Genomic DNA, 113220 nt, shown 5'->3' on the forward strand with positions numbered 1-113220 from the left:
TTGGCGTCGAGGCCGACGACCACGCGCAGGACGACGGCCTCGGCCTGGTCCTGGGGGAGCTGGGCGATCAGCGCCATGGTCAGCCCGGTGGAGAGGGACTCCATGGCGGCGCCCGCGGTGTCGCACTCGGCGGCCCACCCGGTGAGTTCGGTGTCGTCGCCGCCGATGGCGGGGCGGCGGCCGCGCATCCGGATGTGGTCGAGGGCCCGGTTGCGGGCGATGCGGGCGGCCCAGCCGCGGAAGCGGTCGGCGTCACCGGTGAAGGAGTCGACGTCGCGGGCGATCTGGAGCCAGGCCTCGGAGGCCACGTCCTCCGCGTCGCCCTCGCCGACGAGGGTGCGCACGTATCCGAGCAGGCGCGGGTGCACGGCGCGGTACACAGCACGGAACGCGTCCTCGTCGCCGTCCTGTGCCGCGAGCACCGCGGCGGTCAGCTCCGCGTCGTCCCCCAGCAAAGTCCCCAACCCGTTCACTGTCCTGTACGTCTGGCGCAAATCAGCACGTTACGGCTTTCGCGCACCGCCGTCCACGAGTTGTACAACGAGCAACCAACCCTGCGCGGAGCGAGGTGTGACACAAAACGCACTCGGGGCGCTGACAGGGGTACGGGCTTGTCGCACGAGCCCGTGACGGACGGCGACCGGGGCCTCTCCTGTGGGGGGTGGCGGCCTCGGTCGTCGTCCCCTTTCCGGGCCCGTCGCGCCCGCCGGCCCGGGGCCGGCCCGTCATCCTTTCGGTTCGCTTCCGGGCACCGCGCCCGCCCGGACCCGCCGCTCGCCGGCCCCGCGCGCCCGGCCCGGCCCGGCCCGATGCGGGCGCCGGGCTCCGCCGATGGGCCGACTGCGGAGGAATTCGGGCTATTTGCCCCTGTGGGATAGTCCGTCCGTGCCTGTTTGATCACACCGATGACCCCCGCGCAAGGGAACCGACAAAGCGTCGCTACGATGTCCGGGGCCGGTGGACCGTACCCGGCCGGGCCCGACCGACAAAGAAGCCGGCTGGCCCCCGCCCCGCTTCCGGAGGGTTTTCCGTGCCGGCTGGAACGTTGTACCGCGGCCGGGAAGGAATGTGGTCCTGGGTGGCTCATCGAGTCACCGGCGTCCTCATTTTCTTCTTCCTGTTCGTACACGTCCTCGACACCGCACTCGTCCGCGTCTCTCCCGAGGCGTACGACGATGTAGTGGCTACCTACAAGACCCCGATCGTCGCGCTGCTGGAGTACGGCCTCGTCGCCGCCATCCTCTTCCACGCGCTCAACGGTCTCCGTGTCATCGCCGTGGACTTCTGGTCCAAGGGCCCGCGCTACCAGAAGCAGATGCTCTGGACCGTCGTGGGCATCTGGATCGTGCTGATGGTCGGGGCTCTCTACCCCGTCCTGGGCCACGCCTACCTCGAACTGTTCGGGAAGTGACACGCATGTCCTCTGACACTTCTTCCGCCAAGGTCATCGGCGACGTCGAGGGCGCGAGCCTGTACGACGTCGATCACCCAGCGCCGTACATCGAGGCCCCGCGCAAGCGCACCGCCAAGACCCCGCGCTCGACCCGCGGCAACTTCGAGATGGCCGCGTGGCTCTTCATGCGCCTGTCGGGCGTCGTGCTGGTCGTGCTCGTCATCGGCCACCTCGTCATCCAGCTGGTGCTGGACGGCGGCGTCTCCAAGATCGGCTTCGCCTTCGTGGCCGGCCGCTGGGCGTCCCCGTTCTGGCAGGTCTGGGACCTGCTGATGCTGTGGCTGGCCATGCTGCACGGCTCCAACGGCCTGCGCACCGTCATCAACGACTACGCGGAGCGCGCCAACACGCGGCTGTGGCTGAAGGGCCTGCTCTACACCGCCACGGTGTTCACCATCCTTCTGGGCACGCTGGTGATCTTCACCTTCGACCCGAACATCCGCTAGGCAACGGGGCTGAGGCGAAACCAATGAAGATCCACAAGTACGACACCGTCATCGTCGGCGCGGGCGGCGCGGGCATGCGCGCCGCCATCGAGTCGACGAAGCGCAGCCGCACCGCGGTGCTGACGAAGCTCTACCCCACCCGCTCCCACACGGGCGCCGCGCAGGGCGGCATGGCCGCCGCGCTGGCCAACGTGGAGGAGGACAACTGGGAGTGGCACACCTTCGACACGGTCAAGGGCGGCGACTACCTGGTCGACCAGGACGCCGCCGAGATCCTCGCGAAGGAGGCCATCGACGCGGTCCTCGACCTGGAGAAGATGGGCCTGCCGTTCAACCGCACCCCGGACGGCACCATCGACCAGCGCCGTTTCGGCGGCCACTCCCGCAACCACGGCGAGGCCCCGGTCCGCCGGTCCTGCTACGCCGCGGACCGCACCGGCCACATGATCCTCCAGACGCTCTACCAGAACTGCGTCAAGGAGGGCGTGGAGTTCTTCAACGAGTTCTACGTCCTGGACCAGCTCCTGGTCGAGGAGGACGGCGTCAAGAAGTCGGCCGGCGTGGTCGCGTACGAGCTCGCCACCGGCGAGATCCACGTGTTCCACGCGAAGTCCGTCATCTACGCCTCCGGCGGCACCGGCAAGTTCTTCAAGGTGACCTCCAACGCGCACACCCTCACCGGTGACGGCCAGGCGGCCTGCTACCGGCGCGGTCTGCCGCTGGAGGACATGGAGTTCTTCCAGTTCCACCCGACGGGCATCTGGCGCATGGGCATCCTGCTGACGGAGGGCGCCCGCGGTGAGGGCGGCATCCTCCGCAACAAGGACGGCGAGCGCTTCATGGAGAAGTACGCGCCGGTCATGAAGGACCTCGCGTCCCGTGACGTCGTCTCGCGCTCCATCTACACCGAGATCCGCGAGGGCCGCGGCTGCGGCCCGGCCGGCGACCACGTGTACTTGGACCTGACGCACCTCCCGCCGGAGCAGCTCGACGCGAAGCTCCCGGACATCACCGAGTTCGCGCGCACGTACCTGGGCATCGAGCCGTACACGGACCCGATCCCGATCCAGCCCACCGCGCACTACGCCATGGGCGGCATCCCGACGAACGTCGAGGGCGAGGTCCTGGCGGACAACACCACCGTCGTCCCGGGCCTGTACGCGGCCGGCGAGGTCGCGTGCGTGTCGGTGCACGGCGCGAACCGCCTGGGCACCAACTCGCTGCTGGACATCAACGTCTTCGGCAAGCGCTCGGGCATCGCGGCCGCGGCCTACGCCCACGCCCACGACTACGTCGAGCTCCCGGAGAACCCGGCGCAGCAGGTCGTCGACCTCGTCGAGCAGCTGCGCAACTCCACGGGCCACGAGCGGGTCGCCGACCTGCGTCTGGAGCTCCAGGAGACGATGGACGCGTGCGTGATGGTCTTCCGTACGGAGCAGACCATCAAGACCGCGGTCGACAAGATCGCGGAGCTGCGCGAGCGCTACCGGAACGTGTCCGTCCAGGACAAGGGCAAGCGCTTCAACACGGACCTGCTGGAGGCCATCGAGCTGGGCAACCTGCTCGACCTGGCCGAGGTCATGGCCGTGTCCGCGCTGGCGCGCAAGGAGTCCCGCGGCGGCCACTACCGCGAGGACTACCCGAACCGCGACGACGTCAACTTCATGCGCCACACCATGGCGTACCGCGAGGTCGGCGACGACGGCAGGGACTCCGTCCGGCTGGACTACAAGCCCGTCGTCGTCACCCGCTACCAGCCGATGGAGCGTAAGTACTGATGGCCACCCCGACCCTGTCCAAGACGGACGCGATGGAGGCGGCGGCCGCCGCCTCGCCGTTCATCACGGTCACCTTCCGGATCCGCCGCTTCAACCCCGAGATCTCCGACGAGTCTCAGTGGCAGGACTTCCAGATCGAGATCGACCCGAAGGAGCGCGTGCTCGACGGTCTCCACAAGATCAAGTGGGACCTCGACGGCACGCTCACCTTCCGCCGCTCGTGCGCGCACGGCATCTGCGGCTCCGACGCGATGCGGATCAACGGCAAGAACAGGCTCGCCTGCAAGACGCTGATCAAGGACATCAACCCGGAGAAGCCGATCACCGTCGAGGCCATCAAGGGCCTCACGGTGATGAAGGACCTCGTGGTCGACATGGAGCCCTTCTTCCAGGCCTACCGCGACGTCATGCCGTTCCTGGTCACCAAGGGCAACGAGCCGACGCGCGAGCGCCTGCAGTCCGCCGAGGACCGCGAGCGCTTCGACGACACCACCAAGTGCATCCTGTGCGCCGCGTGCACCTCCTCGTGCCCGGTGTTCTGGAACGACGGCCAGTACTTCGGCCCGGCGGCGATCGTCAACGCGCACCGCTTCATCTTCGACTCGCGCGACGAGGCCGGAGAGCAGCGGCTGGAGATCCTCAACGACAAGGACGGCGTGTGGCGTTGCCGCACGACCTTCAACTGCACCGACGCGTGCCCCCGCGGCATCGAGGTCACCAAGGCGATCCAGGAAGTCAAGCGCGCCCTGATCACACGCCGCTTCTGATCCGCCGGCGGGCCCCCGCGGCGGCTGCCGCCCGGACCGCCACCGCCGTACGAGGCCCCGTGCCCCGGACCACCGTCCGGGGCACGGGGCCCCGGCGCGTTCCGGGCCGCGCGCGCCGCCCCGCGCCGCGGTCCGCTCACGGGGGGGTACGCGGGGGCGGGGGCTGTGGAAGGATCGGCCGCATGAGCGACCAGCAGCCGAACCCCTACGCGAGCGACCCGGGCCGGGGAGGCCCGCAGCCCGGTCCCGCGGGCCCGGAGGACTACCGCTGGGGCCCGGGCGAGTCGGGCTACGGCTACCCGCACGCTCCCGGCGGGGCGGGTTACGGCTACCCGCACCCCCATCCGGCGGCCCCCGCCCATCAGCCGACCCTCGCCGGCCCCGGCTTCTCCGCGCCCCCCTACGGCCCGTTCCCGGGCGGTGGCGGGATGCTCTCGCTGGGCGACATCAGCGTCGTCGGCGACCAGATCGTCACCCCGTCGGGGACGATGCCGCTGCGGGGCTCGATCTGGAACGCCACGGACTTCTCGCGCACCGAGGAGAGGATCCCGACCCACGCCATCGTGCTGGCGGTCGTCTTCGCGGTGTTCTGCCTGCTCGGCCTGCTCTTCCTGCTGATGAAGGAGAAGGTCACCACCGGCTACGTCCAGGTGACCGTCTCCGGCGGCGGCCGCCACCACGCCACGATGATCCCGGCGGTGGACGCGCACACGTACGCCTGGGTGATGTCACAGGTCAACCAGGCCCGCGCGCTCGGTTTCTGAGGGTCCGCCGGGGGCCTGCCCCGGTCCCGGTCCCCGCCCCGGTCCCCGCAAACCCGCTGGCGGCGCACGGCCGGGCGCACGGCCTCGCGGACGTCCGCGCGGTCGCGGCCGGCCTGCCCGCGCTCGTCCCGGGCGCGGTCCACCTCGAACTGCCGTGGGCGGGGCACCTGCCGTCGCTGGAGCGGCCGGCGGAGACGAGGGGGCTGCTGCTGGAGTTTCTGGCTCCGCTGCGCTGAAGCACGGGGGGCGGACTTCGCTTGAACCTGTTCAAAAAAGGCCCTACAGTGATCACCGTCGGGTTTATTGAACACGTTCAAGGGGGCTGAGGACTATGGACCTCACCGTGGTCGCGTACGTCGTCTACCTGCTCATCAGCATCGGCCTCACCGTCTGGGTGGCCCGCACCCTCAGCCGCAACGGCCGGGTCTTCATCGGGGACGTGCTCGCCGGGAACGAGAAGCTCGCCGACGCCGTCAACCAACTGCTGGTCGTCGGCTTCTACCTGGTGAACATCGGCTTCGTGACCCTCTACCTGCGCCAGACCGACGAGGTCCGCAGCGCCCGCGAGCTCTTCGAGGCGCTCTCGGTCAAGCTCGGCGTCGTCCTGCTGGTCCTCGGGGTCATGCACCTGGGCAACGTGTGGGTGCTCAACAGGATGCGCCGCCGGGGGATCGCGGAGCGCCGGCACACCCCGCCGGTCGCCCCCCAGGGGTGGACCGCACCGGCCGGGGCCTGAGCCGTGGCCGCCCCGGAAGCGGTCCGCGCTCTGACCGTCCTGTACGACGCCGGCTGTCCGCTCTGCGTGCACATCCGGCACTGGCTGCTCGCGCAGCCGCAGCTGGTCCCCCTCGCCCTGGTCCCCGCCGCGTCGTACGAGGCGCGGCGCCGGTTCCCCGGTCTCGACCACGCGTCGACGCTGAAGGAGATCACCGTGGTCGGGGACGCGGGGCAGGTGTGGAGGGGGACGGACGCCTTCGTCGTCTGCCTCTGGGCGCTGGCCGAGCACCGTCCGAAGGCCGACTGGCTGGCCACCGCCGCGGGCCGGCCCTTCGCCCGGGCCGCCATGTACACGGCGTCGAAGTGGCGGGCGGCGCTGCGGACCGAGGGGCCGCCCGGCGGGACGGACCCGCCGGGCGGCGCGGCGGACCCGGCGGATCCGGCGGCCTGTGACGACCGGTGTTCCGTCCCCCGATAGGCTCGTGCACCGTGACTGATCAGAAGGCTCCCAAGAGCGAGCAGACCCGCACGCTCATCCTCGAAACCGCGCTCCGGCTCTTCCAGGAGCGCGGCTTCGACAAGACGACGATGCGGGGTATCGCGAAGGAGGCCGGTGTCTCGGTCGGCAACGCCTACTACTACTTCGAGTCGAAGGAACACCTGGTCCAGGGGTTCTACGACCGGATCGGCGCCGCCCACCAGGCCGCGGTGCGGCCCGTCCTGGACCACGAGACCGACCTGCAGAAGCGGCTCGCCGGTGTGCTGACCAGCTGGATGGACATCGCCGCCCCGTACCACGAGTTCGCCTCGCAGTTCTTCAAGAACGCGGCGGACCCGGAGAGTCCGCTCAGTCCCTTCTCCCCCGAGTCGGAGCCGGCCCGCAAGGCCGCGATCGACATCCACCGCGAGGTGCTGGCCGGGGCGAAGACCAAGGTGCCGGCCGAACTGGCCGACGTACTGCCCGAGCTGATGTGGCTCTCGCAGATGGGCCTGGTCCTGTACTGGGTCTTCGACCGCTCGCCGAACAGCGAGAAGACGCGCCGGCTGGCCGAGCGCGGCGCGCAGCTGACCACGCGGGGCATCGTCCTGGCCCGGTTCCGGGTGCTGCGGCCGCTGGTGCGGGAGGTCCACGAGCTGTTCGCGGACTTCCTGCCCGGCATGGCGCAGACGGTGGCGTCGAAGAAGCGCGCCTCGGACCCGGACCCGGACCCGGACCTCGCGACCGTGACCGCGGCAGCGCCGGGCGCCGGTGCGGCCGGGGCCTCCTGACCGTTGCGGCCGGGTCGGCGCCCCCGCGGCCGGACCGTACGGAGGGCCGTCAGGCCGTGACGGCCGCGGCCGCGGGCTCGACCGTGCGGCGCTTGACGAGCAGCACGACGATCAGAACGGCCTGGAGCAGGACGATCAGCACCATGCCGACGGAGCCCTGGGGCTCGTCGCCCACGAGGTTCGAGAACAGGCTGGTGTCCCAGAGGCCGTGGACGAGCATCGGCAGCAGGAGGGTGGCGCCGGCGCGCAGGCACAGGTAGAAGAAGTAGCCCGAGGTCGAGACGACGAGGGCCTGGTAGACGGCCTGCACCCCCGAGCCGAGGGCGTTGCTGAGGTGCACCAGGCCGAAGACGACCGAGGAGCAGAGGGCGACCTTGCCCTCGGTGAACCCGGCCCGGCGGAAGACCTGGACGCCGATGCCCCGGAACATCAGCTCCTCGCCGACCCCGACGAACAGCCCGAGCAGCAGCAGGGAGGCCACCAGGGACACGCTCTGGTCGGCGAGGTGGCCGTAGTTCAGGCCGAACAGCGCGACGGCGAGCATCGAGATCGGCACCCAGCGCACCCAGCGCCGCACCGGTGCGCGGGAGCGCAGCACCTCGCCCCACCACCCGAGCCAGGTGACGACCGCGGCGCCGAACACGATCGACGCCCCGATCGGGATCAGCGCGTTGCGCACCAGGGCCTCGGTGGTGGGGAACTGGCTTTCGGAGCCGGCGGTGTCCACGCCGATCAGCCTGCCCAGACCCTGGATGATGCCCGCGTACACGACCACGACGACCAGGAACCACGGCCAGGACAGCCTGCGCCCCGGCCGTTCGTCGCGTATCGCGTCCGTCTCGTTGTGCACTGGTTCTCCCTCTCTTCGGCCGGCCGGGGGCGCCCGCCCCGGTCGGACGCGGTCGGTCTGCCGCCGCGTCCTCGCGCAAAGAATCTCACAGGGAATAGAACAAACGTCGCGTACCGTCCTCAAACCGGCAGGACCGGGGCGGCTCGGGTCGGGGTGGGCGCCTCGGGGCGGCTCGGGGCCGGGCGGCCCCGCGGCCGGACCGGTCCCCGGGTCCCTACAGCCAGTCGAGTTCCCACAGGCGCCACACGCCCGTGCCGTCGGACAGGTACTGGGCGCCGGTCACCGCGTCGCGGGACAGCACGTAGTCCTTCTTCTGCCAGAGCGGCAGCATCGGGACCTGCTGGGAGACCACCTTCTGGAGCTCGCGGAAGTCGGCGGCGGCCTCGGCCCGTTCCGAGTGGGACTGGGTACGGGTGATGAGGGCGTCGACCGTCTTGTCGGCGAAGCCGTTGTTCATCGAGGAGTCGGCGCCGACGAGCGGGGCGAGGAAGTTGTCGGCGTCCGGGAAGTCCGCGATCCAGCCGATGGTGTACGCGTCGAACTCGCCGGCCGCGTAACCCTTCTGGAAGTCCTCCCACTTGTCGACCGGCTTGAGCGTCAGCCGGAAGAGGCCGGTGGACTCCAGCTGTCGCTTGAGCTCCTCGGCCTCGGCCATGTTCGTGCCGCGGGCGTTGAGGCCGACGGTGAGGGCGACGGGCGTGGTGATCGAGGCGTCCTTGAGCAGCTTCTTGGCGGTGGCGCCGTTCGGCGCCGGGTAGGTGTCGAAGAAGGGGGTGCTGTGGGCGGCGATGCCCGCCGGGACCAGCGAGTAGAGCGGGGTCACGGTGCCGGACAGGACCGTGGTCGCCAGCTTGGAGCGGTCCACGACGGCGGCGACGGCCTGGCGGACGGCGAGCGGGGCGGCCGGCGAGCCGGGCCGGACGTTGAAGACCATGGAGCGGGTCTCGCTGCCGCCGGAGGTCTGGTAACGGGTGTCCTTCAGGCCCGGGTTGAGGGCCGCGAGCACGGTGGGCGGCATCTCCCGGTGCGCGACCTCGACCTCGCGGTCCTTCCAGGCCTGGTCGAGCTGGGCGGAGTCCTCGTAGTAGCGGACCGTCACGGGCGTGTGGGCCGGCTTGGCCTGGCCCTTGTACGTGGCGTTGGGCGTGAGCACGGCGCGCTCGCCCGGCTTGTACTCGCCCAGGCTGTACGGGCCCGAGCCGTCCACCTTGTTCTCGGTGCGCAGCGCCTTCTCCGGGTACTTCTCCTTGTCGACGATCGAGGCGGCGCCCGTCGCGATCTTGAAGGGGAAGGTGGCGTCCGAGGCGGAGAGGTTGAAGGTGATCGTGCGCCCCTCGGCCTTCACCGAGTCCAGGGTGTTGAAGAGCGGCGCGGGCCCCTGGTCGGAGTTGATGGCCTTGACCCGGTCGAAGGAGTACTTGACGTCCTCGGCGCCGATGGCGCGACCGCTCGGGAACTTCAGGTCGGGGCGCAGCTCGCACTGGTAGGTGGTGAGCTTCTGACCGATGAACTTGCAGGAGGTGGCGGCGTCCGGGACCGGGGTGTCGGAGCCCGACTTGATGGTCAGCAGCGACTGGTAGACGTTGCTGAACAGGGCCCAGGAGCCGGCGTCGTACGCCCCGGCCGGGTCGAGGGCGGAGACGACGTCGCTCGTCCCCACCCGGATGGCCCCCCGGCCGTTCCCGTCGTCGGGGAGCAGCTGCCAGGCCCCGACTCCGGCCACGCCGAGGACCAGCCCGGCCGCGATGATCTTCGAGCGGACAGACCGCATCCCGTGTACCCCACCCTTGTACCGCCGACAGCGGTGCGCTGTTCGATTACCGGTCATCCCATCACGGAATCTCGGCCGCGGGAAGGCCGAAATGCGTCGGGTCATGGCCGGTTGGGGCGGTTCAGGCCTGATATGAGGCGAGTTCCACCACTGTGATGTCGGACGGCGCCCCCACCCGGACCGGCGGCCCCCAGGCCCCGGCGCCCCGGGAGACGTACAGCTGGGTGTCGCCGTAGCGCTCCAGGCCCGCGACGGTGGGGTTGGCGAGCTCGGCCAGGTAGTTGCCGGGCCAGAGCTGGCCGCCGTGCGTGTGGCCGGACAGCTGGAGGTCCACGCCGTGCCGGACGGCGTCGTGGATGACGACGGGCTGGTGCGCGAGGAGCACGGCGGCCCGGGCGCGGTCCCGGTCGCCGAGGGCGGCCTGGAAGTCGGGGCCCTCCCCCTCGGCCTCGCCCGCCACGTCGTTCACCCCGGCGAGGTCGAAGTGCGGCAGGGCCCGGCGGGCGTTCTCCAGCGGGGTCAGGCCCAGCTCCCGTACGTGGTCCACCCACTGGCGGGCGCCGGAGAAGTACTCGTGGTTGCCGGTGACGAAGTACGCGCCGTGCCGCGCGCTCAGCTCGCGCAGCGGCTCGGCGGCCGGGCCGAGGTCGTGCACGCTGCCGTCGACGAGGTCGCCGACGACGGCGATCAGGTCGGGCTGGGTCCGGTTGACGGCGTCGACGATGCGCCGGGTGTGGCCGCGGCCGAGGATCGGGCCGAGGTGCACGTCGCTGACCACGGCGATCCGGAACCCGTGCGCCGCGCGCGGCAGCTTGGCCAGCGGCACCCGCACCCGCTTGACGGACGGGCCGCGCAGGACGCCGTACGCGCCGTTCGCGACGGTGCCGACGGCCACGGCGGCGGCCGCCCCGCCGACCGTACGGGCGACGAACCGGCGGCGGCTCAGCTCCGGTGCCGGGGCGGGGGCCGGGGTCTGCGCGGCGTCCGGCCCGGGTTCCTCCCGCACCTCCTCAGGGGCGCCTTGCGCTCCGGCGCCGGCCGCGGCCGGTACCTGCTCGGCGGGCGCCGCCGCCACCCCGGAGGGCGTCCGGTGGGCCAGACGGCGGAGCAACAGCGCGCGGATCGGCTCGGCGACCAGCATCGTCAGGGTGAGGTACAGGAGCACCGCGAGCCAGAGGAACCCCGGCCAGGCCACCACCTGCTGGACCCGGAAGGGGGCGCCGGCGCGGCCCGCGGTCAGGGCGGCCACAGAGAGGAGGGGCAGGGCGATGGCCAAGGACGTGCCGACGCGGCGGGCGAGACCGCCGGGCGCGGTGGTGTCGCGGACCAGCCGCACCCAGAGCCAGCGGTGCACCAGCACCAGGAGGGCGAGGACCGCCAGCGCGACGAGGACGAAGACCAGGATCATCACGCCGCGGACCCCGCACCCGTGTCCGGTTCCGTGCGTGACGCGCGCCGCACTGCGCGCACCCCGCGCAACCCGATCACTCCGACGGCCGTCCCCAGGAGAAAGGACGTCACCGCGAGCGTCAGGTGCACCCAGAAGTACGAGGTGGGATCGCCGGCCGCGTCAAACGCCAGGCCGCTGCCGTTCTTCCACAGGTTCCGGACGAAAGACACCCAGATGAACCAGCTCCACACGCCGAAGGCGAGCAGGAACCAGGAGGCGGCAGGGCTGAGTTTCATGCCCTCAGTATCGGTTTCTTCCCCGGGACGGACGCGCCGGGGTGGGCTGTCCCGGGGGTGGTTGCCTCGAAAGGGCCGGTCCGCATCGGCAGAGCGCCGATCGGGATGTACTTTCACCTGCGTGTATGCCAAGAAGACCGCATGGACGGTCCTGTCCGCCGCACTGCTGGTCCCCTCGATGCTCGTGGCCCCGGTGTACGCCGCGCCGACTCCGCCCGCCGACGGCAAGGGCGGTCCGGCGAAGGCGCCCCTGGCGCCCCCCGCGTCGATGTCGACGGTCGGCGGGGCCGCGCTCGGGCAGCCGGGGACCCAGGTCAACCTGCTGCCCGGCGCGCCCGCCCTGCCGGCCAACCTCTCGGGCCGGTCCTGGATCGTGGCCGACGCCGAGTCCGGCAAGGTGCTGGCCGCGCACAACGCGCACTGGCGGCTGCCCCCCGCCTCCACCATGAAGATGCTCTTCGCGGACACGGTGCTGCCGAGCCTGCCCAAGGAGCAGGTCCACCGGGTCACCGACGAGGAGCTGTCCGGGGTGGGTGCGGGCAGCAGCCTGGTCGGGGTCAAGGAGGACCACGAGTACACGGTCCACGACCTGTGGCTGGGCGTCTTCCTGATGTCCGGCAACGACGCCGTGCACGTGCTTTCGGCCATGAACGGCGGCATCGACAAGACCGTCAAGGACATGCAGGCGCACGCCGAGGAGCTCCAGGCCCTGGACACCCACGTGGTGTCGCCGGACGGCTACGACGCCCCGGAGCAGGTGTCCAGCGCCTACGACCTGACGCTCATCGCCCGCTCCGGGATGCAGAAGCAGGACTTCCGGGAGTACTGCGGCACGGCGGACGCGCAGTTCCCCGGCCGGCAGGAGCCCGGCAAGCCGCGCGAGTCCTTCGGCATCAGCAACACCAACCGGCTGATGACGGGTGCGCACGGCATGTCCCCGTACAAGGGCATCGCGGGCGTCAAGAACGGCAACACCACCCAGGCCGGAGCCACCTTCACCGGCGTGGCCCAGCAGGGCGACCGCAAGCTGCTGGTCACGGTGATGAACCCGAGCTCCGGCGGCGGCAACGCGGTGTACGAGGAGACCGCGGCGCTCTTCGACTGGGGTTTCGCGGCGGCCGGGAAGGTCCGGCCGGTGGGTGAGCTGGTGCCGCCGAAGAGCGCGGACACCACCTCGCTCGGCTCCCCCGCCCAGTCCCACGAGAACGAGCGGGCCTCGGCCGCCGGGGGCGACGGTGCGGGCGGCGGTCTGGGCACGGCCCTGGGCGTCGCGGGCGGGGCACTGGCCGCGCTCGTGGGCGGTGGCATCGCCGTCAACCGGCGCTGGCCCCGGGGCCGCCGCGGCACCGGCCGGGGCTGACGGAAGGCCGCGCGGGGCCGGGCCGGGGGCCCGGCGGCCGGGGCCCGGGCGACACGGCCTACGGCCGCGCGGGCGCCGGGCCCGAAGCCGGGCCCGGCCGCGGGCCCGGCCGCGGGCCCGGCTCCGCGGCCGGCGCACGGTCCGGCGCCGGGCCCGCGGCGGCCGGTCGCAGGCCCTGCGCACCGTCGCCGCCCGCGTCGCCCGTCTCGCCCCCGTCGTCGCGGGTCGCCGTCCAGGCGGCCACGTACAGCAGCAGCTTGGCCGTGAAGTTGATCCACAGCAGCAGGGCGATCGGCACGCCGAAGGCCCCGTACATGCTCTTCGCCGCCACCTCCCGCATGTAGCCGCTGAGCAGCAGCTTCAACAGTTCGAAACCGGCCGCGCCGATCAGCGCCGCCTGGAGCAGCCGCCCGCGCGGCGGTTCGACGCCGGGCAGCAGCGTCAGCACGTAGAGCAGCAGCAGGAACGCGGCCAGGACGCCCACGAGGAAGGCGCCGGTCCGCAGCAGCGCGCCGCCCGCGCCGTCGCGCGGGATGCCCAGCCACTCGGCGGACTTGCCGACCGCGCTGGCGCCGAAGGTCGAGGCGGCGGCCGAGGCCAGGCCGACCCCGCCGAGGCCGAGCAGGACGAGGGCGTCCTTGCCCTTGCGGGTGAACGGGTTGCCCTGGTCCTCGTCGTCCCGCTCCCAGACCGCGCGCAGGCAGTCCCGCATCGAGCCGACCCAGCCGATGCCGGTGAACAGCAGCAGGGCGCCGGCGACCAGGCCGACCGTGCCGGCGTTCGCCACCAGGCCTTCGAGGTCGAGCTGGTCGGAGATGCCGGGGACCTGCTCGGCGAGGTTCTTCTGCAGCCGGTCCAGCTGGTCCTGGCTGAGCAGGGCCGCGCCCACGGCGGCGGCCACGGTGATCAGCGGGAAGAGCGCGAGGAAGCTGATGAAGGTGATCGCCGCGGCGAGCCGGGTCCAGTGCACCCGGTCGAGGCGTTCGTACGAGCGCCACGCGTGCGTCCGCATCAGACGGGCCACCAGCGGCCCGATCACCGGGAGTTTCGTCAGCCAGTCCATGGGGTCACCGTAATTCAGCCGCCGGAAATAGCCGGGATTGCCGCTTTCGGGGACTACGGTCGTCGATTGTGACTTTTCGCCCGACGGCCCGCCCGTTCCACGCCCTGGTCCTGCGCAGGCTCAGGTTCCGCACGCGCCAGGCCCTGCGACCGCTGCGTCAGGAGGGCCGTGCGGTCGTGTCGGCCGCGGCGCCGGGAACCGAGTCCGGCTGCCCCGGGACGCCGGTCGGGCCGTCCCCGAAGGGGTACTCGCGCAGCTTGCGCCAGACGCCGTCCGAGCCCTGCTCGTAGAGGGCGAAGCCCGCGCAGGTCCACTCGGCCGCGTAGTCGGCCAGGGCGCCGTACGCCACGTCCATCGCCTCCTCGGAGATCCCGTGGGCGACCGTGACGTGCGGGTGGTAGGGGAAGGCCAGTTCGCGGCTGAGCGGGCCGGCCGGATCGCGGACCGCGCCCTGCAGGCGGGTGCAGCCCGCGACGCCCTCGACGATCCGGACGAAGACGACCGGGGAGACGGGCCGGAAGGTGCCCGTCCCGGACAGCCGCATCGCGAAGGCCCGGAACGCGCCCGCGACCTCGGCGAGGTGCGCCTTGATCTCCGGGAGCCGGTCCGCGTCGACCTCGGTGGGCGGGACGAGGGTGACGTGCGTGGGGATGCCGTGCGCGGCTGCGTCCCCGAAGCCGGCGCGCAGCTGCTGGAGCTGGCTGCCGTACGGCTCCGGGACCGCGATCGAAACGCCGAGCGTTGCGGTCCCCACGTGTCTGTCCTCCGTCTGTGTCGATGGGCTGCTGCTGCCGCCCCAGTGTGGCGGCAGCACCCCCGGTATCGCCAGGGCCCTCGGCCGCTCAGTGCTTGGCGGGCAGGAAGCCGAGGCGGTCGTACGTCTGCGCGAGGGTCTCGGAGGCGACGGCGCGGGCCTTCTCCGCGCCCTTGGCGAGGATCGAGTCCAGCGTCTCCGGGTCGTCCAGGTACGCCTGGGTGCGCAGGCGGAACGGGGTGACGAAGTCGACCATCACGGCGGCGAGGTCGGTCTTCAGCGCGCCGTAGCCCTTGCCCTCGTACGCGGCCTCCAGGGCCGGGACGCTCTCGCCGGTGAGGGTGGAGTAGATGGTGAGCAGGTTGCTGACGCCGGGCTTCTTCTCGGCGTCGAAGCGGATCTCGGCCTCGGTGTCCGTCACCGCGCTCTTGATCTTCTTCTCGGTGGCCTTGGGCTCGTCGAGGAGGTTGATCAGGCCCTTGGGCGAGGACGAGGACTTCGACATCTTGATCGCCGGGTCCTGGAGGTCGTAGATCTTCGCGACCTCCTTGACGATGTGCGCGGCGGGCAGCGTGAAGGTCTTCCCGAAGCGCTGGTTGAAGCGCTCGGCGAGGTCGCGGGTCAGCTCGATGTGCTGGCGCTGGTCCTCGCCGACCGGGACCGCGTTCGCCTGGTACAGCAGGATGTCGGCGACCTGGAGGATCGGGTACGTGAACAGGCCGACGGTGGCGTTGCCCGCGCCCTGCTTGGCGGACTTGTCCTTGAACTGGGTCATCCGGCTGGCCTCGCCGAAGCCGGTGATGCAGTTCATGACCCAGCCGAGCTGCGCGTGCTCGGGCACGTGGCTCTGGATGAAGAGGGTGCAGCGCTCGGGGTCCAGTCCGGCGGCGAGCAGCTGCGCGGCGGAGAGCCGGGTGTTCGCGCGGAGGTCCGCCGGGTCCTGCGGCATGGTGATCGCGTGCAGGTCGACGACCATGTAGAAGGCGTCGTGCGTCTCCTGCAGGGCGACGTACTGGCGGATGGCTCCGAGGTAGTTCCCGAGGTGGAACGAACCGGAGGTGGGCTGGATGCCGGAGAGCGCGCGAGGACGATCAGAAGCCATGCCGCCATTCTCTCAGGTGCCGGGGCGGGCTCCGGCCCGGCACCTGGCCGAAACCCCCCGGACCGTCCCGGCCGGCCCCTTTCCCCGCACCGGTGCCCCCGGGGGGCGGCGCGACCGGAACGGGCCCCGGCCGGGCGGCCGGTCGGGGACCGGCCGCGCGGCGGCGGGGTGGTCAGGACAGCGGCAGGCCGGGTGCGGGGTGGGCCGCCATCAGGTCGGCGACCTCGGCGCGCACGGCGGCCAGCACCGCCTCGTCGCCCTTCGCGGCGGCGTCCACCGCGCGGGAGATCCACTCCGCCACCACCGGCATGTGCGCGGTGCCGAGGCCGCGGGAGGTGAGCGACGGGGTGCCGATCCGGACGCCCGAGGGGTCGAAGGGCGTGCGCGGGTCGAAGGGCACGGTGTTGTGGTTGACCACGATCCCGGCCCGGTCCAGGGCCTTGGCCGCGACCTTGCCGGGCACCCCGCGGCCGGTCAGGTCCATCAGGATCAGGTGGTTGTCGGTGCCGCCCGAGACCAGGTCGAAGCCCTGCTCCAGCAGGGCCCCGGCCAGGGCCTTGGCGTTGGCGACGACCTGGTGGGCGTACGCGGTGAAGGACGGCTGGGCCGCCTCGTGCAGCGCCACCGCGATGCCGGCCGTGGTCTGGTTGTGCGGGCCGCCCTGGAGGCCGGGGAAGACCGCCTTGTCGATGGCCTTCGCGTGCTCGGCGCGGCACATCAGCATCGCGCCGCGCGGGCCGCGCAGGGTCTTGTGCGTGGTCGTCGAGATCACGTCCACGTGCCCAACCGGGGAGGGGTGCGCGCCGCCGGCGATCAGGCCCGCGATGTGGGCCACGTCCGCGACCAGCACCGAGCCCGCCTCCTCGGCGATCGAGGCGAAGGCGGCGAAGTCGATCGTGCGGGGCAGCGCGGTCCCGCCACAGAAGATGATCTTCGGTCGTTCGGCGAGGGCCAGGTCGCGCACCGCGTCGTAGTCGATGCGGCCGGTGGAGGCTGCTACCCCGTACCGCACGCCCCGGAACCAGGTGCCCGTCGCCGAGACGCCCCAGCCGTGCGTGAGGTGGCCGCCCATCGGCAGGGCCATGCCCATGACGGTGTCGCCGGGCTCCGCGAAGGCCAGGTAGACGGCGAGGTTGGCGGGCGAGCCGGAGTACGGCTGCACGTTGGCGTGGTCGACCCCGAACAGGCCCTTCGCCCGCTCGACCGCCAGCGCCTCGACGCGGTCGATGTTCTGCTGGCCCTCGTAGTAGCGGCGGCCCGGGTAGCCCTCGCTGTACTTGTTCTGCAGCACGGTCCCGGAGGCTTCCAGGACGGCGGCGGACACGTAGTTCTCGCTGGGGATCAGGCGCAGGGTCCGCGCCTGGAGGACTTCCTCGTCGGCGACGAAGGACGCCAGTTCGGGGTCGGTCGCGGCAAGGGCGGGGTGGCGGCTCGCGGGCATGGCGGGCTCCTCCGGGGTCGATGGTGATCGGTACCCCGCGAGGCCCAGGCGAGCGGCCCTGTGTGCGGTCGTGCGCGCCCGACTCCCCCGGGGTTGGATCCCCGTACGCCAGTCGCCGTGCGTACCGGACACCTTAGCGGGCGCGCCGCGCGGGAGGTTTCCGCGTCCGTGATCCGAGCGACGATAAGACTGTGACGCCACCCTCGTCACCGGCTCACCCGGCAAGACGGACGATCGGAGACCCCGTGTCGACAACTGCTGATGCCATCCGCTCCGCCGACGCGCACAGCGCGCACAACTACCACCCGCTGCCCGTCGTCGTCGCGAGCGCCGAGGGCGCGTGGATGACCGACGTGGAGGGGCGGCGCTACCTGGACATGCTCGCGGGCTACTCGGCGCTCAACTTCGGCCACGGCAACCGCCGTCTGATCGACGCGGCCCGGGCCCAGCTGGAGCGGGTCACGCTCACCTCGCGCGCCTTCCACCACGACCGCTTCGCCGACTTCTGTACCGAACTGGCCGCGCTGTGCGGCAAGGACATGGTGCTGCCGATGAACACGGGCGCGGAGGCGGTGGAGACGGCCGTGAAGACGGCCCGCAAGTGGGGGTACGAGGTCAAGGGCGTCCCGGACGGGCAGGCCGAGATCGTCGTCGCGGCCGGCAACTTCCACGGGCGGACCACGACGATCGTCTCCTTCTCCACGGACCACGAGGCCCGCGACCACTACGGCCCGTACACGCCGGGCTTCGTGATCGTGCCGTACGGGGACCTCACCGCGCTCGCCGCGGCCGTCACCGAGAACACCGTGGCCGTGCTGCTGGAGCCGATCCAGGGCGAGGCGGGGGTGCTGGTGCCGCCGCCCGGCTACCTGTCCGGCGTACGGGAGCTGACGCGCGAGCGGAACGTGCTGTTCATGGCGGACGAGATCCAGTCGGGCCTCGGCCGGACCGGCCGCACCTTCGCGTGCGAGCACGAGGGCGTCGTCCCGGACGTGTACCTCCTCGGCAAGGCGCTCGGCGGCGGTGTGGTGCCGGTCTCGGCCGTGGTCGCCGACCGGGACGTGCTCGGGGTGTTCCGGCCCGGGGAGCACGGATCCACCTTCGGCGGCAACCCGCTGGCCTGCGCCGTCGCCCTGGAGGTGGTGGCGATGCTGCGCACCGGCGAGCACCAGCGGCACGCCGCCGAGCTGGGCGACCACCTGCACCGGGAGCTGAACGTGCTGGTCGGGACGGGTGCGGTGACCGCGGTGCGCGGGCGGGGACTGTGGGCGGGCGTGGACATCGACCCGGCGCTCGGGACGGGCCGGGAGATCTCCGAACGGCTGATGGAGCGCGGGGTGCTGGTGAAGGACACCCACGGGTCGACGATCCGCATCGCCCCGCCGCTGGTGATCGGCAAGGAGGACCTGGACTGGGGGCTGGAACAGCTCCGGGCGGTCCTCTCCGCCTAGCGGCCCGTGCGGCCGGGCACGCGGTCGGGCAGGTGTCGCGCCGGTTGCGGACCGCTCCGGACACGGTCCGCAACCGGCGGCGGTGCGTGGGCCGCGGCCCGGGTCAGCGGCCGGGGATGGTCGTGGTCAGGTACCACTGCTGGTAGGGGTTGTCCGGGCCGTACTGCTTCAGGTAGGCGTTGCCCTTGGCGTCCGAGTCCACGGCGTTGCCCCCTCCGCTGATGAGCCGGACCTTCGAGGCGATGAACTCCTCGCCCCAGAGGTCGTTGTCGTCGATGCCGCAGGGCGCGCTCGTCAGCTCCTGCGAGAAGGCGTTGGTCGGCTTCAGGCAGCGGCCGGTACCCGTGTTTTCGAGCCGGACCTTGTTGCCCACGCGCGAGTACGCCCAGTGCTGCCTCGCGTTGCTGCTCGAACAGGCCGAGGTGAAGATGCGGGTGGCGCCGCTGCCGGTGCCGGTGAGGCAGAGGCCGGTCTGGGCGTTCTGGAGCCGCCAGACGCCGCCGCTGGGGCCGCCGGCGGCGTGGGCGGTCGTGCTCGTGCCGGTGATCAGGAGTGCGGTCGCCCCCACGGCGGCCGCGAGGCCGCCGAGGCCCGTGCGCATGTTCATGGTGTTTCTCCTTGGAGGGCTGGTCCGGCGCCGACCGCCGGAATGCGAGGGGGGTGTTGCTCCGTGCCGCGCGCTGTCGTACGGCTGCGGCCGACCGGGCCCGTCAGTTCGCGAGGGTGGGGTACCACTGCTGGTAGGGGTTGTCCGCTCCGTAGTTCTTCGCATAGGCGTTGCCCTTGGCGTCGGAATCCAGGGCCGCGGTGCCGCTGTCGAAGGGACCGAGGTAGCGGAACGTCCCGCCGGCCACGATTTCCCTCCACGTGTGGGAGCACGCGGGGTTGGTTTCGAGGGCGGAGGGGTTGAAGATGTCCTTTATCTGCAGGCATCGGCGCGTGGCGACGTTCCGGAGTGCGACCACTCCGCCGCTTTCCGCGCGCTCCCACTGCTGATAGGGATTTCCCGCGACGCAGGCCTTGGTATACACCTTGCCCTTTGCGTCGGAGTCGAGGCAGAGCCCGGTCTTGGCGTTCTGGTATTGCAGGGTGACGATGCTGCCGGCGGCGTGGGCGGACGGGACCGTGCCGAGGGTGAGCAGAATGCCCGCCCCTGCGGCGGTCAGGACACTGGTGAATTTCGCGCGCATGCGCACGGGACCTCTTTTCCGAGCGGTGATGGAAGATCGAATACAGCGAACCATAAATGAATTACCGCCGGCAATACCCCTCCGGCAGATATGAGAAATGAGCGTGGCCGATATGCGCCGCTTTCCGGAGGGCATGCCCGTCTCCCCTCGGAACGCGCATGCCCGGGCCGGGCCGGCGAAAGGTGGGATGCGTGCGCGGCCTCATATCCAGCCGCGTTCGCGGGCCCGGAGCGCGGCCTGGAAGCGGTTGTCGGCGTCGAGCCGGGACATGAGCCGGGCCACGTGCTTGCGGTAGGTCCGCAGGGCCATCCCGAGCTGACGGGCCCCCGTCTCGTCCTTGTCGACGAGATGGAGGGTCTGGAGCACCCGGCGCTCGACCTCGGTGAGGGAGGGGAGGGCCTCCTCGGGAAGTTCCTCCGAGGCCGCCCACATCCGCTCGAAGAGCGAGACCACGGTGCTCACCAGGCCGGGCTCCCGCGTCAGCAGCGCTCCGCGGGCCGTGTTGTCGGGGTCGATCGGGGTGAGGGCCACGGCCCGGTCGCAGATGATCATGCGATCGAGGGGGTGCGGGGAGACGCGGATCTCCGCGCCGTGGACCACGAGTTCCCGCAGGTAGGCCATGGTCGCCTCGTCCTGGAGGCACGCCGACGCCATCAGCGTGCGCATCCGCACGCCGCGGCGCAGGATGCGCAGGTCGATCGGACGCGAGACCTCGATCGATTCCGTGGTGAGCACGCCGACCGGGTTGGTCGTCAGGTTCTCCGTGCGCGCGAAGAACGTCACCTCGTCGATGACGGCCCGTACGGCCTCCAGGCCCTCGATCTGGCGGATCGCCAGGTTGTCGTGCACGGCCGCCCGCACACGGTCGCCTGCCGCGCTCAGGCTCCCGACCACCCCGGTGAGCCGGACCGTCTCCTGGAGGCGGTCCTGGAGCTGACCCACCTGGTGCTCGATCAACCGCTCGACGGCCCGCTTCGGGGAGAGCGGCCGCAGACCGCCGGCCGGAGTCCGCACCACGATGCCCAGCTCCAGCGTCCGGGTGAGCACGTCCGGGCCGTAGTCGCCGATGTCGTCACGATCCCTCAGGACCGCCTGGTAGAGCTGCTCCTCCGCCTCCGACACACCCAGGAACCCGAGGGTGTTGGAAGCGCCGCGGGCCATCACCTCCCCCACCCCGTTCCCGCGCGCCGGCCACCGCGCGAGGGCGGTGTCCCGCTCCGTCCGCGGGCCCGGGGCGTACAGGAAAGTGCACGGGGACCGGGCCGGTTGCTGCACGCCCGCACCCCGCCACGGCCTGCTTCCGGCGGGCAGAGTTCTTCTTGTGAGGGCGGCCCGCCGAAACGAAAGCGGCGGAACGGCCCGAGCGACACTCCCTCGTCCAGCGTCACCGTCAGCCCAGGAGGCAACCAGTGAACCGCTTCGCGGCCCGCATCGCGTCCGGCGCCATCACCACGCTCTTGGTCGTCGGCGGCGCCGGCGCCGCCCACGCCGACGGCGCGGGCACCCCGGACGCCCGGCCGCCGGCGGTCGCCTCCGGCCAGAGCGCGACGCCCGGGGGCGAGACCGCCCCCGTCAGCCCGCTCACCAACGACTGGGGATGAGCGAACCGGGGTGACCGCGGCCGCACGCACGGCGGCGGCCCTCACCTCCGGGACTCCGGCCGGCCCTCTGCGGGAGCACGCCCCGGCCGATCCCCACGCCACCTCACGCTCCACCCCTCCAGCCACACCCACCGGGCATCGTCGTGCCCGAAACACGATCAGGAGACCACCATGTCGAAGAACCTCAAGCGCGCGGCCCTCACCGTCATCGGCGCCGTCACCGCCGCCGGGCTGCTGCTGCCCGCCACCGCCCAGGCCGCCACCGGCCCGGCGCCCGCACCGGCTCCGGCCGCGTCCCAGCAGGCCGGAGCCACGGCCTCGGGTTACTACCGGACGGAGATCTTCGTCGACGCGATGGGCCGGATCGGGGAGCTCATCGGGAGCGTGCTGAGCGACCTCATCATGGAGAAGCAGCGGCCCGAGTTCGTGCACCGTCAGCTCGACGAGACCATGAAGGCCTACCCGGCCCACAACGTCATGATCATCAACGACAAGCTCGACTACTCCCTGGACCTCCGGGGCGTGGTCGCCAACGCCCGCGTCACCCAGGGCAGCGCCACCTACCGCGTCCTCGCCTTCACGTCGGGCACGATCGTCAACCGGGGCGACGGCGGCTGGAGCAACTGGGGATTCGGCGGCTGGTTCACCCGCAACGGCAACTCGGTGACCTTCACCGGCTGAGCCTGACCGCCCCATCCGACCCCTCCGTGTCTTCCTCGGGCCTTGCCGTTCACGCAGTCGGGCCGGTCTCCTCGCGGAAACCGGCCCGCGCCGTGTCCACCTCGGGCCCCGGGCCCCTGATCCGAAGGAGAGACCGTGGAACACCGGGTCCGACTCTCCGGAGCACCCGAAGCCGCCCCCGAACTGGCCTGCCTGCGCGTCCTGTCCCAGCTCCCGCCGAACTGGTCCGGCGAGATCCGCGAATGCGGAACCGGGTACGCGATCCTCGCCCTGCGCACGGACGCGTCGGCCGAAGACGTCGCCGCACGGGTCGACGAGGTGATCGCCGAGCTGCCGCTGCGCGGGTGGAAACGAAGCTGACATGGAAGGAACTCAGGTGATTTTGGTGAACTCGACGGTCACGGCCTGGTCGTTCCAACTGCCGAGCTGGGATTCCCAGCCCACGGCCAGGTACCTGCCGTCCCGGTTCCGCAGCCCCATCTGGCAGTCGCCCAGCTGCTGGACGGAAGAGATCCTGAACTGCCAATTCGCCGGCATCGAGAAGTTGTAGTCCCTGCCGTTGCAGGACTCTCCGCGAAATTCGATGCGCGACCCGGTGTAGCCGTTGTGCTCGTAGGCGATTCCGATGGTCCTGCTTCCCTGGCCCATCGTGATCAGGTCGTATCCCGACTCCGCCGCGCCGGCCGGCGAGGCCGCACCGAACGACAACAGGGCTGCGGCGAGAACGCCCAGAACCTTCTTGTTCATCTGTGGAACCACCCTCGTGTGATCAAGCTCGACTGGTGGCGGAAGCTATCGGATCCGTTTGATCGTCGGGCAGGCCGCATCCGGGGAATGGCTTATTCCTCCTGCGCCCGGATTGAATCTGGCCGGATCCCGCCAAAAGAGCACCGGCCCCTGTCGGCCGCCCATTGCGCAAGGGAAATCCGACGTGTTCCGAAGGGCAACCGAAATTGCCCGCCCGGCCTTCCGGGAACCTGCCCGAACCGCCTTTTCCAGATGCCCGGCAGGCCCTTCGCGAAGGCATGCGAGGGCACCCGGGGCGCGGCGGGACGGCGTCGAAAGGCGCGGTCGGACGGGGCGACGGCGCGGACCGGGGCGCGGGCAGGGGCACGGGCGGCGCCGCGGCCGGCGGACCGGCGGCGGCAGGCCTCCGGCCCGGGCCGGGAGACGGCCTAGAGGATCACGTGGGGCAGGAAGCGGGCGTACTCGTCCGTGACGGGCCCCGCCGATTCGCGGATGCCGAGCCCGGCCGCCTCGTCCTCGACGACCCAGGCGCCCAGCACCACCCGGTTGCCGTCGAAGTCGGGCAGCGGGGCCAGCTCCTGGTAGCAGTACCGCTCCCCCGGCTCTGGTACGAAGGGCTCGCCCCCGGCGCCCGGCGCGTGCAGGGTGACCCCGGCGCCCTCGCGGCCCAGCAGCGGCTTGGCCACGTATCCGGCGGCGTCGGGCCCGGCGAGCTCGCGCGGCCCGTCGAGGTAGGCGGGCAGCAGGTTCGGGTGCTCGGGGAAGAGCTCCCACAGGATCGCGAGCAGGGCCTTGTTGGACAGCAGCATCTTCCACAGGGGCTCGATCCAGCAGGTGCTGCCGGAGCCGCCGCCGTGGTCGTAGGTGCCCAGGACCTGCGGTCCGAACGTGTCGGTGGCCAGCCACTCCCACGGGTAGAGCTTGAAGCAACTGCGGATGAAGCGGAGGTTCATGTCGACGAACCGGCCGGACAGCGCGTCCCAGCCGATCTGCTCGACGGACAGCGCCTGGGTGTCGATGCCGGCCTGCTCCGCGGTCTCCTGGAGGTAGGCGACCGTCATCAGGTCCTCGCCCAGCTCGTCGGTCTCGGAGTGCGCGAAGTGCAGCGGCCCGGGCGGCAGCAGCTCGGCCTGCCGGCGCCAGGCCTCGACGAGCCGCTCGTGCAGGGAGTTCCACTGGTCGGCGCCCGGGAAGCGCTCCTCCATCCAGAACCACTGCGGGCTGGCCGCCTCCACCAGCGAGGTGGGGGTGTCGGCGTTGTACTCCAGCATCTTGGCGGGACCGCCGCCGTCGTAGCGCAGGTCGAACCGGCCGTACAGGGAGGGCTGTTCGGCGCGCCGAAGCCAGGACTCGGTGATCATGGCGACCAGTCCGGGGTCGGTGATGCCGAGGTCGGCGAACCGGTCCCGCTCGACGATGTGCGCGGCCGCGGCCAGGCACATGGCGTGCAGCTCCTCGACGACGTTCTCCAGAGCCTCGACCTCGGGCAGGGAGAAGGAGTAGTAGGCGCTCTCGTCCCAGTAGGGCCGCAGGGAGTCGTCCGGGTAGCGGGTGAGGGGGTAGATCAGCCCCTGCTCCTCGACGGTCTTCTGCCAGTCGGGGCGGGGCTCGATGGTGTGCCGCTGCATCGGTGTCGGGTTCCTCGGGTCACTGGGGTACGGCCGGCGGTGCGCGGGTCCCGGGTCCGGCTGTCCGGTTCCGGTCCTCCCGGCGGGGTCAGCCGCCGCTGGACCCGGAGCTGGAGTGGCCGCCTATGCCCTTGCGGGTGACGGCGGACTTGTCGAAGCTGCCGCCGGAGACCTTGCCGGCCACCACGCTGCCGCCGTAGTAGTAGGCGCCGCGGCCCCCGCTCTTGCACTCCTTGTTGTTCAGCTTCTCCAGCGTGGTGCGGGACGCGCAGCGCTTGTCCGGCTCGTCGCTGCTGCCGCAGGCGACGAGCGTGGCCGCGAGCAGGCCCATCCCGCCGAGCGCGACGGCGCCCGAGCGCATGCGGCGCTGATTGGTGCTGCTGCTGTCCATGTGGCTGCTCCCCCTGGGTGGCGGTCGTGCCGACAGACTAGAACGGGCTCCCCGGTGGACGGAATCCGGCCGCCGCGAGATCCGTGACCTAGAGTCGGTCCGTGCTGATTGGGATGGTTTGCGCGCTCGGGGCGGCGGTCTGCTTCGGTACGGCCTCGGTCCTCCAGGCGGTCGCGGCCCGCGCCGCCGAGCCGGGGACCGGGTCCGGGGTGGACCCGGCGCTGTTCCTGCGCGCCGTACGGCAGTGGCGCTACCTGGCGGGGCTCGGCCTGGACGCGGTCGGCTTCGTGCTCCAGATCATCGCGCTGCGCCACGTCCCGATCTACGCGGTGGGCGCCGCGCTGGCCGCCAGCCTGGCGGTGACGGCGGTGGTCGCGGCGCGGCTGCTGCGGGTGCGGCTGTCGCGTACCGAGTGGGGCGCGGTGGCGGTGGTGTGCGCCGGGCTGCTGATGCTGGGGCTGGCCTCCGGCGAGGAGGGCTCGGGCACCGGCCCGCCCGGGCTGGCGTACGGGCTGCTGGCGGTCACCGGGCTGGTGCTGCTGGTCGGCGCGGTGGCGGGCCGGCTGCCGGACCGTACGCGGGCGCTCGTCCTGGGCCTGGCGGCCGGGACGGGCTTTGGCGTCGTGGAGGTGGCGGTCCGGCTGATCGACGGCTTCTCCTGGCAGGAGCTCGCCAACCCGGCCCTGTACGCGCTGCTCGTGGGCGGCGGCGCGGCCTTCCTCCTGCTCACCTCGGCGCTGCAACGCGGCTCGGTGACGGCGGCGACGGCCGGCCTGGTGCTCGGCGAGACGATCGGCCCGGCGCTGGTGGGGGTCGTCTGGCTGGGCGACCGCACCCGCGAGGGCCTGGCCTGGCTCGCCGTCCTGGGCTTCGCCGTCTCGGTCGCCGGAGCCCTTGCGCTGGGCCGCTTCGGCGAACCGGAGCCGGAGCCGGCCCCTACCGGCCCCTGACCCCGCCCACGAACACGGCGAACGCCCGCACCCCGAACTCCACCACGGGCCCACCGGGATCCTTGGAGTCCCGGACCGGAACGACCCCGCCCATGTTCAAGGCGACCTCGACGCAGGCGCCGCCGTTGTCGCTGTACGAGGACGTGAACCAGCGGGGTGATTCGGTCGTCACGGGTGCCCCTTCGCTACGGGAGAGTACGGACCTGCTCCCCCTTGACACCCGCCACGAAGTCGGCGAACGCCCGGGCCGTGAAGCCCAGCACCGGGCCGTTCTCAATCTTCGAGTCGCGAACCGGGACGACACCACGGCAGGGTGCGAGGTTTACGGCGACCTCTACACAGTCACCACCGTTGGCGCTGTAAGAGGACGTGAACCAGCGAGGGGACTCGATCGTGGTCGTCACGGGGTGCCCTTTCGTACCTCATTGATCATGGCGACGGATGCCGCTTGGGACAGCGATTCGGCCTGTAGCTGATGGTAGGCCGTCAACAGGGGCAGGACGGCGGCGCTCTCTCGGTCCACATGCCCCTGTGCGTGGGTCTCGGCGTACGCGACCATGGAACGGTCCACCAACGTGAGCAGGTTGACCGGAAGATTGAACGGTCGTCGTTCACCCATGTCGAAGGGGGCCACCTGAAGCACGGTGTTCGGTAGCTCCGCAAAGTCGATCAGACTCGCCAACTGCGCATCCATGACACCGGAGCCACCGATCGGACGACGGATGCAACTCTCGTCCATCACCACGAGCACCATGGGCGGTCCGGGCCGGGTCAACGACGCCTGTCGCTTCGCGAGGAACGAGACGCGCTCGTCAGCTTGCTCCGGCGTGATGGCACCCCGGCGCACATCACCGCGAGTCAAAGCCTGAGCGTACTCCGACGTCTGCAACAAGCCCGGGATGATCCCCATGTTGAAGAGCCGGATCTCCACAGCGACCCCCTCGTGTTTGACGTACTCGGGGAACCCCTCCAGCAGCGCCGTGTTCCGTACTGCGCGACTTCGACGTTCGAACTGGTCTCCGGTCCCCAGCGCCCTGTCCGCGCTTGCCGCGAAACGGGCAGTTGGAGGTCGCCGACCGGTTTCGACGGCCGAGATGTGCGTGCCGGAGCATCCCATCCGGACCCCCAACTCGTCCTGGGTCCAGCCGCGCTCGTCCCGCAACGTGCGAAGACGCTGCCCGAACTCCGCGCCGGGCGACGCCTCCGGGTCCAGCTCCTTGCGATTCAACTGCTCCCGCCTAACTATCCGTTCAATTCCTACAAGTTGAAGACTTCCCACTCACGCACCACGCTGAACCCACCCGGTAGTGGAACGACTACGCAGAGGAGCGGCGCCATGCCCGACGCAGGCAACGAGTGGCGGCAGCGGTTCAGCAGTACCCGGCGGGGCGCTCGGCTGGCTCGGCACCTGGCGGTGCTCGAACTGTGCCGGTGGGGTTATCCGTTGGGCGGGGGCGAGTCCGAGCGGGTCGGGCAGGTCGTCGCCGAGCTGGCGGCCAACGCCGTGGCGCACGGCTGCGTGCCCGGCCGGGACTTCGAGCTCGGGCTGCGGGAGCTGGACGAGGTGCTGCGGGTGGAGGTGTCCGACGCGCGGGCCGGGGAGCGCCCCCGGGTCCGGCCGGGCTCGCCGGACCGGCCCGCCGAGCACGGCCACGGCCTGCGGATCGTCGAGGCGCTGTGCGTGGCCTGGGGCGTTTCCGGCCGGGTGGTCGGCAAGACCGTGTGGGCCGAGGTGGCCCGGCGGCCGGCTACGGCAGCGCGGCCGTGAGGGCCTCCAGGGTGGGGGTCCAGGCGCTGTCCGGCGGGGTGCCGTAGCCCACGACCAGGGCGTCGCGCGGGGGCAGGCCGGCCTGGGGGTGGCGGTAGCGGGACATGCCCTCCAGGGCGAGGTCCTGCCAGGCCGCGGACTGGACCACCGAGCGTTCGGTGCCCGGCGGGAGGTCCAGGACCGCGTGCAGGCCCGCGGCGATGCCGGAGACGGCCGCCCGCCCGGCCACGGCCGCGACCAGCTCGTCCCGGCGGCGCCGGTAGCGCAGCCGCATGCCGCGCACGTGCCGGTCGTACGCCCCGGAGGTGATGAACTCCGCCAGCGTCAGCTGGTCCAGCGCGCTGGAGCTGCGGTCGGTGGCTCCCTTGGCGGCCAACACCTCGCCCATCAGCCCCGGCGGGACCACCATCCAGCCCATCCGCAGCCCCGGGGCGAGGGACTTGCTGGCCGTGCCGAGGTAGACCACCCGGTCGGGGTCCAGGCCCTGGAGCGCGCCCACCGACTGCCGGTCGTAGCGGAACTCCCCGTCGTAGTCGTCCTCCAGGACCAGCCCGCCCGTGGTCCTCGCCCAGTCGACGGCCGCCGCCCTGCGGCCCGGGGTCAGGGCGACGCCCGTCGGGAACTGGTGCGCCGGGGTCAGGAGCACCGCGCCGGCCGCCGCCGTCAGGTCTCCGGTACGGGCCCCCTCCGCGTCCACGCCCAGCGGCCGCGTCCGCAGGCCGGCCCGGGCCAGCAGGTCCCGGTGGATGTCGAGGCCGTACCCCTCCACCGCCATCTCCCGCACCCGGCGGGCCCGCACCACCGCGGCCGTCACGGCCAGCGCGTGCGCGAAGCCGGCGGTCAGCACGATCCGCTCCGGGTCCGCGTACACGCCGCGGGCCCGTGCCAGGTAGCCGGCCAGCGCCTCCCGCAGCTCGATCCGGCCGCGCCCGTCGCTCCCGTACCCGAAGGCCTCGTTCGGGGCGGCGGCCAGGGCCCGCCGGGCCGCCGCCGACCAGGCCGCCCGGGGGAAGCCGCCGAGGTCCGGGGTGCCCGGCACCAGGCTGTGGGCGGGCCGCCCGTGCACGGGGGGACGCACCCGGGCGGCCGCCGCGGCACGGCGCGGGCGCGCCCGCTCGGCGACCCGGGTGCCGGAGCCGTGCCGGGCGGTCAGCCAGCCCTCGGCGACGAGCTCGGCGTACGCCTCGGCCACCGTGTTCCGGGCGATCCCCAGGTCGGCGGCGAGGGTGCGGGAGGACGGAAGGCGGGTGCCGGCCGCCAGCCGGCCGGTCCGCGCGGCGTCGCGCAGCGCCTCGGCGAGCCCGGCGCGCAGCCCGCGTCCGCGGGCCAGGTCCAGGTGCAGGTCGGCTCCGAAAGTGGCCCACGTTTCCGTCATGGATATGGACCATACCGGTGGGCCGCCCGGCTCCTAGAGTGGAGTCATGACCACAGCGAACGGAACCCACGTGACCCACGACCACGGCGACGCCCACGCTCCCGAGCACACCCCCCGCATGCAGCTGGCGAAGCTGGCGCCCGAGGTCTACAAGGCGGTGCTGGCCCTGGAGATCGCCAGCAAGAAGGGGCTGGACCCGGCCCTGGTGGAGCTGGTCAAGATCCGTGCCTCGCAGCTCAACCACTGCGCCTTCTGCCTCGACATGCACAGCAAGGACGCCCTCGCGGCCGGGGAGAGCATCGAGCGGATCGTGCTGCTGAACGCCTGGGAGGAGTCGCGGCACTTCTACACCGAGAAGGAGCTCGCCGCGATCGAGCTGACCGAGGCGGTCACCGTCCTGACGGACGGCTTCGTGCCGGACGCGGTGTACGAGCGGGCCGCGAAGCAGTTCGAGGAGCGCGAGCTGGCCCAGCTGATCGCCGTCATCGCGACGATCAACGTCTGGAACCGGTTCGGCGTGACCACCCGCGGCGTACCGGGCCACTACACCCCGGGCATGTACGGCAAGGCCTGACCCGGCCGGGCCCGGCCGCGCTCACCGAGGGCGGAACGAGTCCACGGCCGCCGTCAGACGGGCCCGGACGGTCGCGGTGTCGGTCGCCGGGCCCGCGGCCAGCAGCGCCCACCGGCCGCCGCCGGGGGCGACGACGATCCGCTCGATCCCGTGGCGGCGTCCGTTCGCCTCGGCGCTGTCGTACTCGTAGACCAGCTCGCAGGAGGTGTCGGACAGCCGCTCGACGCCGACCTCCCGGTAGGCGGGAGTGGCGTCGTCCAGGGCCTGCGAGGACACCCGCAGCAGGTCGCAGGCGCCTACCGTGGCGGGCTCCGTGACCCGGAAGACCTGCAGCAGCGCGCTGCGGTCCCCGGGCGCGCGGTAGAAGGCCCCGCTGCCGGTCTCCTGCGCGCTGCGCTCCCAGCCGGTGGGCACGGCGACCGAGAACCCGTCCTCGTCGAGCACCACCGTGTGGCCGTCCGGGGCGGACGGGCTCTGCGCGGGGCCGGTGGGGGTGGCGCCGCCGGTGTCCGGCGCCGGGTCGGCGCCGGCGGTGGCGTCCTGCCGGGGGTCGTCCGCGGCCGGGCCGGACGGGCCCGGGGTGCCCGCCGCCGGGGGTGCGGCGGGGGCCTTCGGGTCGTCCGGGCCGAGGGCGGCCCACCCGGCCACGGCCGCACCGCCCACGACCGCCGCCGCCACGGCCACCAGCAGCAGCGGCCGCCACCGCGCCGCCGCGCCCCTACCGTCCCCGTCCCCGGGCGGGTACCACGCCGGGTCCGCGGGCGGCGCCTCGTCCTCCACCCAGCGCTGGGTCCGCGGGTCCCACCGGGCGCCGCCCGCGGGGGCCACCGCTCAGCCCGCCAGCGTCGCGAGCAGCGTGCCCAGGGCGGTGGCCGCGTTCACCGGCTCCACCAGCGGGGCCCACCGCTCCAGGGCCGCGCGCAGCCGCCCGGGCAGGCCGGGCGCGATCGCGCCGGTCTCCGCGAGTTCCCCGGCCGCCTCGTCCAGTTCGCCGTCCAGCGCCGTGCGGTCGGCGCTGCGCGGCAGGTGGACGAGGGCGGCGCGCAGGGCGCGTACGGCGGCCAGCAGTTCGGCCGCGCCGGGCGCGTCCGTGGCCGTACCGCCGTGCTCGACCACGGTGTTGGTGACGTGCGACCCCCCGATGCTGAAGGCGCTGCGCTCGATGCGGCCGAACCGCTGCCCGCCGCCCGCGCCCCCGTCCGTACCCGGATCCGCTCCCCCGTCATGCGCCATCGCCGTTCCCCCTGTCCGTCCGGTGGGTGCCGCTCTGATTGCTGTGCCCGCTGCCGCCGACGCTGAAGGCGCTGTGGTCCACCGACCGGATGTACACGCCGCCCTCGGCCACGGTGACCGCCCGTTCGGCGAACTCCTCGGTGTGCCAGCCCGCTTCGTGCAGGGCCAGGGTCACGCCGGCGACGATCCGGTCCTGGACGGTCTTCACGTACCGGTCCACGTCCATGAGCTGGAACAGCGAGGCGTCCGCGCGCGCCGCGAGCTCCCGCACCGAGACGGCCGGGCCGGCCGGGAGCGCGCCGCCGTGGCCGGCGGTGGCGATCTGCCACGGGCCCCGGCCGCCGCCCGAGAGCGTGCTCACGGCCGTGCCGAGCGAGCGCGGGGCCCGCCTGACGGCCCAGACGGCCTTGGCGAAGAAGGTGTTCCGCAGGTGCCGCTGGGCGATGTCGTCGGCCTCCTGGAAGTCCTGGCGCACGGGCAGCAGCACGTGCGGCGCCACCTCCAGCATCAGCATGCCGCCCTGGGTGTGGACCCGTACGAACACGGTGACGACGAGGTTCTCGTCCCAGCCGCCGACCCGGACCCGCAGGAAGTGCCGGCGCCGCTCGCCGCCCTCCTCGACGGCGCCCTCGCGGTGCTCGGCCAGCGCCCGGTCGGACAGGTCGAGCGCGTGCGCTCCGGGCAGTCCGTCGGCCGGCAGGAACACGCACTCGTCGAGGACCAGTTCGCGCAGCCGGTCGAGCACGGCCTCGCGCGCCTCGGGCGATCCGTGCGGGGACGGAGCGCGCAGGGCTTCCAGCCGGGGCCGGACCCGCTCCACGATCCGTGCGTTGTCGAGCGGTTCGGGGACGGCGCCTTCGCGGGGGCGCAGTTCGACCGACAGCTGCCACGGCCGGTGCGGGCGTCCCGCGCCGCAGAACGGGTCGTTCACGCCGTAGAGGACGAGGCCGCCGTGCTGGGTCCGCGCGATCCGCTCCCGGGCCCGCGCGAACCGGGCGCCGGAGGCGGGGTCGGCGGCCGGGTCCGCGTACCGGGCGCGGTTGAGGGAGTTCTTGATGACGTGGGCGAAGTGGCCGCGCTGGAAGCCGAGGACGAGGACGAGCAGCCCGAAGACGATCAGAGCGGTCCAGCCGTACAGGAGTCCGGCGGAGTGGCCGAGCACCGGCAGTCGGACGAGGAAGCCGAGCGGCTCCTGCTCCAGGCCCCGGGTCAGGACGTCGAGGAGGGTGATCCCGTCGCGGGCCGCCGCGACGTGCGTGGTGCCTTCGAGGGTGCCCTGGAGCACGCCCAGGCCGGCGCCGAGGAGCAGGACCCAGCCCGAGGCGCGCAGCAGCAGTTCGAGGAGGCGGCTGCCGCGGCCGGTGCGGTCGCGGCGGCGGGCGATCCGGCCGGCGCCGCCGAGCAGGGCGGCCGGGAGCAGCAGGAAGAGCAGGAGCGCCTGGGCGAGGACCAGCCCGAGGGCCCAGACGGCCGCCACGCCCGCGGCCCAGGCGGCTTCGGCGCGGCGGGCCTGCAGGGCGTGGGCCAGGACGCGCACGGCGTCGAAGCCGTAGGAGGGGGCGACGAAGCGCTCCTCGTGGACGTAGAGCTCCTCGATCACCCGGTCGCGGTAGGCCGCGTCCAGGTAGGTGCCGGCGCACAGCAGCCGTCCCGCCTCGCTGAGGGAGGGGTGCACCGGGCCGCGTTCGCTCGCGTCAACGCCTGTCACCGGTTCCCCCTGGCCGTGTGCGGAGGGACACCGTAAGACGACTGTAGGGGACATGACAGATGGGTTCGCGCCAAAAAGGCCCCGGTGCGCCGCACCGGGGCCTTCGGGTCGACCGGAGCCGGTCGGACCGCTCAGATCAGGCCGAGCTCGCGCACCGCGTCGCGCTCCTCGACGAGCTCCTGCACGGAGGCGTCGATGCGGGCGCGGGAGAACTCGTTGACGTCCAGGCCCTGGACGATCTCGTAGGCGCCGTCCTTGGTGGTGACGGGGAAGGAGGAGATGATGCCCTCCGGCACGCCGTACGAGCCGTCCGACGGGATGCCCATGGAGGTCCAGTCGCCGGCCGCCGTGCCGTTGACCCACGTGTGGACGTGGTCGATGGCGGCGTTCGCGGCGGAGGCGGCGGAGGACGCGCCCCGGGCCTCGATGATCGCGGCGCCGCGCTTGGCGACGGTCGGGATGAAGGTGTCGGCCAGCCACAGCTCGTCGCCGACGACCTCGGCGGCGTTCTTGCCGGCGATCTCCGCGTGGAAGATGTCCGGGTACTGGGTGGCCGAGTGGTTGCCCCAGATGGTCAGGCGCTTGATGTCGGTGACGTCGGCACCGGTCTTCTTCGCCAGCTGCGAGATCGCGCGGTTGTGGTCCAGGCGGGTCATCGCGGTGAAGCGCTCGGCCGGTACGTCCGGGGCGGCGGCCTGCGCGATGAGCGCGTTCGTGTTGGCCGGGTTGCCCACGACCAGGACCTTGATGTCGTCCGCGGCGTGGTCGTTGATGGCCTTGCCCTGCGGCTTGAAGATGCCGCCGTTGGCGGACAGCAGGTCGCCGCGCTCCATGCCCTTGGTACGCGGGCGGGCGCCGACGAGCAGCGCGACGTTGGCGCCCTCGAAGCCCTGGTTCGGGTCGTCGAAGATGTCGATGCCCTTGAGCAGCGGGAAGGCGCAGTCGTCGAGCTCCATGGCGGTGCCCTCGGCGGCCTTCATGCCCTGCGGGATCTCCAGCAGGCGGAGCCTGACCGGCACGTCCGCGCCGAGCAGGTGACCGGAGGCGATGCGGAAGAGCAGCGCGTAGCCGATCTGGCCGGCGGCGCCGGTGACGGTGACATTCACGGGAGTGCGGGTCATGGCCTTCTCCGTTAGACAGCGGGCGGTGGGGCGTCCCTGCCCCATGTGCTGGGAGGACGCCGCTCCCCGGCCCTGTGAATCTTGACGTGAAGAGACATCCGCCGTCAGGCTATCCGACCCCGGCGGGCCCCGGTCCCCCGGTCCCTGTGGTGCGCGGCACACGGACCGTCACGCACGGCCTCGCGCCCTCCGTCACGCCCGCCGTCACGGGGGGTCTCACACGGCGAAGACCTGACCGGTCCGGTGGCCCTCGATCGACTTCACGTACGCGCGGGCGGCGCGCGCGACCGGCACCGGGTCGAAGCCCGCGAAGGTGTCCCCGTACGCGTCGAGGGACTCCTCGAAGACGGTCGGGCTGACCGCGTTGACCCGCTGGCGGCCCGGGAGTTCGACGGCCGCGGCCCGGACGAACGCCTCGACGGCGCCGTTGACCAGCGAGGCCACCGAGCCGGTCAGCAGCGGCTCGCGGGCCAGGATGCCGCTGATCAGGGTGTACGAGGCGTGCGCGGGCAGGCGCAGGGCGCCCTGGCGGACCAGTTCGATCTGGCTGACGGCCTTGCCTTCGAGCCCGGCACGGACGTCGTCGGTGGTCAGCTCGGCCAGCGGCTTCCACGGCACGCTGCCGGCGGCGCACGCGACGGCGTCGACCGCGCCGACCGTCTCGTACATCGCCCGGACGGACTCGGGATCGGTGATGTCGAGGGTGACGTCGGCGCCCTCGCGGGAGGCGGTGACGACCTCGTGGCCCCGCTCGCGCAGGGCGGCGTGGACCGCCCGGCCGAGGGTGCCGCGGGCGCCGACCAGGACGACCTTCTGCTTCGCGTTCATGCCCCCGAGCATCGCGCCACTCCACCGTGCAGTCCAGCTACCTCTGCTTCAGCGATCGTTAAGCTGAACTCATGCTCGACGTGAAACGCATGGTCCTGCTCCGCGACCTCGCCGAGCACGGCCGGGTGACGGCCGTCGCCGACCTGCACGGCGTCACCCCCTCCGCCGTCTCCCAGCAACTGCGCGCCCTGGAGGCCGAGGCCGGGGCCGGCCTCGTCGAACGGGAGGGCCGCGGCCTGCGCCTCACCCCCGCGGGCACGGCGCTGGCCGCCGCCTGCGAACCGGTACTGGCCGCGCTGGAGCGCGCCGAGGCGGCGGTGCGCGCGCTGGACGCGGAGCCGAGCGGGGAGCTGGCCGTCGGGTGCGCGCCGAGCGCCCTGGCCACGGTGGCCGCGCCGCTCGTCGCCGAGCTCGGCCTACGCCACCCGGGGCTGCGGCCGCGCCTCGTGCAGTGCGACCCGGAGGACGCCCTGCCACTGTTGCGCGGGCGCCGGCTGGACCTTGCGGTGACCTACGCCTACCCGCTGCTCGGCGCCCCGCCCGCGCCCGGCACCACCGCCGTGCCGCTCTTCGCCGACCCGCTGTGCCTGGCGCTGCCGGAGGCGCTGCTGCCCGCGTACGAGCGCACGGGGCTCGGCGCCCTGCGGGACCGCGCGTGGGTCTCGGCGCCCGCCCCGAGCAGCTGCCGCGAGATGCTGCTGCACGCCTGCCGGGGCGCCGGTTTCACGCCGTACGTCGCCCACGCCTGCGCGGACCTGCGCTCCGGGCTGGCGCTGGTGGCCACGGGCCGGGCCGTGTCGATCCTGCCGAAGCTGCTGTGCGACGCCCCGCCGCCGGGCGCCGTCGTACGGGAGCTGCCGGGCCCGGGGCGGACCTTCCAGGCCGTGGTCCGGGCGGGCACCGAGGCCCGGCCGGCCGTCGCGGCGACGCTCGCGGCGCTGCGGGTCGTCGTCAGCGGACGGTGAAGCGCACCACCGTCTCCAGGAAGGGGATCTCCAGCAGCGGCTCGGGCTCCATCACCAGCGCGAGCAGCGTGATCGCCACGCCGAGCAGCCCGTACGTGACCATGTCCGTGAAGCGGGAGCGCACCGCGAGCATCCCCACCGACGGCAGCATCCGCCGCATGGCCGAGGCCGCGATCAGGGCGGCGCCGATCACCAGGCAGCCGATCCGCGGGTGCCCCAGGGCCGTGACCAGCAGCCCGGCCGCGGTCGCGGCGAGCACGCTGAGCATCGGCCACTGGCGGGCCGGCGCCGACACGGCCCCGGGGACGGCGCGGCCGCTGCCCTCGGGCCGGGCGGTGTCCCGGGTGACGGAGGGGAAGCGGCGCGACCGCGCGGGCTCCGCGGCCTCCGCCCCGGCCGGATCACCCGACGCGGAACCGGCCGCGGAACCGGGCACGGAACCGGCGGCTCCCTCCGCCGCCCCGGCCCCGGCGGCGCCCTCGCCCGCGGCCCCGGCCGGGCGGCCGCCCGCCGGCTCCGCGCCCGGGTCAGCCCGCACTGGTGGTCCGTTCCGCCGCCTCGACGACGTTGACCAGCAACTGGGCCCGCGTCATCGGGCCGACCCCACCCGGGTTGGGCGAGATCCAGCCGGCCACCTCGGCGACGCCGGGGTGCACGTCCCCGACGATCCTGCCGTTCTCGTCGCGGCTGACGCCGACGTCCAGCACGGCCGCGCCGGGCTTCACGTCCTCCGGCTTCACCAGGTGGGGCACACCGGCCGCGGCGACGACGATGTCCGCCTGGCGCAGCAGCCCGGACAGGTCGCGGGTGCCGGTGTGGCAGAGGGTCACGGTGGCGTTCTCGGACTTGCGGGTCAGCAGCAGGCCGATGGAGCGGCCGACGGTGATGCCGCGGCCGAGCACGACGACGTGCGCGCCGTCGATCTCGACGCCGTGGTGGCGCAGCAGTTCGACGATCCCGTACGGGGTGCAGGGCAGCGGGCCCGGCTCGTTGAGCACCAGCCGGCCGAGGGACATGGGGTGCAGGCCGTCGGCGTCCTTCGCCGGATCCATCAGCTCCAGCACCCGGTTGGTGTCGATGCCCTTGGGGAGAGGGAGTTGGACGATGTAGCCGGTGCATTCGGGGTTGTCGTTGAGCTCGCGCACGACGGCCTCGATGTCCTCCTGGGAGGCGGTCGCGGGCAGTTCGCGCTGGATGGAGGCGATGCCGACCTCGGCGCAGTCCTTGTGCTTGCCGTTGACGTACCAGCGGCTGCCCGGGTCGTCGCCGACCAGCAGGGTGCCGAGTCCGGGGGTGACGCCCCGGGCCTTCAGGGCCGCGACGCGGCCGGTCAGTTCGGACTTGATCGCGGCGGCGGTGGCCTTGCCATCGAGAATCTGGGCAGTCATGGACCCATACTCCCGGATGGAGCGGCCCCGGTTCCACTCGCGGCGTTCACGGCCGTTCACCGGCGTTCGCACTTGGTTGCACTTGCACAACAAGTCACCGGCCGGGCGCGAACCGGCTGGACAAGCCCCGTCCGGTCGGACGACGATGCAGGCACAGAGTGCCGCGGGCAGTGCCGGGGGGCGGACCGCACCAGTGAAGCTCCTCCGTGCGGTGCCGTGCGTCCCCGCACTTCCACGGAGGAACACCCCAAGATGAGCTTCGGCGACCCGAACAACCCGTACGGACAGCAGCCCCAGCAGCCCCAGCCCGGTTACGGCTACCCGCAGCAGGCCCCCCAGGGCGTCCCGCCGCAGGGCGGCTACGGCTACCCGCAGCAGGGCGCGCCCGTCGGCTACCCGGCCGGCCCCGGCGGCTACCCGGGCGGTCCCGTCGAGATGCCGGGCGGCGTCAAGGGCGCGCGCATCATGCTCTTCGTGCTCGGCGGCCTCCAGGCCGTCGGCGCGCTGTTCGCCATCGTCGCCTCGGCCTGGGTCGCCGACATGATCTCCGGCGCCGACACCTCCGACTCGGGCCTCAGCAGCAGCGACACCGACAAGGCCGCCTCCTTCGGCGCCGCCTTCATGATCGGCTTCGGCGTGGTCATCCTGGCGTTCGCGCTGTGGGGCATCCTCACCGCCGTCAAGATCCCCAAGGGCCGCAACGGCATCCGGATCTCTGCCATCGTCTACGCCTCGATCGTGACCCTGTTCAGCCTGCTGAGCCTGCTGACCGCGAACATCTTCGCCCTCTTCAGCCTGGTGCTCGGCATCCTCATCATCGTCTTCCTCGCGAAGAACGAGGGCAGCCGTTACTTCAACCGCCCGCAGTACTAGGCGGCCCGGCGGTCCGGTCCCCCGGGGCTCCGGACCGCCCCGCACACGGCGCAGGCCGCGACCCGCAGTGCGGGTCGCGGCCTGCGCCGTGTGCGGACCGTTCGCCGCGCGCGCGGCGGCCGGGTCAGTGGAAGAAGTGCCGGGTGCCGGTGAAGTACATGGTCACGCCCGCCTTCCGCGCGGCCTCGACCACCTGCTCGTCACGGACCGAACCACCCGGCTGGACGACGGCCTTGATGCCCGCGTCGGTCAGGATCTCCAGCCCGTCGGGGAAGGGGAAGAAGGCGTCGGACGCGGCGTAGGAGCCCTGCGCGCGCTCGGCGCCGGCCCGCTCGACGGCCAGCTTCGCCGAGTCCACGCGGTTGACCTGGCCCATGCCGACGCCGACCGACGCACCGTCCTTGGCGAGCAGGATGGCGTTGGACTTGACGGCCCGGCAGGCCTTCCAGGCGAAGGCGAGGCCGGCGAGCTCCTCCGCGGAGAGGGCCTCGCCGGTGGCCAGCGTCCAGTGCGCCGGGTCGTCGCCCTCCGCCTGGAAGAGGTCGCTCTGCTGGAGCAGCGCGCCGCCGCTGATGGGCTTGAGGTCACCGGGCTGGTGCGGGGTGCCGTCGACCCTGAGGACGCGGATGTTCTTCTTGCGGGCGAGGATCTCGACGGCGCCGTCCTCGTACGCGGGGGCCGCGATGACCTCGGTGAAGATCTCGGCCACCTGCTCGGCGAGCTCGACGGTCACCGGACGGTTGACGGCGATGACGCCGCCGAAGGCCGAGAGCGGGTCGCAGGCGTGCGCCTTGCGGTGGGCCGCCGCCACGTCCGCGTCCACCGCGATGCCGCACGGGTTGGCGTGCTTGATGATCGCGACGCAGGGCTCGTCGTGGTCGTAGGCGGCGCGGCGGGCGGCCTCGGTGTCCACGTAGTTGTTGAAGGACATCTCCTTGCCGTGCAGCTGCTCGGCGTTGGCGAGCCCGCCCGGCTGGCCGTCCGTGTAGAGCGCGGCGGCCTGGTGCGGGTTCTCGCCGTAGCGCAGGGTCGACTTGCGCTCCCAGGCGCCGGCCAGGAACTCGGGCAGCACGGCCTCGGGCTCCGGGGCGTACGCGTTCGTGAACCAGGTGGCGACGGCCACGTCGTAGGCCGCGGTGTGCTGGAAGGCCTCGGCCGCGAGCCGCTTGCGGGCGGACAGGTCGAAGCCGCCGCCGCGGGCCGCCTCGATGACGTCGGCGTAGCGGGCGGGGCTGGTGACCACCGCGACGGACGGGTGGTTCTTGGCGGCGGCGCGGACCATCGACGGGCCGCCGATGTCGATCTGCTCGACGCACTCGTCGGGGGTGGCGCCCGACTGCACGGTCTCCAGGAACGGGTACAGGTTGACGATCACCAGGTCGAAGGGCTCCACGCCCAGCTCGGCGAGCTGGTTGCGGTGGTCCTCCAGGCGCAGGTCGGCGAGGATGCCGGCGTGTACGCGCGGGTGCAGGGTCTTGACCCGGCCGTCGAGGCACTCGGGGAAGCCGGTCAGCTCCTCGACCTTGGTGACGGGCACTCCGGCGGCGGCGATCCGGCCGGCCGTGGAGCCCGTGGAGACCAGCGCGACGCCCGCCTCGTGCAGGCCGCGGGCCAGCTCTTCCAATCCCGTCTTGTCGTAGACGCTGACGAGCGCACGCCGGATGGGACGCCGGGTCGTGGTCGGGTCGTTGCTCGCTGCGCTCTCTGCGGCGGTCACTGGATTGTTACCTTTCGTCCCTCAATGCGGTAGCCGTGCCGGGCCAGACGCCCCACGACATCGACGAGCAGCGTGCGCTCGACTTCCTTGATGCGCTCGTGCAGAGCGGCTTCGTCGTCCTCGTCCCGGACACCGACCACACCCTGGGCGATGATCGGACCGGTGTCCACGCCGCTGTCCACGAAGTGGACGGTGCAGCCGGTGACCTTCGCCCCGTAGGCGAGGGCGTCCCGTACGCCGTGCGCGCCGGGGAAGGCGGGGAGGAGGGCGGGATGGGTGTTGACGAACCGGCCGCCGAAGCGGTCGATGAACGCCTCGCCCACGATCTTCATGAACCCCGCGGAGACCACCAGGTCCGGCGCGTGCGCGTCGGTGGCCTCGGTGAGCGCGACGTCCCACTGCGCGCGGCTCCCGTATGCCTTCACCGGGCAGACGAAGGTGGGGATCCCCGCCTTCTCGGCCCGCTCCAGACCGGCGATGCCCGCCCGGTCGGCCCCGACGGCGACGACTTCGGCGCCGAAGCCCTCGGCTCCGCCGGGGTGCGCGTCGATGGCGTCGAGCAGGGCCTGGAGGTTGGTGCCGGAACCGGAGACCAGCACGACCAGGCGGGAGGCGGGCATGGGAGGCCCTTTCTCGGGGGAACGCGGGAACACGGTGTTCGTCTTTGTGTGGTCATACGAAACTTCGGGGTACCGATATACGGGGAACCATACGAAGCCGCCGACCGCCTGCAACGATACCGGCACACCGGACCGCCCCCGAGGGACGGGGGCACGGCCGACAGGTAGCGTCTGGCGTACAAGCCGCAAACAGGGCCCACCTCGCCACGACGTCTCCGCGACGTCCATGACACAGGGGAAGAAACACACCCGATGCCGGACCGCCGCCAGCCCGAGTCCCCCACCGACGACAATCCCTTCGCGGCTCCCCCGGAAGGCCGGCCCGACCAGCCGTGGCAGCCGCGCGCCGGCGGCGACGGCCACGGCGGCGGGGGCGGCGACGGCCGGGGGGACGGCCCCAAGGACGGCAACGGCCGCGGCCCGGCCCGCTGGGACCCCACCGACCCGATCCAGCGCCGCGCCCGGTACGCCCTGCTGGCCGGCATGTGGGGCTTCTTCTTCGGGATCTTCGGCATCCCGTCGGTGGGCCTGCTGCTGGGCGCGCTCGCCCTCTACTGGGGGATCAGCGCCCTGCGCGGCAAGCCGGCCGCCGCGACCGGCACGACGTCGGCGGCGGGCTCCCCGGCCGCCGGCCCGCAGTCGGCGCAGGCCCCCGCCCGGGGCGGTCTCGCGGCCCTCGGCGACGCGGCCCGCCCCCAGCGGGCGGCGGCGGTGAGCGGCCTGGTCACGGCCTCGCTCGCGATCCTGCTGGCGCTGAGCTCGTACGCCCTGCAGCTCGCGTACAAGGACTTCTACGTGTGCCGCGACGACGCCCTGACGAGCACCGCGGAACTCCAGTGCAACAGCCTCCTGCCGGACAACGTCGTGGGCGACGTCCTCAAGGTCCGCCAGTAGGCCCCCGCGGCCGGGGCGCGTCCACCGGGCCCCGGCCGCGCGGCCACCGAGGGGTTCAGGCGCGCGGTGTGCGCCGGGGCATGACCCGGACCCCGGCCGCAGCCTGCGCGGCCGGCGGCTCCGGCGGCCGCGGCGGCTCCGGCGACTGCGAGGGGGCCGGAGGCTTCGCCGGCACCGGGACCGTCGTCGGCGCCGGGACCGGGTTCAGGTTCAGCCCGGGTACGACCGTCACCCTGCGCGGCGGCCGGACCGCGGGCGCCGCGTCCGCGACCGGCGGCCCGGACGGCGGCGCGGGCTCCACGGCCGGGTCCGGAGCAGCCGGTCTCTGAGCGGACGGGTCCGGAGCAGCCGGTCTCTGAGCGGACGGGTCCGGAGCAGCCGGTCGCCGAGCGGACGGGTCCGGGGCCGGAGCCGCATGGTGCGACGGCGCCGGTGCGGGCGCCGCGGGGGGCCGGGGCCCGGGTGCCGTGCGCTCCGGGGCCGGTGCGGGCGCCGGGCCCGGGGCGCGGTCCTGCGCCGCCGTGAAGTCCGGGACCAGGGTGCCGGCCGCGCGGCGCAGCGCCGCCCAGCGGGCCTCCCGTACCCCCGTGTCGTGCCAGCCGTCCTCCTCGGCGAGGGCCGAGCCGGCCGCGGGCCGGGTGCGCCACGCGTGCACCGCCACCGCCAGCGGCACGGCCAGCAGCAGCGTCCAGCCGAAGGCCGCCGCCCCGGTGGCCCACCACACCGGCCCGAAGTCGGCCAGCGCCCGGGTGCCCAGGGGGCCCGCCGAGGCCGCCGCGAGCGCGGCCGTGGCCAGCCCGCAGACCAGCGCGCCCAGGGCCGCGGTGAGCGCGGTCTCCCCGTACGACACCTCGCGGGCCCGGCGCACCGCGAACCAGCCCACGGCCAGCCCGGCGGCCACCGGGATCACGACGACCGCCCAGGTCAGCGGCGTACCGGGACCCTCGGGCGGGAGCCCCGCGAGCAGCGGGAACCGGGGCAGCGCGGGCGATCCGGTGAAGCCGAGCGGAGTGGCGGTGGCCCCCGCGCCCAGCGCGAAGCCGGGGCCCAGACCGTACGCCGCGCCCCACACCATGGCGTTGGGGACCAGCGCGAGCGCGAGCAGCAGGACCGCGAACCGCCCGGACCAGACCCCGGTCAGGGTCAGGAACGACATCTGCACCTCGGCGCCGTGCCAGGCCAGCGAGACCGCGACCAGCAGCGCGCCGCCGCCCAGGAGGACCAGGGCGCCGCCCGCCCCGGCCCGGAGCGCCAGCGCGTAACGGGGGCGCGTGACGGCCCTGCGCACGCCCCCCGGCAGCCAGGCCGGCAGCGGACCGAGCGGGTACCCCCGGGCCGCCCACACCCCGCCGCCGGCGGCCAGCGCGGCCACCAGCGGGACGTGCCAGGCCGCGCTGAGCGGATCGGCGGGCATGGGACCGCCGGCGGCGTACGCGGTGGCCAGGCAGCCGACGGCCAGATAGCCGCACAGCACGGCGGAGAACACGGCCGTCGCGGGCAGCACCTCCTCGCCGCCCTCCTCCTCGGCCGCACTGCCCAGCCGGGCCGCGCGGCGCGTGAGCAGCACCGGCAGCGCGACGAGCAGCAGGGGTGTCACCCCGACGGGCGCGGGCACCCCGGACAGGGTCTCGTAGCGCACCAGCTCCGTGCCGTGCGCGAGCAGCCACAGCCCGGCGGCGAGGTGCAGGGCCCCGCCGGGGCCGCTGTCCGGATAGGGGGAGCTGATCCACAGCACGATGACGAGCACGGCGAGGAAGCCGAGCCCGAGTCCGGCGGCCACGGCGCCGCCCACCACGCATGCGGCGGCGGCCGGGGAACGGCGCCTCCCGGTGGTCCGCGGGGGTGTGGACAACGGGTTCCCGCGTTCGGTCACTTGGGTCACACCGCCATGGTGCCAACGACACGCGCTATGGACGGGTAACAGGCGAATGCCCGTGGTGTCGCTCAATATACGTTTATGTACTTTTTCGCCCAGAGCGGTCGGGTCGCGGGGAGTGTGGCATGACACAAAGCGTCGAGACGACCTCGGAGCTGAGCCTCCCGTCCCCGAAGGAGCGCCGCAGACTGCGCGAAGCGGCGGGCCTGACGCACGACGAGGTGGCGGCCGCGGTGGGCGTCACCCCGACCACCGTCCGGTCCTGGGAGACGGGCCGCACCCACCCGAGGGGCCGAAAACGCGAGGCCTACGCCAAGCTCCTGGCCGCCCTGACCCCAGCGCCCGCGACCCGGGCCGCCCCGCCCGCGGGGGACTCCGAGCCCCCCGCCGCGGCGCCGCCCGACCCGGAGGCCCCGACCGGCAAGGCCGAGCCCCCGCCGGAAGCACCGGCCGGGCCGCACGCGGGCGGGACGGCCCCCGCCCCGCCCCAGGCCACGGGCCCGCACACGAAACCGGACACGGACGCGGGCACCCACGACAACGCGCACCCGGGCGCGGGCCCGCACGGGAACCCGGCAACGGCCACGGACACCGGCACAGCCATCGACACCGGCACCGGCACCGGCACCGGCCCGACCCCGGACACCACTCGGGCCGCGGCCACCGCCGCGCCCCCGACCGGGGACGCCGACACGGCCCCGGGCCCGGACACCGCAACCGTCCCCGGCGCGCCCCCGGGCCGGGGCCCGGACACCCTCACGGACCCGCCCACGGGCGGATCCGCAGTGGGCAGCGCGAGTCCGGCCGCGACCCCGGACTCCGCCCCGGCCCCGGATCCCGACCCCGCTCCGGATCCGGGGGTAGAGGGGCCGTCGGCGCCCGCCGCGGACGGGACCCGGCCGACGCCCGTGCAGGCCTTCGACGCGCTCTACGCGTACGCCGCGCCCGCCCTCACCCGGCAGACCTACCTGCTCACCGGCCGCCGCTCCCTCGCCCTGGAGGCGGTGGAGCAGGCGTTCCGGCTGGCCTGGGCGCGCTGGCCCGAGGTGGCCACCGACCCGGACCCGGTGGGCTGGGTGCGGGCGACGGCGTACGAGCACGCCCTCTCCCCCTGGCACCGGTTCCGGCGGTCCCACCGCCACCCGGACGAGCCGCCCGTCGAGCCCGCCGACCGGATCCTCCTGGACGCGGTGCTGTCCCTGCCCCCGATCCACCGCCGCACCGTCGTCCTCTACGACGGCGTCGGCCTCGACCTGCCCGACACCGCCGCCGAGACCGAGGCCAGCACGCCCACCGCGGGCCTGCGGCTGCTGCGCGCGCACGCCGACCTCTCCGACCGGATCCCCGAGCTGGCCGCCGTACCGCCCGAGAAGCAGTCGGCGCTGCTGCGCGACCGGATCACCGCGCTGCGGCCGGCCGTACCGCTGGAACCCCGGCCCCCCGCCCTGGTCCGCGGCGCCGCGGAACAGCGCAGCCGGATGTGGACCCGCGCCGCCCTCGGGCTGACCGCGGCGATCATGGTGGCGACCGCGTACACCGTCGCGACCGCGCCCACCCGCTACGAGCCCCCGCGCTCCCCCGGCGCGAACGTCTCCGGCGTTCCCCCGCACAGCGGCCCCCAGCGGAGCACGGAGGAGAGCCGGCAGCTGCACGACAAGCTGCGCGCGGACCCGGTGTCGGCCGGTCCGGGCCGCGTCCGCCCCGGGCTCGGCTGACGCACGGGACACGGAACGGGCGTGGCCCGCACCCCCGGAAGGGTGCGGGCCACGCCCGTACGCGCGCACGGCGCACCGCCGCGCCGGATCCGGCGCGGCCGCTGCTACTGGGCGGCGTTGAGGATCTCGCGCGCCAGCTTGGCGGTCTCGGTCGGCGTCTTGCCGACCTTCACGCCGGCGGCCTCAAGGGCTTCCTTCTTGGCCTGTGCGGTGCCGGAAGAACCGGAGACGATGGCGCCGGCGTGGCCCATGGTCTTGCCCTCGGGGGCGGTGAAGCCCGCGACGTAGCCGACGACCGGCTTGGTGACGTGCTTGGCGATGTAGTCCGCAGCACGCTCCTCGGCGTCGCCGCCGATCTCGCCGATCATGACGATCAGGTCGGTGTCGGGGTCCGCCTCGAACGCCTCCAGGGCGTCGATGTGCGTGGTGCCGATGACCGGGTCGCCGCCGATGCCGACGGCGGAGGAGAAGCCGATGTCACGGAGCTCGTACATCATCTGGTAGGTCAGCGTGCCGGACTTGGACACGAGACCGATGCGGCCGGGCTTGGTGATGTCGCCCGGGATGATGCCGGCGTTGGACTGGCCGGGGGTGATCAGACCCGGGCAGTTCGGGCCGATGATCCGGGTCTTGTTGCCCTTGGCGGACGCGTACGCCCAGAAGGCGGCGGAGTCGTGCACCGCGATGCCCTCGGTGATGACGACGGCCAGCGGGATCTCGGCGTCGATGGCCTCGACGACGGCGGCCTTCGAGAACGCCGGCGGGACGAAGAGGACGGAGACGTTGGCGCCCGTCTTCTCGATCGCCTCGGCGACCGATCCGAAGACCGGGACCTCGGTGCCGTCGAAGTCGACGGTGGTGCCGGCCTTGCGCGGGTTCACGCCGCCGACGATGTTGGTGCCGTCAGCCAGCATCAGCTTGGTGTGCTTCATGCCCGTGGCACCGGTCATGCCCTGGACGATGACCTTGCTGTCCTTGTTGAGGAAGATAGCCATGTGAGTCTGTGACCTCTGCCCTTACTTCGCAGCCGCGAGCTCGGCGGCCTTGTCGGCCGCGCCGTCCATGGTGTCCACGCGCTGCACCAGCGGGTGGTTGGCGTCCGAGAGGATCTTGCGACCCAGCTCGGCGTTGTTGCCGTCGAGGCGGACGACGAGCGGCTTGGTGACCTCTTCGCCCTTGTCCTTGAGCAGCTGGAGCGCCTGGACGATGCCGTTGGCGACCTCGTCGCACGCGGTGATGCCGCCGAAGACGTTCACGAAGACGGACTTGACGTCCGGGTCGCCGAGGATGATCTCGAGACCGTTGGCCATGACGGCGGCGGAGGCGCCACCGCCGATGTCCAGGAAGTTGGCGGGCTTGACGCCGCCGTGGTTCTCTCCGGCGTAGGCGACGACGTCGAGGGTGCTCATGACGAGACCCGCGCCGTTGCCGATGATGCCGACCTCGCCGTCGAGCTTCACGTAGTTGAGGTTCTTCGCCTTGGCGGCGGCCTCCAGCGGGTTCGCGGCCGCGTGGTCCACGAACTCCTCGTGGCCCGGCTGGCGGAACTCGGCGTTCTCGTCGAGCGAGACCTTGCCGTCGAGCGCGATGACGTCGCCGTTGGCGACCTTCGCGAGCGGGTTGACCTCGACGAGGAGCGCGTCCTCGGCGATGAAGGTGTCCCACAGGGTCACGAGGACCGCGGCGACCTTCTCGGCGACCTCGGCCGGGAACTTCGCCTGGGCGACGATCTCGCGGGCCTTCTCGATGGTCACGCCCTCGTTGGCGTTGACCGGGACCTTCGCGAGGGCCTCGGGGGTCTTCTCCGCGACCTCCTCGATGTCCATGCCGCCCTGCACCGAGGCCATGGCCAGGAAGGTGCGGTTGGTGCGGTCGAGGAGGTACGAGACGTAGTACTCCTCCAGGATCTCGGGAGCGGTCTCGGCGATCATCACCTTGTTGACCGTGTGGCCCTTGATGTCCATGCCGAGGATGTCCGTCGCCCGGGCGACGGCCTCGTCCGGGGTGGCGGCCAGCTTCACGCCACCGGCCTTGCCGCGGCCGCCGACCTTCACCTGCGCCTTGACGACCGACTTGCCGCCCAGCCGCTCGGTGGCCTCGCGAGCCGCCTCAGGCGTGTCGATGACTTCACCGGCCAGCACCGGTACACCGTGCTTGGCGAAGAGGTCCCTCGCCTGGTACTCGAACAGGTCCACGCGCGTCCGTCCCTTGTCTTCAAAGATTCGCAGTGATTCGCGGTTGTCTGCTATCTGCGTGGGCGTGCCGCGGAGGGCAACGTGACGGCGCTGTCACAAGGAAGGCGCACACGGTGACCGTGAACGCGGCATGTCCGTCTCGCAGGTTATCCCCGTGGGACGTAGGTCCCTAAATCACAGATCCCACCTGAGCGGTGATACCTGTCACAGATCGCCTCACGGTTGAGCTGCCCCTTCGTGCGATCCGCCGATTCCGGGACCGGCGGCCGGCCGGGTCAGGGCACCGGCAGGGGGCGCTTCTCCAGGGCCGCGGCCATCACGTCGGGGAACAGGTCGGGGGTGCAGGCGAAGGCGGGCGCGCCCAGGGCGCCGAGGGCCGCGGCGTGCTCGCGGTCGTAGGCGGGGGCGCCCTCGTCGGACAGGGCCAGCAGGGTCACGAACTCGACGCCCGCCCCCTTCATCGCGGCCACCCGCTTGAGCATCTCGTTGCGTATGCCGCCCTCGTAGAGGTCGCTGATCAGGACGACCACGGTGTCGGCGGGTCGGGTGATCTTCGACTGGCAGTAGGCGAGGGCGCGGTTGATGTCGGTCCCGCCGCCCAGCTGGGTGCCGAAGAGGACGTCCACCGGATCGTCGAGCTCGTCCGTCAGGTCCACGACGGCGGTGTCGAAGACGACGAGGCGGGTGGAGATCGAGCGCATGGACGCGAGGACGGCTCCGAAGACGGAGGCGTAGACGACCGAGGCAGCCATCGAACCCGACTGGTCGATGCAGAGGATCACCTCCTTCTTCACCGACCGGGCCGCCCGGCCGTAGCCGATCAGCCGCTCGGGCACGACGGTGCGGTGTTCGGGCAGGTAGTTCTTCAGGTTCGCCCGGATGGTGCGGTTCCAGTCGATGTCGTGGTGGCGCGGCCGGCTGATCCGGGCGGACCGGTCCAGGGCGCCGGTGAGCGTGGCCCGGGTGCGGGACGCGAGTCGCTTCTCCAACTGCTCCACCACCGTGCGGACGACGGCCCGCGCGGTCTCGCGCGTGGTCTCGGGCATCGCCTTGTTCAGGGAGAGCAGCGTGCCGACCAGGTGCACGTCCGGCTCGACCGCCTCCAGCATCTCCGGCTCCAGGAGCAGCGAGGACAGGCCGAGCCGCTCGATCGCGTCGCGCTGCATGACCTGGACCACCGAGCCGGGGAAGTACGTGCGGATGTCCCCCAGCCAGCGGGCCACCCGCGGGGCGGAGCCGCCCAGGCCGGCCGACCGCTCGCCCGTGCGCCGGCGCCCGCCGCGGTCGGCGCCGTCCGCGCCGTAGAGCGCGCCGAGCGCGGCGTCCATCGCCGCGTCCCGCCCGGTCAGCGCGCACCCGGTGCCGTCGGCCTCTCCCCCGCCGAGCACCATCCGCCACCGCCGCAACCGCTCGCCGGCGGCGTCCGCGCCGCCGACCCCCGCCGCGGCCTCACCCGTACCCGTACCCGGTGCCGCCACGCCCAGCGCCGCCGCGGCGCCGCCGCCCCTGCCGGCCGTCCCCGCGCTGCCGGTCGTCCGCCCGTTGCCGGTCATCTGCCCGTCCCCCTGTCCTCGTCGCTCGTCCGTCATGTCCACCCGTCACCCCGCCGCAGGCCCGTCGGCCCGCCGATCCGTCCACCGGGACGCGCACCGGCCGTGGACGGCCCGGGCCGCACGCGGCCCCCGTCCCGCGACGGCCCCTTGCTCCCCCGCGCGCCCGCGCCCGGCGGGCCCGTCAGCCCGGCACGGCCGCCGCCTCCTCCCGGGCCGCCGCGGCGGTGAGCAGCAGCCGGACCAGGTCCACGACCGCGTCCGCGCGCTCCGGGTCCAGCTCCGACGCGAAGCCTTCGGGGGCCGCGCCCGGGGCCGCCGACGGGCCGGGGCCGGCCGGGCCGCGGCGGACCAGCTCGCCCAGCGTCCGCCGGACCCCCGGCTCGTACGCCCCGAACGTGCGCCGCAGCAGGGGCAGTACGTCCGTGAACGCCCGCTCCGCCACCCCCACCAGCCAGGTGTCGATCAGGCCCAGCAGCCGGTCGTCGTGGACCAGCAGGGTGCCGCCGCCGCTACCGCCGCCCGCGAATCCCTCGATCCAGCCCGCCGCGTCGGCGGGCGCGGCGGCCGGGGACAGGGCCAGGCCCATCAGCCGGGCCGTCTCCTCGGCGGGCAGCCGCCCCTCGTCGAGGAGCAGCCGGGCGGCGCGGCCGCGCAGGAGGCCGGGCACGGTGTCCCGGCCGGCGAGCGTCCGCAGCACGGCGGACCAGCGGTCCCGCAGCCCCTCGTCCGCGTCCGCGAGCAGCCCGACCGCGCCGTGCACCCCGTCCACGTGGCCGCGCAGCTCCGCGGCCGCGTCGGCGTCCAGTCCGGCGGCGCAGGCCGGGGGCAGTGCCACGCAGATCCGCTCGGCCAGCCCGGCCGCGACGGTGCCGAGCGCCGCGGCGTCGGTGCCGCGTACGTCGCCGTAGCGCAGGGAACGGGCCAGCGCGGGCAGGGCCCTGGCCAGCCGGGCCACGTCGGTGTCGAGGGCGGCCCGGTCGGCGAGGGCCCGCAGCACCGCGGGCAGCGCGTCGGACAGTCCCGCCAGCAGGCACCGCTCGGCCAGCGCCGTCACCTCGCCGAGTTCTCCGGCGGCCGCCGCGTCCGCCTCGGCCTTGGCGGTGGCCGCCGCGAGCACGGTGGTCCCCCAGATGCCGGCCTCGGCGACCCGTACCGACAGCTCGGGCTCCCAGCGCAGCCGCCAGGTCTCCCGGAAGGTGCCGGTACTGCCGCGCGAGGCGGTGGGGGTGCCCCAGTCGACGCCGAGCAGCCGCAACCGGTGCAGCAGCAGGGACTTCGCTCCGTCGGTGTCCTCGCGCAGGTCCAGCTCCAGCTCCCGGTCCCGCGCCTCGGCCTTGAGCCGCAGCGCGCGCTGCCGCCGGGTCAGGTCGCGCATCAGCGGGACCGCGGGCGCGGCGTCCGGGACCGCGCCGAGCACGTCGCCGACGACCAGCCGGTCCTCGATCAGCGCGAGCGGCACGTCGGACCCGTCGCACATCACGGCCCGTACCGCTTCGAGGGTCTCGGTCAGCCCCGCCAGCGGCCTGCCGCGCATCGAGGCCAGGGTGTCGGCGAGCCGGACCGCCTCGATGACGTGTGCCGAGGAGACCTGGAGGTCCTCGTCGCGGAGCAGTCCGGCGGCCTTGGTCAGCCAGCGCTCCACGGGCCGGTCCCGGGCGGCGAAGAGGTGCGCGTACCAGCCGGGGGAGGTGATCCCGGCGCCGTACCCGCCGGCCCGGGCGAGCCTGCGGTGGGTCCAGGGGACCCAGGTGGTCTCGACCTTGGTCCTGGGCAGGCCGGTGAGGAGCGCCCTGTCGGCGGCGGCCGTGGTCCTCGTGCGCAGGGCGGGCACGTGCCAGGCGCCGCAGACCACGGCGTAGGCGTCGCCGAACTCCTTGCGGGCGGCCCGCATCCGCTGCCGCATGTGGGCCTCGCGGACCAGGTCGCGGCGGTGGCCGCCGTCGCCGCAGGCCTCGCGCAGGGCGGTCATGGCCTCGCCGAGCGCCTCGAACGCGCCGAGCGGATCGTGTCGTTCGCCCGTACCGCGGTGCTCGACGACGTCCTCCCACCAGCGCTCGGGGTCGTCGTGCCCGGCGGTCTCGGCCAGCACCGCGAGGGGGTCGAGCCGTATCGCGTCCGCCGCGCCGTCCTCGTCCGGCTCCCGGTCGTCGCCGGCGGCCAGCGAGTGGGCGGCGGGCAGGTCGATGAACCGGACCGGTACGCCCGCCCGCTGGGCCCAGCGGACGGCCACCCACTCGGGGGAGAACTCGGCCAGCGGCCAGAAGGCGGCCCGGCCCGGGTCGTCGGCGGCGTGCGCGAGCAGCGCGACGGGCGGCCGCATCCCGGGGTCGGCGGCCAGTTCGAGCAGCGCGTCGCCCTCGGGCGGTCCCTCGACGAGCACCGCGGCGGGGCGGGCCGCGTCGAGGGCGGCCCGCACGGCGCGGGCCGAGCCGGGCCCGTGGTGCCGTACGCCCAGCAGCAGCGGCCCCCGTGCGGCGGGGCTCATGCGGTCACCTCCCGGCAGGCGCGGTAGAAGTCCTTCCAGCCGTCGCGCTCGCGGACCACGGCCTCCAGGTACTCCTGCCAGACGACCCGGTCGGCGGCCGGGTCCCGGATCACGGCGCCGAGGATGCCGGCGGCGACGTCGGAGGGGCGCAGGACGCCGTCGCCGAAGTGGGCGGCGAGGGCGAGGCCGCCGGTGACCACGGAGATGGCCTCGGCGGTGGACAGGGTGCCGCTGGGGGACTTCACCTTGGTGCGGCCGTCGTCGGTGACGCCGTCGCGCAGCTCCCGGAAGACGGTGACGACGCGGCGGATCTCCTCCAGGCCCTCGGGGGCGGCGGGCAGGTCGAGGGCGCGGCCCATCTGGTCGACGCGGCGGGCCACGATGTCGACCTCGGCGTCGGCGGTGGCGGGCAGGGGCAGGACGACGGTGTTGAAGCGGCGGCGCAGTGCGCTGGAGAGCTCGTTGACGCCGCGGTCGCGGTCGTTGGCGGTGGCGATCAGGTTGAAGCCGCGGACGGCCTGCACCTCCTGGCCGAGCTCCGGTATCGGGAGGGTCTTCTCGGACAGGACGGTGATCAGGGTGTCCTGGACGTCGGCGGGGATGCGGGTGAGCTCCTCGACGCGGGCGGTCATGCCCTCGGCCATGGCCCGCATGACGGGGCTGGGGACGAGGGCTTCGCGGCTGGGGCCGTGGGCGAGGAGGCGGGCGTAGTTCCAGCCGTAGCGGATGGCTTCCTCGGGGGTGCCCGCGGTGCCCTGGACGAGCAGGGTGGAGTCGCCGCTGACGGCTGCGGCGAGGTGTTCGGACACCCAGGTCTTGGCGGTTCCGGGGACGCCGAGGAGGAGCAGGGCGCGGTCCGTGGCGAGGGTGGTGACGGCGACCTCGACGATCCGGCGGGGTCCCACGTACTTGGGTGTGATCACCGTGCCGTCGGCCAGCTCGCCGCCGAGGAGGTAGGTGGCGACGGCCCAGGGGGAGAGTTTCCAGCGGGTCGGGCGGGGCCGGTCGTCGGCGGCTTCGAGGGCTTTCAGTTCGTGCGCGAAGGCGTCTTCGGCGTGCGGGCGCAGCGGCTCGGTGCCGGTGGTCTTCTCGGGCGTGCTCATGGTCCCCCTCCAATGCTCGGCAGCCGCTCCCCGACTGCTGCTCCCACGGTGCACCACGCCACTGACAACGGGCCTTGTTCGCAACGTTGTTGCTGGTCAGAGCGATTGTCAGTGGCGGTACGTACGGTGGTTCCCATGACTGAGCAGGGGGTCCGCTGGACGGCGGAACAGGTACTGGCTCTGGCTCCCGACGCCGCCTCGCGCAAGGCGGGAGGCAGGCTCGGAGGGGCGGGGCCGTGGTCACAGATCGGAGGTTCCGCTTCCGGTTCTGTATGGGGGTTGTGCAAGGGCAGCGGCAGCACGCCGTACCGCACGGTCGTGGACCTGGCGGGGCCGGCGTACAAGTGCTCCTGCCCGAGCCGGAAGTTCCCGTGCAAGCACGCGCTGGGGCTGCTGCTGCTCTGGTCGGCCGAGGGGGTGGGCGAGCCGGGCGAGGCCCCGGACTGGGCCGCGCAGTGGCTCGCCGAGCGCACGGCGAAGGCGGCCCGTCCGGCGGCCGCCGCGGGCGGGCCGGCGGACGCGGAGGGGGCCAGGCGGCGCGCCGAGCGGCGGGCGGCGCGCATCGGGGCGGGCGTCACCGAGCTGGAGCAGCGGTTGTCCGACCTGCTGCGCGCCGGCCTCGCCGGACAGGAGCGGGCGGGACACGCGGGCTGGGAGGAGACCGCGGCCCGGATGGTGGACGCACAGGCGCCCGGACTGGCGGGGCGGGTGCGGGAGTTGGGGACGATACCCAGTTGCGGGCCCGGCTGGCCCGCCCGGATGCTTGAGGAGGCGGCGCTGCTGCACCTGCTGGACCGGGCCTGGCTCGGGGTGGAAGCGCTGCCGGATGGGCTGGCGGCGACCGTGCGCAGCCGGGTGGGACTGCCGGCCTCCGGGGAGGGGGAGGCCGTACGGGACCGCTGGCTGGTGCTGGCCCAGTACGACTCGGTGTCGCCGGACGGCCGGCTCACCACCCGCCGGATATGGCTGCGCGGGCTGGGGAGCGGGCGGCCCGCCATGGTGCTGGACTTCGGCCCGCCCGGGCGGCCGCCGGGGCTGGCCCTGCCGGTGGGGCTGGTGCTGGAGGCGGAGGTTCGCTTCCGGCCCGGGTCGGCGGGGCTGCGGGGGGACCTCGGTGAGCGGTTCGCCGCGGCGGCCCCGTGCACGGAGGTACCGCCGGGGGTGAGCACGGGGGCGGCACTGGAGGCGTACGGGGCGGCGCTGCGGGAGGACCCGTGGCTGGAGTCCTGGCCGGTGGTGCTGGGCCCCGTGGTGCCGGTACCGGGCGAGCTCGGCTGGCAACTGGCGGACGCGCAGGGTGCGTACGCCCTGCCGGTGCCGCTCACCGGGGCGGGCAGCCGCTCGCGCGGGGGGCTGTGGCAACTGGCCGCGTTGTCGGGCGGGGGCCCGGTGACCGTGTTCGGCGAGTGCGGCCATCGGGGCTTCACTCCGCTGACGGCCTGGCGGCCCGATTCCATCGAGCCGGTTCCGCTCGTCTGACATCCGTCGGACGGGGGGGCCGGCACAACACACCGATCGCAGGGGGCCTGGGGGCTCGTATGCCGTCACGCAGGGGCGGCGGGAAGGGGATCGGCACGGCGCGGACGCCGTGCGGGGAGGGCGCGGGGGCGCGGGGGCGCCGCCGTGGGAACACGAGAAGGCCGGGGGGCTTTTGTGAACGACAACCACGCCAGCTGAGCTGACGGACGGACGGAAGACGGGCACATCGGCGCCCCGGTCCCGCGGAGGGGGCGGGACCGGGGCGCCGGTACCGAGAGAGGGAGGGGTCCGATGGAGAAGCCCGACGAGGGGTACGGGGAGTGGGAGGAGTTGGTCGGCGCCGCGCTGCTGGGCACCGACCGGCGGCGGGGCGCGGGCCCCGCCGGCTCTCCGGAGTCGCTGTTGGACGCTGCCGCCGTGCACGCCGTACGGCGCCGGGCCGGCCTGCGGCCCGCCACGGCCGCGGCCCGGCCCGGTCCCGCACCGCGGGACCCGCGCCCGCAGCCGCCCGAGGCGGCGCGGCGCCGGCTCGCGCAGCTCCTGGCCGGCCGGGCCGGCGGGAGCGGCGGGAGCGGGCGCGGGTCCGCCCCGGACCTGACGGAGCTGCTGCCGCAGTGGCTGGCCACGGCCGGACGGCACGGCTACCGCGCACCGGAGGCACTGGTCCCGGCGCTGTTGGACGCGGCCCGGGCCCGTACGGACCTGCGCCCCGAGGCCCTGGCCCTGGCCGGGACGCGCGGGCTGTGGCTGGCCCGGCTCAACCCGGAGTGGCGGTTCGCCCTGCGCGGCGGAGCGGGCGGAGCCGGGGAACTGCCGGAGGTGACGGACACGGCGGGGGTGGAGCGGCTTTGGCAGGAGGGGCTGTTCGCGGAGCGGGTGGCCCTGCTGGGCGCCGTCCGGGCGCACGAGCCCGCCGCCGCGCAACGGCTGCTGGCCACGACCTGGACCACGGAACGGGCCGAGGACCGGCTGATGTTCCTGGACTCGCTGCGGCAGGGCCTGTCCGACGCGGACGAACCGTTCCTGGAGGCGGCGCTCGACGACCGCAGCCGCAACGTCCGGGCGACCGCCGCCGAACTCCTCTCCGCCCTGACCCGGTCGGCGCTGGCGGGACGGATGGCGGGCCGCGCCCTGGCCTGCGTCGGCCCGCACGGTGTGACCCCGCCGGCCGAGTGCGACGCCGGGATGCTGCGCGACGGAGTGGTCGAGCGTCCGCCGGCCGGGCGCGGCGAGCGGGCCTGGTGGCTGGGCCAGCTCGTGGAGTCCGCGCCGCTGTCCTGCTGGCGGGAGCGGTTCGGGGGGCTGGACGCGGCGCAGATCGTGGCGCTGCCGGTGGCCGCCGGCGAGGGCTGGGCGGAGGAGCTGCACGCGGCGTGGTGCCGGGCGGCGGTGCGCCAGCGGGACGCGCGGTGGTCGCGGGCGCTGCTGGGCCCGCCGTCCGCGTCACCGGCGGCCGGCCCCGGCACGGCCTCGCTGGCGGAGCGGGCAAAGCTGCTGGAGACCCTGCCGGACGGCGAACGAGCGCAGTGGGTCGCCGAGTTCATACGGGCCCACGGCCTGTCGGAGGCGTTCCAGCTGCTCGGGGTGTGCGTGGTCCCGTGGGCGGGGGCGCTGGGCCGGGCGGTCGTGGAGGCGCTGGAGTCGGCCCGTGAGGCGGGCAGTTACCCGTGGAGCTTCAGCGGGGTGATGGGCCTGGCCGAACGCTGCCTCGACCCGGCGGAGGCCGGTCTCCTGGAGGCGCTGACCGCCTCCGCGCAGGACCCGCCGGACGCGTCCCCCGGAGCCGCGGCCTACTGGTCGGAGGCCTTCCAACGCCTCGCGGCGACCCTGCGCCTGCGTGCCACGATGCTCGCGGAACTCACCCCGGCCTGACCGGACCCCGGCCGGAAGCACCCCGCACGCCCTGCACCCCTGCCGCCGAAGCCGACACCCTGCCGCCCCGGCGCCCCGCCCCCCACCGAACGCCCCGAATCCCCGGGCTCCGATCGGCCGACCGAGCACGCCCCGGCCCCGCCCGGGCCCCGGCACACCCGGCCGGGCGTACGGCCGGGACCGTCCGGGCGGCACGCCCAAGAGCCAGCCCGGCGCAGCCGGTGCGGCAGCAGACCGCACCCGCCCGAGCCCGGCGCAGCCGGCGCACCCGAGGTCGCAGCACCCGGCTCGACCCGGCCCCGACCCGCCGGGCGCACGCCCGGGACCGTCCGGGCATACACCCCGGAGCGAGCCCGGCGCAGCCGACACGGCAGGCAGCGGCACCCGCCCGAGCCCGACGCAGCAGGGGCAGCAGGGGCAGCCGACGCAGCAGTCCGACCCGCCGGGAGGCTACTGGCGGACGTGGCCGCGGACCCAGTCCACGATCGACGTCGTCGTCGCGCCCGGGGTGAAGATCTCCGCCACGCCCTTCTCCTTCAGCGGAGCGATGTCGTCCTCCGGGATGATCCCCCCGCCGAAGACCTTGATGTCCTCCGCCTCGCGCTCCTTGAGCAGTTCCAGGACCCGCGCGAACAGCGTGTTGTGCGCGCCCGAGAGGATCGACAGGCCGATGGCGTCGGCGTCCTCCTGGATCGCGGTGTCGACGATCTGTTCGGGGGTCTGGTGGAGGCCGGTGTAGATGACCTCCATGCCCGCGTCCCGCAGCGCCCTGGCGATCACCTTGGCACCGCGGTCGTGGCCGTCGAGACCCGGCTTGGCCACCACCACACGGATCGGACCGGTCACACCCATCGCACTGCCTCCCGAGTGAACGAACGTTAAGTACAGCATCGCGCACGCCACCGTTTCGCGGTGAACCGGGAGGGGGAAATCACACGGGGGACGGCGTTGTTCACCGGCCGCGCCTCCGTGCCGACAGCCGCCCGGCACGGGTGCGCGGCCGGCGGCGTCCCGCGAGGTTCTGGGGAGGCCGTCGATGGCGCTGTCCGTACCCTTGTCCGGTGCCGCGCTGCGGGCGGGCGCGCTGGAGGTGGTCGTCCTCGGCGGGCACCTGCTGCTGTACCCCACCGGAGTGCGCCAGGAGAAGCGGGAGAAGGCCGTCGCCGCGCCGCCCGCGTCCCGGCCGCCGGTGCTCCTGCTCCACGGATTCACCGACAACCGGTCCGTCTTCGTCCTGCTGCGCCGCGCCCTCGGCGCTGACGGCCTGCGACACGTGGAGGCGTACAACTACTCGCCCTTCACCCGCGACCTGCGCGTGACCGCCCGCCATCTCGCCCGGCGCGTCGACGAACTGTGCGAGCGCACCGGCCGGGAGCGGGTGGACCTGGTCGGCCACAGCCTCGGCGGGCTGGTCGGGCGCTACTTCGTGCAGCGGCTCGGCGGCGACGCGCGCGTCCGGACCCTGATCACCCTCGGCACTCCGCACGCCGGCACGCGCGTCGCCCCGTTCATGGACGCGCACCCGCTCGTGCGGCAGATGCGGCCCGGCTCGGAGGTGCTGGCCGAGTTGGCCGGGCCGGCGCCCGGCTGCGCGACCCGGTGCGTGGCGTTCTGGAGCGAGTTCGACGCCGTGATGTCCCCCGTCGGAACGGCCCGGCTCGAACACCCGGACCTGCGCGTGGAGAACGTGCAGGTCACCGGGATCGGACATCTCGCGCTCCCGGCCCATCCCGCGGTCATCGCGGCCGTCCGGCGGACCCTCGACGAACCGGTGGCGGCACCCCGCACCGAGGTCGCCGACCCGGCACCCGTCCCGCCCACCCAGGCCACCACCCCGCCCGCCACCACCGCCGCCGGACCCCCGGACGCCGCCTCCGTCGCGTAGCCGAATACCGACCCCCAGTCGAACGAATATCGAACTCAAGGCCAAGGCTGCACCCTTCGGCGACCGAAAGACGGCCGAATGCCCGGTTCCGCAGAGACGGAAACCGGTCGAAGATTGTCGTTGCGAGTAACCGGCGGGTACAGTCACGCCACTGCTCTCCTCCGGTGAACCCCGTGTTCCCCGGCCACCCAGGCCCCCACTGCCGAGGCGAAAGAGAAGTTGGTGAACGACCGCCCCCCGTCGGGCCAGTATCCGGATCCCGGGTACGAGGACCTTGCCACCACCAATTTCGCTGGTGAATCGCCCTACGTTTCCTATGAAACGCAGGGCCAAGGCGTCAACTACGCGCCGTACGGCTCCTATGAGACCGGCGCCTACGACACCACCGCATGGACCGCCCAGGACCCCTACCTGTCCACGGTCCCCGCCCAGGCCCACCCCGAGGACACGACGGGGCAGTGGGACGCCAGCGCGTGGACCACCCCGGGGGCCGACTACGCGGACCCCTCCGGCTACCAGGCCGCGTACCCGCAGCAGGCCGTCTCATTCGGATACGACACCTCGGGCGAACAGAGCGGCCACTGGGCGATGCCGGGCTACGGCACCACCGGCACCGAGACCGGCGCCTACGACGCCACCGCCTGGAACACCGTCGCCGAGACCCCCGCTCCGGCCCCGGCGCAGCCCGAACCGGCCTACGCGTACGAGCACCAGCAGCACGGGTACGGCGAACAGCAGCACCAGCAGACCGCGCACGAGCAGCTCCCGCACCAGCAGACCGCGCACGAGCAGGCCCCGCAGCAGGAGCTCTCCCAGACCTACGCCTACGGGGCCCCCGACGGCTACGGCTACGACGCGCCGGGCCACGACACCGCGGCCGGGACCCCGTACGCCGAGTACAGCGAGACCGCCGTCTTCGAGGTGCTCACCGACGAGCCGGGCCCCGTCGCGCCGCCCCTGGTCCACGACATGCCCACCCAGGCCATGCCGGTGACCCCGGCGGCCCCGCGCGCCTCCCGGCGGACCGCCGCCAAGGGCAAGGCCGCGCCGAAGGCCGCCTCCGAGCCCAAGGCCGCGAGCGCCGCCGGCGGCGCGGGACGGCGCCGCACGCCGGCCAAGCGTTCCGCCCTGCTGACCGTCGCCGTGCCCTCGGCCTGCGTGATGGGCATCGCGGGCGTCGCGGCCGCCTCCGTGGGCGGGCTCACCGGCAACGACCAGCCCTCCGAGGACACCACCACGATGGCCGCGCCCGACCCGGCCTCGGTGAAGCCGGTCGCTGCGAACACCAAGCTCGACACCCAGCTGGCCGCGCTCAGCGCCGACGCGGGCGACTTCGCGGACCGCGCGAGCCGCACGCAGGAGCGCATCGACCTGCGCCTGCGCCAGGACGAGGAGAAGAAGAAGAAGGCGGAGGAGGCCGCGGCCAAGGAAGCGGCCCGCCCCAAGTTCGCCATCCCCGTCGCGCGGCACGGACTCAGCGCCAACTTCGGCCAGGCCGGCGGCATGTGGATGTCCGTGCACACGGGCATCGACTTCCCGGTCTCCTACGGGACCCCGGTCATGGCCGCCACCGACGGCACCGTGCGCACCCAGTTCAACAGCGCCTACGGGAACATGGCCATCGTGACCTCGCCCGACGGCACCGAGACCTGGTACTGCCACCTCAGCAGCACCAAGCTGCGGGGCGGCAAGGTCAAGGCCGGGGAGGTCATCGCGTACTCCGGCGACTCGGGCAACTCCACCGGCCCGCACCTGCACTTCGAGGTGCGGCCGGGCGGCGGAGCGGCGATCGACCCCCTGCCGTGGCTGCGCAGCCACGGCCTGGACCCGACGTAACCGCGCCCCGCGCGCTCCTCCCCGCCCACCCGAACCGCCCACCCGAACCGCCCGCGGCTGTCGCCGCGGGCGGTTCGCGTCGCGCTAGAGCTTCTGCACCGGCGCGTAGCGCAGCAGCAGCCGCTTGGGCTTGTCGTCGCCGAAGTCGATGGTGGCCTGCGCGTCCGCGCCCGCTCCCCTGACCTCCATGACGGTGCCCAGGCCGAACTGGTCGTGCGTCACGCGGTCCCCGACCGCCAGCGCGATGACCGGCTTGTCGGCCGCGCGGCGCGTGGCGAAGCCGGACGGTCCCGTCTTCGTGCGCGACGAGGACAGGAACGACTCGGGGGACGTGCCGAACGTCGCCTTGCCGCCGCCGGAACCCGATCCGGAGCCCGAACCATAACCGGAGCGCATCGGTCCGGCCGGTTTCTGGGAGGCGCCGGTGCGCTTCCACTGCAGGTACTCGGCCGGGATCTCCTCCAGGAACCGCGACGGCGGGTTGTAGGAGGGGGTCCCCCACGCGCTGCGCATCGAGGAGCGGGTCAGGTACAGCCGCTCGCGCGCCCGGGTGATCCCGACGTACGCGAGGCGCCGCTCCTCCTCCAGCTCCTTGGTCTGGCCCAGCGCGCGCATGTGCGGGAAGACCCCGTCCTCCATGCCGGTCAGGAAGACCACCGGGAACTCCAGGCCCTTGGCGGTGTGCAGGGTCATGAGCGTGATGACCCCCGTGCCCTCGGTCTCCTCGTCCGGGATCTGGTCGGAGTCGGCGACGAGCGCGACCTGCTCCAGGAACTGGGCCAGCGTCCCGGGCCCGGCGGCCGCGGCCGCCGCACCGGCCGGATCGGCCGCGCCGACGCCACCGTCCTGCGCCCCCGCCCCGTCCGCGGCGCCCTCGGCGACACCGACCGCAGCCGCGTCGTCGGTCCCGTCCGCCGTCGTCCCGTCCGCCGTCGCCTCGGCCGCCTCCGCCGCCGCGGCCTCGCGCGCCTGCTCGAACTCCAGGGCCACGGCCGCCAGCTCCTGGAGGTTCTCGATCCGCGTCTCGTCCTGCGGGTCCGTCGAGGCCTGGAGCTCGGCGAGGTAGCCCGTGCGCTCCAGGACCGCCTCCAGCACCACCGCGGGGCCCGCGCCCGAGTCGACGATCGTGCGCAGCTCCTCCATCAGCACGTTGAACCGCTTGACCGCGTTGGTCGAGCGGGCGGCCATGCCGAAGGCCTCGTCCACGCGGCGCAGCGCCTGCGGGAAGGTGATCTTCTCGCGCATCGCGAGCGCGTCGATCATCGCTTCCGCGCGCTCGCCGATGCCGCGCTTGGGCACGTTCAGGATGCGGCGGAGCGGGACGTTGTCCTCCGGGTTCGCCAGCACGCGCAGGTACGCGAGGACGTCGCGGACCTCCTTGCGCTCGTAGAAGCGGACGCCGCCGACGACCTTGTAGGGCAGGCCGACCCGGATGAAGATCTCCTCGAACACGCGGGACTGCGCGTTCGTCCGGTAGAAGATCGCGACGTCGCCGGCCTTGGCGTCGCCGGCGTCCGTCAGCCGGTCGATCTCGTCCGCGACGAACTGGGCCTCGTCGTGCTCGGTGTCCGCGACGTAGCCGGTGATCACGGCCCCGGTGCCGGCCTCGGTCCACAGGTTCTTCGCGCGGCGGTTCTCGTTGCGCTCGATGACCGCGTTGGCGGCGGAGAGGATCGTCTGGGTGGAGCGGTAGTTCTGCTCCAGCAGGATCGTCGTCGCGTCCTTGTAGTCCTCTTCGAACTGGAGGATGTTGCGGATGGTCGCGCCGCGGAAGGCGTAGATCGACTGGTCCGCGTCACCCACCACGCACAGCTCGGCGGGCGGCAGGTCCGGGTAGCCGGTGCCGACCAGCTCGCGCACGAGCGTGTACTGCGCGTGGTTGGTGTCCTGGTACTCGTCGACCAGGACGTGCCGGAACCGGCGCCGGTAGTGCTCGGCGACGTCCGGGAACGCCTGGAGCAGGTGGACCGTGGTCATGATGATGTCGTCGAAGTCGAGCGCGTTGGCCTCGCGCAGCCGCCCCTGGTACATCGCGTAGGCCTGGGCGAGGGTCTTCTCGAAGCCGTCGGCCGCCTGATCGGCGAAGGCCTCGTCGTCGATCAGCTCGTTCTTCAGGTTCGAGATCTTGGCGTTGAAGGCCTTCGGCGGGAACTTCTTCGGGTCCAGGTCCAGATCGCGGCAGACGAGCGCCATCAGGCGCTTCGAGTCGGCCGCGTCGTAGATCGAGAACGAGGACGTGAAGCCGAGGCGCTTGGACTCGCGGCGCAGGATGCGCACGCACGCGCTGTGGAAGGTGGAGACCCACATGGCGTTGGCGCGCGGGCCGACCAGGCCCTCGACGCGCTCCTTCATCTCGCCGGCGGCCTTGTTGGTGAAGGTGATCGCCAGGATCTGGCCGGGGTGGACGCCGCGCGCGGACAGCAGGTGCCCGATGCGGTGGGTCAGCACCCGGGTCTTCCCCGAGCCCGCGCCGGCCACGATGAGCAGCGGCGAGCCGGCGTGCACCACGGCCGCGCGCTGCTCCGTGTTCAGGCCGTCCAGGAGCGCCGCCGGGTCGATGACGGGCCGGGGGGCGCCGTCCCGGTAGTACGCGTCCGTGCTCATCGGCACGTCGAACCGGCCCCCGAAGAGATCGTCCGCGCCCGTTTCCGGAGCGGGGTGATCCTCGGGCGGCGGGGGGACCTCGTCGGAGGGGGTGAGGTCCGCCAGGAAACTGTCGTCAAAGAGGCTGCTCATCGCCTTCCGAGTCTAGGGGGCGGGACCGACAGCCGGTCCCGGGCCGGGAAAATCGGCGGTATCCCGCCCCGGGTCCCCGCCGCGGGGGCGCGGAAGGCCGCCCCGTACGCTCGACGGCATGAGCGTCCTGATCAACGTGTTCCTCGGCCTCCACATCATCGGCATCGCCTCGCTCCTCGGCGGTTTCCTGACCCAGCTGAAGGCGATGGGCGCCGGCACGGCCCGCTTCGTGCCCGCGATGCTGCACGGGGCGCTCACCATGCTCGTGACCGGCGTGCTGCTCGTGGGGTTCCGCGAGATGGACGGCGGGACGGTCGACAACGTCAAGATCGGCGTGAAGCTCGCGGTCCTCTTCGTGATCCTCGCCCTCGTCTACGTCAAGCGCGACGAGGAGCGGTTGGACAAGGCGCTGTTCGGCGCGGTCGGCGGCCTGACCGTGGCCAACATCTTCATCGCCGTCCTCTGGCACTGATCCGCTCCGGTCCCCGGCGGCCACGTCCGGTCGCGTCCGCTCACCTGCGGTCACAACGGGGCACTTGCGATCATCTCGTCATCTTCCCGTGACCTGCGGGTCTAGCGTCCTCCTCCAAGCACCGGCCGAGGAAAGGACGTGAGGCCCTCGTGGCCAGTCATCGAAAGCCCAGGCAGCGCCCGCTCTCCGGCGGCACCGTACGGACCGCCGCCGCCCTCGCCCTCGCGGGCGCTGCCACCGCCACCGTCTTCGACGGCACCTCGCAGGCCGACCCCCGGCCCGCCCCCGCCCGGATCGAGTCCGAGGTGGACCGGCTGTACGAGGAGGCCGAAGCGGCGACCGAGCGGTACAACGGGGCGAAGCAGGAGGCCGACGACGCCGAGCGGGCCCTGAACGGCCTGCGCGACGAGACGGCCCGCAGGACCGACCGGCTCAACACCGCCCGCAGCGCCCTGGGCACCCTCGCCGCCACCCAGTACCGCGGCGGCTCCCTGGGCACGGCGGTGCGCCTCGCACTGGCCCCCAACCCCCAGGAGTACCTGGCCCAGGCCTCCTTCATCGCCCGCGCCGGCGACCGCAACGCCGCCGGGATCGCCGCCGTGCGCCGGCAGCTCGACGAGGTCGGGAGGCTGCGCGAGCGGGCCGCCGGGCGCTCGTCCGAGCTCCGCGCCCGCCGGGACGAACTCGCCGGACGCAAGGCGCAGGTCGAGGCCCGGCTCGCCGCCGCCCGGCAGCTGCTGGCCAGGCTCACCGCCGAGGAGCGCGCGGCCTACGAGGCCCGGACCGCGGGTCCGGCCGCGGCGGCCACCGCGGCCGCGGGCCGGGCCGAGCCCCCGGCGCCCTCCGACGGCTCCCGCGCGGCGCGCGCCGTCGCCTTCGCCCGCGGCGCCCTCGGCAAGCCGTACGTGTGGGGGGCGACGGGCCCGGGTTCCTTCGACTGCTCGGGGCTGACCCAGGCGGCCTGGCGTGCGGCCGGGGTCTCCCTCCCGCGCACCACCTACACCCAGATCAACGCCGGCCGGCGGGTCTCGCGCGACCAGCTCGCCCCCGGCGACCTGGTGTTCTTCTACTCCGGGGTGACGCACGTCGGCCTCTACATCGGCAACGGCCAGATGATCCACGCACCCCGGCCCGGCTCGACGGTCCGGGTGGCCCCGATCGACTCGATGCCGTGGGCGGGCGCCGCGCGTCCCGCGTGACCGGGGCACCGGCTACGGCGCCTGCACCGTCCCGCTCAGCCAGCCGAAGGTCTGCGGCAGCTGCTTCGACCACGATTCGAGGTTGTGTCCGCCGACGACCTTCTCCGCGTGCACCGAGGTCGGGGCCTTCGCCGCCGCCTTGAGGTCCATGCCGGACAGGTAGCCGTCGTTCTGCGCCCCCGACATCCACAGTGCGACCGGCGGCGGGGCCGGCGTCGTCTTCAGCACGTGCAGCAGGTTGTGGGTGCGGCGCAGCTCCGGGTCCTGGGCGATCAGCGAGGAGGGCTCCTGGCCCGGGTCGTTGTAGCCGGACAGGGAGACGGCCGCGCTGTAGCGGTCGGGGTGGGCGATGGCCAGTTTGGCGGCGCAGTAGGCGCCGGCCGAGTAGCCGGCCACGCCCCAGGTGCGGGCCTCCTCGGAGGCCCGGAAGTTGTCGACGACCATCTTGCGGACGTCGACGCTGAACCAGCTGTCGGCGTTGACCTTGCCGGGGATGTTGGCGCAGCCGGTGTCGGCGTTGCCGAGCAGCATGGCGCGCGGCGAGACCAGGATGAACGGCTGCACCGTGCCGTTCTTCATCAGGGGTTCGAGCACCTCGTGCGCCTTGAGCCCCTGGAACCAGGACTTTCCGGTGCCGGGTATGCCGGGGATCAGCTCGACCACCGGGAACTTCTTGTCCTTGAAGGCGGGGTCGTCGTACTGCGGCGGCAGCCACACCATGACGTCGCCCTTGACTCCGGAGATCTTGCCGTCGAGCTCCGTCTTGCGGACCCGCCCGCCCAGGCCCTCCACCGGCTGGAACTGCTGGCGGACCTTGGGCGCCTCGGCCACCTTCGTGCCGCCGAGCCCGTCCGGGCCGAGGTCGGGGGCGGCGGTGACGTACTTCCCGGTGCCGAACAGGTCGCCCCAGGAGGCGTAGAAGGTCTGGTCCCGGTTGACCGCGACGAACACCAGCGCGACCGCGGTGACCTGGGCGAAGAGCACCAGCAGGGTACGGGTGAGGACGCGTACGGCCGCGGGCCCGCGCACCTTGCTCCACACGGCCAGCGGCAGGACGACGGCGAGCGCGGTCAGCGCGATCACCGCAGCGAAGAACGGGGTGCCCGTCAGGCTCATCACGGGAACGTAGAGTTCCGCACGGCCCGCCCCGGTTGCCCGGGCGGACTGCGTGATAGATCACATCGGCGGCGCCGGGGTTTGCCCCGGTCAGACCAGGCGGCGGGCCGTCGCCCAGCGGGTCAGCTCGTGGCGGTTGGAGAGCTGGAGCTTCCTGAGCACCGCCGAGACGTGCGACTCGACGGTCTTCACGGAGATGAACAGCTGCTTGGCGATCTCCTTGTACGCGTACCCGCGCGCGATCAGCCGCAGCACCTCGCGCTCCCGCTGCGTGAGCCGGTCCAGGTCCTCGTCGACCGGCGGGGCGTCCGTCGAGGCGAAGGCGTCGAGCACGAAGCCGGCCAGCCGCGGCGAGAACACCGCGTCCCCGTCCTGCACCCGGAAGACCGAGTCCACCAGGTCGGCGCCGGTGATGGTCTTGGTGACGTAGCCGCGCGCACCGCCCCGGATGACCCCGATGACGTCCTCCGCCGCGTCCGACACCGACAGGGCGAGGAAGCGCACCGGGTGCTCGGCCGCGGCCATCAGCGGGGCGCAGCGGCGGAGCACCTCGACCCCGCCGCCGCCGGGCAGGTGCACGTCGAGCAGGACGACCTCGGGCCGGGTGGCGGTGATGACGGTGACGGCCTGGTCCACGTCGGCGGCCTCGCCGACGACCTCGACCCCGGTCCGCTCGGTCTCCCCGATCTCGGCCTGCACCCCGGTGCGGAACATCCGGTGGTCGTCGACGAGCACCACCCGGACCCGCCTGCCCTCGGTCACAGCGCTGTCCTCCGTCATGCCGACCTCTCCATCTCCAGTTCGACTTCCGTGCCGCCGTCGGGCGCGGACCGCAGCCGTGCGGTCCCGCCGTTGCGCTGCATCCTGCCGATGATCGATTCTCGTACGCCCATGCGGTCGTCCGGTACGGCGTCGAGGTCGAAGCCCGGGCCCCGGTCCCGTACGGACACGAACACCGTGCGGCCTTCGACCTCGGCGTAGACCTGTACCGGCCCTCCGTCGCCACCGTACTTGGCGGCGTTGACCATCGCCTCGCGCGCGGCCTGGACCTGGGCCGCCAGCCGTTCGTCCAGCGGGCAGTCGCCGACGACCACGACCTCGATGGGCACCCCGTGGTGGTCCTCGACCTCGGCGGCCGTCTCCTTCACGGCGTCGGCCAGGGTGGCCGGCTCCTCGGCCTCGTCCTTGCCGGTTCCCTCGGGCCGGTAGAGCCAGTTCCGCAGCTCGCGCTCCTGCGCGCGGGCCAGCCTGCGGACCTCGCCGGGGTCCTCGGCACCGCGCTGGATCAGGGTGAGGGTGTGCAGGACGGAGTCGTGGACGTGGGCGGCGACCTCGGCGCGCTCCTGGGCGCGGATGCGCATGAGGCGTTCCTGGGAGAGGTCCTGGGTCATCCGGATCAGCCAGGGCCCGGCGAGCAGGGCCACGCCGACGAGGACGGCGAGGGTGGCGGTGAGGACGTTGCCGAGCTGGGCCGCGGAGCCCCGTACGACGATGAAGACCGTCAGGCCGACGCCGACCAGGACCACCCCGGCCAGCGCCCGCGCGGTCTGCAGCAGGCCGCCGTGCCGTCCGGCCGCCGCGTTCCAGTGCGCGCGCCGGGCGTTGTCGGCCTGCCGCCAGACCAGGACGACACCGGCTCCGACCAGCAGGGTCGGCCACACGTAGCGGCCGGACTCGCCGCCGAGCTGGACCTTGGAGATGAAGATGCCGGCGCCGGCGAACAGCGCGACCAGGGCGGTGACCTGCCCCCGGTCGGGTTTGCGCAGGCGGCGGCTGCCGTCGTCGAGGGTGTCGAAGAAGGAGCGGTGCCCGGTGCGGCCGCCGACGCCGAGCGGCACGAACACCCAGAACGCGGCGTACAGCAGCACCCCGAGCCCGTCGCCGAACATCAGCAGGCCGAGGAAGGCCAGCCGGACCCAGATCACCGGCAGCCCGAGGTGCCCGGCGAGCCCGCGCGCCACCCCGCCGAGCATCCGGCCGTCGGCGCTGCGGTAGAGCCGGCGCTGCGGTGCGGACTCCGAGGGCGGTTCCGGTGCGTGCGGGGTGCGGGGTGCGGCGGCTGCGGGCATGTCACCGATGGTCACACGCGCGGGGGTGGCGCGGCATCAGGGCATGCCCCCAGTTCCGTCGGGGGGATATCAGGGTTGCGCCAGGGTCGGACCGGGTGCCGCCGGCCGTCGCGGGCCGTCACCATGGACGCATGACCGACGTACACGACGCCCCGCCGGCGGAGCCCGGGGCCCCGCGCGGCCCGGCGGAACGGCCGCCCCTGCGCCGCACCCGGCGCGACAAGGTCCTCGCGGGCGTGTGCGGCGGGCTGGGCCGGTACTTCGACCTGGACCCGGTGGTCTTCCGGATCGTCCTGGGCGTCCTGGCGGTCACCGGCGGCGTCGGTCTGATCTTCTACGGCTTCGCCTGGCTGCTGCTCCCGCCGGAGGACGAGGAGGAGAGCGAGGCGAAGAAGCTGCTGACCGGCCGGATCGAGGGGGCCACCCTGGCGGCGGTCTTCGCGGCCCTGGTGGGCTGCGCGCTGTTCCTGTCGATGCTGGACAACGGCGGGATGGCCGTCTTCTCGGTCCTGGTGGTGCTGGCGCTGGGCGGGGCCGCGTACTGGTCGCAGCGCAGGCGGCTCACCGGCGCGCCCGAGGCCGAGGCGCCCGCCGCACAGCGGCCCGCGCACTCGCCGGCCCCGCCCGAGACCAAGGCCCCGCCCGCGCCCGGCGGGCCGTCCTGGTGGCGGGACCCGCTGGTCAAGGACGGCACCACCGGCCCGGTCGGGTCCACGGGGTACCTGTGGGGCCCCGCCGACGACGCCGTCCCCGGCCGGTCCGGGGGCCCGGCGGTGCCCGCGCCGGCCGTGGCGCCGGATCGGCCGCGCGGCGGGATCGGCGGCCGGGTGTTCGTCCTGGCGCTGCTGGCCGGGGGCGGTTCGGCGGCGGCCGTCTGGGAGGACGGGCCGCTGGCCCACGCCCTGCAGATCGGGCTGGCGTCGGCGCTGGCGGTGTTCGGCCTGGGCCTGGCGGTCAGCTCGCTGAAGGGGCGCACGGGCTTCGGGACCGTGTTCCTCGGCGTGGTCACCGCCGGGCTGCTGGCCGGGGCGTCGGCGCTGCCGCGCGACATCGGCACCGACTGGCGGGCGGTCGACTGGCGGCCGGCCGCGGTGGCCGACGTACGGCCCGCGTACGCGGCGGGCACCGGGCTCGCCACCCTGGACCTGAGCCGGCTGGACGTGCCGAAGGGCACGACCGTGTCGGTCGGCGCCTCCCTGAAGGCGGGCCGACTCAAGGTGGTCCTGCCGCGCGAGGTGACGGCCGAGGCCGACGTGTCGGTACGGCTGGGCGACATCCACCTGCCCGGGGAGACCGGCGAGGACTTCCGGATCCGCAGCGGCGGCGAGACCCGGCGGGCGACGCTGCCGCCCAGCGCCGGCACCGAGGCCGGCGGGACGATCGAGCTGCGCCTGGAGGCGGGCGTGGGACAGGTGGAGGTGGACCGTGCGGCGTCATGAGTTCCAGCCGGGACGGCTCCTGGCGGGCCTGGTCCTGATCGCGGCGGGCGTGCTCTACCTGCTCGACGCGACCGGCGGGGCCGACCTGCCGTGGTTCCTGGTCGTCCCGGTGACGGTGGGCGGGCTCTGCCTGGCCGCCCTGGTCGGCATGGTGACCTACGCCGTCCGCCGGGACCGGCGCGACCGGATCAGCGCGTCCAGCGACAGGTAGGGCGCGCCGGCGAGGAGCAGCGGGAGCCAGGCCATCAGGTAGACCAGGTCGTTGCCGTAGTAGTACGGGCTGACCTGCCAGGACACGGTGAGCCACAGGCTGAGCGAGATCAGCGCCCCGCCGAGGGCCGCGATCCGGGTCAGCAGCCCGGCCAGGACGCCGAGGCCGACGAGGAGTTCCCCCACCGCGATGGCCGTGCCGAAGGCGACGGGGGCGTCGAGGGCCGCGTCGACGAGGCCGGGGACCGCCGAGCCGTCGCGGACGGCGCGCATCTGGTCGCCGACGGACCCGTCGCCGGCGGCGGAGAGGAACGCGGGGTCGGTGAGCTTGTCCAGGCCCGCGTAGACGAAGGTGACGCCCAGGAAGATCCGCAGGGGCAGCAGCGCGTAGTGGGCCGCCCGCTCCCTCAGCACGGACACCTTGGACGGGGCGGGTTCAGGGACGTCGGTTCGGTTCACGGGTCATGTGTACCCCGATCACTCGGCGACGTCGATGGTGCAGCGGTTGGATTCCACTCCGGCGGCGGTCACCACCTGGACGTCGACGCGCCCCGGTTCGACCTCGGCGGGCACGGGCACCGTCAGCACCGCGTCGGACGGGTTGGCGAATCCGCCCGCCACCGGCACCAGCGGTACGTGGACGTGCACCGCCCCGATCCGCACCACCAGCCGGGCCAGCATCTCGGGGGTCTGCGCACCGGGCGGCACGAAGCCCACCCCGCGGATCTCGATGTCGTCCCCGGGCCGGACGGCCGCGTCCAGGTCACCGGGCTCCCGCCGGCGCACGACCGACAGCACCATCGGGCGGCCGCCCTCCGCGTACTTGGCGGCCAGGTACACGGCCGCCGACAGCGCCACCAGCAGGGCGAGCGACCACGGCAGCCGCGGCAGCCGGTCGGGGAAGCGGGCCAGCGACACCGCCGCGTGGACCAGGGCCACCGTGGAGGCGAGCACGTACTGCGCGTCGGGAAAGGAGCCGCGCCCCGCGTCGTCGGTCAGCAGGTCCGCCCCGCGCGGCCGGTCCGCGGGCAGCTTCTGCAGCCGCTGGCCCGTGATCCGTACGGAGACCACCCGGCGCACCAGCGCGGCCACCAGCGACGTCAGCGCCACCACCGCGAGCAGCGGCAGCGCCCCGGCCAGCGCGAACCCCTCGTACAGGGCCTGTCGTTCGGGCCCGGGGGCGGAGGTGGCCAGCCGCAGCGCGGGCAGCAGCGCGGCGAAGGCGGTGAGCAGCGCCCAGGCGCCGGGGACGGCCTTCGAGGTCGACAGCCGGTTGTCCTCGCCGACCAGCGGGGCCAGCAGCCCGCCGCGCACCGACTGGGCGCGGGCCGCGACGGTGAGCAGCCCGGCCAGCAGCAGGGCCGCCAGCAGTCCGGCGGTGCGCGCGGTGGACCAGCCGGTGCCGAGGGCGGCGGCGACCTGGACCAGGAGCAGGACCCCGGCGGCCAGCCACACGGCGAGCACGGCCCGCCGCGAGAACAGGTACAGCCAGGAGCTGCCGGCCTCCCGGCCGCGGTCGGCGACGGTGCGGGCCGACAGGGTCAGCTCGTCGGAGACCCACTGCCGGGACGCGCCGTGGGAGTGGGCCACGGCGTCCGGCACCCCCTGGCCGGCGGCGAACTCGTCGCGCTTCTCCCGGAAGGCGGCGACGGCGCGGCGGTGCCCTTCGCGCGCGCACTCCTCGCAGGAGCAGGCGGCGGTGTGGGTGGTTCGGGAGATCTCTTGGACAGCCACGTGCGTGCCGCCTCTCTGGACAACGGTGCGGTGCCAGCGCATTGTGCACCACCGCGGCGGGGCCCCCGTCCGCGCTCGATGTCAGAGCAGGTGATTAACGGTTCATGGGGTTGACGCCACCGGCGGGGCCGCCCGCAGGCGCAGCGGCTGGTAGTTCGCCCAGGCCGCCAGGTCGGTCCCGAACCGCTCGCGCGTCGCGAGCGCGCCGTGGTGGTCGATGAGCACCGGCTTGCCGGCCGCCCCCGCGATCAGCTGCACCTGGGCCGCCCGTTCGGCCGCGACGAACCACCAGACGGCGGCGTCCACCGAGTCCCCGACCGTGAGCAGCCCGCGGTTGCGCAGGATCAGCGCCTTGTACGGGCCCAGGGCGCGGGCGGTCCGGTCGGCGTCCTCGACGCCGGTGTACTCGTCGAGCAGCGCGTGGTCCTCGTAGAAGGCGCAGGCCTCCTGGGTGATGGGGGCCAGCAGTTCGCCGAGCGCGGCGAGCGCACGGCCGTACGGTCCCTGCGTCCGGACGACCGCGACCGCCGCGGGGCGGGCGCGGTGCACGGCGGCGTGCGCGGCGAAGGCCAGCCCGTTGACCCGGCGCTCCCCCTCCAGGACCCGCCCGTCGCCGTCGACCAGCAGGAGGTCCGCGGGGGCCACGGCGGCGAACGGCCGCCCGAAGGGGTTCACCCAGTAGCAGTCCTCGTGCTCGGGGTCGCGGGCGCTGAGGTGTCCGGCCACCCCGTCCTCGTACCCGAGCGCGCCCAGCAGCCGCAGCGCCTCGGCGAGCCGCTCCTTGCGGTGCGCGCGCTCCTCGTCGGCGGTGGCGAACTCCGGCGGCATCTCGAAGCCCAGCCGCTCCACGGGCACGGGGACGGGTCGCTCGGCCATGGGCGCTCCTTCGACGGCTCGGCTCGGCTCGGCTCGGCTCGCGGCGCAAGGTACCGGGGAGCGGGCGAGGAGAACAGACCCGCGGCGGGAGCGGTCCGGGAAAGCGCCGGGGCCGCGGCGCCGGCGGGGCCGGGAAACGGCGGAGCCGCCGTCCCGGTGGGGAACGGCGGCTCCGTGGCGCGTGCGGGCGGGGACTACTCCCACTCGATGGTGCCCGGGGGCTTGCTCGTGCAGTCGAGGACGACGCGGTTCACGTCGGGGACCTCGTTGGTGATGCGGGTGGAGATCCGCCCCAGCACCTCGTACGGCATGCGCGTCCAGTCCGCGGTCATCGCGTCCTCGGAGGAGACGGGGCGCAGCACGATCGGGTGGCCGTAGGTGCGGCCGTCGCCCTGGACGCCGACGCTGCGCACGTCCGCGAGCAGGACGACCGGGCACTGCCAGATCTCCCGGTCCAGACCGGCGGCGGTCAGCTCGTGGCGGGCGATGGCGTCGGCCTCGCGCAGCAGGTCCAGGCGCTCCTTGGTGACCTCGCCGACGATGCGGATGCCCAGGCCGGGGCCGGGGAAGGGCTGGCGCTGGACGATCTCGTCCGGCAGGCCCAGCTCCTGGCCGACCATCCGGACCTCGTCCTTGAACAGCTGGCGCAGCGGCTCGACGAGCTCGAACTCGATGTCGTCGGGGAGGCCGCCCACGTTGTGGTGGGACTTGATGTTCGCGGTGCCGGTGCCGCCGCCGGACTCGACGACGTCCGGGTACAGGGTGCCCTGCACGAGGAAGGCCACGTCCGCGCCGCCCTCGGCGATGATCTCGGCCTGGGCCTGCTCGAAGACGCGGATGAACTCGCGGCCGATGATCTTGCGCTTGGTCTCCGGGTCGGAGACGCCGGCCAGCGCGTTCAGGAAGCGCTCCTGCGCGTCGACGACCTTGAGCTGGACGCCGGTCGCGGCGACGAAGTCCTTCTCGACCTGCTCCGTCTCGCCCTTGCGCATCAGGCCGTGGTCGACGTAGACGCAGGTCAGCTGAGAGCCGATGGCCTTCTGCACGAGGGCCGCGGCGACCGCGGAGTCGACGCCGCCGGACAGGCCGCAGATGGCGCGCTTGTCGCCGACCTGCTCGCGGATGGCGGCGACCTGCTCCTCGACGATGTTGCCGGTGGTCCAGGACGGGGCGAGGCCGGCGCCGCGGTAGAGGAAGTGCTCCAGGATCTGCTGGCCGTGCGTGGAGTGCATGACCTCGGGGTGGTACTGGACCCCGTACAGCTTCTTCTCGTCGTTCTCGAAGGCCGCCACCGGGACGACGTCCGTCGAGGCGGTGACGGTGAAGCCCTCGGGGGCGGCGGAGCAGGCGTCGCCGTGGGACATCCACACCGACTGGTTGTCGGGGGTGCCCTCGAAGAGGGTGGAGCCGGACTTGGAGACGGCCAGCGGGGTGCGGCCGTACTCGCGGGCACCGGTGTTGTCGACCCGGCCGCCGAGGGTGACCGCCATCAGCTGGAAGCCGTAGCACATGCCGAACACCGGGACTCCGGCCTCGAACAGGGCGCGGTCGATGCCGGGCGCGCCCTCCTCGTACACGGAGGACGGTCCGCCGGAGAGGATGATCGCCTTGGGGTCCTTGGCCAGCATCTCGGCCACCGGCATCGTGCTGGGGACGATCTCGCTGTAGACCCGTGCCTCGCGGACGCGGCGGGCGATGAGCTGGGCGTACTGGGCGCCGAAGTCGACGACGAGAACCGTGTCCGGGGCGCTGTCGTGGGCGGCGGAGGGTGCTTCTGGCACGGGGCGGCCTTCCGGCGGAAGAGGTGGCTGTTTTGTCGATTCTAACGGGGGCCGCCGACCCCTCTTCGTCTCACCATCCGAACCGGCTTGGCCCGCAGGGGGACGGGTGGGCATAATCCGTCCCGTGCGCAAGCAGCTGAGCTTCCTCTTTACCTATGGCACCGGCCGGTCCGGTCGCCATGGGTCGTCGTGATGCTCGCTTGAGCCGCTGACTTCCCGGAGCGCCCCGGTCCGACAGGACCGGGGCGCTCCGCGTTTCCCGCCTCCTGTCGGCCTCACCCACAGGAGAACCGCCGTGACCACGACCACCACCCCCGAGCAGCTCATCGCCGACTCCCGCACCCGCATCGACGCCCTCGACGACCGGATCATCGGTCTGATCCAGGAGCGGATGGCCGTCTCCACCGTCATCCAGGAGGCGCGGATCTCCTCCGGCGGGCGCCGGGTGCACCTGTCCCGCGAGATGGAGGTGCTCTCGCATTGGAGCGGTGCCCTCGGAAAGCCCGGCACCACACTGGCCCTGACCCTGCTGGAGCTGTGCCGGGGCCGCGTCTGAGCCGGCCCGCGGGCCCGCCGCGGCCCGTGTGACGCCTGTTCGTCACTCGTCCGGACCGTGACCGCCCCCGACGGCCTTCGTTGGTGGGGATGTCCGCGCCAGCCAGGCGCGGGGACCGCAACACCACGCGTGGCTTCGCCGGAGCGATGAGACGCACGCCCCCGTGGAGCGTGCGTCGTGGGACCTCGCTCCTCGCGTGACCGGACGGCAGGGGACAGCAGCCCGGTCATACCGTGAAGGACGGCCGGCCCGGGGGACGCCCCGGGCCGGCCGTTCCTCCGCGCCCGCACCCGGACGGCATCCCCCGGGCCTCGCCTTCACCACGTGACGCACGCCATAACCCGGTACCGGCGATTCCGGTACAACCATCGACGCTGACCACATGTCACCTCATGCATGCGGGGACTGCGCTCGGAGGGGGAGCGCAGTCCCCGCCTACGGCGCCTCCCGCCGGGCCGGGACCTCCGGCATCCCGAGGAACGGCAGGCGCAGGGCTCCGAAGGCCTCCTTGGGGACCGCCGGGCCGACCGGCTCCACCGCGGCGAGACGGACGTAGGCCGCGCCCTGCTCCGGCCGCGGATCGCGGTCGCCGTTGTTCGGCCAGTACGACATCGCCCGCTCCGCCTGCGCCGTGATCGTCAGCGACGGGTTGACCCCGAGGTTCGCGGAGACCGCCGAACCGTCCACCACCGAGATGCCCGGGTGCCCGTAGAGCCGGTGGTACGGGTCCACCACGCCCTCCGCCGGCGACGCGCCGATGGGGCACCCGCCGAGGAAGTGGGCGGTGAGCGGGGTGCCCATCAGCTCGCCGATGTTGCTGCCCGCGAAGCCGTTGATCTCCTCCGCCAGCAGCGTCGCGGCCCGGGTGGCCTCCGCGATCTGCACCGGGTTGGGGGCGCCGTGGCCCTGGCGGGCGGTGAGCAGGCCCTTCCCGATGCCGCCCGGCTTGCGGTAGGTGGTCAGCGAGTTGTCCAGCGACTGCATGACCAGGCCGATGATGGTCCGCTCCGACCAGCGCCGGTTGGACAGCGACCGGGCCAGTTGGAGGGGGTGGCGCGCGGTGCGCGCGAACCAGGCCCGGACCCGGTGCCGGGCGTACGGCACTTGAAGGACCGTCATGAATCCCATGGCGTTGGAGCCCTTGCCGTAGCGGACGGGCTCGATGTGGGTGTCGGCGTCGGGGTGCACCGAGGAGGTGATCGCCACGCCCCGGGTGAAGTCGGCCCGCCGGTCCGCGCCGTGCCGCCTGCGGTAGCGCCGGTCGTCGGTCTGCGCGCCGACCAGGCCCTCGGAGTTGGTCCGGGTCAGCTCGCCGAGCCGCGGCGACAGGCGCGGCAGCTCGCCGCGGTCCTTCATGGTGTGCAGCAGGGTCTGGGTGCCGTACGTGCCCGCCGCGACCACCACGTACCGGGCGCGCAGCACCTTCGCCGGGCCCGTGCGGCGGTGGTCGGTGGGGACGGTTCGGACCCGGTGGCCGCCGTCGGGGTGCTCGGAGAGCGCGGTGACCGTGGTCATCGGGTGGATGACGGCGCCGGCCCGCTCGGCGAGGTGCAGGTAGTTCTCGTTCAGGGTGTTCTTCGCTCCGTGCCGGCAGCCGGTCATGCACTCGCCGCACTCGGTGCACGCCGAGCGGGCGGGCCCGGCCCCGCCGAAGTACGGGTCGGCGGCCTCCTCCCCGGCCCGGACCCTGACCCCGCCGTCGGCGTCCGCGCCGTCGCCGAAGAAGACGCCGACCGGGGCCATGTGGAAGGTGTCGGCCACGCCCATCCGGGCGGCGGCGGCCTTCAGGTGGACGTCGGAGGGGGTCATGGTCGGGTTGAGGCGCACCCCGAGCATGCGCGTGGCCTGGTCGTAGTAGGGCGCGAGCTCGCTCTGCCAGTCCGTGATGGCCGCCCACTGCCGGTCCTCGAAGAAGGCGGCGGGCGGCACGTACAGGGTGTTGGCGTAGTTGAGCGAGCCGCCGCCCACCCCGGCGCCCGCGAGGACCATCACGTTGCCGAGCAGGTGGATGCGCTGGATGCCGTACAGCCCGAGGGCCGGGGCCCACAGGTAGTTCCGCAGGTCCCAGCTGTTCTTCGGCAGGCTGTCGCGGGTGAAGCGGCGCCCCGCCTCCAGGACGCCGACCCGGTAGCCCTTCTCGGTCAGCCGCAGGGCCGCGACCGACCCTCCGAAGCCGGACCCGATGACGATGACGTCGTAGTCGTAGCCGTGGGACTCGGACGTCGCTTCGGACGTCGCTTCGGACTTCGACTCGGATGTCGACTCGGACACTGGCGCGCCTCCCATGACGTTCCCGGACGTGACTGCTCTCACTGCTCTCGCGGTGCTGCCCGCCGTGCCGGTCTCAGCGCAGCCGCAGGGCCTTCATGACCTTCAGGCTGCGCGTCATGAACGCGGCGTACCTCTCGTCGTCCATGCCCAGCGACGGCGCCATGGGCAGCAGCCGCTGGTGGGCGACGGTCTGGGCCTCGGTGTACTTGAGGATGCCCTCGGAGCCGTGGCGGCGGCCGAGGCCGGATTCCTTCATGCCGCCCATGGGGGACTGGGCGCTGCCGTAGGCGGGGGCGTAACCCTCGTTGATGTTGACGGTGCCGGTGCGCAGACGGGCGGCGACGGCGTGGCCGCGGCGGGCGTCCTGCGTCCAGACGCTGGAGTTGAGGCCGTAGGGGGTGGCGTTGGCCCGGGCGACGGCCTCGTCCTCGTCGGTGAAGCGGTAGATCGAGACGACGGGTCCGAAGGTCTCCTCGCCGCACACCGCCATGGGCGCCTCGACGCCGTCGAGGATGGTCGGCTCGTAGAAGAGGGGGCCGATGTCGGGGCGGGCGGCGCCGCCGGCGACGAGGACGGCGCCCTTCGCGACGGCCTCGTCGACGTGCCGCCGTACGGTCTCCAGCTGGGCCGCGCCGACGAGCGAGCCCATGTCGGCGCCGTAGGCCAGGGCGCTGCCCAGGCGCATGGCCCGGGTGCGGGCGGCGAACCGCTCGACGAACGCGTCGGCGAGGGAGGCGTGGACGTAGAGCCGCTCGATGGAGATGCAGAGCTGTCCGGCGGAGGAGAAGCAGGCGCGGACGGCGCCCGCGGCGGCCTTCTCGACGTCGGCGTCGTGCAGCACGAGCATGGCGTTCTTGCCGCCGAGTTCGAGGGAGACCCCGACGAGGCGGGCGGCGGCGCCCTGCGCGACCTCGCGGCCGGTGCGGGTGGAGCCGGTGAAGGAGACGTAGTCGGCGTGCCGGACCACCTCGGGTCCGACGACCGGGCCCTCGCCGAGGACGACCTGGAAGACCTCTGCGGGCAGCCCGGCCTCGATCAGCAGCTCACGGGCCCACAGGGCGGTCAGCGCGGTCTCGGTGTCGGGCTTCATGACGAGCGCGTTGCCGGAGACGAAGGCGGGCAGCGCGTCGCCGACCGACAGTTCCAGGGGGTAGTTCCACGGGGCGATCTGGCCGACGACCCCGCGCGGCTGACGCAGTTCGGTGACCTTGGTGAGGGTCGGCATGGCACCGGTGTGGCCCTTGGGCCGCAGGTACGAGGGGGCCTTGCGGCCGTAGTGGCGGGCCGAGACGGCGACGGCCTGCACCTCCTCGTGGGCGTGCAGGCGGGCCTTGCCGGTCTCCAGCTGGATGAGGTCGAGGACCTCGGCCTGCCGCTCCAGCAGCAGGTCGTGGAAGCGGAGCAGGACGGCCGCCCGCCGGCGCACGGGGACGGCGGCCCAGGCGGGCTGGGCGGCGCGGGCCCGGTCGAAGGCCTCGGCCACGTCGTCGGGGGTGGCCTCGGGGAGCTCGGCCAACCGGGCCCCGGTGAAGGGGGTGTGGTTGGCGGTCCGGCCGGAGCCGATCACTCCGCGGGTCAGCCGGGCGACCAGGTCCGGGGTCACCACGTCGTCGGCGGTGCGCACGCCGGCCGGGGCCGGGGCGACCGGGTTGGTGGGCTGCGGTGCGGTGCGGAGGGGGGCCGGGGCCTGCGAGTCCGTCATGGCGGTGAGCGTATTGCGCCCGGAAGCCTTTGGGTACCCGTGGGTAACCGGATTTTGCCATTTCCGCCAGTGACCGCTGGCACAGTCCGCGGCACGGCCTCCGCCGCGCCCCCGACCAGTACGTCCGCGCCCCGCGGATCACTGCCCCTTGGAGGCCGGCTTCCAGCCGCTGAGCACCACGTCGAACTGGGCCCGGGTCGTCGACCAGTCGGCCGCCGGCCCCGACATGTAGATCGCCCACTCGGTGCCGTCCCGCTCCACGTACATCTGCTCGACGGCCCGACGGGGCCCCGCGTGGGTCCCCTTCTCCGTCCAGGTGAAGTCCCACAGCGCGGCCCGGGTGCTGTCCTGGAAGGTGTTCTGGTTCAGCTTCTGCCGCTTGTAGTCCGACCGCTGGCGCAGCTGCTTCTCCAGGTCCAGGAGGTGCATGTACGGGTTGTCGTAGTCCGGGGTCGCGTCCGAGGCGATCCGGATGAAGTGCCGCCCGTTGTCGGGGGTGTAGTCGATCTGGTTGCCGTCCATCTGGCGCTTCCAGCCCTCCGGTACGAAGAGGCTGAATCCCGTCGGGTCGGTGACCTCGGTCCACCCCGGCGGCACCGCCTGGCCCTCCCGCGGGCCCGTTTCGTCGACGGGCTGCTGGTCGGGGGTGCTCGTGCTCTTGTCCGCGTTCTTGTCCGGTGCGCCGCCCTCCGTCGCGTCACCGGTGTACTTCAGCACCCCGAACACCCCGCCGCCGCCCAGCAGGGCCGCCACCAGCGCCACGGCAGCGGCGCGCCGGACCCGGCCCCGGGCGTGCTGCACGGCCGGGCCCGGCCGGTCGGGCAGCGTGGCCGTCGGCCCGGAGGACCCGTCCGCGCCCCCGCCCCCGCCGGACGGATCGGCCGGGACCTGCGCCCGCGACGGCACCGGCGTCGGCGTGGGCGTCGGGGGCTCCCCGTGCGCCTGGGCCGTGCTCAGCTCCTCCGCGCTCACCCCCCGCGTCGGCACGTACGCGTGGGCCGACTTGGGCGCCCGGCCCTCCATCGCCTCCAGCAGCATCCGCTCGGCCTCGACGGCCGACGGCCTGTCCCCCGGGTCCTTGCGCAGCAGGGCCGTGATCACCGGGCCCAGCGCCCCGGCCTGGCGCAGCGCCGGCGGCTCGTCGTTCACCACGGCCTGGAGGCTGGATATCGGCGAGGTGCGGCGGAACGGCGAGCGCGCCTCCACCGCCGTGAACAGGGTGGCGCCCAGCGACCACAGGTCGGAGGCCGGGTCCGGGGAGCCGCCGGTCACCCGCTCGGGCGCCAGGTAGTCGATGGAGCCGACGATCTCACCGGTGCGCGTGATCGACGAATCGCCCTCGATCGCGGCGATCCCGAAGTCCGTGAGCAGCACCCGGCCGTCCTTGGCCAGCAGCACGTTGCCCGGCTTCACGTCCCGGTGCAGCACCCCCACCGCGTGCGCGGCGCGCAGGGCGCCCAGCACGTGCAGCCCGATCCTGGCCGCCTCGCGGGGCTCGATCCGCCCGGCCTCCTTGGCCGCGTCGGCCAGGGAGGGCCCGTCGATGTACTCCATGACGATCCACGGCCGGTCGTCGTGCTCCAGCACGTCGTGGACGGTGACGACCGCCGGGTGCTGGATGCGGGCCGCCGCCCGGGCCTCCTTCTGCGTCCGGGCGTGCATGACGTCCCGGTCGGCCTGGGCCACGTACAGGCCCGCCGTCAGCTCCTTGACGGCGACGATCCTGTGCAGCAACTCGTCATGCGCGCGCCACACCTTGCCCATGCCGCCCCGGCCTATCGGCTCGACGAGCCGGTACCGGCCCGCCAGCACGGCGCCCCCACCTGTCTGCTGTTCCACGAAACCCCGCCGCTCTCTGCACTTCAGGCCAGATTACGGAGCCCACGGGCGCTGCCGGAACCGCCCGGGCGCCGAAAGGCCGCACTGTGACGCAATCGCCGTACTGATCGATCCTCAGCACGGGGTCAACCGCCCGACTTGTAACTGGCCGTGGCCTTTTCGAAGACCTCGGTGACCTTGCCCTGTTCGTCCTCGGGCCCGGTCACCATGACGACGTGGTAGGTGCCGCCCAAGGCGACAACGAAGTTGCGCGCGAAGACGTTCCGTCCGGTGCCGTCGATCCACGTGTACCGCCCGGTGGCCCGCAGTTGCTGGCCCACCTTGGTCGACTTCACGTCGCCGACCGTCGACCAGGTGGAGGTGCGGTACGGCGTCAGCTCCTGCTCCTTGTCCTTCTGGTAGGCCGCCGGATCCGGATTGCCCTCGACCCGGTCCCGGCCGGGGACCACCGTCAGCGTGAACTGGCCCCCGGTGTAGCGCACCTGGCCCGCCTCGTTGATGCCCCGGCGCTCCCAGCCCTCCGGCACCGCGATCTCGAAGTGCTCCGGGTCCTGCTGGGTGGTGTAGCCGGCCGGCGCCGGGGCGGGCGCGGGCGCGGAGGCCTCCGGGGGCGGGGTGGTCGTCTGCGGGGCCGGCTTGGACTCCGGAGTGCCGGTGGGGACTTGGGACGGGCTCTGCCGCGCCGGCCCCTCCGCGCTGCCGCCCGGCGCCTGCGGATCCGCGGAGCGGGGCAGGAACAGCATCGCGTACGCCACCGCCCCGGCCAGCAGCACCAGGACGCCGACCAGCAGCAGCCGGCCGAGCGCGAGGGGCTTGCGGGGGGCGGCCGGGTTGCGGTGGCGCCCGTGCAGGTCGCCGCGGCGGCGCACCACGGGCAGCCGGGCCGGGTCCGCCTCGGCCATCGGGAGCACGCCGAACCCGGCGTCCGGCTCGGGCGCGGACCGCACGAGCGAACGCAGCCAGCCCCGCAGCTCCTCGAAGTCGGGCCGCTCGGTCGGGTCCTGACGCAGCAGCGACTCCACGACCGGCCGCAGTGCGCCGCACTCCTCCGCGAAGGCCGGGGGCTCGGCGCACACCATCTCGACGAGCTCGCCGACGCTGTCCTCCGGGTACGGGGCGTGGCCCTGGACCGCCCGGTAGAGGAGGGCGCCCAGCGCCCACAGGTCGGTGGCCGGGCCGACCGGGGCGGCCAGCTGCCAGTGCCCGTGGACGGGCCCGGCCTGTTCGGGGGCCCAGCGTTCGGTGACGGCGCCCACGACGGCCATCCGCGTCTGGCGGGCCCGCTCGGCGTCCAGGCCGGTGCGCGGCCCGTCCCAGCCGTCGGCGGGAGCGGCGGGAGCGGCGGGAGCGGCCGGGGCCGGCTGGGCCGGGGGCTCGGGGGCGGTCGGGCGCGGCTGCGGGCGGACCGGTTCGGAGGGACCGGCGCCGGGGCCGGGGCCGTACGGGGCTTCGGCCTGCCGGTATCCCTGCGGCAGGGCCAGCTGCGCGGGCAGCGCGGCCCGCGACTCCGGCGGCTGCGGCTGCGGCTGCGGCTCGGTGTACGGATCGGTGTACGGGCGGGCATGGGGGCTCGGGTGCGGGCCCGGGTCCGGAGCCGGGTCCGCGGGGGGTGTCGGACCGGCCGGGGCCGGGTCCCGGCGGGCACCGTCCTGCGGGGCCGGGCGCGCGGGCGGCAGGGAGTGGGGCTCAGGGGCGGGCGGCAGGGCGGGCTGGCGGCGCGGGGTGGCGCCGTGCCAGGCGGCGGGGGCGTCTCCTTCCGGGCCGCCGTACGGGTACGAGTACCCCTGCGGCAGGTTCGATCCCTCGGGCCGCGGCTCCGCCACGGCCTTGCGCTGCTCGGTGACCCGGGCGGCGGCCGCCTGGGCACCGGCGCGGTAGGCGGCGATGGCTCCGGCCCGAGCGGCGGCCTTCAGGTCGGGCCGCTCGGCACGGTCCGGCCGGTCCTCCGGGCGCCCGGGGGTGATGTGGTCGGTGTAGCGCGGCCCGGTGTCGTACCCCGGGGCCACCAGCGGCGCGTACCCGGTCTCGGGCGCCCGGGGCCGCTGCGGGGGCCGGCCGGGCTCGGGCTGGCCGGGCCCGGGGTGGTGGAACGGGGGGCCGGCGTGGGGCCCGGCGCCGGGGGCCGGTTCCGGGCTCCCCGCGCCGAAGGCCGCCGGCTCCAGCCCGGTACCGGGAGCCGCACCCGGGGCCGGGCGTCGCTCCAGCCCCGTACCCGCGGTCCCGCCCGGGTCCGGGGCGTAGGGGCCCGGCCCGTACGGGGGCCCGCCCGCGGCCGGGGCGCCGGCCGCCGGGCCCGCGCCCCCCGGACTGCCGGGAGCCGGGGTGTGCGGGGTCGGGGCGTGCGGGGCGGGGGCGTGCGGGGCTCCGGCGTCCCACCCCGTCTCCTCGCCGGCCGGGGGACGCGGGACGGGGTCGTAGCCGCACAGGGCCTCCTCCGCCGCGCCCGCCGCCAGCCCGGTCAGCACGATCCGGCCGTCGTCGCAGACCAGGACCGTGCGGACGGTGATGTTGCGGTGGGTCCAGCCCTGCGCGTGCAGCACGCGCAGCGCGGTCAGCACGTCCGAGGCCACCTCGGCCGCCCGGTAGGGGCTCAGCGGCGCGTCGGCGATGAGTGCGGCCAGCGGCCTGGCCGGGACCAGTTCGCTCACTATCCACAGCGAACCGTCCTCGGCGAACACGTCGAAGACCTGGTCCAGCCGCGGATGGTCCGCGACCGCTGCCGCCGCCTGGGCCGCCTCGATGGCGCGCCGCACCGCCGGCAGGTCGCCCGCGGGCGTCGAACGGGCCGTGGTGCGGCGCCCGTCGAGCGTCTCCGCGTCCACGACCTCCGGCAACGGCACCTGCCGGACCAGCACTTCCTGCCCGCTGCGCGTGTCGAAGGCCCGGGTCTCGACCAGTTCGTACGCGTCGGACGGCGGTACCGGCAGACGGTAGCGGTGGGCCAGGATCCGGCCCGCGTACTCCTCCACCATCGCCTCCCCCGAGTGCGTCAGGTCCCTCGTGGCCCCGCTGACACGATACGACGCGCAGGGCGCCCGCGTCCCGGGGTCAGCCCAGCGGCTGGAACGTCTCGAAGGCCGTGGTGCGCATCTGCGTGCACTCGGCGCCGTCCCACTGGTCGGCCGCGCAGCTGATCATGATCGCGTAGCCGTGTGCGTCGTCCAGCTTGAAGCCGCGGTTGAGCACCCTGACCTTGACGCCCTTCTGCTCCCGCTCGAACTCCCAGTCCGCGACGGTCGGGTAGCCGCGGTAATCCACCGTGTCGACCCGGATGGTCCGGTAGTTCGTGCTGCTGGCCGCGGTGCCCGCGACCGAGGCGAGCCAGGCGGCCTTGGCGTTGTTGCCGGGACTGCCGGTGTGGTCCACCTGGATGCGCGGGAAGCCGCCGTCACGGCTGTATATCCCGCCGGAGTTCTCCCCCGCCGTTGCCGTCTGCTTGAAGCCCTCGGGCATCGCCATGGTGAAGTGGAACCCCGGGTTGCTCACCAGTGCGTAGCCCGCGGGCAGGGCCCCGCCCCCGGCGCCCGGGTCGCTGCCCTGGCCTTGGCCCTGTCCCTGGGTCTGTCCCTGTCCCTGGCCGCCGTCGGCGCCGGGCGTCTGCTGGCCGGCGCCGCCCTGCTGCCCCGTTCCGGACGGGGGCTGCGCGGGCGACTCGGCCGTCCCCTGCGGAGTCCCCTGCGGGCTTCCGCCGGGGCTCTGGCCGCCGGACGCGGCCGGGGTCGGCTTGCCGGCGCCCTTGCCCTCGTCCGTACGGCCGCCCTTGTCGTCGCCGCCGACCAGGAAGGCGATCAGGGAGCCGATCGCCGCGAGCACGACGACCACGGCGACGATCGCGAGCACGATGGTGCGGCGCTGCATGACGTCGGTGAGCGGAGCCGCGACGGGCGACGGCTTCGGCTTCGACTCAGGGGCCTTCGCCGGTGCCTCGGCGGCCGTGGCCGCGGCCGCCGCGACGGCCGCCGCCTTGCGGGCCGACTTCAGCGCTGCGCGGGCCCGTTCGCGCTGCTCGCGCTCGCGCCGCTCGCGCTCCTTCTTCGCCGCCTTCTCGGCGGTCTTCTCCGCCTTCTCGGCCGCGGCCTTCTCAGCGGCTTCCTTGGCATCGGCCAGCGAGATCTGCCGGGTCTGCTCTGCGGTCGGCGCGGCCGCGGGGGCCGGCGGCGGCTCGGGGGCGTCGATCACCGCGGTGAGCATCGCCCGCGCGCGGACGTCGTCGAGCCGCTGGGCCGGGTCCTTGGCGAGCAGGCCGTAGATCACATCGGTGAGCGGTCCCGCGTTCCCCGGCGGATCGACCGGCTCGGTCATGACCGCGGTGAGGGTGGCGAGCGCCGAACCCTTGTCGTACGGGGGCACTCCCTCGACCGACGCGTACAGCAGACCGCCGAGGGACCACATGTCGGCGGGCGGCCCGGGCTTCTGGCCGCGGGCCCGCTCCGGGGAGATGTACGAGGGGGCGCCGACGAGCATGCCGGTGGAGGTGACGGAGGGGTCGCCCTCGACCTGCGCGATGCCGAAGTCGGTGAGGACCACGCGGCCGTTGCCGGCGATGAGCACGTTGGACGGCTTCACGTCCCGGTGCAGGATGCCCTGGCCGTGCGCGGCCCGGAGCACGTCGAGGACGGCCAGTCCGACCTCGGCGGCGCGACGGGGCGTCAGCGGGCCGTTCTCGCGGACGAACTCGGCGAGGGAGGGGCCCTCGATGAGCTCCATGACGATCCACGGGCGGGCGTCCTCGTCCACCACGTCGTAGACCGTGACGGCGCCGCCGCTGCGGATCCGGGCGATGGCCTTGGCCTCGCGGAGGGTACGGGTGATCAGCCGGCGCTTCTCGTCCTCGTCGACCCCGGTGCTGAAGCGGAGTTCCTTGACGGCGACGGTCCGTCCCAGGGTCTCGTCCTCGGCGCGCCAGACGGTGCCCATGCCGCCCTTGCCGAGCACCTCGCCCAGCCGGTAGCGGCCGGCGAGCAGCCGCCCCTCGTCGGCGGGCTTGGCGTCCTCGGGCGCCGCCGGGCCCTTGCCGGCGGGCTTCGACCCGCCGACCGCCTCCTTCGCGGACCGGGCCCTGGCCGCCCCGGGGGCGTCCTTGCCCGACGCCCGGCCGGCGCCCGGCTCGCTCCCGGGCCTCGCCCCCGCGGGCGGCGCGTCCTCGACCGGCGCCGCGCCCGCGGCCCCTTCCGCCCCGGCCTGCGCCACGGCCGGTATCTCCTTCGTCAGCCCCTTCGCCCCCGCGGCAGCGCCCTTCCCGGAAGACCCGCCCCCGGACACGTCCTTCACCGGAGCCTTCCCACCCGACACGCCCCGCCCCGGCACCGCATCCTCGGGCACGTCCTTGGCCGCAGCCTTCCCGCCTGACGCCTCTCGCGCCGTCGCCCCGTCCTCGGGCGCGCCCTTGGCCGGGGGCTTCTCCACGGGCTCTTCCGCCTGCGGCTCGCCCGTCTCCGGCGGGTGCTTCACCGTCGCCCCGTCCTCGGGCGCGTGCTCCGCCGGCGGCTGGCCCGCGGCCCCGGACCGCACCTGCGCGGCCGGCTTCGGCCCGGGTGCGGCGGCGGCGTCCTCGGACGCGGTCACCTCGTCGGCGCCGGCCGCGGCCTCGGGCCCGGCCGGGTCGGCGGCGCGCTCCGCGCCCGACCCCGCGTCAGTTCCCCCGTCACCCGCGGCGTTCGCCGCGTCGGCCGAAGCTCCGTCGTCGTGCTGCGCCGCAGGCGTCACGGCATCCTCCACCACGGGCTTCGCCGCAGGCGACCCGGCAAGCGCCCCGTCGGTGTGCTCCGGCTTCGACATGCGTCCCCTCTGCGATCGTGCCGCCCGCCCCAGCAGCGCCGGCGGCTCAGGCAGCGCCGGCGGCGCCGGCTGGCCCGGCAGCGGCCGGGGTCCGCGGTAACCCGCCCCGGCAGGCCCCTCATTGTTCCTCACTCCGCAACGGACGGACCCCCCGGGTCCGCGGTTCCCCCTTCCGGATAGCGGAGTTACAACGGAACGATGTCGGGCGCCCCCAGCCGGGCGGCGTCCGCCGTCTGGTCGTCCGGCTGGCGCTGCGACTCCCGCTCCGCCTGCACCCGCTTCTCGTAGTGCTCCACTTCCTTCTCGATCTGCTGTTCGTCCCACCCCAGCACCGGCGCCATCAGCTCCGCGCACTCGCGCGCCGACCGCGTGCCCCGGTCGAAGGTCTCGATCGAGATGCGCGTCCGCCGCGTCAGGACGTCGTCCAGGTGCCGCGCCCCCTCGTGCGAGGCGGCGTAGACGATCTCGGCGCGCAGGTAGTCCTCGGCGCCGGTCACCGGCTCGCCCAGCCCCGGGTCGCCGGCGATCAGGTCCAGCAGTTCCTCCGTCAGGGACCCGAAGCGGTTCAGCAGGTGCTCCACCCGCACCACGTGCAGCCCCGTCCGGGCGGCGATCCGGGCCCGCCCGTTCCACAGCGCCCGGTACCCCTCCGCGCCCACCAGCGGCACGTCCTCCGTCACGCACTGCGCGACCCGCTGGTCCAGCCCGTGCACCGCCTCGTCGACGGCGTCCTTGGCCATCACCCGGTACGTCGTGTACTTGCCGCCCGCGACGACCACCAGCCCCGGCACCGGGTGGGCGACCGTGTGCTCCCGCGAGAGCTTGCTCGTCGCGTCCGACTCGCCGGCCAGCAGCGGCCGCAGCCCCGCGTACACGCCCTGCACGTCGTCGCGGGTCAGCGGCACGGACAGCACCGAGTTCACGTGCTCCAGCAGGTAGTCGATGTCCGCGCTCGACGCCGCCGGGTGCGCCTTGTCCAGGTCCCAGTCGGTGTCCGTGGTGCCCACGATCCAGTGCCGGCCCCACGGGATGACGAACAGCACCGACTTCTCGGTCCGCAGGATCAGCCCGGTGCTCGAATGGATGCGGTCCTTCGGCACGACCAGGTGGATGCCCTTCGACGCCCGGACGTGGAACTGCCCGCGCTCTCCGATCAGGGCCTGGGTGTCGTCCGTCCACACGCCCGTCGCGTTGACCACCTGCTTCGCGCGGATCTCGTACTCCCCGCCGCCCTCGACGTCCTGCACGCGCGCGCCGACCACCCGTTCGCCCTCGCGCAGGAAGCCGACCACCCTCGCACGGTTGGCGCAGTGCGCCCCGTACGCCGCGGCCGTGCGCACCAGGGTGGCCACGTACCGCGCGTCGTCCATCTGGGCGTCGTAGTACTGCAGCGCGCCCACCAGGGCGTCCTTGCGCAGTGCGGGCGCCACCCGCAGGGCCCGCTTGCGCGAGAGGTGGCGGTGCACGGGCAGGCCCCGGCCGTGCCCGCTGGAGATCGACATCGCATCGTAGAGCGCCACGCCCGAGCCGGCGTACAGCCGCTCCCAGCCCTTGTGCTGCAACGGGTAGAGGAACGGCACCGGCTTCACCAGGTGCGGGGCCAGCCGCTCCAGCAGCAGGCCGCGCTCCTTCAGCGCCTCCCGGACGAGGGCGAAGTCGAGCATCTCCAGGTACCGCAGTCCGCCGTGGACGAGCTTGCTGGACCGGCTGGAGGTGCCGGACGCCCAGTCCCGTGCCTCCACCAACCCGGTCGAGAGCCCACGGGTCACCGCGTCGAGCGCGGTCCCCGCGCCCACCACGCCCGCGCCCACCACCAGCACGTCGAGCTCCCGCTCCGCCATCCGCGCGAGGGCCTCGGCGCGCTCCGCCGGCCCCAGTGTCGCTGTCCTCACGGCTGCCTCCCGTTACTGCGGGCCTCTCCCGCGTCGTACGGGTGATCCAGCTCACACCACCCGTTCATGATTCTGACCGTCCCCGCCCGCATCGGCCACCGCCTGTGGACAACACACAGACGGCCACCGCTCCAGAATGCGACATATCTGTCATATATACGCCTAGTCTGACATTGCGCCAGCTCCTTCCGGTCTCCTCCTGTCCACAGGGCTTGCGCGCGCATCCCCCTCATGTCAGGGAAGGGACGGCACCCCCATGCCCGCAGATCTCGCCGTCATCGGACTCGGCCATCTCGGCCTCCCCCTCGCCCAGGCGGCCGTCGCCGCCGGGATCGAGACGGTCGGCTACGACAGCGGTCCGGTCACGGACTCCACCCTCACCGCAGCCGAGATCCGCCGCATGTCGGCGGCCGGCTTCCGGATCACCACCAACCCGGCCGAACTCGGCCGGGTCCGCACCGCCGTCATCTGCGCCCCTACCCAGCTCGGCGCCGATCGTGCACTCGACCTCTCCGCGGTCGGCGAGGCCGGCCGCGCCCTCGCCGCCCGGCTGCGCGCCCACACCACCGTGATCCTCGAATCCGCCGTGCACCCCGGCGTCACCGAGGACTACCTCCGCCCGATCCTCGAAGAGGGCTCCGGCCTGCGGGCGGGCCGGGACTTCCACCTGGCCTACTCCCCCAGCCGGCTCGACCCGGGCAACCGCACCCACGGCATCTCCAACACCCCCAAGGTCATCGGCGGCCTCACCCCCGCCTGCACCGAGTCCGCGCACGCCTTCTACGCCCGCCTCACCGAGAAGGTGGTCCGCGCCCGCGGCCTGCGCGAGGCCGAGACCGTGCAGCTCCTGGAGACCAACTACCGGCAGGTCAACATCGCCCTCATGAACGAGATGGCGGTGCTCTGCCACGACCTCGGCGTCGACCTCTGGGACGTCATCCGCTGCGCCGAGACCAAGCCCTACGGCTTCCAGGCCTTCCGCCCGGGCCCCGGCGTCGGCGGCCACGGCGTCCCGCTGGACCCCAACTACCTCCCGCACACCACCCGCACCCCCGGCCACCCCCTGCGCATGATCGGCCTGGCGCAGGAGATCAACAACCGGATGCCCCAGTACGTCATCCAGCGCTCCGCCACCCTGCTGAACGAGCACGGGAAGTCGGCCCGCGGCGCCCGCGTCCTGCTCCTGGGCGTCACGTACAAGCCGGACCTGGCCGACCAGGAGGGCTCACCGGCCGGCGAGATCGCCAGCCGCCTCCTCGACCTGGGCGCGCTGATCAGCTACCACGACCCGTACATCGCGGGCTGGCGCGTCCGCGACCAGCCGGTGCCGCGCGCGGAGTCCCTCTACGAGGCCGCCGCCAACGCCGACCTGACCATCCTGCTCCAGCAGCACCGCACCTACGACCTGCAAGGACTCGCGGTCAAGGCCCAGCTGCTCCTGGACACCCGGGGCGCCAGCCCGGCGGGGGCCGCCCACCGCCTCTGAGCCGCCGCGATCCCCCCGGCGGATGTCCGGGACGGGTGTTAGCCTGCGGCGTCACTTATCTCGCACTTATGGCCTACGGGCACCCGTGCGCCCGAATCCCTGGGGGGGGATTTCCCATGGCTCAGAACGTCCAGCCGCCCGCACCCGACTCCGCCACCCCGGCCCCGGCCCCGTACCCGGCCCCGGCTCCGTACTCGGCCCCCGCCCCGGCCCCGGCCCGCGGCGGCAACATCGGCCTCGGCATCGCCGCCGCCGTCGTGGCGGCCCTGGTCGCGGCCGGCGCCTACGGCGCGATCATGAACGCCATCGACCGCCAGGTCGGCTACGCCGCGGTCGGCGTCGGACTCCTCGTCGGCCTCGCGGCCGGCAAGGTCGGCGGCCGGAACCCGGTCCTCCCCGTGGTCAGCGTCGTTCTCTCGGTCGCCGCCGTCTACCTCGGCCAGCTGTTCTTCATCGCGCTCGCGCTCTCCGACGTCGCCCACATCGCTCTCGCCGACGTCTTGAGCGACCCGGGCATCGGCGGCCTGAACGACATCTGGAAGGAGGCGTCCGAGGTCATGGACTACCTCTTCCTCGCCATCGGCGGCTTCGTGGCCTTCGGCGCCGCCAAGAAGGTCGGCGACTGACCCCCGCTCCGCACCTGCCGGAGGGCCGGCACCCCCGTGGGGTGCCGGCCCTCCGGCATGCGTACGGGAAACGGCCCGCGGCTCCCGGTCAGCGGCTGTGCTGCGAGTCCGCGATCGTGACCTCGACCCGCTGGAACTCCTTGAGCTCGCTGTAGCCCGTGGTCGCCATCGAACGGCGCAGCGCGCCGAAGATGTTCATCGATCCGTCCGGGCTGTGCGAGGGACCGGTGAGGATCTCCTCGGTGGTGCCCACGGTGCCCAGGTCGACCTTCTTGCCGCGCGGCACGTCCTCGTGGACGGCCTCCATGCCCCAGTGGTTGCCCTTGCCGGGCGCGTCGGTGGCACGGGCCAGCGGGGAACCGATCATCACGGCGTCCGCACCGCAGGCCACGGCCTTCGGGATGTCGCCCGACCAGCCCACGCCGCCGTCGGCGATCACGTGCACGTAGCGGCCGCCGGACTCGTCCATGTAGTCGCGGCGGGCCGCGGCCACGTCCGCGACGGCGGTCGCCATCGGGACCTGGATGCCGAGCACGTTGCGCGTCGTGTGCGCCGCACCGCCGCCGAAGCCGACCAGGACGCCCGCGGCGCCGGTCCGCATCAGGTGCAGGGCCGCCGTGTAGGTGGCGCAGCCGCCCACGATGACCGGGACGTCGAGCTCGTAGATGAACTGCTTCAGGTTCAGCGGCTCGGCCGCGCCCGACACGTGCTCCGCCGAGACGGTGGTGCCGCGGATCACGAAGATGTCCACGCCCGCGTCGACCACGGCCTTGGAGAACTCCGCGGTGCGCTGCGGGGACAGCGCGGCGGCGGTGACGACGCCGGAGTCGCGCACCTCCTTGATCCGTCGGCGGATCAGGTCCGCCTGGATCGGGGCCTCGTAGATCTCCTGGAGACGGCGCGTGGCGGTCGCCCCGTCCAGCTCCGCGATCTCGTCGAGCAGCGGCTGCGGGTCCTCGTACCGGGTCCACAGGCCTTCGAGGTTCAGCACGCCGAGGCCGCCGAGCTCGCCGATGCGGATCGCCGTCTGCGGGGAGACGACCGAGTCCATGGGGGCGGCCAGGAAGGGGAGCTCGAAGCGGTACGCGTCGATCTGCCAGGCGATCGAGACCTCCTTCGGATCCCGGGTACGCCGGCTCGGGACGATGGCGATGTCGTCGAACGCGTACGCCCTGCGGCCGCGCTTGCCGCGCCCGATCTCGATCTCAGTCACGTGTGGTGGCCTTTCCTCTGGGTCTGCCCGTCCAGTATCCCCGACCGGCGGAGGACTGCGTTTCGGTGCCCGCTGTACGGACGTACGGTCCGCACGCCCGGTGCGCGCGGACCGGTGGCACGGCGAAGGGGCGGGCCCGGATGGTTCTCCGGGCCCGCCCCTTCGCTCGCGCCGTCAGCCCTTGCGGCTGTAGTTCGGTGCTTCGACCGTCATCTGGATGTCGTGCGGGTGGCTCTCCTTGAGCCCCGCCGAGGTGATCCGGACGAAGCGGCCCCGGTCCTGGAGCTCGGGAACCGTACGGCCGCCGACGTAGAACATCGACTGCCGCAGACCGCCGACCAGCTGGTGGACGACCGCGGAGAGCGGACCGCGGTAGGGCACCTGGCCCTCGATGCCCTCGGGGATGAGCTTGTCGTCGCCGCCCACGCCCTCCTGGAAGTAGCGGTCCTTGGAGAAGGAGCGCTGGTCGCCGCGGGACTGCATAGCGCCGAGCGAACCCATGCCGCGGTACGACTTGAACTGCTTGCCGTTGATGAAGAGCAGCTCGCCCGGGGACTCCTCGCAGCCCGCGAGCAGCGAGCCGAGCATCACCGTGTCGGCGCCCGCGACGAGGGCCTTGGCGATGTCGCCGGAGTACTGCAGGCCGCCGTCGCCGATCACCGGGACGCCCGCGGCCTTGGCCGCGAGGGCGGCCTCGTAGATCGCGGTGACCTGCGGGACGCCGATGCCGGCGACCACGCGGGTCGTGCAGATGGAGCCGGGGCCGACACCGACCTTGATGCCGTCGCAGCCGGCGTCGATCAGCGCCTGGGCGCCGTCGCGGGTGGCGACGTTGCCGCCGATGACGTCCACGGCCGCGTTCGACTTGATCTTCGCGACCATGTCGCCGACGAGGCGGGAGTGGCCGTGGGCGGTGTCGACGACGATGAAGTCGGCGCCCGCCTCGATCAGCGCCTGGGCCCGCTCGTACGCGTCGCCCGCGACACCGACGGCCGCGCCGACCAGCAGCCGGCCGTCCTTGTCCTTGGCGGCGTTCGGGTACTTCTCGGCCTTGACGAAGTCCTTGACCGTGATGAGGCCCTTGAGGATGCCCGCGTCGTCGACCAGCGGAAGCTTCTCGATCTTGTGGCGGCGCAGCAGCTCCATGGCGTCCACGCCCGAGATGCCCACCTTGCCCGTGACCAGCGGCATCGGGGTCATGACCTCGCGCACCTGGCGGCTGCGGTCGGACTCGAAGGCCATGTCGCGGTTGGTGACGATGCCCAGGAGCTTGCCCGCGGGGTCGGTCACCGGCACGCCGGAGATGCGGAACTTCGCGCAGAGCTGGTCGGCCTCGCCCAACGTGGCGTCCGGGTGCACGGTGATCGGGTCGGTGACCATGCCGGACTCGGAGCGCTTCACCAGGTCGACCTGGTTGGCCTGATCGGCGATCGACAGGTTGCGGTGCAGCACGCCCACGCCGCCCTGACGGGCCATCGCGATCGCCATGCGGGCCTCGGTCACCTTGTCCATGGCGGCGGACAGCAGCGGAACGTTCACGCGGACGTTGCGCGAGATCAGGGAGGAGGTGTCGATCGCGTCAGGCGACATGTCCGACGCGCCCGGCAGCAGCAGGACGTCGTCGTAGGTCAGTCCGAGCGTGGCGAATTTGTCGGGCACTCCGTCGGCGGTCATGACACCTTCCCAAATGGTCTTGCTCAGCGCGGATGTCCATGCTAACGGGATACCGCCGCGTCTCATTCCACGACCAAGAGCGCGCGGAAGTTTCGTCACTTCCTACCAGACGGCGCCGACGCCCGGGCCCGGCCGCGTCACTGCTCGGCGAGGGCCCGCAGCCTGCTCAGCGCCCGGTGCTGTGCCACCCGCACCGCTCCCGGCGACATCCCGAGCATCTGTCCGGTCTCCTCCGCGGTCAGCCCGACGGCCACCCGCAGGACGAGGAGCTCCCGCTGATTCTCCGGCAGGTTGGCCAGCAGCTTCTTGGCCCAGGCGGCATCGCTGCTGAGCAGCGCGCGCTCCTCGGGGCCCAGCGAGTCGTCGGGCCGCTCCGGCATCTCGTCGGACGGCACGGCCGTGCTCCCCGGGTGCCGCATGGCGGCCCGCTGGAGGTCCGCGACCTTGTGCGCGGCGATGGCGAAGACGAAGGCCTCGAAGGGCCGGCCGGTGTCCCGGTAGCGGGGCAGTGCCATCAGGACCGCGACGCAGACCTCCTGCGCCAGGTCCTCGACGAAGTGACGAGCGTCACCCGGGAGCCGGGACAGCCGGGTGCGGCAGTAGCGGATCGCGAGGGGGTGCACGAAGGCGAGCAGATCGTGCGTGGCCTGTTCGTCGCCCTCGACGGCACGGCGCACGAGCGCGCTGACGGCCCCGGCGCTCCCGCCCTTGGCGGCGCCGGTGGAACCTGTGGCCGCGGGTGACCCCTGGGCCTCGTCGTCGCGCATCGATCCATGGTGCCTTGGCGCCGGAGAATCCGTGGCACCGTGGCACGCGTTGTGCATCGAAGCGTTATGAGCGGGTGCGCCGGAACCCATGCTCTGCGCCTCCCCTCCCGCTCGGCCGAATCGCCCCCGAGGACGGGGGCTCCACATCTCCAAGAATGCGGCACACCCTCAAGGATGCGGCATCGCGCACGAAGCGACACGTCCCCCGGATCGAGCCCCGCCAATCCCCGGGTGCGTTCCGGGTACGACGGCGGGGGCCCGGCGCCCGCCGGGCCGGGTCGGCGCCCGCTCCGCGCGGCGCCTGCCGGGCCGGGCGCGACGCCGCCGCCACCCGGCACAATGCCCCGTCCGCCGACGACGGACGGGACCGTACGGGGCGGTCCGCCGCGGCGGACCGGTCCGTGCCCCGGGCGGGGTCAGCGCACGAGGCCCCAGCGGAACCCGAGGGCCACGGCGTGCGCCCGGTCGGAGGCGCCCAGCTTCTTGAACAGCCTGCGGGCGTGCGTCTTGACCGTGTCCTCGGAGAGGAAGAGCTCGCGCCCGATCTCCGCGTTCGACCGGCCGTGGCTCATGCCCTCCAGCACCTGGATCTCACGCGCGGTGAGCGTGGGCGCGGCGCCCATCTCGGCCGAGCGCAGCCGGCGCGGGGCCAGTCGCCAGGTCGGGTCGGCGAGGGCCTGGGTGACCGTGGCCCGCAGTTCGGCGCGCGAGGCGTCCTTGTGCAGGTAGCCGCGGGCGCCGGCGGCGACCGCGAGGGCCACGCCGTCCAGGTCCTCGGCGACCGTCAGCATGATGATGCGGGCGCCGGGGTCGGCCGAGAGCAGCCGGCGCACCGTCTCCACACCGCCGAGCCCGGGCATCCGTACATCCATCAGAATCAGGTCGGAGCGGTCGGCACCCCAGCGGCGGAGGACTTCCTCGCCGTTGGCGGCCGTCGTCACGCGCTCGACGCCGGGCACGGTGGCAACCGCGCGACGGAGCGCCTCTCGGGCAAGCGGGGAATCGTCGCAGACGAGGACGGATGTCATGACCGCCCTCCGCAGCTGCTGATGCGCGTCACCTTGAGCCTCCAGGCTGGTACGTATCGTCACCTGTGCGGTCGATGCCCCCGGACGCCTGTCCGAGAACGTGTGTGGTTCAACCGCCTTCGCACTCTCAACGATGGTCACTCGAAAGAGTTACGGGTCGGACGGACACCTTCGGCACTCTACGTGAGGTGGCGATCACGGCACAGGAGCCACGAGCTGCTTGTCGTCCATCTGGAGCTATGCCCTATTTGGCGGCTTTCCTTCCGTTTGGCACGTGTCTGAGGCTAGATTCCCCATAGGTCATATTTACATCTACTACGACAGTAGGTGTGGAGACATGGACCCCATCCGCCTCAGTACCGGCACCAAGAGGACTACCAATGGCAGATTTCTCCCGCCTCCCCGGACCGAACGCCGACCTCTGGGACTGGCAGCTGCTCGCCGCCTGCCGCGGGGTCGACAGCTCCCTCTTCTTCCACCCGGAAGGCGAGCGGGGCGCGGCGAGGAGCGCGCGCGAGGCCTCGGCTAAAGAGGTCTGCATGAGATGCCCGGTGCGCTCGGAGTGCGCCGCGCACGCCCTAGCCGTCCGCGAGCCCTACGGGGTGTGGGGCGGCCTGACCGAAGACGAACGCGAGGAGCTGATGGGCCGCGCCCGGCACCGCCTGATCCCCGCGTCCAGCACGATCGGCCCCGCCGCTCCGCACTGACGGGACCCGGCGAAACGCCCGAAGGAACGTTTCCGCGATGCGTCGTCGCACCCGGGGCACACCGTGCCCCGGGTACGGATCCCACCCGTTCGGCCGTACGCACCGCCGCGCGTCCCGCCGCGCGTCCCGCCGTACGTCCCCTCAGCGCGCCCCGGCCCGCTCCAGCTCGGCCAGGGTGGCGGCCACCGCCGGCACCCGGGCCAGGTCCGGCAGGGTCAGGGCGACCACCTCGCGCTCCACCGCCGGCTCCACGGCCACCGTGCTCACGCCCTTGGCCCGTACGGACTCCACCGCGAGCTCCGGCAGCACCGCCACGCCCAGTCCCGCGCCGACCAGGCCGACCACCGCCGGGTAGTCGTCGGTGGCGAAGTCGATGCGCGGGGTGAAGCCCGCGTCCTCGCACACCTCCACCAGATGGCGGCGGCAGCGCGGGCAGCCCGCGATCCACGGCTCGCCGGCCAGTTCGGCCATGCCCACCCGCTCGGCCCCGGCCAGCCGGTGGCCCTCGGGCACCAGGCCCACGAGCCGGTCCGTCAGCAGCGGCCGGACCACGAGGTCCTCCCACTCCGCCGCGGCCCCCGGCGCCCCGCGCTCCCCGCCGTACCGGAAGGCCAGCGCCACGTCGCAGTCGCCCTCCCGGAGCATCTCCACCGAGCGCGGCGGCTCGGCCTCGACCAGCGAGATCCGGGTGCCCGGGTGCGCGGCGCGCATCGCCGCGAGGGCGGTGGGCACCAGGGCGGAACTGCCGCTGGGGAAGGACACCAGCCGGACCCGGCCCGCGCGCAGCCCCGCGATGGCCGCGACCTCCTCCTCGGCCGCGGTCAGCCCGGCCAGGATGCCCGCGGCGTGCCGCACCAGCGCCTCGCCGGCCTGGGTCAGCCGCATCTCGCGGCCGGTGCGGATGAGCAGCGGGGTGCCGGCGGACTGCTCCAGCGCCTTCATCTGCTGGGACACCGCCGGCTGGGTGCAGCCCAGTTCGCGGGCTGCGGCGGAAAAGGAGCCGGTCCCGGCGACGGCGCGCAGGACGCGGAGATGACGTGCCTCGATCACCCTTCGAGCATAAGCCCCGCTTTGACGGCGAGGGAAATACCCCTTCAGATCTTTGGGGCGGCTCGGTTAGCGTGTGGTGCATGGGCCCCATGCACCTCCTCTCCGTGAACCTCGGCCGCGCCACGGCCGTCGACTGCTCCGACGCCGAGGGCGGCATGACCGGCATCGGCAAGCGCCCCGTCCCGGGGCCGGTCCGCGTCAGCGCGCCCGGCCCGAAGGCCACCGGCCGCGGCAGCGGCCTGGCGGGCGACGCCGTCTGCGACCGGCGCCACCACGGCGGCGACCACCAGGCCGTCTACGCGTACGCGCGCGAGGACCTCGACTGGTGGGAGGCCGAGCTGGGCCGCGCCCTGCCGCCCGGCCTCTTCGGGGAGAACCTCACCACCACCGGCGTGGACCTGAGCGGCGCGGTGCTCGGCGAGCGCTGGCGGGTCGGCCCCGAACTGGTCCTGGAGGTCTCCTCCACCCGCATCCCGTGCCGGACCTTCCAGGGCGTGCTGGGCGAGCCCGGCTGGGTCAGGCGGTTCACCCGGGAGTGCCGTCCGGGGGCGTACCTGCGGGTGGTCCGGGAGGGCCCGGTCTCCCCCGGCGACCGGATCGAGATCACCCACCGCCCCGAGCACGAGGTCACCTCGGCGTTCCTCTTCCGCGCCTGGACCACCGACCGGACCCTGCTGCCGCGCGTCCTCGCGGCGGGCGAGGCCCTGGCACCCGACGTGCGCGAGACCGCCCTCGCGTACGCGCGCAAGCACGCGGGGCACGGAACCGTCACCCCGGGCGGCTAGGTTGCGCGTATGACGACTGCCTTGATTACGGGATCCACGGCGGGCATCGGCGCCGCCTTCGCGCGCCGGCTCGCCGCCCAGGGACACAACCTCGTACTGGTGGCGCGCGACACCAAGCGGCTGGGCGAGCAGGCCACCGAACTGCACGACCGGCACGGCATCGAGGCCGAGGTCCTGGCCGCCGACCTCGCCACGGAGGAGGGCATCGCGGCCGTGGAGCAGCGGCTGGCCGACCGCACGCACCCGGTGGACCTGCTGGTCAACAACGCGGGCTTCGGCAACAAGGGCCGCTACCTCGACGTCTCCATGGCCGACGAACTGACCATGCTGAAGGTGCACGTGGAGGCGGTCCTGCGGCTGACCTCCGCGGCCGCCGCCCCGATGCGCGCGCGCGGCCGCGGCGGCGTGATCAACGTGGCCTCGGTGGCGGCCTTCCTGCCGCGCGGCACCTACGGGGCCAGCAAGGCCTGGGTCGTGCAGTTCACCCAGGGCGCGGCGAAGGACCTGGCGGGCTCGGGCGTACGGCTGATGGCCCTGTGCCCCGGCTTCGTCCGCACGGAGTTCCACGAGCGGGCCGGGATGGGCACCGACAACATCCCGAACTGGCTGTGGCTGGACGCCGACAAGCTGGTGACCGCGGCCCTCGCCGACCTGGCCCGGGGCCGGACCGTGTCGGTCCCCGACCCGCGCTACAAGGCGCTGATGGGCGTGGTGAAGCTGACCCCGCGCGGCCTCCTCGGCGGGGTGTCCTCGCGCACCGGCCGCAAGTACGGCCCCCAGTAGGCCGGCAGGACGCACGGGCACACGGGAAAGCCCCGGTCACCGCCGCTGGGCAGCGGGGGCCGGGGCTTCGCCGTGGTGCGTGGAGCGCTGGTCAGTGGCTGTGGCCGTGACCGTGGCCGTGACCGGCGTCGCCCTCTTCCTCCGCCGGCTTCTCGACGACCAGGGTCTCGGTCGTGAGCAGCAGGGAGGCGATGGAGGCGGCGTTCTCCAGCGCGGAACGGGTGACCTTCACCGGGTCGATGACGCCGGCCTTGACCAGGTCGCCGTACTCGCCGGTGGCGGCGTTGAAGCCCTGGCCCTTGTCGAGCTCGGCGACCTTCGAGGTGATGACGTACCCCTCAAGACCGGCGTTCTCGGCGATCCAGCGCAGCGGCTCGACGGCGGCGCGGCGGACGACCGCGACACCGGTGGCCTCGTCGCCCGACAGGCCGAGGTTGCCGTCCAGGACCTTGACGGCGTGGACGAGCGCGGAGCCACCGCCGGAGACGATGCCCTCCTCGACCGCGGCGCGGGTCGCCGAGATGGCGTCCTCGAGACGGTGCTTCTTCTCCTTCAGCTCCACCTCGGTGGCGGCGCCGACCTTGATGACGCAGACGCCGCCGGCGAGCTTCGCCAGGCGCTCCTGCAGCTTCTCGCGGTCCCAGTCCGAGTCGGTCGACTCGATCTCGGCCTTGATCTGGTTGACGCGGCCGAGGACCTCGTCGGAGCTGCCGCCACCGTCGACGATGGTGGTGTCGTCCTTGGAGATCGTGACGCGGCGGGCGGTGCCCAGTACGTCCAGACCGGCCTGGTCGAGCTTGAGGCCGACCTCCTCGGCGATGACGGTCGCACCGGTGAGGGTGGCGATGTCCTGGAGCATGGCCTTGCGGCGGTCACCGAAGCCGGGGGCCTTGACGGCGACCGCGTTGAAGGTGCCGCGGATCTTGTTGACGACGAGGGTGGAGAGCGCCTCGCCCTCGACGTCCTCGGCGATGATCAGGAGCGGCTTGGAGGCGCCGGCCTGGATGACCTTCTCCAGCAGCGGCAGCAGGTCCTGGATCGAGGAGATCTTGCCCTGGTTGATCAGGATGTACGGGTCATCGAGGATGGCCTCCATACGCTCCTGGTCGGAGACCATGTACGGCGACAGGTAGCCCTTGTCGAAGGCCATGCCCTCGGTGAACTCCAGCTCCAGGCCGAAGGTGTTGGACTCCTCGACGGTGATGACACCGTCCTTGCCGACCTTGTCCATCGCCTCGGCGATGAGCTCGCCGACCTGCTGGTCCTGCGCGGAGAGCGCGGCCACGGCGGCGATGTCGGACTTGTCCTCGATCGGGCGGGCGGTCGCGAGGAGCTCCTCGGACACGGCCTTGACCGCGGCGTCGATGCCCTTCTTCAGGGCGGCCGGGGACGCGCCCGCGGCGACGTTGCGCAGACCCTCGCGGACCAGCGCCTGGGCCAGCACGGTGGCGGTGGTGGTGCCGTCGCCCGCGATGTCGTTGGTCTTGGTCGCCACCTCCTTCACGAGCTGCGCGCCCAGGTTCTCGTACGGGTCGTCCAGCTCGACCTCGCGAGCGATGGTGACACCGTCGTTGGTGATGGTGGGGGCGCCGAACTTCTTGTCGATGACGACGTTGCGGCCCTTGGGGCCGATCGTCACCTTGACCGTGTCGGCAAGCTTGTTGACGCCGCGCTCGAGGGCGCGACGGGCGTCCTCGTCGAACTTCAGGATCTTCGGCATGGGAGCGGTTCAGTCCTCTCGTTGCGATCCTCGGCCGCTCACCGCGACCTCCACCGCCTAGAACGAACTACGCCCCTCGCCGCCCGGCATCAGCTGGGTGACCAGGGGCGTAGCTCAAATCAAATCTGGAAGCGAATTACTTCTCGACGATCGCGAGCACGTCGCGAGCCGAGAGGACGAGGTACTCCTCGCCGCTGTACTTCACTTCGGTGCCGCCGTACTTGCTGTACAGCACGATGTCGCCGACGCTGACGTCCAGCGGGAGACGCTGGCCGTCCTCGAAGCGGCCCGGGCCAACCGCGAGGACGACGCCCTCCTGGGGCTTCTCCTTCGCGGTGTCCGGGATGACCAGGCCAGAGGCCGTGGTCTGCTCGGCGTCGAGCGGCTGGACCACAATGCGGTCCTCGAGCGGCTTGATGGCAACCTTGGAGCTGGCGGTCGTCACGATCCGACCTCCCCCTTCGGAGATCCGGGGTTAACTGTCTGAGGTGGCGACCAGGTCGATCCGTCGTCGCGGGTGCCGGACCTACCTGTCGCTGTGTTGGCACTCACCAGGGGCGAGTGCCAGGTGCGAGACTATTCCGGCGGTTAGCACTCGGTCAAGCGGAGTGCCAATTCTCGCCGCCACTGGTGTCGTTCCAGCCCCTCCCCGGCCCCGTCCGGACCGCCCGTCCGCCCCCCCCACCGGCCGAAACGCCGCCCGACCCACCGCGTCGGCACCCGCAACCCGGCCGGGCGAGACGGACCGCGGCCGGGCGAGGCGCGGCCGGTTTCGGGTGCGGGCGGGGCGGGGGCAGGTCCGCGGGGGCGTGCGGGAGGGTCCCCGCAGGACGAGCGCGCAACCGGGTCCGGGGTGCGTGACGCGGCTCCGCGCGCGAGCCGAGCAGACCCTCGCGCACGACCCCGCCCCGGCCCGACCCCGGCCGGCCCCCGCACGGGCCCCGGGCCCCGGCACCCCGACCCCGCCGGACCCGCAGGGGGCCGGTGAGGGAAACGGGGGGTATGTGACGCTTGGGGCGTGCGCATTCTGGTGGTCGAAGACGAAGAGGGGCTCGCCGAGTCCCTGCGGCGCGGCCGGTCCGCCGACGGGCACCTCGTCGAGGTCGCCCACGACGGGCGCACCGGGCTCGACCTCGCCCTGGCCGGCGGGCCGTACGACGTCGTGCTGCTGGACCTGATGCCGCCCGGGGGTCGGCGGGCACGTTCACCGATCCGGGGAAGCCGCTGAAGCTGGTCGACGCGGCGAAGCGGGACGTGGTGACGGACGAGGGCTGGGACCTGTTGGCGTTCGTGAAGCAGGCGGAGAACCTGTCCGGCGGAAAAGTGCGGTTCACGACACTGCCCGTGGAGGGCTTCGCCAGGAACCAAGACGGGGAGGTCAACGTCGTAGATGATATGAAGACAAAGCGTCTCATTGCCGAGCAGATCGGGCCCAAGGCCGCCGAGACCGCCGGCGCGCCGGGCACCGCTCCCTCCGCACCCGACGCGCCGGGCACGTCACCGGCTCCGTCGCGCGAGGCGTCACCCCCCTCCTCGCCCGCCTCGTCGCCTCCGTCGTCACCCCCCGCCTCACCGGTCCCGTCCGGCCCCGCGCTCCAGGACGGCGGCGGTGTCCCGTGCGTGGACTGAGGCCCCTGACGGCCGCGGGCCACCGCCGCCGCACGGAGGCGCTGCTGCTGGTCTTCGTCGTCGTCATCGCCGTCTTCGGCCACGCGAGCGCCGGTCTGGCCATGAACGGCGAGCTGCCGCCCAACCTGGCCGGTTTCGCGATCAGCCTGACGCTGCTCTCGCTCGTCGGCCACCTCGGCATCCGCCGCTTCGCCGCCTACGCGGACCCGCTGGTCTTCCCGCTGGCGATGCTGCTGACCGGGCTGGGCCTGGTCCTGCTGCACCGGCTGGACCAGGGGTACATCGAGCGCTACAACGCGGACGCGAACGCCCCGGGGCAGCTGCTGTGGACGGTGGTCGGGGTCGCCGCCTGCCTGCTGGTGGTGGGGCTGCTGCGCGACCACCGGCTGTTGCAGCGGTTCATCTACCTCACCATGGCGGTCGCGCTGGTGCTGCTGATCGCTCCGGCGTTCTTCGGCGCGGACACGTACGGCGCGAAGCGCTGGATCGTCCTGTTCGGCTTCTCGCTGCAGCCCGGCGAGTTCGTGAAGATCATGATCGCGATCTTCTTCGCGGGCTACCTCGTGGTCCACCGGGACTCGCTCGCGCTGACCGGCCGCAGGTTCCTGGGCATGCGCCTGCCGCCGATGCGCCAGCTCGGCCCCATCGTCACGGTGTGGATCGTCTCGATGCTGGTGCTCGTCTTCGAGCGCGACCTCGGCACCTCGCTGATCTTCTTCGGCGTGTTCGTGGTGATGCTGTACGTGGCGACCGAGCGCACCGGCTGGATCGTGTGCGGCGTGCTCATGGCCTCGGTCGGCGCGTTCGTGGTGGGCTCGACGGAACCGCACGTCAAGGCGCGTGTGGCGGCCTGGCTGGAGCCGTTGTCGTACTACTGGGCGGACCGGCCCGCCGGGGTCACCTCGGACCAGTCGGCGCAGGCGCTGTTCAGCTTCGGGACCGGCGGGATCTCGGGTACGGGCCTGGGCCTGGGCCACCCGGAGCTGATCAAGTTCGCCGGCCGCAGCGACTTCATCCTCACCACGGTGGGCGAGGAGCTCGGGCTGGCCGGGGTCATGGCCGTGCTGCTCCTGTACGGGCTGCTCGTCCAGCGGGGGCTGCGGATGGCGCTGGGTGCCCGCGACCCGTTCGGCAAGCTCCTGGCGGTGGGCCTGGCCTCGGCCCTGGCCCTCCAGGTCTTCGTGGTCGCGGGCGGCGTGACGGGGCTGATCCCGCTGACCGGCAAGGCGCTGCCCTTCCTCGCGAAGGGCGGCTCGTCGCTGCTGGCCAACTGGATCATGATCGCCCTGCTGCTGCGCATCAGCGACAGCGCGGAGCGGCAGCGCGAGGCGGACGCCCGGGACCCGGTGGAGACGACGATCACGCCGGTGGTCGCGGCTCCGGCGGGCGGTCCTACAGGTAGTCCTCCAGGCGCCCTATCCGGTAGCCCTGTTCCTGGATCCGCTGGAGCATCCGGGCCGTCATCCGGGTTTCCGTGGCGCCCTTGAGCTCGGACGGGCCGCGGAAGTGGGCCAGGACGATGTCGCCCGGCTTGAGGGCCGAGCCCTCGGCGTACTGGAAGTTGTTGATCTGCATCGAGACCCGCCACAGGACCACGTGCGCGACCCCGCACTCCGAGGCGGCCCGGAGGGTGTCGTCGTTGTAGTTGCCGAAGGGCGGGCGCATCAGCGTCGGGCGCGTCCCGAACCGCTTCTCCAGGCGTTCCTGCTGGCCGCATATCTCGTGTTTCTGCGCCGCGAAGGACAGCGTGCGCAGGTTCGGGTGCGTCAGCGTGTGGTTGTTGATCGTGCTTGCCGAGCCGTTGTCGCGGAGCTTCTCGAAGTGCCCGTAGTCCGCGGAGGCCACGTTGTCGGTGAGGAACATCGAGATCGGCAGCTTCAGGTCGGCCGCCATCTCCAGGAACTCGGGGTCCTTCTCCGCGCCGTCGTCGAAGGTCAGGAAGACGACCTTGTCGTCGGGCGCCACGGGTATTCGGTCCACCACCGGCGCCCTGCCCGGGCCCGCCGTCGGCAGCTGCGGCTTCCGGGCGGGCTTGGGCGCGTACGCGACGGGGGCCTCCAGGCCCCACTTGCGGTACGCCTCGTCCGAGGCGGTCCCGGCCGCCCCGGACGGCGTCCCCGAGGGGGCCGCCGAGGGTGTGCCGGAGCCGGGCTCCGGCGCCTCCTGCGTGGTCTTGCGGCCCAGTCGTTCGATCGGGTCCACGCTGTCCCCGCACCCCGTCAGGGACAGCGCGAGCGCGCCGGCCGCCAGCGTTCCGGCTACCAACCGGCGCGCGTACTTCACAGATAGTCCTCCAGGCGTGCCACGGCGTACCCCTTGTCCGTGACGGTCTTCATGACCTGACGGATCATGTCAGGCATCGTGCCCTTCCAGTCTTCCTTGCCCCGGAAGTGGGTCAGGATGATGTCGCCGGGGTGCAGGTCGCGGTCCCATTCCCGGTAGTCCATCCGGTTGGTGAACGCCTCGGCGTTCCACAGCGGGACGGCCTTGATGCCGCAGGACTTCGCCGCGCGCAGGGTGTCCTGGTTGTAGTTGCCGTAGGGCGGCCGGAAGAGCGTGGGGCGCTTGCCGAACACCTTCTGCAGGGTGTCCTGCTGCCCGCAGATCTCCTCGCGCTGCTTGTCGTAGGAGAGCGCCGGCATGTAGCGGTGGTTGAGCGTGTGGTTGTTCAGGGTGACGCCGGCGGCCTGCATCTCCTTGAAGTACGGGTAGTTGTCGTTGACGACGTAGTCGCTGAGGAACGCCGTGTACGGGATCTTCAGCTCCTTCATCATCTTCAGGAACTCGGGGTCCTTCTCCGCGCCGTCGTCGATCGTCAGGAAGACGACCTTGTCCTCGGTGGGGATGGTGGTGAAGACCGGCGGGTACTCCTCCTGGTCCTCGACCTCGAAGCCGTCCCGGGTGCTGATCTCGGGCTTCTCCTTGGGCGCCGGGGGCGCCGTCAGCGGCGTCTTGAGCAGACGCCACTTCTTGGCGGCGACCACGCGCGCCTGCTGGGCCGCCTTGGCCTTCTCGGCGGCGCCGAGCGCGCCGGCCGCGCCCGCGGCCTTCTCGGCCTTGGCCTTCTCCGCCTTGTCCGGGGCCCCGGAGTCGGCGGAGCCGCACGCCGTCCCGAGGGCGGCGACCAGCAGGGCGGCCACGGCCACCCCGAACCGGCTGCGCGGACCCGCCGCGTACCGGTGACCGTGTTGCGTCTTATCTTCCTTTTGTCCGACTAGCTGCATAGCAGCGCATCCTGGCAGCAGACACGCGGCCTTCCCCGGAAGACACCGCGCGCCGCGTCCCGTCTTCCACCGACTGGCCCACACCCCCGGGCGGCCGCCCCACCGACCCGCCGCCGCCCGCCGCCCCCGCCGCCCGTCCGCCCCCCGCGCGCGGTCGCCGACAATGGACCCCGTGACCCCCGAAGACTTCGCCGCCCTCCTCACCCCCGAGGGCACCGCCCTCCTCGACGCGCTCCGCGACCACGACCCCGCCCGGGAACTGGCCCTGGCCACCCGGCTGCGGCGCGACCACCCCGCCGCCCTGGTCTCCGCCGCGCTCGGGCAGGCCCGGCTGCGGCAGCGGGCGGTGGCGAAGTTCGGCGCGCAGGACGCCTTCCGGATGTACTTCACCTCCGGCGGCGGCGAGATGGCCACCCGCGCCTCCGTTGCGGCCCACCGCGCCGAGCGGTTCGCCGCCCTGGGCGTGCGCAGCGTGGCCGACCTGTGCTGCGGCATCGGCGGGGACGCCCTCGCCCTGGCGCGGCTCGGGATCCGGGTGCTGGCGGTGGACCGCGATCCGCTGACCGTGGCCGTCGCGCGGGCCAACGCGCGGGCACTGGGCCTGGCGGACCTGATCGAGGTGCGGGAGGCGGACGTCACGGACGTGGACGTGTCCGCGTACGACGCCGTCTTCGTCGACCCGGCCCGGCGGGGCGGGCGCGGGCGGGTCTTCGACCCCGAGGGCTACTCGCCGCCGCTGTCCTGGGCGGTGCGGACGGCCCGTACGGCCCGGTACGCAGCGATCAAGATCGCGCCCGGCATCCCGCACGATGCGGTGCCCGCCGAGGCCGAGGCCGAGTGGATCTCCGACCAGGGCGACGTGAAGGAGGCCGTGCTCTGGTTCGGGACGGCGCCCGGGACCGTCCGCGCCACCCTGCTGCCCGGGCCGCGCGCGCTGCACACCGCCGACCCGCTGCCGGATCCCGCGGCGGGCCCGGTGGGGCGCTGGCTGTACGAGCCGGACGGCGCCGTGATCCGCGCCCACCTGGTCGCCGAGGTCGCCGCGCAGCTGGACGGCCGGCTCATCGACCCGACCATCGCCTACGTCACGGCCGACGCACTGCGCGCGACCCCGTACGCGACGGCGTACGAGATCACGGACGTGCTGCCCTTCGGCCTGAAGAAACTGAAGGCGCTGCTGCGCGAGCGCGGGGTCGGCATCCTGACGGTGAAGAAACGGGGCTCCGCGATCGAGCCGGAGGAGCTGCGCCGGAAGGTCAAGCCGCAGGGGCCGAACTCGGCGACGGTGTTCCTGACCCGGGTCGCGGGCGCCCCCTCGATGCTGATCGGCTCCCCCGCCCCGGCCCCCGACGCGGCCGCCCCGGGTCCCGCCTGACCGGTTCGCGCCCGGCCGGGCGCGGGCGGGCGCCGGGCGTCAGGCCCCGTCCACCCCGGCCGACTCGAACCGCCAGCGGTGCACCGCCCGCGTGATCAGGTCGGCCGCCGGTTCGGGGATCTCGGGCAGGTCGGCCGCCACCCCCTCGGGCGCCTCCCACCAGGTGATGACGAGCACCCGGTCCTGCGGCGCCCGGAAGACCTCGCGGCGCACCGGCTCGCGGGCCAGTACCTGCGCACGGGCCCACTCCAGCAGTTCGTTGCCCCGGCCGTCCGCGGCGCGGGCCTCCCACATCAGCGCGACGGTGCTCATGAGTACAGGTTGTCCTTGCCGGCCTCGTGCGCGTGCGTGTGGTCGTGGGAGTGACCGTGGCCGTGGCCGGGCGCGTCGCCCCCGTGCCCGGCGCCCGGCACGTGCGGGTCGGTGACCGGCAGCGAGGAGTCCGCCGACAGGTCCCAGTCCGAGGCCGGCCGGTTCCGCCTGACCATCTCCGCGCCCAGCGCGGCCACCATCGCGCCGTTGTCCGTGCACAGCTTCGGCCGCGGCACCCGCAGCACGATGCCCGCGTCGTCGCACCGCTCCTGGGCGAGCGAGCGCAGCCGGGAGTTGGCCGCCACACCGCCGCCGATCATCAGGTGGTCGACGCCCTCGTCCTTGCAGGCCCGGATCGCCTTGCGCGTCAGCACGTCGACGACGGCCTCCTGGAAGGACGCCGCCACGTCGCGCACCGGCACCTCCTCCCCGGCCTTCCGCTTCGCCTCGATCCAGCGGGCCACGGCCGTCTTGAGGCCGGAGAAGGAGAAGTCGTACGCCGCGTCGCGCGGCCCGGTCAGCCCGCGCGGGAAGTTGATGGCCCCCGGGTCGCCCTCGCGCGCGAGGCGGTCGATGACCGGTCCGCCCGGGAAGCCCAGCTGGAGCACGCGCGCGATCTTGTCGAAGGCCTCGCCGGCGGCGTCGTCGATGGTCGCGCCGAGCGGCCGCACGTCGGAGGTGATGTCGGGGGCCAGCAGCAGCGAGGAGTGGCCGCCGGAGACCAGCAGGGCCATGGTGGGCTCGGGCAGCGGCCCGTGCTCCAGCTGGTCGACGCAGATGTGCGAGGCGAGGTGGTTCACGCCGTACAGCGGCTTGCCCAGGGCGTAGGCGTACGCCTTGGCGGCCGAGACGCCCACGAGCAGGGCGCCGGCGAGCCCGGGGCCGGCGGTCACCGCGATGCCGTCGAGGTCGCGGGGGCTGACCCCGGCCTCCTTGAGGGCGCGCTCGATGGTCGGGACCATCGCCTCCAGGTGGGCGCGCGAGGCGACCTCGGGGACGACGCCGCCGAAGCGGGCGTGCTCGTCGACGCTCGACGCGATGGCGTCCGCGAGCAGGGTGGTGCCGCGGACGACGCCGACGCCGGTCTCGTCGCAGGAGGTCTCGATTCCGAGGACGAGCGGTTCGTCAGCCATTGCTCTCACTGCTCTCAGTTCTCGCTTGTGCGGGGTCGGTCAGTCGCATGACGAGCGCGTCGACGTTGCCGGGCTGGTAGTAGCCGCGGCGGAAGCCGATGGGCTCGAAGCCGAAGCGCTCGTAGAGCTTCTGGGCGCGGGTGTTGTCCACCCGTACCTCCAGCAGCACCTCGGCGCACTCGAAGGCGGTGGCCGCGCGCAGCAGCTCGGTCAGCAGCCGGGCGCCGAGCCCGGTGCCCCACTGGTCGCGCGCGGCCGCGATGGTCTGTACGTCGGCCAGGTCGCCGGCGGCGGCCAGCCCGGCGTAGCCCACCAGGCGGCCGGACCCGTCTTCGGCGACGAGGTAGCGGCGGGTGGCGTGCGGGCCGCGGGCGTGGGCCAGCTCGGACCAGAACATGCCGGCGGACCAGGCGTCGTCGGGGAAGAGCTCGTGCTCCAGCTCCAGCACGGGGTCGATGTCCCACCAGCGCATCTCGCGCAGGACGGCACCCGGGGCTGCGGGGTCGGCGGGGGCCGTCACTGCGGGGTGACCACCTTGTAGTTCTTGGGGACCTGCGCGTCGGGCCGGCGCAGGTAGAGGGGGGTGGGCGGGAGGAACGCGCCGCCGGTGGCCAGCCGGTGGGCGGCCAGGGCCGCGAGGGCGGCGGCCGACTGGTGCTCGGGGTCGCGCGCGTCCGGGAAGACCTCGGGGTAGAGGCGGGCGCCCTGGCCGACGGCGGGCAGGCCGGCGACCTGGGCGGCGATGTCGGCGGGGCGGTCCACGGCCGGTTCGCCGACGCGCGTGAGCGGGTCCTCGTACCGGGCCCAGTAGACCTCCTTGCGGCGCGCGTCGGTGGCGACGGCGAAGGGGCCCTCGATCCCGGCGGCCCCGGCGGCGTACGCGAGTCCGTCGAGGGTGCACAGGCCGTGCACCGGCACGCCGAGGACGGCGGCGAAGGTGGTGGCGGTGACCAGGCCGACGCGCAGCCCGGTGTAGGGGCCGGGTCCGACGCCGACGACGATGCCGGTGACGGCGTCGAGCGCGAGCCCGGCCCCGGCGAGGACCCGGTCCACGGCGGGCAGCAGGAGCTCCCCGTGGCGGCGGGCGTCGACCTGGTGGGATTCGGCGAGGACGGACGCGCCGTCGTGCAGGGCGACGGTGACGGCGGGCGTGGCGGTATCTACAGCGAGCAAGAGCACGCGAACAGCCTACGACTCCGGGGCCCCGGCCCCTTGCGGCCGGTCGCGGAGCGGACCTGCTGCTACCTTTCGACCGAGGACCCACCGGGGGTCGGGCGCGGAAAGGCGGAGCAAGGTGGCACGCAGCAGCTCGGGAATCGTGGCCGGGCTCACGGCCGCGGCAATCGTTGCCGTCGGCTTCCTCGGCTACCAGGCCTCCGCGACGGCGCCGGCGGCGCCGGTCCGGGCGGTCGCACCGCCGACCCCCGCTCCGAGCCCGCCCGCCGCCAAGCAGGACCCGGCGAAGCCCGCGCCCGTGCCGGAAGGTTCCGGCACCGGGGTGCGGGTCGTCTACTCGGTGGGCCAGAAGCGGGTGTGGCTGGTGGGCGAGGCGACGCAGCCGGTGAAGTCGTTCACGGTGGTGCCGAGCACGGTGCACCCGAAGCCGGGCAGCTACCCGGTCAGCTCGCGGTCGGGCGCCGTGACGGGCTCGGACGGGGTGCCGATCGAGCACGTCGTGCGGTTCGCGAGCACGGACGGGGTGGCGGTGGGCTTCAGTGCCCGCGCGGACGGCCAGACCCCGGAGCCGGACCCGTCGAAGAAGACCGGCGGCATCCGCATGACCCGCGCGGACGGCGACGCGATGTGGGCGTTCGCGACGATCAGCTCGAAGATCGTCGTCGTTCCCTGACGCGACCCGTCCCCGCCCGTGCGTTCCGGCGCCGCGCCGGTCCGGTCCCCTTTCACCCGGACGTGCTACTCAGGCCGCTTCGGATTCCGGAGCGGCCTGTCGGCGTACGGCGGCCCGCGGTGCCTCCTCGTCCGGCGCGGGCCGGCGCGCGGGCGGCGTCGAGACCGCCGTGGCGGCCAGCCCGGCGGCGAGCAGCGCCCGCATCGGGACGGCGGACGGGCGGGGTTCGCGCGGTGCTCCTGCTGGTGCCGGCATGGCTGCCTCCTGGACCCTGGCACGTCGGACTCAACCGAACTTAGGCATACCTAAGAAACTCTCGGTACCATGTCATCACGAGCGCCGCCACCAACGCAATATCTTGCCGACGAGTTGTCGGTACGTTGTCGCCGGACCGGCCCGGAAACGCCGTCCGCCGGGCCCTCGCACGGGCCGGGCGCCGGCGCCCGGCCCGGTCCGGGCGATCCGGGTGCTACTCCGACGCCGCTCCGGCCAGGGCTTCCAGGCCCGCGCCGGCGCTCCAGCGCGCGCCGATGCCGCGGACCGAGACCTGCCGTACGTCGTCCAGGACCTCCTCGTGGCCGACCGCCCGCCGGATCACCACGTGCAGCCGGTCGTCGGAGAGCTCCTCGACCTTGCCGTCGCCCCACTCCACGACGACCACGGACTCGGGCAGCGAGACGTCGAGGTCCAGGTCCTCCATCTCGTCCAGCCCGCCGCCCAGGCGGTACGCGTCCACGTGCACCAGCGCCGGCCCGCCGCCCAGCGGCGGGTGGACGCGGGCGATGACGAAGGTCGGCGAGGTGACCGCCCCGCGCACGTCCAGGCCCTCGCCGAGCCCGCGCGTCAGGGTGGTCTTGCCGGCGCCCAGCTCGCCGGTCAGCAGCACGAGGTCGCCGGGGCGCAGCAGCCCCGCGATCCTGCGGCCCAGCCCGCGCATCGCGTCCGGGGAGTCGACGGTGATCAGGGTCTCGGCGCGGACGCCGGCCTCAGGTGCCGGCGCCGGGTCGCGCGGCGCTTCCAGCGGTACTTCTTCCATGCCCGCCAACGTTAGCCGCTGGCGCGCCCGGCACGACGCCGGTGCGCGCGAGCAGTTCGGTGATCAGGCGCGTCACCGTCTCGGGCTGCTCCAGCATCATCAGGTGGCCGGCGGATTCCAGGACCACGAGGTCGGCGCCGGGCAGCGCTTCCTTGATGGCCTCGCTGTGCGCCAGCGGGGTGATCATGTCCCGGTCGCCGGCGATGACCGTCACCGGGACGTCGGCGAACCGGCGCAGCGCGGTGGTCTTGTCGTGCGTCTGGAAGGCCGGGTAGAACTCGGCGACCACGTCGATCGGGGTGGCCTCGATGAGCCGCTCGGCGAAGCGCGCCACGCCCGGATCGACGTCCCGGGAGCCGAACGAGTACATCTTGATCATGCCGGCGAACAGGTCGGCGGTGGCCCGGCGGCCCTTCTCGACCAGCTCCACCTGGGAGCCGAGCGCCTTGAGCACCCCGGGCAGCAGCCGGCGGACGGCGCCGAACCCGGCCGAGGGCAGCCCGTACGTCACCTCGGCGAGGCGGCCGCTGGACGTGCCGACGAGGACCACGCCCGCGACGCGGTCGCGGACGAGGCCGGGGAACTGGTCGGCCAGTCCCATGACGGTCATGCCGCCCATCGAATGGCCGACGAGGATCAGCGGGCCCTCGGGGGCGGTGGCGTCGAGGACGGCCTTCAGGTCGCGGCCGAGCTGCTCGATGGTGATCGGTTCGCCGTCCGCCTGGGCGCGGCCGCGCCCGCTGCGGCCGTGGCTGCGCTGGTCCCAGTAGACGGCGCGGACGGTTCCGCGCAGGGCGGCGCGCTGGAAGTGCCAGGAGTCCTGGCCGAGGCAGTACCCGTGGCAGAAGACGACGGTGGCCGGGGGCGCCGGCGCGTGGCCCGGCCGCCGTGCGGGGGTCCCGTCGTCCGGCAGTTCGTCGGTCTCGTAGTACAGCTCGGTGCCGTCCTCGGCCCGGCAGGTGCCCTCGGTGCCGCGCAGGGAGCCGTAGTCGCCGGCGGCGTCGAGGGCCAGGCGCGCCTTCATGCGCATGCCGCGCCCCACCGTGATCCGCTCGACCGCCACGCCGGCCGCGGCGCCCGCGGCCAGCACGCCGAGGGCGGCGCCGGCCCAGCCGGCCTTGCGCCAGTTCTCGCTCACGCCGCCCTCGTTTCCGCCTCAGCCGCCCAGGTACACCCGGGGGACGCGTCCTCCGATACGGGTGACGATCTCATACGCGATCGTGTCCGCGGCCCGCGCCCAGTCCTCGGCGGTGGGCTCGCCGCGCTCCGCGTCGCCGAAGAGGACGGCCGTGTCGCCCGCGCGTGCGGTGTCGTCGCCCAGGTCGACGACGAACTGGTCCATGGCGACGCGTCCGGCGGCATGCCGGATGCGGCCGCCGACGAGCACCGGTCCGCGGCCGGACGCCTGGCGCGGGATGCCGTCGGCGTAGCCGGCCGGGACCAGGGCGAGGGTGGTCTCGGCGTCGGTGGTGTAGTGGTGGCCGTAGCTGACGCCGTGCCCGGCGGGCACCGTCTTGACCAGCGCGAGGGAGGCCTTGAGGGTCATCGCGGGCCGCAGGCCGAGCTGGGCCGGGGTGCCGAGCTCGGGAGCGGGCGAGACCCCGTAGACGGCCAGCCCGCAGCGCACCAGGTCGAAGTGGGACTCGGGGAGGGTCAGGGTGGCGGGCGAGTTCGCGATGTGCCGGACCTCGGGGTCCACGCCCTCCTTCTCGGCGTACGCGAGCATGTCGCGGAACGCGGCGAGCTGGAGCTGGATGGAGGGGTGGCCGGGCTCGTCGGCGCAGGCGAAGTGCGACCAGACGCCGGTGACCCGGACGGTGCCCTCGGCCTGGGCGGCGACGGCGGCGCCGACCAGTTCCTCCCAGTCGGCGGGCTGGCAGCCGTTGCGGCCCAGGCCGGTGTCGGCCTTGAGCTGGATGCGGGCGGTACGGCCGGCCGCACGGGCCGCGGCGCGCACCTCGGCCAGGGCCCACATCCCGCTGACGGACACGTCGACGTCGGCTTCGACCGCTTGGCGCCAGGGCCCGCCGGGGGTCCACAGCCAGCACATGATCCGCCCCTCGATCCCGGCGGCGCGCAGGGCGAGCGCCTCCTCGGGGGTGGCGGTGCCGATCCAGCCGGCGCCCGCCTGCCGGGCGGCGCGGGCGCACTGTGGGGCGCCGTGCCCGTAGGCGTTCGCCTTGACCACGGCCATCAACTCGGCCCGGGGGGCCCGCTCGCGCAGGGCGCGCACGTTGCCCCGTACGGCGTCGAGGTCGATCTCGGCGTACACGCGCATCGGTGTCTCGTTCATCGCCCACAGTCTCTCAGACCCCGGTTACGCAGCCGAAAGCCTCGCCGCCGGGACCGCCGCGCCCCGGTGCGCGGTCAGCCGCGGCGGACGTCCCGCCAGGCCTCCGGGAGGGCCTGCGCGATCTCCTGGGCCGTCATCGGGGCCCCGGAGGCGGCCCGGCGCCCGGCCAGGCCGTGCAGGTACGCGCCCACCGCCCCGGCGTCCGCCGCCGACAGCCCGGCCGCCAGCAGCGCCCCGGCCAGCCCGGACAGCACGTCCCCGCTGCCGGCGGTGGCCAGCCATCCGGTGCCGGTCGGGTTGACCCGTACGGGGCCCCCGCCGGCGGCGACGAGCGTGGTGGAGCCCTTCAGCAGCGCCGCGGCCCCGTACAGCTCGGCCAGTTGCCGCACCGCCGCCAGCCGGCCCGACTCCACCGCCCGGCGGTCGGTGCCCAGCAGCGCCGCCGCCTCCCCCGCGTGCGGGGTGAGCAGGGTGGGGGCGGAGCGGTCCCGCAGCGCGCCCGCGTCCAGGCCGCGCAGGCCGTCCGCGTCGACCAGCACGGGCACGTCCTGGGCCAGCAGCTCCGCGACCTCCCCGGCGCGGCCGTCCCCCAGCCCCGGGCCGACCACCCACGCCTGCACCCGGCCGCGCCCGATCAGCGTCTCGGGGAAGCGGGCGAGCACCGCGTCGGCCGCCGCGGCCGGGCCCACGTAGCGCACCGCGCCCGCCCCGCCCCGCAGGGCGCCGGCCACGGCCAGCACCGCGGCGCCCGGGTACTGCGCGGACCCGGCGACGACGCCGACCACGCCCCGCCGGTACTTGTCGCTCGACGGCGCGGGCACCGGCAGCAGCCGGGCCACGTCGGCGTGCTGGAGGACCTCGACGTCGGGGGCGTCGAGGGACAGCCCGATGTCCACCAGGTGCAGCGCGCCCGCCAGCGTGGCCCCGGGGTCGATCAGCAGCCCGGGCTTGTACGCCCCGAAGGCCACCGTCACCTCGGCGGTGACGGCGGGGCCCGCCACCTCCCCGGTGTCCGCGTCCACCCCGCTCGGCAGGTCCACGGCGACCACCGGGGCCCCGTGCGGGAGCCGCTCGGCCAGCGCGGCGGCCGCGGGCCGCAGCCCGCCCTTGCCGCCGATGCCCAGCAGCCCGTCCAGCACCAGGTCCGCCCGGGCCGGCACGGCCTCCTCCACCCGGCCGCCGGCGGCCCGCAGCGCGGCCAGGCCGCCCGCGTGCATCCGTGCGGGGTCCATCGGCACGGCCGTCACCCCGGCGCCGCGCCGGGCCAGGCGCGCGCCGGCGTACAGCGCGTCCCCGCCGTTGTCCCCGGGCCCCACCAGCAGCACGATCCGGGCCCCGTACACGCGCCCGCGGCGCCGGATCAGCAGCCGCGCGCAGGCGGCGGCCAGTCCGGCCGCCGCCCGCTGCATCAGGGCGCCCTCGGGCAGCCGGGCCATCAGCTCGCCCTCGGCGGCCCGTACGGTCTCCACGCTGTAAGCAGTACGCATGGGACCAGCCTGCCCGCTAACCCTCGGCGATCACCACCGCGGAGGCGACGCCGGCGTCGTGGCTGAGCGAGAGGTGCCAGGACCGCACGCCCAGCTCCCGTGCCCGCGCCTCGACGGTCCCGGTGACCCGCAGCCGCGGCTGTCCGGTGGCCTCGACCCACACCTCGGCGTCGGTCCACAGCAGGCCGCCGGGCGCGCCGAGCGCCTTGGCGAGGGCCTCCTTGGCCGCGAACCGGGCGGCGAGCGAGGCGGTCCCGCGCCGCTCGCCGCTCGGCAGGGTCAGCTCCGCTTCGACGAAGAGGCGTCGGGCCAGGTTGGGCGTCCGCTCCAGGGCGGCGCCGAACCGCTCGATCTCCGCGACGTCGATCCCCACACCGATGATCACAACAACCCACTACTCCCGCGTCACTCCACCGTCACCGACTTGGCGAGGTTACGCGGCTGGTCCAC

108 protein-coding genes and 1 riboswitch (2 of these 109 running past the window's edge) are annotated in these 113220 nt (G+C 73.6%); of the genes, 39 read left to right on the forward strand and 69 right to left on the reverse strand.

The genetic code is table 11. The annotated features are described in order from the left end of the window. Positions 1–455, reverse strand: partial view of an RNA polymerase sigma factor gene (locus tag CP968_RS13175; protein ID WP_150521898.1) — the 5' portion only. The gene continues 310 nt to the left of window position 1, outside the view; only the first 455 of its 765 coding nucleotides appear in the window; its start codon is at positions 453–455; the stop codon falls past the left edge of the window. A gap of 575 nt (positions 456–1030) precedes the next feature. Between CP968_RS13175 and sdhC the strand changes: the two genes are divergently transcribed. The 8 genes from sdhC to CP968_RS13215 all read left to right on the forward strand — a co-directional run bounded on the left by sdhC (position 1031) and on the right by CP968_RS13215 (position 7194). Then, a complete protein-coding gene (sdhC, locus tag CP968_RS13180; protein WP_078892868.1) occupies positions 1031–1411 on the forward strand; it encodes a succinate dehydrogenase, cytochrome b556 subunit in 381 nt (126 codons plus the stop codon). A gap of 5 nt (positions 1412–1416) precedes the next feature. Next, on the forward strand, positions 1417–1899 hold the full coding sequence (locus CP968_RS13185) for a succinate dehydrogenase hydrophobic membrane anchor subunit (RefSeq protein WP_150518206.1): 483 nt from the start codon (positions 1417–1419) through the stop codon (positions 1897–1899). A 23-nt stretch (positions 1900–1922) separates the two neighbouring features. Further along, positions 1923–3677 (forward strand): succinate dehydrogenase flavoprotein subunit, encoded by a 1755-nt coding sequence (gene sdhA, locus CP968_RS13190; protein WP_150518207.1) that lies wholly within the window; start codon positions 1923–1925, stop codon positions 3675–3677. Further along, positions 3677–4444, forward strand: coding sequence for a succinate dehydrogenase iron-sulfur subunit (locus tag CP968_RS13195; protein WP_150518208.1), 768 nt, complete (start codon positions 3677–3679; stop codon positions 4442–4444). The genes sdhA and CP968_RS13195 overlap by 1 nt, the downstream gene beginning before the upstream one ends. A gap of 182 nt (positions 4445–4626) precedes the next feature. Beyond that, positions 4627–5208, forward strand: a complete 582-nt coding sequence (locus tag CP968_RS13200; protein WP_150518209.1) for a hypothetical protein — start codon at positions 4627–4629, stop codon at positions 5206–5208. A gap of 331 nt (positions 5209–5539) precedes the next feature. Further along, positions 5540–5944, forward strand: a complete 405-nt coding sequence (locus tag CP968_RS13205) for a hypothetical protein (protein WP_150518210.1) — start codon at positions 5540–5542, stop codon at positions 5942–5944. A gap of 3 nt (positions 5945–5947) precedes the next feature. Further along, positions 5948–6403 carry a thiol-disulfide oxidoreductase DCC family protein gene (locus CP968_RS13210; RefSeq protein WP_150518211.1) on the forward strand — a complete coding sequence of 152 codons (456 nt, stop codon included), beginning with the start codon at positions 5948–5950 and terminating at the stop codon, positions 6401–6403. 11 nt (positions 6404–6414) lie between these two features. Continuing rightward, entirely contained in the window at positions 6415–7194 is a 780-nt protein-coding gene (locus tag CP968_RS13215) for a TetR/AcrR family transcriptional regulator (protein ID WP_150518212.1), read from the forward strand. Between the two features lie 49 nt (positions 7195–7243). On the opposite strand, the gene CP968_RS13220 is transcribed toward CP968_RS13215, so the two are convergent. The 4 genes from CP968_RS13220 to CP968_RS34815 form a co-directional block, all read right to left on the reverse strand. Further along, a complete protein-coding gene (locus CP968_RS13220; RefSeq protein WP_150518213.1) occupies positions 7244–8044 on the reverse strand; it encodes a CPBP family intramembrane glutamic endopeptidase in 801 nt (266 codons plus the stop codon). A 214-nt stretch (positions 8045–8258) separates the two neighbouring features. Beyond that, the gene (locus CP968_RS13225; protein WP_150518214.1) at positions 8259–9815 is read right to left on the reverse strand and encodes an ABC transporter substrate-binding protein; all 1557 of its coding nucleotides are present in this window, start codon (positions 9813–9815) and stop codon (positions 8259–8261) included. A 121-nt stretch (positions 9816–9936) separates the two neighbouring features. Continuing rightward, on the reverse strand, positions 9937–11223 hold the full coding sequence (locus tag CP968_RS13230) for a metallophosphoesterase (protein WP_189828843.1): 1287 nt from the start codon (positions 11221–11223) through the stop codon (positions 9937–9939). Continuing rightward, on the reverse strand, positions 11223–11501 hold the full coding sequence (locus tag CP968_RS34815) for an SCO4848 family membrane protein (RefSeq protein WP_150518216.1): 279 nt from the start codon (positions 11499–11501) through the stop codon (positions 11223–11225). The genes CP968_RS13230 and CP968_RS34815 overlap by 1 nt, the downstream gene beginning before the upstream one ends. Before the next feature lie 178 nt (positions 11502–11679). Here CP968_RS34815 and CP968_RS13240 point away from each other — a divergent pair, with 178 nt between their 5' ends. Further along, positions 11680–12861, forward strand: a complete 1182-nt coding sequence (locus tag CP968_RS13240; protein ID WP_425282248.1) for a D-alanyl-D-alanine carboxypeptidase family protein — start codon at positions 11680–11682, stop codon at positions 12859–12861. Between the two features lie 58 nt (positions 12862–12919). Here the strand turns inward: CP968_RS13240 and CP968_RS13245 are convergent, their stop codons facing one another. The 4 genes from CP968_RS13245 to CP968_RS13260 all read right to left on the reverse strand — a co-directional run bounded on the left by CP968_RS13245 (position 12920) and on the right by CP968_RS13260 (position 17221). Then, a complete protein-coding gene (locus CP968_RS13245) occupies positions 12920–13924 on the reverse strand; it encodes a YihY/virulence factor BrkB family protein (protein ID WP_150518218.1) in 1005 nt (334 codons plus the stop codon). 157 nt (positions 13925–14081) lie between these two features. Further along, entirely contained in the window at positions 14082–14678 is a 597-nt protein-coding gene (locus CP968_RS13250) for a 2'-5' RNA ligase family protein (RefSeq protein WP_150518219.1), read from the reverse strand. A gap of 88 nt (positions 14679–14766) precedes the next feature. Then, positions 14767–15780, reverse strand: coding sequence for a tryptophan--tRNA ligase (gene trpS / locus CP968_RS13255; RefSeq protein WP_150518220.1), 1014 nt, complete (start codon positions 15778–15780; stop codon positions 14767–14769). A 172-nt stretch (positions 15781–15952) separates the two neighbouring features. Next, complete coding sequence (locus CP968_RS13260; protein ID WP_150518221.1) at positions 15953–17221, reverse strand: serine hydroxymethyltransferase; 1269 nt, start codon at positions 17219–17221, stop codon at positions 15953–15955. 35 nt (positions 17222–17256) lie between these two features. Continuing rightward, positions 17257–17347: riboswitch (ZMP/ZTP riboswitch) on the reverse strand. Positions 17348–17466: 119 nt separating this feature from the next. Here CP968_RS13260 and rocD point away from each other — a divergent pair. Then, positions 17467–18672, forward strand: coding sequence for an ornithine--oxo-acid transaminase (gene rocD, locus CP968_RS13265; protein ID WP_150518222.1), 1206 nt, complete (start codon positions 17467–17469; stop codon positions 18670–18672). Positions 18673–18775: 103 nt separating this feature from the next. Here rocD and CP968_RS13270 read toward each other — a convergent pair whose 3' ends face one another. The 3 genes from CP968_RS13270 to CP968_RS13280 all read right to left on the reverse strand — a co-directional run bounded on the left by CP968_RS13270 (position 18776) and on the right by CP968_RS13280 (position 21023). Then, entirely contained in the window at positions 18776–19279 is a 504-nt protein-coding gene (locus tag CP968_RS13270; protein WP_167536800.1) for an RICIN domain-containing protein, read from the reverse strand. A gap of 103 nt (positions 19280–19382) precedes the next feature. Further along, positions 19383–19862: an RICIN domain-containing protein gene (locus CP968_RS13275; RefSeq protein ID WP_229886033.1), complete on the reverse strand. Its 480-nt coding sequence runs from the start codon at positions 19860–19862 to the stop codon at positions 19383–19385. A 201-nt stretch (positions 19863–20063) separates the two neighbouring features. Further along, positions 20064–21023, reverse strand: a complete 960-nt coding sequence (locus tag CP968_RS13280) for a helix-turn-helix domain-containing protein (protein WP_150518225.1) — start codon at positions 21021–21023, stop codon at positions 20064–20066. A gap of 248 nt (positions 21024–21271) precedes the next feature. Between CP968_RS13280 and CP968_RS13285 the strand changes: the two genes are divergently transcribed. From CP968_RS13285 to CP968_RS13295, 3 genes are all read left to right on the forward strand, one after another. Then, positions 21272–21463 carry a hypothetical protein gene (locus CP968_RS13285; protein WP_150518226.1) on the forward strand — a complete coding sequence of 64 codons (192 nt, stop codon included), beginning with the start codon at positions 21272–21274 and terminating at the stop codon, positions 21461–21463. A 171-nt stretch (positions 21464–21634) separates the two neighbouring features. Beyond that, positions 21635–22144 (forward strand): hypothetical protein, encoded by a 510-nt coding sequence (locus CP968_RS13290; RefSeq protein WP_150518227.1) that lies wholly within the window; start codon positions 21635–21637, stop codon positions 22142–22144. A 135-nt stretch (positions 22145–22279) separates the two neighbouring features. Further along, positions 22280–22504 carry a hypothetical protein gene (locus tag CP968_RS13295; RefSeq protein WP_150518228.1) on the forward strand — a complete coding sequence of 75 codons (225 nt, stop codon included), beginning with the start codon at positions 22280–22282 and terminating at the stop codon, positions 22502–22504. Positions 22505–22516: 12 nt separating this feature from the next. Here the strand turns inward: CP968_RS13295 and CP968_RS13300 are convergent, their stop codons facing one another. The 3 genes from CP968_RS13300 to CP968_RS13310 all read right to left on the reverse strand — a co-directional run bounded on the left by CP968_RS13300 (position 22517) and on the right by CP968_RS13310 (position 24910). Further along, a complete protein-coding gene (locus tag CP968_RS13300; protein ID WP_150518229.1) occupies positions 22517–22891 on the reverse strand; it encodes a hypothetical protein in 375 nt (124 codons plus the stop codon). Between the two features lie 428 nt (positions 22892–23319). Next, positions 23320–24519 carry a glutathionylspermidine synthase family protein gene (locus CP968_RS13305; RefSeq protein WP_150518230.1) on the reverse strand — a complete coding sequence of 400 codons (1200 nt, stop codon included), beginning with the start codon at positions 24517–24519 and terminating at the stop codon, positions 23320–23322. Between the two features lie 88 nt (positions 24520–24607). After that, positions 24608–24910 carry a hypothetical protein gene (locus CP968_RS13310; RefSeq protein WP_150518231.1) on the reverse strand — a complete coding sequence of 101 codons (303 nt, stop codon included), beginning with the start codon at positions 24908–24910 and terminating at the stop codon, positions 24608–24610. Between the two features lie 113 nt (positions 24911–25023). Between CP968_RS13310 and CP968_RS13315 the strand changes: the two genes are divergently transcribed. Beyond that, the gene (locus CP968_RS13315; protein ID WP_150521899.1) at positions 25024–25860 is read left to right on the forward strand and encodes a DMT family protein; all 837 of its coding nucleotides are present in this window, start codon (positions 25024–25026) and stop codon (positions 25858–25860) included. Here the strand turns inward: CP968_RS13315 and CP968_RS13320 are convergent. The 3 genes from CP968_RS13320 to CP968_RS13330 are packed head-to-tail and all read right to left on the reverse strand — an operon-like array spanning position 25847 to position 27088. Further along, the gene (locus CP968_RS13320) at positions 25847–26032 is read right to left on the reverse strand and encodes a DUF397 domain-containing protein (protein WP_150518232.1); all 186 of its coding nucleotides are present in this window, start codon (positions 26030–26032) and stop codon (positions 25847–25849) included. The two genes, CP968_RS13315 and CP968_RS13320, sit on opposite strands and share 14 nt — an antisense overlap. 13 nt (positions 26033–26045) lie before the next feature. Then, positions 26046–26264 (reverse strand): DUF397 domain-containing protein, encoded by a 219-nt coding sequence (locus CP968_RS13325; RefSeq protein ID WP_150518233.1) that lies wholly within the window; start codon positions 26262–26264, stop codon positions 26046–26048. Then, positions 26261–27088, reverse strand: coding sequence for a helix-turn-helix domain-containing protein (locus CP968_RS13330; protein WP_150518234.1), 828 nt, complete (start codon positions 27086–27088; stop codon positions 26261–26263). Before CP968_RS13330 ends, CP968_RS13325 begins: the two co-directional genes overlap by 4 nt. A 108-nt stretch (positions 27089–27196) precedes the next feature. On the opposite strand from CP968_RS13330, the gene CP968_RS13335 reads away from it, so the two are divergent. Next, a complete protein-coding gene (locus CP968_RS13335) occupies positions 27197–27628 on the forward strand; it encodes an ATP-binding protein (protein WP_150518235.1) in 432 nt (143 codons plus the stop codon). Here CP968_RS13335 and pdxR read toward each other — a convergent pair. Continuing rightward, a complete protein-coding gene (gene pdxR / locus CP968_RS13340) occupies positions 27609–29003 on the reverse strand; it encodes a MocR-like pyridoxine biosynthesis transcription factor PdxR (RefSeq protein WP_150518236.1) in 1395 nt (464 codons plus the stop codon). The two genes, CP968_RS13335 and pdxR, sit on opposite strands and share 20 nt — an antisense overlap. Before the next feature lie 46 nt (positions 29004–29049). Between pdxR and CP968_RS13345 the strand changes: the two genes are divergently transcribed. Then, the gene (locus tag CP968_RS13345) at positions 29050–29577 is read left to right on the forward strand and encodes a carboxymuconolactone decarboxylase family protein (protein WP_150518237.1); all 528 of its coding nucleotides are present in this window, start codon (positions 29050–29052) and stop codon (positions 29575–29577) included. Positions 29578–29598: 21 nt separating this feature from the next. On the opposite strand, the gene CP968_RS13350 is transcribed toward CP968_RS13345, so the two are convergent. The 5 genes from CP968_RS13350 to CP968_RS13370 form a co-directional block, all read right to left on the reverse strand. Beyond that, positions 29599–30405 (reverse strand): hypothetical protein, encoded by an 807-nt coding sequence (locus tag CP968_RS13350; RefSeq protein WP_150518238.1) that lies wholly within the window; start codon positions 30403–30405, stop codon positions 29599–29601. Positions 30406–30408: 3 nt separating this feature from the next. Beyond that, the gene (locus CP968_RS13355; protein ID WP_150518239.1) at positions 30409–30810 is read right to left on the reverse strand and encodes a hypothetical protein; all 402 of its coding nucleotides are present in this window, start codon (positions 30808–30810) and stop codon (positions 30409–30411) included. Continuing rightward, on the reverse strand, positions 30800–32518 hold the full coding sequence (locus tag CP968_RS13360; RefSeq protein WP_229885990.1) for a hypothetical protein: 1719 nt from the start codon (positions 32516–32518) through the stop codon (positions 30800–30802). Before CP968_RS13360 ends, CP968_RS13355 begins: the two co-directional genes overlap by 11 nt. Before the next feature lie 131 nt (positions 32519–32649). Continuing rightward, positions 32650–33639 carry a malate dehydrogenase gene (locus CP968_RS13365; RefSeq protein WP_150518240.1) on the reverse strand — a complete coding sequence of 330 codons (990 nt, stop codon included), beginning with the start codon at positions 33637–33639 and terminating at the stop codon, positions 32650–32652. 216 nt (positions 33640–33855) lie between these two features. Then, entirely contained in the window at positions 33856–34467 is a 612-nt protein-coding gene (locus CP968_RS13370; protein ID WP_229885991.1) for a short chain dehydrogenase, read from the reverse strand. Between the two features lie 71 nt (positions 34468–34538). Here CP968_RS13370 and CP968_RS13375 point away from each other — a divergent pair, with 71 nt between their 5' ends. Continuing rightward, on the forward strand, positions 34539–35432 hold the full coding sequence (locus CP968_RS13375; RefSeq protein ID WP_150518242.1) for a LysR family transcriptional regulator: 894 nt from the start codon (positions 34539–34541) through the stop codon (positions 35430–35432). Here the strand turns inward: CP968_RS13375 and CP968_RS13380 are convergent. Then, the gene (locus tag CP968_RS13380; RefSeq protein ID WP_150518243.1) at positions 35419–35970 is read right to left on the reverse strand and encodes a DUF3017 domain-containing protein; all 552 of its coding nucleotides are present in this window, start codon (positions 35968–35970) and stop codon (positions 35419–35421) included. The two genes, CP968_RS13375 and CP968_RS13380, sit on opposite strands and share 14 nt — an antisense overlap. Further along, positions 35960–36820, reverse strand: coding sequence for a bifunctional methylenetetrahydrofolate dehydrogenase/methenyltetrahydrofolate cyclohydrolase (locus CP968_RS13385; RefSeq protein ID WP_150518244.1), 861 nt, complete (start codon positions 36818–36820; stop codon positions 35960–35962). Before CP968_RS13385 ends, CP968_RS13380 begins: the two co-directional genes overlap by 11 nt. A gap of 252 nt (positions 36821–37072) precedes the next feature. On the opposite strand from CP968_RS13385, the gene CP968_RS13390 reads away from it, so the two are divergent. Continuing rightward, positions 37073–37693: a hypothetical protein gene (locus tag CP968_RS13390; protein WP_150518245.1), complete on the forward strand. Its 621-nt coding sequence runs from the start codon at positions 37073–37075 to the stop codon at positions 37691–37693. A 124-nt stretch (positions 37694–37817) separates the two neighbouring features. Here CP968_RS13390 and purH read toward each other — a convergent pair whose 3' ends face one another. Then, positions 37818–39410, reverse strand: a complete 1593-nt coding sequence (gene purH, locus CP968_RS13395) for a bifunctional phosphoribosylaminoimidazolecarboxamide formyltransferase/IMP cyclohydrolase (RefSeq protein WP_150518246.1) — start codon at positions 39408–39410, stop codon at positions 37818–37820. Beyond that, the gene (gene purN / locus CP968_RS13400; protein WP_150518247.1) at positions 39407–40030 is read right to left on the reverse strand and encodes a phosphoribosylglycinamide formyltransferase; all 624 of its coding nucleotides are present in this window, start codon (positions 40028–40030) and stop codon (positions 39407–39409) included. The genes purH and purN overlap by 4 nt, the downstream gene beginning before the upstream one ends. A 252-nt stretch (positions 40031–40282) precedes the next feature. Between purN and CP968_RS13405 the strand changes: the two genes are divergently transcribed. Continuing rightward, complete coding sequence (locus tag CP968_RS13405; RefSeq protein WP_150518248.1) at positions 40283–40924, forward strand: hypothetical protein; 642 nt, start codon at positions 40283–40285, stop codon at positions 40922–40924. 55 nt (positions 40925–40979) lie between these two features. Here the strand turns inward: CP968_RS13405 and CP968_RS13410 are convergent, their stop codons facing one another. Then, a complete protein-coding gene (locus CP968_RS13410; protein ID WP_150518249.1) occupies positions 40980–42806 on the reverse strand; it encodes a cell division protein PerM in 1827 nt (608 codons plus the stop codon). 119 nt (positions 42807–42925) lie between these two features. Here CP968_RS13410 and CP968_RS13415 point away from each other — a divergent pair, with 119 nt between their 5' ends. After that, positions 42926–44515 (forward strand): helix-turn-helix domain-containing protein, encoded by a 1590-nt coding sequence (locus CP968_RS13415; protein ID WP_150518250.1) that lies wholly within the window; start codon positions 42926–42928, stop codon positions 44513–44515. Positions 44516–44619: 104 nt separating this feature from the next. Here CP968_RS13415 and sucD read toward each other — a convergent pair whose 3' ends face one another. From sucD to CP968_RS13440, 5 genes are all read right to left on the reverse strand, one after another. Further along, the gene (sucD, locus tag CP968_RS13420) at positions 44620–45510 is read right to left on the reverse strand and encodes a succinate--CoA ligase subunit alpha (RefSeq protein WP_150518251.1); all 891 of its coding nucleotides are present in this window, start codon (positions 45508–45510) and stop codon (positions 44620–44622) included. A 21-nt stretch (positions 45511–45531) separates the two neighbouring features. Next, positions 45532–46710 carry an ADP-forming succinate--CoA ligase subunit beta gene (sucC, locus tag CP968_RS13425; RefSeq protein WP_150518252.1) on the reverse strand — a complete coding sequence of 393 codons (1179 nt, stop codon included), beginning with the start codon at positions 46708–46710 and terminating at the stop codon, positions 45532–45534. Positions 46711–46985: 275 nt separating this feature from the next. Beyond that, positions 46986–48101, reverse strand: a complete 1116-nt coding sequence (locus tag CP968_RS13430; protein ID WP_150521901.1) for a VWA domain-containing protein — start codon at positions 48099–48101, stop codon at positions 46986–46988. 343 nt (positions 48102–48444) lie between these two features. After that, the gene (locus CP968_RS13435) at positions 48445–50748 is read right to left on the reverse strand and encodes a DUF5682 family protein (protein ID WP_150518253.1); all 2304 of its coding nucleotides are present in this window, start codon (positions 50746–50748) and stop codon (positions 48445–48447) included. After that, positions 50745–51851, reverse strand: coding sequence for an ATP-binding protein (locus CP968_RS13440; RefSeq protein WP_150518254.1), 1107 nt, complete (start codon positions 51849–51851; stop codon positions 50745–50747). Before CP968_RS13440 ends, CP968_RS13435 begins: the two co-directional genes overlap by 4 nt. Before the next feature lie 135 nt (positions 51852–51986). Here CP968_RS13440 and CP968_RS13445 point away from each other — a divergent pair, with 135 nt between their 5' ends. Continuing rightward, a complete protein-coding gene (locus CP968_RS13445) occupies positions 51987–53330 on the forward strand; it encodes an SWIM zinc finger family protein (RefSeq protein WP_150518255.1) in 1344 nt (447 codons plus the stop codon). 291 nt (positions 53331–53621) lie between these two features. Further along, positions 53622–55202 carry a DUF5691 domain-containing protein gene (locus CP968_RS13450; RefSeq protein WP_150518256.1) on the forward strand — a complete coding sequence of 527 codons (1581 nt, stop codon included), beginning with the start codon at positions 53622–53624 and terminating at the stop codon, positions 55200–55202. Between the two features lie 450 nt (positions 55203–55652). On the opposite strand, the gene icmB is transcribed toward CP968_RS13450, so the two are convergent. Beyond that, on the reverse strand, positions 55653–56054 hold the full coding sequence (gene icmB, locus CP968_RS13455; RefSeq protein ID WP_150518257.1) for a coenzyme B12-dependent isobutyryl CoA mutase small subunit: 402 nt from the start codon (positions 56052–56054) through the stop codon (positions 55653–55655). A 184-nt stretch (positions 56055–56238) separates the two neighbouring features. Between icmB and CP968_RS13460 the strand changes: the two genes are divergently transcribed. Next, positions 56239–57087, forward strand: a complete 849-nt coding sequence (locus CP968_RS13460) for an esterase/lipase family protein (protein WP_150518258.1) — start codon at positions 56239–56241, stop codon at positions 57085–57087. A gap of 222 nt (positions 57088–57309) precedes the next feature. Next, entirely contained in the window at positions 57310–58923 is a 1614-nt protein-coding gene (locus tag CP968_RS13465; protein ID WP_150518259.1) for a M23 family metallopeptidase, read from the forward strand. Positions 58924–59007: 84 nt separating this feature from the next. On the opposite strand, the gene CP968_RS13470 is transcribed toward CP968_RS13465, so the two are convergent. Continuing rightward, positions 59008–61659 (reverse strand): ATP-dependent DNA helicase, encoded by a 2652-nt coding sequence (locus CP968_RS13470; RefSeq protein WP_150518260.1) that lies wholly within the window; start codon positions 61657–61659, stop codon positions 59008–59010. A 118-nt stretch (positions 61660–61777) separates the two neighbouring features. Here CP968_RS13470 and CP968_RS13475 point away from each other — a divergent pair, with 118 nt between their 5' ends. Together CP968_RS13475 and CP968_RS13480 are read left to right on the forward strand one after the other, a co-directional pair. After that, on the forward strand, positions 61778–62131 hold the full coding sequence (locus CP968_RS13475) for a hypothetical protein (protein WP_150518261.1): 354 nt from the start codon (positions 61778–61780) through the stop codon (positions 62129–62131). A gap of 149 nt (positions 62132–62280) precedes the next feature. Continuing rightward, positions 62281–63330: a C40 family peptidase gene (locus CP968_RS13480; protein WP_150518262.1), complete on the forward strand. Its 1050-nt coding sequence runs from the start codon at positions 62281–62283 to the stop codon at positions 63328–63330. A 12-nt stretch (positions 63331–63342) separates the two neighbouring features. On the opposite strand, the gene CP968_RS13485 is transcribed toward CP968_RS13480, so the two are convergent. The 3 genes from CP968_RS13485 to CP968_RS13495 all read right to left on the reverse strand — a co-directional run bounded on the left by CP968_RS13485 (position 63343) and on the right by CP968_RS13495 (position 66515). Then, positions 63343–64446, reverse strand: a complete 1104-nt coding sequence (locus CP968_RS13485) for an alpha/beta hydrolase (protein WP_150518263.1) — start codon at positions 64444–64446, stop codon at positions 63343–63345. Positions 64447–64536: 90 nt separating this feature from the next. Beyond that, a complete protein-coding gene (locus tag CP968_RS13490) occupies positions 64537–65226 on the reverse strand; it encodes a LuxR C-terminal-related transcriptional regulator (protein WP_150518264.1) in 690 nt (229 codons plus the stop codon). Then, positions 65223–66515, reverse strand: coding sequence for an ATP-binding protein (locus tag CP968_RS13495; protein ID WP_150518265.1), 1293 nt, complete (start codon positions 66513–66515; stop codon positions 65223–65225). The genes CP968_RS13490 and CP968_RS13495 overlap by 4 nt, the downstream gene beginning before the upstream one ends. A 131-nt stretch (positions 66516–66646) precedes the next feature. Between CP968_RS13495 and CP968_RS13500 the strand changes: the two genes are divergently transcribed. Further along, positions 66647–67954, forward strand: a complete 1308-nt coding sequence (locus CP968_RS13500; protein WP_150518266.1) for a PspC domain-containing protein — start codon at positions 66647–66649, stop codon at positions 67952–67954. Next, the gene (locus tag CP968_RS13505; protein WP_150518267.1) at positions 67941–68165 is read left to right on the forward strand and encodes a hypothetical protein; all 225 of its coding nucleotides are present in this window, start codon (positions 67941–67943) and stop codon (positions 68163–68165) included. Before CP968_RS13500 ends, CP968_RS13505 begins: the two co-directional genes overlap by 14 nt. Here the strand turns inward: CP968_RS13505 and CP968_RS13510 are convergent. The 4 genes from CP968_RS13510 to guaA all read right to left on the reverse strand — a co-directional run bounded on the left by CP968_RS13510 (position 68111) and on the right by guaA (position 72555). Next, positions 68111–68623 carry a DoxX family protein gene (locus tag CP968_RS13510; RefSeq protein ID WP_167536802.1) on the reverse strand — a complete coding sequence of 171 codons (513 nt, stop codon included), beginning with the start codon at positions 68621–68623 and terminating at the stop codon, positions 68111–68113. The genes CP968_RS13505 and CP968_RS13510 overlap by 55 nt on opposite strands. An 18-nt stretch (positions 68624–68641) precedes the next feature. Continuing rightward, positions 68642–69940, reverse strand: a complete 1299-nt coding sequence (locus CP968_RS13515; RefSeq protein WP_150518268.1) for a hypothetical protein — start codon at positions 69938–69940, stop codon at positions 68642–68644. Positions 69941–70000: 60 nt separating this feature from the next. Next, positions 70001–70774 (reverse strand): class II aldolase/adducin family protein, encoded by a 774-nt coding sequence (locus CP968_RS13520; RefSeq protein WP_150518269.1) that lies wholly within the window; start codon positions 70772–70774, stop codon positions 70001–70003. Between the two features lie 194 nt (positions 70775–70968). Next, complete coding sequence (guaA, locus tag CP968_RS13525) at positions 70969–72555, reverse strand: glutamine-hydrolyzing GMP synthase (RefSeq protein ID WP_150518270.1); 1587 nt, start codon at positions 72553–72555, stop codon at positions 70969–70971. 295 nt (positions 72556–72850) lie between these two features. Here guaA and CP968_RS13530 point away from each other — a divergent pair, with 295 nt between their 5' ends. Further along, a complete protein-coding gene (locus CP968_RS13530) occupies positions 72851–73111 on the forward strand; it encodes a chorismate mutase (RefSeq protein WP_150518271.1) in 261 nt (86 codons plus the stop codon). A 435-nt stretch (positions 73112–73546) separates the two neighbouring features. On the opposite strand, the gene CP968_RS13535 is transcribed toward CP968_RS13530, so the two are convergent. The 6 genes from CP968_RS13535 to CP968_RS13560 all read right to left on the reverse strand — a co-directional run bounded on the left by CP968_RS13535 (position 73547) and on the right by CP968_RS13560 (position 86593). Further along, a complete protein-coding gene (locus tag CP968_RS13535) occupies positions 73547–75301 on the reverse strand; it encodes a GMC oxidoreductase (protein ID WP_150521903.1) in 1755 nt (584 codons plus the stop codon). 154 nt (positions 75302–75455) lie between these two features. Then, on the reverse strand, positions 75456–77084 hold the full coding sequence (locus CP968_RS13540) for a succinic semialdehyde dehydrogenase (protein ID WP_150518272.1): 1629 nt from the start codon (positions 77082–77084) through the stop codon (positions 75456–75458). A gap of 138 nt (positions 77085–77222) precedes the next feature. Continuing rightward, complete coding sequence (locus tag CP968_RS13545; protein WP_189828839.1) at positions 77223–78923, reverse strand: serine/threonine-protein kinase; 1701 nt, start codon at positions 78921–78923, stop codon at positions 77223–77225. Positions 78924–79048: 125 nt separating this feature from the next. Further along, positions 79049–81892, reverse strand: coding sequence for a protein kinase family protein (locus tag CP968_RS13550; RefSeq protein WP_150518273.1), 2844 nt, complete (start codon positions 81890–81892; stop codon positions 79049–79051). A gap of 79 nt (positions 81893–81971) precedes the next feature. Beyond that, positions 81972–84629, reverse strand: coding sequence for a protein kinase domain-containing protein (locus CP968_RS13555; protein WP_373304001.1), 2658 nt, complete (start codon positions 84627–84629; stop codon positions 81972–81974). Positions 84630–84886: 257 nt separating this feature from the next. Further along, positions 84887–86593, reverse strand: a complete 1707-nt coding sequence (locus CP968_RS13560) for a glycerol-3-phosphate dehydrogenase/oxidase (RefSeq protein ID WP_150518275.1) — start codon at positions 86591–86593, stop codon at positions 84887–84889. 256 nt (positions 86594–86849) lie between these two features. On the opposite strand from CP968_RS13560, the gene CP968_RS13565 reads away from it, so the two are divergent. After that, entirely contained in the window at positions 86850–88079 is a 1230-nt protein-coding gene (locus CP968_RS13565) for a nucleotide sugar dehydrogenase (protein WP_150518276.1), read from the forward strand. A 116-nt stretch (positions 88080–88195) separates the two neighbouring features. Then, a complete protein-coding gene (locus CP968_RS34070; protein WP_167536803.1) occupies positions 88196–88705 on the forward strand; it encodes a hypothetical protein in 510 nt (169 codons plus the stop codon). 88 nt (positions 88706–88793) lie between these two features. On the opposite strand, the gene CP968_RS13575 is transcribed toward CP968_RS34070, so the two are convergent. The 4 genes from CP968_RS13575 to CP968_RS13590 all read right to left on the reverse strand — a co-directional run bounded on the left by CP968_RS13575 (position 88794) and on the right by CP968_RS13590 (position 93387). Further along, a complete protein-coding gene (locus tag CP968_RS13575; RefSeq protein ID WP_150518278.1) occupies positions 88794–89918 on the reverse strand; it encodes a GuaB3 family IMP dehydrogenase-related protein in 1125 nt (374 codons plus the stop codon). 174 nt (positions 89919–90092) lie between these two features. Continuing rightward, positions 90093–91592: an IMP dehydrogenase gene (guaB, locus tag CP968_RS13580; protein WP_150518279.1), complete on the reverse strand. Its 1500-nt coding sequence runs from the start codon at positions 91590–91592 to the stop codon at positions 90093–90095. A 137-nt stretch (positions 91593–91729) separates the two neighbouring features. Then, positions 91730–92359 (reverse strand): sigma-70 family RNA polymerase sigma factor, encoded by a 630-nt coding sequence (locus CP968_RS13585; protein WP_150518280.1) that lies wholly within the window; start codon positions 92357–92359, stop codon positions 91730–91732. Between the two features lie 416 nt (positions 92360–92775). Further along, the gene (locus CP968_RS13590; protein ID WP_003948568.1) at positions 92776–93387 is read right to left on the reverse strand and encodes a response regulator transcription factor; all 612 of its coding nucleotides are present in this window, start codon (positions 93385–93387) and stop codon (positions 92776–92778) included. Positions 93388–93767: 380 nt separating this feature from the next. On the opposite strand from CP968_RS13590, the gene CP968_RS13595 reads away from it, so the two are divergent. After that, on the forward strand, positions 93768–94094 hold the full coding sequence (locus tag CP968_RS13595) for a WhiB family transcriptional regulator (RefSeq protein WP_150518281.1): 327 nt from the start codon (positions 93768–93770) through the stop codon (positions 94092–94094). Positions 94095–94235: 141 nt separating this feature from the next. On the opposite strand, the gene CP968_RS13600 is transcribed toward CP968_RS13595, so the two are convergent. Beyond that, positions 94236–95144 carry a LysR family transcriptional regulator gene (locus tag CP968_RS13600; RefSeq protein ID WP_150518282.1) on the reverse strand — a complete coding sequence of 303 codons (909 nt, stop codon included), beginning with the start codon at positions 95142–95144 and terminating at the stop codon, positions 94236–94238. 89 nt (positions 95145–95233) lie between these two features. Here CP968_RS13600 and CP968_RS13605 point away from each other — a divergent pair, with 89 nt between their 5' ends. Both CP968_RS13605 and CP968_RS13610 read left to right on the forward strand, forming a co-directional pair. Then, complete coding sequence (locus tag CP968_RS13605; protein ID WP_150521905.1) at positions 95234–95929, forward strand: MOSC domain-containing protein; 696 nt, start codon at positions 95234–95236, stop codon at positions 95927–95929. 9 nt (positions 95930–95938) lie between these two features. Next, the gene (locus tag CP968_RS13610) at positions 95939–96712 is read left to right on the forward strand and encodes an SDR family NAD(P)-dependent oxidoreductase (RefSeq protein ID WP_150518283.1); all 774 of its coding nucleotides are present in this window, start codon (positions 95939–95941) and stop codon (positions 96710–96712) included. Between the two features lie 91 nt (positions 96713–96803). On the opposite strand, the gene groL is transcribed toward CP968_RS13610, so the two are convergent. Beyond that, positions 96804–98432, reverse strand: coding sequence for a chaperonin GroEL (gene groL / locus CP968_RS13615; RefSeq protein WP_150518284.1), 1629 nt, complete (start codon positions 98430–98432; stop codon positions 96804–96806). Positions 98433–98568: 136 nt separating this feature from the next. Continuing rightward, positions 98569–98877, reverse strand: a complete 309-nt coding sequence (gene groES, locus CP968_RS13620) for a co-chaperone GroES (protein WP_030230757.1) — start codon at positions 98875–98877, stop codon at positions 98569–98571. Between the two features lie 573 nt (positions 98878–99450). Here groES and CP968_RS13625 point away from each other — a divergent pair. Genes CP968_RS13625 through CP968_RS13635 form a run of 3 tightly spaced genes read left to right on the forward strand, consistent with a single transcriptional unit; the run spans position 99451 to position 101548 of the window. Then, entirely contained in the window at positions 99451–99660 is a 210-nt protein-coding gene (locus CP968_RS13625) for a response regulator (protein ID WP_150518285.1), read from the forward strand. Between the two features lie 26 nt (positions 99661–99686). Then, entirely contained in the window at positions 99687–100061 is a 375-nt protein-coding gene (locus CP968_RS13630; RefSeq protein ID WP_150518286.1) for an LCP family protein, read from the forward strand. Continuing rightward, positions 100049–101548 (forward strand): FtsW/RodA/SpoVE family cell cycle protein, encoded by a 1500-nt coding sequence (locus CP968_RS13635; RefSeq protein WP_229885996.1) that lies wholly within the window; start codon positions 100049–100051, stop codon positions 101546–101548. The genes CP968_RS13630 and CP968_RS13635 overlap by 13 nt, the downstream gene beginning before the upstream one ends. On the opposite strand, the gene CP968_RS13640 is transcribed toward CP968_RS13635, so the two are convergent. Further along, complete coding sequence (locus CP968_RS13640) at positions 101454–102344, reverse strand: polysaccharide deacetylase family protein (protein ID WP_229885997.1); 891 nt, start codon at positions 102342–102344, stop codon at positions 101454–101456. The two genes, CP968_RS13635 and CP968_RS13640, sit on opposite strands and share 95 nt — an antisense overlap. After that, complete coding sequence (locus CP968_RS13645; RefSeq protein ID WP_229886035.1) at positions 102341–103207, reverse strand: polysaccharide deacetylase family protein; 867 nt, start codon at positions 103205–103207, stop codon at positions 102341–102343. The genes CP968_RS13640 and CP968_RS13645 overlap by 4 nt, the downstream gene beginning before the upstream one ends. A gap of 241 nt (positions 103208–103448) precedes the next feature. On the opposite strand from CP968_RS13645, the gene CP968_RS13650 reads away from it, so the two are divergent. After that, positions 103449–104660 carry a class I SAM-dependent methyltransferase gene (locus CP968_RS13650; RefSeq protein WP_150518288.1) on the forward strand — a complete coding sequence of 404 codons (1212 nt, stop codon included), beginning with the start codon at positions 103449–103451 and terminating at the stop codon, positions 104658–104660. A gap of 39 nt (positions 104661–104699) precedes the next feature. Here CP968_RS13650 and CP968_RS13655 read toward each other — a convergent pair whose 3' ends face one another. From CP968_RS13655 to tsaB, 4 genes are read right to left on the reverse strand one after another with little or no spacing between them, the layout of a single operon-like run. Beyond that, positions 104700–104972, reverse strand: a complete 273-nt coding sequence (locus CP968_RS13655) for a hypothetical protein (protein ID WP_150518289.1) — start codon at positions 104970–104972, stop codon at positions 104700–104702. Then, positions 104969–106105, reverse strand: a complete 1137-nt coding sequence (gene tsaD / locus CP968_RS13660; RefSeq protein ID WP_150518290.1) for a tRNA (adenosine(37)-N6)-threonylcarbamoyltransferase complex transferase subunit TsaD — start codon at positions 106103–106105, stop codon at positions 104969–104971. The genes CP968_RS13655 and tsaD overlap by 4 nt, the downstream gene beginning before the upstream one ends. Continuing rightward, positions 106098–106577 (reverse strand): ribosomal protein S18-alanine N-acetyltransferase, encoded by a 480-nt coding sequence (rimI, locus tag CP968_RS13665; RefSeq protein ID WP_150521907.1) that lies wholly within the window; start codon positions 106575–106577, stop codon positions 106098–106100. The genes tsaD and rimI overlap by 8 nt, the downstream gene beginning before the upstream one ends. Positions 106578–106621: 44 nt before the next feature. Beyond that, entirely contained in the window at positions 106622–107284 is a 663-nt protein-coding gene (tsaB, locus tag CP968_RS13670; protein ID WP_150518291.1) for a tRNA (adenosine(37)-N6)-threonylcarbamoyltransferase complex dimerization subunit type 1 TsaB, read from the reverse strand. A 115-nt stretch (positions 107285–107399) separates the two neighbouring features. Between tsaB and CP968_RS13675 the strand changes: the two genes are divergently transcribed. Next, a complete protein-coding gene (locus CP968_RS13675; protein ID WP_150518292.1) occupies positions 107400–107954 on the forward strand; it encodes a hypothetical protein in 555 nt (184 codons plus the stop codon). Between the two features lie 69 nt (positions 107955–108023). On the opposite strand, the gene CP968_RS13680 is transcribed toward CP968_RS13675, so the two are convergent. The 7 genes from CP968_RS13680 to glmS all read right to left on the reverse strand — a co-directional run. Beyond that, entirely contained in the window at positions 108024–108209 is a 186-nt protein-coding gene (locus CP968_RS13680; protein ID WP_150518293.1) for a hypothetical protein, read from the reverse strand. A 214-nt stretch (positions 108210–108423) separates the two neighbouring features. Further along, positions 108424–108990, reverse strand: a complete 567-nt coding sequence (tsaE, locus tag CP968_RS13685; RefSeq protein ID WP_327168631.1) for a tRNA (adenosine(37)-N6)-threonylcarbamoyltransferase complex ATPase subunit type 1 TsaE — start codon at positions 108988–108990, stop codon at positions 108424–108426. Then, positions 108941–110128 (reverse strand): alpha/beta fold hydrolase, encoded by a 1188-nt coding sequence (locus CP968_RS13690; protein ID WP_150518294.1) that lies wholly within the window; start codon positions 110126–110128, stop codon positions 108941–108943. Before CP968_RS13690 ends, tsaE begins: the two co-directional genes overlap by 50 nt. 18 nt (positions 110129–110146) lie before the next feature. Continuing rightward, on the reverse strand, positions 110147–111283 hold the full coding sequence (gene alr / locus CP968_RS13695) for an alanine racemase (protein ID WP_150518295.1): 1137 nt from the start codon (positions 111281–111283) through the stop codon (positions 110147–110149). 74 nt (positions 111284–111357) lie between these two features. Beyond that, positions 111358–112770, reverse strand: a complete 1413-nt coding sequence (locus CP968_RS13700) for an NAD(P)H-hydrate dehydratase (protein ID WP_150518296.1) — start codon at positions 112768–112770, stop codon at positions 111358–111360. A 16-nt stretch (positions 112771–112786) separates the two neighbouring features. Next, on the reverse strand, positions 112787–113155 hold the full coding sequence (locus tag CP968_RS13705; protein WP_150518297.1) for a holo-ACP synthase: 369 nt from the start codon (positions 113153–113155) through the stop codon (positions 112787–112789). 20 nt (positions 113156–113175) lie between these two features. Beyond that, on the reverse strand, positions 113176–113220 hold the 3' end of the coding sequence (glmS, locus tag CP968_RS13710) for a glutamine--fructose-6-phosphate transaminase (isomerizing) (RefSeq protein WP_150518298.1). 1806 nt of this gene lie beyond the right edge of the window; 45 of the gene's 1851 nt are visible here — the last part of the coding sequence; its start codon lies beyond the right edge, outside the window — the gene reads right to left on this strand; it ends in the stop codon at positions 113176–113178.

The sequence above is a fragment of the Streptomyces subrutilus genome (genome assembly GCF_008704535.1).
GTDB lineage: Bacteria > Actinomycetota > Actinomycetes > Streptomycetales > Streptomycetaceae > Streptomyces > Streptomyces subrutilus.

Excerpts from the sequence above, each read along its gene's own strand:
- CP968_RS13485 (WP_150518263.1), bottom strand. The coding sequence starts at position 64,446 with ATGAGCCTGACGGGCACCCCGTTCTTCGCTGCGGTGATCGCGCTGACC.
- CP968_RS13655 (WP_150518289.1), bottom strand. The coding sequence starts at position 104,972 with ATGAGCACCGTCGCGCTGATGTGGGAGGCCCGCGCCGCGGACGGCCGG.
- CP968_RS13585 (WP_150518280.1), bottom strand. The coding sequence starts at position 92,359 with ATGCGCGACGACGAGGCCCAGGGGTCACCCGCGGCCACAGGTTCCACC.
- alr (WP_150518295.1), bottom strand. The coding sequence starts at position 111,283 with ATGAACGAGACACCGATGCGCGTGTACGCCGAGATCGACCTCGACGCC.
- CP968_RS34815 (WP_150518216.1), bottom strand. The coding sequence starts at position 11,501 with ATGAAACTCAGCCCTGCCGCCTCCTGGTTCCTGCTCGCCTTCGGCGTG.
- guaB (WP_150518279.1), bottom strand. The coding sequence starts at position 91,592 with ATGACCGCCGACGGAGTGCCCGACAAATTCGCCACGCTCGGACTGACC.
- CP968_RS13405 (WP_150518248.1), top strand. The coding sequence starts at position 40,283 with ATGCCGGACCGCCGCCAGCCCGAGTCCCCCACCGACGACAATCCCTTC.
- CP968_RS13540 (WP_150518272.1), bottom strand. The coding sequence starts at position 77,084 with ATGACGGACTCGCAGGCCCCGGCCCCCCTCCGCACCGCACCGCAGCCC.
- CP968_RS13700 (WP_150518296.1), bottom strand. The coding sequence starts at position 112,770 with ATGCGTACTGCTTACAGCGTGGAGACCGTACGGGCCGCCGAGGGCGAG.
- CP968_RS13440 (WP_150518254.1), bottom strand. The coding sequence starts at position 51,851 with ATGAGCACGCCCGAGAAGACCACCGGCACCGAGCCGCTGCGCCCGCAC.
- CP968_RS13590 (WP_003948568.1), bottom strand. The coding sequence starts at position 93,387 with ATGACATCCGTCCTCGTCTGCGACGATTCCCCGCTTGCCCGAGAGGCG.
- icmB (WP_150518257.1), bottom strand. The coding sequence starts at position 56,054 with ATGGGTGTGACCGGTCCGATCCGTGTGGTGGTGGCCAAGCCGGGTCTC.
- CP968_RS13355 (WP_150518239.1), bottom strand. The coding sequence starts at position 30,810 with ATGGCGCATGACGGGGGAGCGGATCCGGGTACGGACGGGGGCGCGGGC.
- CP968_RS13280 (WP_150518225.1), bottom strand. The coding sequence starts at position 21,023 with ATGGCCCGCGGCGCTTCCAACACCCTCGGGTTCCTGGGTGTGTCGGAG.
- CP968_RS13185 (WP_150518206.1), top strand. The coding sequence starts at position 1,417 with ATGTCCTCTGACACTTCTTCCGCCAAGGTCATCGGCGACGTCGAGGGC.
- CP968_RS13460 (WP_150518258.1), top strand. The coding sequence starts at position 56,239 with ATGGCGCTGTCCGTACCCTTGTCCGGTGCCGCGCTGCGGGCGGGCGCG.
- CP968_RS13605 (WP_150521905.1), top strand. The coding sequence starts at position 95,234 with ATGCACCTCCTCTCCGTGAACCTCGGCCGCGCCACGGCCGTCGACTGC.
- CP968_RS13415 (WP_150518250.1), top strand. The coding sequence starts at position 42,926 with ATGACACAAAGCGTCGAGACGACCTCGGAGCTGAGCCTCCCGTCCCCG.
- CP968_RS13520 (WP_150518269.1), bottom strand. The coding sequence starts at position 70,774 with ATGGCCGAGCGACCCGTCCCCGTGCCCGTGGAGCGGCTGGGCTTCGAG.
- CP968_RS13240 (WP_425282248.1), top strand. The coding sequence starts at position 11,680 with ATGCTCGTGGCCCCGGTGTACGCCGCGCCGACTCCGCCCGCCGACGGC.
- CP968_RS13490 (WP_150518264.1), bottom strand. The coding sequence starts at position 65,226 with ATGACGGAGGACAGCGCTGTGACCGAGGGCAGGCGGGTCCGGGTGGTG.
- CP968_RS13205 (WP_150518210.1), top strand. The coding sequence starts at position 5,540 with ATGGACCTCACCGTGGTCGCGTACGTCGTCTACCTGCTCATCAGCATC.
- CP968_RS13315 (WP_150521899.1), top strand. The coding sequence starts at position 25,024 with ATGGTTTGCGCGCTCGGGGCGGCGGTCTGCTTCGGTACGGCCTCGGTC.
- CP968_RS13305 (WP_150518230.1), bottom strand. The coding sequence starts at position 24,519 with ATGCAGCGGCACACCATCGAGCCCCGCCCCGACTGGCAGAAGACCGTC.
- groL (WP_150518284.1), bottom strand. The coding sequence starts at position 98,432 with ATGCCGAAGATCCTGAAGTTCGACGAGGACGCCCGTCGCGCCCTCGAG.
- CP968_RS13500 (WP_150518266.1), top strand. The coding sequence starts at position 66,647 with ATGACCGACGTACACGACGCCCCGCCGGCGGAGCCCGGGGCCCCGCGC.
- CP968_RS13375 (WP_150518242.1), top strand. The coding sequence starts at position 34,539 with ATGCTCGACGTGAAACGCATGGTCCTGCTCCGCGACCTCGCCGAGCAC.
- CP968_RS13200 (WP_150518209.1), top strand. The coding sequence starts at position 4,627 with ATGAGCGACCAGCAGCCGAACCCCTACGCGAGCGACCCGGGCCGGGGA.
- CP968_RS13475 (WP_150518261.1), top strand. The coding sequence starts at position 61,778 with ATGAGCGTCCTGATCAACGTGTTCCTCGGCCTCCACATCATCGGCATC.
- CP968_RS13225 (WP_150518214.1), bottom strand. The coding sequence starts at position 9,815 with ATGCGGTCTGTCCGCTCGAAGATCATCGCGGCCGGGCTGGTCCTCGGC.
- trpS (WP_150518220.1), bottom strand. The coding sequence starts at position 15,780 with ATGGCTTCTGATCGTCCTCGCGCGCTCTCCGGCATCCAGCCCACCTCC.
- CP968_RS13385 (WP_150518244.1), bottom strand. The coding sequence starts at position 36,820 with ATGACTGCCCAGATTCTCGATGGCAAGGCCACCGCCGCCGCGATCAAG.
- tsaD (WP_150518290.1), bottom strand. The coding sequence starts at position 106,105 with ATGGCTGACGAACCGCTCGTCCTCGGAATCGAGACCTCCTGCGACGAG.
- CP968_RS13335 (WP_150518235.1), top strand. The coding sequence starts at position 27,197 with ATGCCCGACGCAGGCAACGAGTGGCGGCAGCGGTTCAGCAGTACCCGG.
- CP968_RS13470 (WP_150518260.1), bottom strand. The coding sequence starts at position 61,659 with ATGAGCAGCCTCTTTGACGACAGTTTCCTGGCGGACCTCACCCCCTCC.
- pdxR (WP_150518236.1), bottom strand. The coding sequence starts at position 29,003 with ATGACGGAAACGTGGGCCACTTTCGGAGCCGACCTGCACCTGGACCTG.
- CP968_RS13195 (WP_150518208.1), top strand. The coding sequence starts at position 3,677 with ATGGCCACCCCGACCCTGTCCAAGACGGACGCGATGGAGGCGGCGGCC.
- CP968_RS13495 (WP_150518265.1), bottom strand. The coding sequence starts at position 66,515 with ATGCCCGCAGCCGCCGCACCCCGCACCCCGCACGCACCGGAACCGCCC.
- CP968_RS13650 (WP_150518288.1), top strand. The coding sequence starts at position 103,449 with ATGGACCCCGTGACCCCCGAAGACTTCGCCGCCCTCCTCACCCCCGAG.
- CP968_RS13300 (WP_150518229.1), bottom strand. The coding sequence starts at position 22,891 with ATGAACAAGAAGGTTCTGGGCGTTCTCGCCGCAGCCCTGTTGTCGTTC.
- CP968_RS13445 (WP_150518255.1), top strand. The coding sequence starts at position 51,987 with ATGACTGAGCAGGGGGTCCGCTGGACGGCGGAACAGGTACTGGCTCTG.
- CP968_RS13365 (WP_150518240.1), bottom strand. The coding sequence starts at position 33,639 with ATGACCCGCACTCCCGTGAATGTCACCGTCACCGGCGCCGCCGGCCAG.
- CP968_RS13610 (WP_150518283.1), top strand. The coding sequence starts at position 95,939 with ATGACGACTGCCTTGATTACGGGATCCACGGCGGGCATCGGCGCCGCC.
- rimI (WP_150521907.1), bottom strand. The coding sequence starts at position 106,577 with ATGCGCTGGTGGGACATCGACCCCGTGCTGGAGCTGGAGCACGAGCTC.
- CP968_RS13515 (WP_150518268.1), bottom strand. The coding sequence starts at position 69,940 with ATGCGCTGGCACCGCACCGTTGTCCAGAGAGGCGGCACGCACGTGGCT.
- CP968_RS13310 (WP_150518231.1), bottom strand. The coding sequence starts at position 24,910 with ATGGACAGCAGCAGCACCAATCAGCGCCGCATGCGCTCGGGCGCCGTC.
- CP968_RS13230 (WP_189828843.1), bottom strand. The coding sequence starts at position 11,223 with ATGATCCTGGTCTTCGTCCTCGTCGCGCTGGCGGTCCTCGCCCTCCTG.
- CP968_RS13290 (WP_150518227.1), top strand. The coding sequence starts at position 21,635 with ATGTCGAAGAACCTCAAGCGCGCGGCCCTCACCGTCATCGGCGCCGTC.
- CP968_RS13565 (WP_150518276.1), top strand. The coding sequence starts at position 86,850 with ATGCCCGCAGATCTCGCCGTCATCGGACTCGGCCATCTCGGCCTCCCC.
- CP968_RS13370 (WP_229885991.1), bottom strand. The coding sequence starts at position 34,467 with ATGAACGCGAAGCAGAAGGTCGTCCTGGTCGGCGCCCGCGGCACCCTC.
- CP968_RS13430 (WP_150521901.1), bottom strand. The coding sequence starts at position 48,101 with ATGGTGCTCGGCGGGGGAGAGGCCGACGGCACCGGGTGCGCGCTGACC.
- CP968_RS13270 (WP_167536800.1), bottom strand. The coding sequence starts at position 19,279 with ATGAACATGCGCACGGGCCTCGGCGGCCTCGCGGCCGCCGTGGGGGCG.
- sdhA (WP_150518207.1), top strand. The coding sequence starts at position 1,923 with ATGAAGATCCACAAGTACGACACCGTCATCGTCGGCGCGGGCGGCGCG.
- CP968_RS13260 (WP_150518221.1), bottom strand. The coding sequence starts at position 17,221 with ATGCCCGCGAGCCGCCACCCCGCCCTTGCCGCGACCGACCCCGAACTG.
- CP968_RS13275 (WP_229886033.1), bottom strand. The coding sequence starts at position 19,862 with ATGCGCGCGAAATTCACCAGTGTCCTGACCGCCGCAGGGGCGGGCATT.
- CP968_RS13435 (WP_150518253.1), bottom strand. The coding sequence starts at position 50,748 with ATGAGCCCCGCCGCACGGGGGCCGCTGCTGCTGGGCGTACGGCACCAC.
- CP968_RS13245 (WP_150518218.1), bottom strand. The coding sequence starts at position 13,924 with ATGGACTGGCTGACGAAACTCCCGGTGATCGGGCCGCTGGTGGCCCGT.
- tsaE (WP_327168631.1), bottom strand. The coding sequence starts at position 108,990 with ATGGAAGAAGTACCGCTGGAAGCGCCGCGCGACCCGGCGCCGGCACCT.
- CP968_RS13345 (WP_150518237.1), top strand. The coding sequence starts at position 29,050 with ATGACCACAGCGAACGGAACCCACGTGACCCACGACCACGGCGACGCC.
- CP968_RS13390 (WP_150518245.1), top strand. The coding sequence starts at position 37,073 with ATGAGCTTCGGCGACCCGAACAACCCGTACGGACAGCAGCCCCAGCAG.
- sucD (WP_150518251.1), bottom strand. The coding sequence starts at position 45,510 with ATGGCTATCTTCCTCAACAAGGACAGCAAGGTCATCGTCCAGGGCATG.
- CP968_RS34070 (WP_167536803.1), top strand. The coding sequence starts at position 88,196 with ATGGCTCAGAACGTCCAGCCGCCCGCACCCGACTCCGCCACCCCGGCC.
- purN (WP_150518247.1), bottom strand. The coding sequence starts at position 40,030 with ATGCCCGCCTCCCGCCTGGTCGTGCTGGTCTCCGGTTCCGGCACCAAC.
- CP968_RS13680 (WP_150518293.1), bottom strand. The coding sequence starts at position 108,209 with ATGCCGGCACCAGCAGGAGCACCGCGCGAACCCCGCCCGTCCGCCGTC.
- CP968_RS13450 (WP_150518256.1), top strand. The coding sequence starts at position 53,622 with ATGGAGAAGCCCGACGAGGGGTACGGGGAGTGGGAGGAGTTGGTCGGC.
- CP968_RS13595 (WP_150518281.1), top strand. The coding sequence starts at position 93,768 with ATGGCAGATTTCTCCCGCCTCCCCGGACCGAACGCCGACCTCTGGGAC.